Source organism: uncultured Brachybacterium sp. (assembly GCF_947500705.1).
GTDB lineage: Bacteria > Actinomycetota > Actinomycetes > Actinomycetales > Dermabacteraceae > Brachybacterium.
In genome coordinates this window covers 1-114426 of record NZ_CANMSY010000009.1, presented here as the reverse complement: position 1 = coordinate 114426, position 114426 = coordinate 1, and the positions used below count along the sequence as shown (strand labels likewise).

General features: G+C 69.1%; 101 protein-coding genes, 6 tRNA genes and 3 pseudogenes (1 of these 110 only partly in view). 53 read left to right on the top strand and 57 right to left on the bottom strand.

What is annotated here, in order from left to right; all coding sequences use genetic code 11:
* Together Q0937_RS14575 and glgB are read left to right on the top strand one after the other, a co-directional pair.
* Positions 1-1604: the 3' portion of a maltotransferase domain-containing protein gene (locus Q0937_RS14575; RefSeq protein WP_299305031.1), read on the top strand. It extends 424 nt beyond the left edge of the window; 1604 of the gene's 2028 nt are visible here — the last part of the coding sequence; the start codon falls outside the window, past its left edge; the stop codon is at positions 1602-1604.
* Position 1605: 1 nt separating this feature from the next.
* Positions 1606-3954: a 1,4-alpha-glucan branching protein GlgB gene (gene glgB / locus Q0937_RS14570; RefSeq protein ID WP_299305028.1), complete on the top strand. Its 2349-nt coding sequence runs from the start codon at positions 1606-1608 to the stop codon at positions 3952-3954.
* A gap of 105 nt (positions 3955-4059) precedes the next feature.
* Here the strand turns inward: glgB and Q0937_RS14565 are convergent, their stop codons facing one another.
* From Q0937_RS14565 to Q0937_RS14555, 3 genes are all read right to left on the bottom strand, one after another.
* On the bottom strand, positions 4060-4965 hold the full coding sequence (locus Q0937_RS14565) for a co-chaperone YbbN (RefSeq protein ID WP_299305025.1): 906 nt from the start codon (positions 4963-4965) through the stop codon (positions 4060-4062).
* A 116-nt stretch (positions 4966-5081) separates the two neighbouring features.
* A complete protein-coding gene (locus Q0937_RS14560; RefSeq protein WP_299305023.1) occupies positions 5082-6173 on the bottom strand; it encodes a hypothetical protein in 1092 nt (363 codons plus the stop codon).
* Positions 6170-7030 carry a hypothetical protein gene (locus Q0937_RS14555; protein WP_299305020.1) on the bottom strand — a complete coding sequence of 287 codons (861 nt, stop codon included), beginning with the start codon at positions 7028-7030 and terminating at the stop codon, positions 6170-6172. The genes Q0937_RS14560 and Q0937_RS14555 overlap by 4 nt, the downstream gene beginning before the upstream one ends.
* A 197-nt stretch (positions 7031-7227) precedes the next feature.
* Here Q0937_RS14555 and nucS point away from each other — a divergent pair, with 197 nt between their 5' ends.
* Together nucS and Q0937_RS14545 are read left to right on the top strand one after the other, a co-directional pair.
* A complete protein-coding gene (gene nucS / locus Q0937_RS14550; protein ID WP_299305018.1) occupies positions 7228-7935 on the top strand; it encodes an endonuclease NucS in 708 nt (235 codons plus the stop codon).
* A gap of 54 nt (positions 7936-7989) precedes the next feature.
* Positions 7990-9219, top strand: a complete 1230-nt coding sequence (locus tag Q0937_RS14545; protein ID WP_299305015.1) for an N-acetylglucosamine-6-phosphate deacetylase — start codon at positions 7990-7992, stop codon at positions 9217-9219.
* A 39-nt stretch (positions 9220-9258) separates the two neighbouring features.
* Here Q0937_RS14545 and Q0937_RS14540 read toward each other — a convergent pair whose 3' ends face one another.
* The 22 genes from Q0937_RS14540 to lysA form a co-directional block, all read right to left on the bottom strand.
* Positions 9259-9690: a DUF2550 family protein gene (locus Q0937_RS14540; RefSeq protein WP_299305012.1), complete on the bottom strand. Its 432-nt coding sequence runs from the start codon at positions 9688-9690 to the stop codon at positions 9259-9261.
* A 25-nt stretch (positions 9691-9715) separates the two neighbouring features.
* Complete coding sequence (locus Q0937_RS14535; RefSeq protein WP_299305010.1) at positions 9716-9997, bottom strand: F0F1 ATP synthase subunit epsilon; 282 nt, start codon at positions 9995-9997, stop codon at positions 9716-9718.
* A complete protein-coding gene (atpD, locus tag Q0937_RS14530; protein ID WP_299305007.1) occupies positions 9994-11451 on the bottom strand; it encodes a F0F1 ATP synthase subunit beta in 1458 nt (485 codons plus the stop codon). Before atpD ends, Q0937_RS14535 begins: the two co-directional genes overlap by 4 nt.
* A 51-nt stretch (positions 11452-11502) precedes the next feature.
* Positions 11503-12417: a F0F1 ATP synthase subunit gamma gene (locus tag Q0937_RS14525; protein WP_299305004.1), complete on the bottom strand. Its 915-nt coding sequence runs from the start codon at positions 12415-12417 to the stop codon at positions 11503-11505.
* Positions 12418-12487: 70 nt separating this feature from the next.
* Positions 12488-14113, bottom strand: coding sequence for a F0F1 ATP synthase subunit alpha (gene atpA, locus Q0937_RS14520; RefSeq protein WP_299305002.1), 1626 nt, complete (start codon positions 14111-14113; stop codon positions 12488-12490).
* Between the two features lie 83 nt (positions 14114-14196).
* Positions 14197-15012, bottom strand: coding sequence for a F0F1 ATP synthase subunit delta (locus Q0937_RS14515; protein ID WP_299304999.1), 816 nt, complete (start codon positions 15010-15012; stop codon positions 14197-14199).
* A gap of 9 nt (positions 15013-15021) precedes the next feature.
* Positions 15022-15567 (bottom strand): F0F1 ATP synthase subunit B, encoded by a 546-nt coding sequence (locus tag Q0937_RS14510; protein ID WP_299304996.1) that lies wholly within the window; start codon positions 15565-15567, stop codon positions 15022-15024.
* Between the two features lie 10 nt (positions 15568-15577).
* Positions 15578-15805, bottom strand: coding sequence for an ATP synthase F0 subunit C (gene atpE, locus Q0937_RS14505; protein WP_087485484.1), 228 nt, complete (start codon positions 15803-15805; stop codon positions 15578-15580).
* Positions 15806-15905: 100 nt separating this feature from the next.
* On the bottom strand, positions 15906-16649 hold the full coding sequence (gene atpB / locus Q0937_RS14500) for a F0F1 ATP synthase subunit A (protein WP_299304989.1): 744 nt from the start codon (positions 16647-16649) through the stop codon (positions 15906-15908).
* 263 nt (positions 16650-16912) lie between these two features.
* A complete protein-coding gene (locus Q0937_RS14495; RefSeq protein WP_299304986.1) occupies positions 16913-17413 on the bottom strand; it encodes a hypothetical protein in 501 nt (166 codons plus the stop codon).
* Positions 17397-18521: an MraY family glycosyltransferase gene (locus tag Q0937_RS14490; RefSeq protein ID WP_299304984.1), complete on the bottom strand. Its 1125-nt coding sequence runs from the start codon at positions 18519-18521 to the stop codon at positions 17397-17399. The genes Q0937_RS14495 and Q0937_RS14490 overlap by 17 nt, the downstream gene beginning before the upstream one ends.
* Positions 18518-19483 carry an L-threonylcarbamoyladenylate synthase gene (locus Q0937_RS14485; RefSeq protein WP_299304981.1) on the bottom strand — a complete coding sequence of 322 codons (966 nt, stop codon included), beginning with the start codon at positions 19481-19483 and terminating at the stop codon, positions 18518-18520. The genes Q0937_RS14490 and Q0937_RS14485 overlap by 4 nt, the downstream gene beginning before the upstream one ends.
* Complete coding sequence (locus Q0937_RS14480; RefSeq protein ID WP_299304978.1) at positions 19480-20385, bottom strand: HemK/PrmC family methyltransferase; 906 nt, start codon at positions 20383-20385, stop codon at positions 19480-19482. Before Q0937_RS14480 ends, Q0937_RS14485 begins: the two co-directional genes overlap by 4 nt.
* Complete coding sequence (gene prfA / locus Q0937_RS14475; protein ID WP_299304975.1) at positions 20385-21521, bottom strand: peptide chain release factor 1; 1137 nt, start codon at positions 21519-21521, stop codon at positions 20385-20387. Before prfA ends, Q0937_RS14480 begins: the two co-directional genes overlap by 1 nt.
* Positions 21522-21623: 102 nt before the next feature.
* Positions 21624-21833 carry a 50S ribosomal protein L31 gene (gene rpmE / locus Q0937_RS14470; RefSeq protein WP_299304972.1) on the bottom strand — a complete coding sequence of 70 codons (210 nt, stop codon included), beginning with the start codon at positions 21831-21833 and terminating at the stop codon, positions 21624-21626.
* Positions 21834-21996: 163 nt separating this feature from the next.
* Entirely contained in the window at positions 21997-22971 is a 975-nt protein-coding gene (locus Q0937_RS14465) for a LacI family DNA-binding transcriptional regulator (protein WP_299304969.1), read from the bottom strand.
* A gap of 5 nt (positions 22972-22976) precedes the next feature.
* Positions 22977-24992: an aldo/keto reductase gene (locus tag Q0937_RS14460; RefSeq protein WP_299305104.1), complete on the bottom strand. Its 2016-nt coding sequence runs from the start codon at positions 24990-24992 to the stop codon at positions 22977-22979.
* A gap of 208 nt (positions 24993-25200) precedes the next feature.
* Positions 25201-27432, bottom strand: coding sequence for a transcription termination factor Rho (gene rho, locus Q0937_RS14455; RefSeq protein ID WP_299304967.1), 2232 nt, complete (start codon positions 27430-27432; stop codon positions 25201-25203).
* A 329-nt stretch (positions 27433-27761) separates the two neighbouring features.
* On the bottom strand, positions 27762-28676 hold the full coding sequence (thrB, locus tag Q0937_RS14450) for a homoserine kinase (protein ID WP_299304964.1): 915 nt from the start codon (positions 28674-28676) through the stop codon (positions 27762-27764).
* On the bottom strand, positions 28673-29731 hold the full coding sequence (gene thrC / locus Q0937_RS14445; protein WP_299304961.1) for a threonine synthase: 1059 nt from the start codon (positions 29729-29731) through the stop codon (positions 28673-28675). Before thrC ends, thrB begins: the two co-directional genes overlap by 4 nt.
* A 4-nt stretch (positions 29732-29735) precedes the next feature.
* Positions 29736-31085 (bottom strand): homoserine dehydrogenase, encoded by a 1350-nt coding sequence (locus Q0937_RS14440; protein ID WP_299304958.1) that lies wholly within the window; start codon positions 31083-31085, stop codon positions 29736-29738.
* A 163-nt stretch (positions 31086-31248) separates the two neighbouring features.
* Positions 31249-32661 (bottom strand): diaminopimelate decarboxylase, encoded by a 1413-nt coding sequence (gene lysA / locus Q0937_RS14435; RefSeq protein WP_299304955.1) that lies wholly within the window; start codon positions 32659-32661, stop codon positions 31249-31251.
* Between the two features lie 334 nt (positions 32662-32995).
* Here lysA and Q0937_RS14430 point away from each other — a divergent pair, with 334 nt between their 5' ends.
* Positions 32996-35269: a bifunctional alpha,alpha-trehalose-phosphate synthase (UDP-forming)/trehalose-phosphatase gene (locus Q0937_RS14430; protein WP_299304954.1), complete on the top strand. Its 2274-nt coding sequence runs from the start codon at positions 32996-32998 to the stop codon at positions 35267-35269.
* Positions 35270-35331: 62 nt separating this feature from the next.
* Here the strand turns inward: Q0937_RS14430 and Q0937_RS14425 are convergent.
* The 3 genes from Q0937_RS14425 to Q0937_RS14415 all read right to left on the bottom strand — a co-directional run bounded on the left by Q0937_RS14425 (position 35332) and on the right by Q0937_RS14415 (position 37416).
* Positions 35332-35407 (bottom strand) — tRNA-Arg (locus Q0937_RS14425).
* Between the two features lie 78 nt (positions 35408-35485).
* Positions 35486-36544: a tRNA (adenosine(37)-N6)-threonylcarbamoyltransferase complex transferase subunit TsaD gene (gene tsaD, locus Q0937_RS14420; protein WP_299304952.1), complete on the bottom strand. Its 1059-nt coding sequence runs from the start codon at positions 36542-36544 to the stop codon at positions 35486-35488.
* Positions 36541-37416, bottom strand: coding sequence for a M23 family metallopeptidase (locus tag Q0937_RS14415; RefSeq protein WP_299304950.1), 876 nt, complete (start codon positions 37414-37416; stop codon positions 36541-36543). The genes tsaD and Q0937_RS14415 overlap by 4 nt, the downstream gene beginning before the upstream one ends.
* Before the next feature lie 367 nt (positions 37417-37783).
* On the opposite strand from Q0937_RS14415, the gene Q0937_RS14410 reads away from it, so the two are divergent.
* From Q0937_RS14410 to Q0937_RS14395, 4 genes are all read left to right on the top strand, one after another.
* On the top strand, positions 37784-38608 hold the full coding sequence (locus Q0937_RS14410) for a response regulator transcription factor (protein WP_299304947.1): 825 nt from the start codon (positions 37784-37786) through the stop codon (positions 38606-38608).
* Positions 38605-39699: a cell wall metabolism sensor histidine kinase WalK gene (locus tag Q0937_RS14405; protein WP_299304945.1), complete on the top strand. Its 1095-nt coding sequence runs from the start codon at positions 38605-38607 to the stop codon at positions 39697-39699. Before Q0937_RS14410 ends, Q0937_RS14405 begins: the two co-directional genes overlap by 4 nt.
* Positions 39700-39831: 132 nt before the next feature.
* The gene (locus Q0937_RS14400) at positions 39832-43692 is read left to right on the top strand and encodes a multifunctional oxoglutarate decarboxylase/oxoglutarate dehydrogenase thiamine pyrophosphate-binding subunit/dihydrolipoyllysine-residue succinyltransferase subunit (RefSeq protein ID WP_299304942.1); all 3861 of its coding nucleotides are present in this window, start codon (positions 39832-39834) and stop codon (positions 43690-43692) included.
* A gap of 97 nt (positions 43693-43789) precedes the next feature.
* The gene (locus Q0937_RS14395; RefSeq protein ID WP_299304939.1) at positions 43790-44434 is read left to right on the top strand and encodes a GDSL-type esterase/lipase family protein; all 645 of its coding nucleotides are present in this window, start codon (positions 43790-43792) and stop codon (positions 44432-44434) included.
* A gap of 319 nt (positions 44435-44753) precedes the next feature.
* Here Q0937_RS14395 and Q0937_RS14390 read toward each other — a convergent pair whose 3' ends face one another.
* Both Q0937_RS14390 and Q0937_RS14385 read right to left on the bottom strand, forming a co-directional pair.
* Positions 44754-45104, bottom strand: a complete 351-nt coding sequence (locus Q0937_RS14390) for an anti-sigma factor (RefSeq protein ID WP_299304937.1) — start codon at positions 45102-45104, stop codon at positions 44754-44756.
* Entirely contained in the window at positions 45101-45847 is a 747-nt protein-coding gene (locus tag Q0937_RS14385) for a sigma-70 family RNA polymerase sigma factor (RefSeq protein ID WP_299304934.1), read from the bottom strand. The genes Q0937_RS14390 and Q0937_RS14385 overlap by 4 nt, the downstream gene beginning before the upstream one ends.
* Positions 45848-46103: 256 nt before the next feature.
* On the opposite strand from Q0937_RS14385, the gene Q0937_RS14380 reads away from it, so the two are divergent.
* From Q0937_RS14380 to Q0937_RS14355, 6 genes are all read left to right on the top strand, one after another.
* Complete coding sequence (locus Q0937_RS14380) at positions 46104-46670, top strand: hypothetical protein (RefSeq protein ID WP_299304931.1); 567 nt, start codon at positions 46104-46106, stop codon at positions 46668-46670.
* A gap of 4 nt (positions 46671-46674) precedes the next feature.
* A complete protein-coding gene (aroA, locus tag Q0937_RS14375; RefSeq protein ID WP_299304928.1) occupies positions 46675-48000 on the top strand; it encodes a 3-phosphoshikimate 1-carboxyvinyltransferase in 1326 nt (441 codons plus the stop codon).
* Complete coding sequence (gene rsgA / locus Q0937_RS14370; RefSeq protein ID WP_299304925.1) at positions 47997-49073, top strand: ribosome small subunit-dependent GTPase A; 1077 nt, start codon at positions 47997-47999, stop codon at positions 49071-49073. The genes aroA and rsgA overlap by 4 nt, the downstream gene beginning before the upstream one ends.
* A gap of 128 nt (positions 49074-49201) precedes the next feature.
* Positions 49202-49996, top strand: a complete 795-nt coding sequence (gene hisN, locus Q0937_RS14365; RefSeq protein ID WP_299304923.1) for a histidinol-phosphatase — start codon at positions 49202-49204, stop codon at positions 49994-49996.
* A 108-nt stretch (positions 49997-50104) separates the two neighbouring features.
* On the top strand, positions 50105-51325 hold the full coding sequence (locus Q0937_RS14360) for a pyrophosphate--fructose-6-phosphate 1-phosphotransferase (RefSeq protein WP_299304920.1): 1221 nt from the start codon (positions 50105-50107) through the stop codon (positions 51323-51325).
* 31 nt (positions 51326-51356) lie between these two features.
* Positions 51357-52184 (top strand): C2 family cysteine protease, encoded by an 828-nt coding sequence (locus Q0937_RS14355; RefSeq protein WP_299304917.1) that lies wholly within the window; start codon positions 51357-51359, stop codon positions 52182-52184.
* 40 nt (positions 52185-52224) lie between these two features.
* Here the strand turns inward: Q0937_RS14355 and Q0937_RS14350 are convergent, their stop codons facing one another.
* The 3 genes from Q0937_RS14350 to Q0937_RS14340 all read right to left on the bottom strand — a co-directional run bounded on the left by Q0937_RS14350 (position 52225) and on the right by Q0937_RS14340 (position 56272).
* Positions 52225-52854, bottom strand: coding sequence for an SGNH/GDSL hydrolase family protein (locus Q0937_RS14350; protein WP_299304915.1), 630 nt, complete (start codon positions 52852-52854; stop codon positions 52225-52227).
* Between the two features lie 66 nt (positions 52855-52920).
* Positions 52921-52994, bottom strand: a tRNA-Met gene (locus Q0937_RS14345).
* Positions 52995-53167: 173 nt separating this feature from the next.
* Positions 53168-56272: a UPF0182 family protein gene (locus Q0937_RS14340; protein WP_299304912.1), complete on the bottom strand. Its 3105-nt coding sequence runs from the start codon at positions 56270-56272 to the stop codon at positions 53168-53170.
* Between the two features lie 156 nt (positions 56273-56428).
* Here Q0937_RS14340 and Q0937_RS14335 point away from each other — a divergent pair, with 156 nt between their 5' ends.
* Positions 56429-56965: a PPA1309 family protein gene (locus Q0937_RS14335; protein ID WP_299304909.1), complete on the top strand. Its 537-nt coding sequence runs from the start codon at positions 56429-56431 to the stop codon at positions 56963-56965.
* A 19-nt stretch (positions 56966-56984) separates the two neighbouring features.
* Here Q0937_RS14335 and Q0937_RS14330 read toward each other — a convergent pair whose 3' ends face one another.
* Positions 56985-57488: a single-stranded DNA-binding protein gene (locus Q0937_RS14330; protein WP_299304906.1), complete on the bottom strand. Its 504-nt coding sequence runs from the start codon at positions 57486-57488 to the stop codon at positions 56985-56987.
* A gap of 398 nt (positions 57489-57886) precedes the next feature.
* Entirely contained in the window at positions 57887-58516 is a 630-nt protein-coding gene (locus Q0937_RS14325; protein ID WP_299304903.1) for a superoxide dismutase, read from the bottom strand.
* A gap of 198 nt (positions 58517-58714) precedes the next feature.
* Between Q0937_RS14325 and Q0937_RS14320 the strand changes: the two genes are divergently transcribed.
* The 4 genes from Q0937_RS14320 to Q0937_RS14305 all read left to right on the top strand — a co-directional run bounded on the left by Q0937_RS14320 (position 58715) and on the right by Q0937_RS14305 (position 64822).
* Entirely contained in the window at positions 58715-63454 is a 4740-nt protein-coding gene (locus tag Q0937_RS14320; protein ID WP_299304901.1) for an ATP-dependent helicase, read from the top strand.
* Positions 63454-64389 (top strand): DNA-formamidopyrimidine glycosylase family protein, encoded by a 936-nt coding sequence (locus tag Q0937_RS14315; RefSeq protein ID WP_299304899.1) that lies wholly within the window; start codon positions 63454-63456, stop codon positions 64387-64389. Before Q0937_RS14320 ends, Q0937_RS14315 begins: the two co-directional genes overlap by 1 nt.
* Positions 64390-64430: 41 nt before the next feature.
* Positions 64431-64503, top strand: a tRNA-Arg gene (locus tag Q0937_RS14310).
* A gap of 31 nt (positions 64504-64534) precedes the next feature.
* On the top strand, positions 64535-64822 hold the full coding sequence (locus Q0937_RS14305) for a hypothetical protein (RefSeq protein WP_299304896.1): 288 nt from the start codon (positions 64535-64537) through the stop codon (positions 64820-64822).
* A gap of 38 nt (positions 64823-64860) precedes the next feature.
* Here the strand turns inward: Q0937_RS14305 and Q0937_RS14300 are convergent, their stop codons facing one another.
* Positions 64861-65388, bottom strand: a complete 528-nt coding sequence (locus Q0937_RS14300; protein ID WP_299304893.1) for a thioesterase family protein — start codon at positions 65386-65388, stop codon at positions 64861-64863.
* 127 nt (positions 65389-65515) lie between these two features.
* On the opposite strand from Q0937_RS14300, the gene orn reads away from it, so the two are divergent.
* Positions 65516-67417 (top strand): oligoribonuclease, encoded by a 1902-nt coding sequence (gene orn / locus Q0937_RS14295; protein WP_299304891.1) that lies wholly within the window; start codon positions 65516-65518, stop codon positions 67415-67417.
* 85 nt (positions 67418-67502) lie between these two features.
* Here the strand turns inward: orn and Q0937_RS14290 are convergent, their stop codons facing one another.
* Entirely contained in the window at positions 67503-67853 is a 351-nt protein-coding gene (locus Q0937_RS14290) for a thiamine-binding protein (protein ID WP_299304889.1), read from the bottom strand.
* Positions 67854-68033: 180 nt separating this feature from the next.
* On the opposite strand from Q0937_RS14290, the gene Q0937_RS14285 reads away from it, so the two are divergent.
* Both Q0937_RS14285 and Q0937_RS14280 read left to right on the top strand, forming a co-directional pair.
* Entirely contained in the window at positions 68034-69017 is a 984-nt protein-coding gene (locus Q0937_RS14285; RefSeq protein WP_299304886.1) for a diaminopimelate dehydrogenase, read from the top strand.
* Positions 69018-69164: 147 nt separating this feature from the next.
* Positions 69165-69237 (top strand) — tRNA-His (locus Q0937_RS14280).
* Between the two features lie 180 nt (positions 69238-69417).
* Here Q0937_RS14280 and Q0937_RS14275 read toward each other — a convergent pair.
* Positions 69418-70425: a hypothetical protein gene (locus tag Q0937_RS14275; RefSeq protein ID WP_299304883.1), complete on the bottom strand. Its 1008-nt coding sequence runs from the start codon at positions 70423-70425 to the stop codon at positions 69418-69420.
* A 153-nt stretch (positions 70426-70578) separates the two neighbouring features.
* Here Q0937_RS14275 and Q0937_RS14270 point away from each other — a divergent pair, with 153 nt between their 5' ends.
* Entirely contained in the window at positions 70579-73101 is a 2523-nt protein-coding gene (locus Q0937_RS14270; RefSeq protein ID WP_299304881.1) for an FAD-dependent oxidoreductase, read from the top strand.
* A 28-nt stretch (positions 73102-73129) separates the two neighbouring features.
* Here Q0937_RS14270 and Q0937_RS14265 read toward each other — a convergent pair whose 3' ends face one another.
* The gene (locus Q0937_RS14265; protein WP_299304879.1) at positions 73130-73960 is read right to left on the bottom strand and encodes an IclR family transcriptional regulator; all 831 of its coding nucleotides are present in this window, start codon (positions 73958-73960) and stop codon (positions 73130-73132) included.
* Between the two features lie 94 nt (positions 73961-74054).
* Here Q0937_RS14265 and Q0937_RS14260 point away from each other — a divergent pair, with 94 nt between their 5' ends.
* The 6 genes from Q0937_RS14260 to Q0937_RS14235 all read left to right on the top strand — a co-directional run bounded on the left by Q0937_RS14260 (position 74055) and on the right by Q0937_RS14235 (position 79683).
* Entirely contained in the window at positions 74055-75284 is a 1230-nt protein-coding gene (locus Q0937_RS14260; protein ID WP_299304877.1) for a glycine cleavage T C-terminal barrel domain-containing protein, read from the top strand.
* On the top strand, positions 75253-76098 hold the full coding sequence (locus Q0937_RS14255) for a methylenetetrahydrofolate reductase (RefSeq protein ID WP_299304874.1): 846 nt from the start codon (positions 75253-75255) through the stop codon (positions 76096-76098). Before Q0937_RS14260 ends, Q0937_RS14255 begins: the two co-directional genes overlap by 32 nt.
* Before the next feature lie 299 nt (positions 76099-76397).
* On the top strand, positions 76398-77021 hold the full coding sequence (locus Q0937_RS14250) for a GTP pyrophosphokinase family protein (RefSeq protein ID WP_299305101.1): 624 nt from the start codon (positions 76398-76400) through the stop codon (positions 77019-77021).
* A gap of 49 nt (positions 77022-77070) precedes the next feature.
* Positions 77071-77862, top strand: coding sequence for an NAD(P)-dependent oxidoreductase (locus tag Q0937_RS14245; protein WP_299304873.1), 792 nt, complete (start codon positions 77071-77073; stop codon positions 77860-77862).
* A complete protein-coding gene (locus Q0937_RS14240) occupies positions 77859-78494 on the top strand; it encodes a Pr6Pr family membrane protein (RefSeq protein WP_299304871.1) in 636 nt (211 codons plus the stop codon). Before Q0937_RS14245 ends, Q0937_RS14240 begins: the two co-directional genes overlap by 4 nt.
* 4 nt (positions 78495-78498) lie before the next feature.
* Complete coding sequence (locus tag Q0937_RS14235) at positions 78499-79683, top strand: cytochrome P450 (protein WP_299304869.1); 1185 nt, start codon at positions 78499-78501, stop codon at positions 79681-79683.
* 149 nt (positions 79684-79832) lie between these two features.
* Here Q0937_RS14235 and Q0937_RS14230 read toward each other — a convergent pair whose 3' ends face one another.
* Positions 79833-80675, bottom strand: a complete 843-nt coding sequence (locus Q0937_RS14230; protein ID WP_299304868.1) for a maleylpyruvate isomerase family mycothiol-dependent enzyme — start codon at positions 80673-80675, stop codon at positions 79833-79835.
* A 137-nt stretch (positions 80676-80812) separates the two neighbouring features.
* Here Q0937_RS14230 and Q0937_RS14225 point away from each other — a divergent pair, with 137 nt between their 5' ends.
* The 5 genes from Q0937_RS14225 to Q0937_RS14205 all read left to right on the top strand — a co-directional run bounded on the left by Q0937_RS14225 (position 80813) and on the right by Q0937_RS14205 (position 85009).
* Positions 80813-81028: a heavy-metal-associated domain-containing protein gene (locus Q0937_RS14225; protein WP_299304866.1), complete on the top strand. Its 216-nt coding sequence runs from the start codon at positions 80813-80815 to the stop codon at positions 81026-81028.
* Positions 81028-81165 carry a hypothetical protein gene (locus tag Q0937_RS14220; RefSeq protein WP_299304864.1) on the top strand — a complete coding sequence of 46 codons (138 nt, stop codon included), beginning with the start codon at positions 81028-81030 and terminating at the stop codon, positions 81163-81165. Before Q0937_RS14225 ends, Q0937_RS14220 begins: the two co-directional genes overlap by 1 nt.
* 85 nt (positions 81166-81250) lie before the next feature.
* A complete protein-coding gene (locus tag Q0937_RS14215; RefSeq protein ID WP_299304862.1) occupies positions 81251-83581 on the top strand; it encodes a cation-translocating P-type ATPase in 2331 nt (776 codons plus the stop codon).
* Positions 83582-83652: 71 nt separating this feature from the next.
* A complete protein-coding gene (locus Q0937_RS14210; RefSeq protein ID WP_299304860.1) occupies positions 83653-83991 on the top strand; it encodes a metal-sensitive transcriptional regulator in 339 nt (112 codons plus the stop codon).
* Positions 83992-84217: 226 nt separating this feature from the next.
* Entirely contained in the window at positions 84218-85009 is a 792-nt protein-coding gene (locus Q0937_RS14205; protein ID WP_299304858.1) for a TetR/AcrR family transcriptional regulator, read from the top strand.
* Positions 85010-85086: 77 nt separating this feature from the next.
* Here Q0937_RS14205 and Q0937_RS14200 read toward each other — a convergent pair whose 3' ends face one another.
* From Q0937_RS14200 to Q0937_RS14180, 5 genes are all read right to left on the bottom strand, one after another.
* The gene (locus Q0937_RS14200; protein WP_299304855.1) at positions 85087-85650 is read right to left on the bottom strand and encodes a cysteine hydrolase family protein; all 564 of its coding nucleotides are present in this window, start codon (positions 85648-85650) and stop codon (positions 85087-85089) included.
* Positions 85647-86540, bottom strand: coding sequence for an SDR family oxidoreductase (locus Q0937_RS14195; RefSeq protein WP_299304853.1), 894 nt, complete (start codon positions 86538-86540; stop codon positions 85647-85649). The genes Q0937_RS14200 and Q0937_RS14195 overlap by 4 nt, the downstream gene beginning before the upstream one ends.
* Positions 86541-86604: 64 nt before the next feature.
* Positions 86605-87810 (bottom strand): zinc-dependent alcohol dehydrogenase, encoded by a 1206-nt coding sequence (locus tag Q0937_RS14190; RefSeq protein WP_299304849.1) that lies wholly within the window; start codon positions 87808-87810, stop codon positions 86605-86607.
* 55 nt (positions 87811-87865) lie between these two features.
* Entirely contained in the window at positions 87866-88879 is a 1014-nt protein-coding gene (locus Q0937_RS14185) for a cation diffusion facilitator family transporter (protein WP_299304846.1), read from the bottom strand.
* Complete coding sequence (locus Q0937_RS14180; RefSeq protein ID WP_299304843.1) at positions 88876-89370, bottom strand: transporter substrate-binding domain-containing protein; 495 nt, start codon at positions 89368-89370, stop codon at positions 88876-88878. Before Q0937_RS14180 ends, Q0937_RS14185 begins: the two co-directional genes overlap by 4 nt.
* Before the next feature lie 228 nt (positions 89371-89598).
* Here Q0937_RS14180 and Q0937_RS14175 point away from each other — a divergent pair, with 228 nt between their 5' ends.
* From Q0937_RS14175 to Q0937_RS14115, 13 genes and pseudogenes are all read left to right on the top strand, one after another.
* Positions 89599-89835: a hypothetical protein gene (locus tag Q0937_RS14175; protein WP_299304840.1), complete on the top strand. Its 237-nt coding sequence runs from the start codon at positions 89599-89601 to the stop codon at positions 89833-89835.
* Between the two features lie 159 nt (positions 89836-89994).
* Positions 89995-90198, top strand: a pseudogene (locus tag Q0937_RS14170) (ANTAR domain-containing protein); the annotation flags it as partial.
* Positions 90199-90307: 109 nt separating this feature from the next.
* Positions 90308-91345 (top strand): TetR/AcrR family transcriptional regulator, encoded by a 1038-nt coding sequence (locus Q0937_RS14165; RefSeq protein ID WP_299304837.1) that lies wholly within the window; start codon positions 90308-90310, stop codon positions 91343-91345.
* Positions 91346-91436: 91 nt separating this feature from the next.
* Positions 91437-92210 (top strand): ABC transporter ATP-binding protein, encoded by a 774-nt coding sequence (locus Q0937_RS14160; RefSeq protein WP_299304834.1) that lies wholly within the window; start codon positions 91437-91439, stop codon positions 92208-92210.
* Positions 92211-92391: 181 nt separating this feature from the next.
* Complete coding sequence (locus tag Q0937_RS14155; protein ID WP_299304831.1) at positions 92392-93522, top strand: ScyD/ScyE family protein; 1131 nt, start codon at positions 92392-92394, stop codon at positions 93520-93522.
* A gap of 1079 nt (positions 93523-94601) precedes the next feature.
* A complete protein-coding gene (locus tag Q0937_RS14150; RefSeq protein ID WP_299304828.1) occupies positions 94602-95216 on the top strand; it encodes a TetR/AcrR family transcriptional regulator in 615 nt (204 codons plus the stop codon).
* Positions 95217-95259: 43 nt separating this feature from the next.
* Entirely contained in the window at positions 95260-96294 is a 1035-nt protein-coding gene (locus tag Q0937_RS14145; RefSeq protein ID WP_299304826.1) for an IS30 family transposase, read from the top strand.
* Positions 96295-96403: 109 nt separating this feature from the next.
* Positions 96404-96718: a hypothetical protein gene (locus tag Q0937_RS14140; protein WP_299304823.1), complete on the top strand. Its 315-nt coding sequence runs from the start codon at positions 96404-96406 to the stop codon at positions 96716-96718.
* A gap of 228 nt (positions 96719-96946) precedes the next feature.
* A complete protein-coding gene (locus tag Q0937_RS14135) occupies positions 96947-97114 on the top strand; it encodes a hypothetical protein (protein WP_299304820.1) in 168 nt (55 codons plus the stop codon).
* Positions 97099-99660, top strand: coding sequence for an AAA family ATPase (locus tag Q0937_RS14130; protein ID WP_299304818.1), 2562 nt, complete (start codon positions 97099-97101; stop codon positions 99658-99660). Before Q0937_RS14135 ends, Q0937_RS14130 begins: the two co-directional genes overlap by 16 nt.
* Before the next feature lie 226 nt (positions 99661-99886).
* Positions 99887-100459 (top strand): recombinase family protein, encoded by a 573-nt coding sequence (locus Q0937_RS14125; RefSeq protein WP_299304815.1) that lies wholly within the window; start codon positions 99887-99889, stop codon positions 100457-100459.
* A 227-nt stretch (positions 100460-100686) separates the two neighbouring features.
* Positions 100687-101988, top strand: coding sequence for an FRG domain-containing protein (locus Q0937_RS14120; RefSeq protein WP_299304812.1), 1302 nt, complete (start codon positions 100687-100689; stop codon positions 101986-101988).
* Between the two features lie 160 nt (positions 101989-102148).
* A protein-coding gene (locus tag Q0937_RS14115) for an IS3 family transposase (protein ID WP_299304809.1) occupies positions 102149-103338 on the top strand; the annotation gives its coding sequence in 2 pieces (ribosomal slippage) (positions 102149-102433 and positions 102436-103338; 1188 coding nt in all).
* Between the two features lie 1146 nt (positions 103339-104484).
* Here Q0937_RS14115 and Q0937_RS14110 read toward each other — a convergent pair.
* From Q0937_RS14110 to Q0937_RS14085, 6 genes and pseudogenes are all read right to left on the bottom strand, one after another.
* Positions 104485-105039: a hypothetical protein gene (locus Q0937_RS14110; RefSeq protein ID WP_299304806.1), complete on the bottom strand. Its 555-nt coding sequence runs from the start codon at positions 105037-105039 to the stop codon at positions 104485-104487.
* Positions 105036-105713, bottom strand: a complete 678-nt coding sequence (locus tag Q0937_RS14105; RefSeq protein WP_299304803.1) for a hypothetical protein — start codon at positions 105711-105713, stop codon at positions 105036-105038. The genes Q0937_RS14110 and Q0937_RS14105 overlap by 4 nt, the downstream gene beginning before the upstream one ends.
* Complete coding sequence (locus Q0937_RS14100; protein WP_299304800.1) at positions 105710-106009, bottom strand: hypothetical protein; 300 nt, start codon at positions 106007-106009, stop codon at positions 105710-105712. The genes Q0937_RS14105 and Q0937_RS14100 overlap by 4 nt, the downstream gene beginning before the upstream one ends.
* 68 nt (positions 106010-106077) lie before the next feature.
* Positions 106078-106608 (bottom strand): hypothetical protein, encoded by a 531-nt coding sequence (locus Q0937_RS14095; RefSeq protein WP_299304797.1) that lies wholly within the window; start codon positions 106606-106608, stop codon positions 106078-106080.
* A gap of 15 nt (positions 106609-106623) precedes the next feature.
* The gene (locus Q0937_RS14090) at positions 106624-107475 is read right to left on the bottom strand and encodes an ImmA/IrrE family metallo-endopeptidase (protein WP_299304794.1); all 852 of its coding nucleotides are present in this window, start codon (positions 107473-107475) and stop codon (positions 106624-106626) included.
* Positions 107476-107766: 291 nt separating this feature from the next.
* A pseudogene (locus Q0937_RS14085) lies at positions 107767-108201 on the bottom strand (TraM recognition domain-containing protein); the annotation flags it as partial.
* Between Q0937_RS14085 and Q0937_RS18035 the strand changes: the two are divergent.
* Positions 108196-108336: pseudogene (locus Q0937_RS18035) on the top strand (helix-turn-helix domain-containing protein); the annotation flags it as partial. The pseudogenes Q0937_RS14085 and Q0937_RS18035 sit on opposite strands and share 6 nt — an antisense overlap.
* Before the next feature lie 74 nt (positions 108337-108410).
* Here Q0937_RS18035 and Q0937_RS14080 read toward each other — a convergent pair.
* Positions 108411-108484: transfer RNA gene (locus tag Q0937_RS14080), tRNA-Lys, on the bottom strand.
* A 227-nt stretch (positions 108485-108711) separates the two neighbouring features.
* Here Q0937_RS14080 and Q0937_RS14075 point away from each other — a divergent pair.
* Positions 108712-109608, top strand: a complete 897-nt coding sequence (locus Q0937_RS14075; RefSeq protein WP_299304792.1) for an NAD(P)-dependent oxidoreductase — start codon at positions 108712-108714, stop codon at positions 109606-109608.
* Positions 109609-109696: 88 nt separating this feature from the next.
* On the opposite strand, the gene Q0937_RS14070 is transcribed toward Q0937_RS14075, so the two are convergent.
* On the bottom strand, positions 109697-110281 hold the full coding sequence (locus tag Q0937_RS14070) for a sugar O-acetyltransferase (RefSeq protein WP_299304789.1): 585 nt from the start codon (positions 110279-110281) through the stop codon (positions 109697-109699).
* A 76-nt stretch (positions 110282-110357) separates the two neighbouring features.
* Positions 110358-110822: a GNAT family N-acetyltransferase gene (locus Q0937_RS14065; RefSeq protein WP_299304787.1), complete on the bottom strand. Its 465-nt coding sequence runs from the start codon at positions 110820-110822 to the stop codon at positions 110358-110360.
* 48 nt (positions 110823-110870) lie between these two features.
* Between Q0937_RS14065 and Q0937_RS14060 the strand changes: the two genes are divergently transcribed.
* The gene (locus tag Q0937_RS14060) at positions 110871-111287 is read left to right on the top strand and encodes a YchJ family protein (RefSeq protein ID WP_299304784.1); all 417 of its coding nucleotides are present in this window, start codon (positions 110871-110873) and stop codon (positions 111285-111287) included.
* A 171-nt stretch (positions 111288-111458) separates the two neighbouring features.
* Here the strand turns inward: Q0937_RS14060 and Q0937_RS14055 are convergent, their stop codons facing one another.
* Together Q0937_RS14055 and Q0937_RS14050 are read right to left on the bottom strand one after the other, a co-directional pair.
* Positions 111459-111854 carry a hypothetical protein gene (locus Q0937_RS14055; RefSeq protein ID WP_299304780.1) on the bottom strand — a complete coding sequence of 132 codons (396 nt, stop codon included), beginning with the start codon at positions 111852-111854 and terminating at the stop codon, positions 111459-111461.
* Positions 111855-111921: 67 nt separating this feature from the next.
* Positions 111922-112677 (bottom strand): SDR family oxidoreductase, encoded by a 756-nt coding sequence (locus tag Q0937_RS14050; RefSeq protein WP_299304777.1) that lies wholly within the window; start codon positions 112675-112677, stop codon positions 111922-111924.
* An 81-nt stretch (positions 112678-112758) separates the two neighbouring features.
* Here Q0937_RS14050 and Q0937_RS14045 point away from each other — a divergent pair.
* A tRNA-Leu gene (locus Q0937_RS14045) sits at positions 112759-112840 on the top strand.
* 548 nt (positions 112841-113388) lie between these two features.
* The gene (locus tag Q0937_RS14040; RefSeq protein ID WP_299304775.1) at positions 113389-113886 is read left to right on the top strand and encodes a hypothetical protein; all 498 of its coding nucleotides are present in this window, start codon (positions 113389-113391) and stop codon (positions 113884-113886) included.
* A gap of 57 nt (positions 113887-113943) precedes the next feature.
* Here Q0937_RS14040 and Q0937_RS14035 read toward each other — a convergent pair whose 3' ends face one another.
* Positions 113944-114216 (bottom strand): hypothetical protein, encoded by a 273-nt coding sequence (locus Q0937_RS14035; RefSeq protein WP_299304773.1) that lies wholly within the window; start codon positions 114214-114216, stop codon positions 113944-113946.
* Between the last annotated feature and the right edge of the window lie 210 nt (positions 114217-114426).

Sequence of the window (114426 nt, the reverse complement as noted above, 5' to 3'; positions counted from 1 at the left end):
AGGACGGGACTCGGCCCGCCGCCGACGGCCCCGTGCTCCGCGCCGCTCTGGAGAGCCTGCGCTCCCCCGGTCTGCCGGCCTCGGCACGCGTCGCCCCAGCGCTCGCCGCCGATCTGCGGGGCATCCTCACCGAGCGTCCGCTGCGCGAAGGAGTGACCGTCGCGGGGCCCTTCCCCCTCGAGGTCCAGCGCCGACGAGCGCTGTACGGCTCCTGGTACGAGTTCTTCCCCCGCTCGGAGGGAGCCCGCTTCGACCCCGAGCACGGCTGGACCTCCGGCACCTTCGCCACCGCGACCCGGTCCCTGGACCGGATCGCCGCCATGGGCTTCGACGTCGCCTACCTCACGCCGATCCACCCGATCGGCTCGACCTTCCGCAAGGGGCGCAACAACACCCTCGATCCGCAGCCCGGGGACCCCGGTTCCCCCTACGCGATCGGCGCGGCCGAGGGCGGCCACGACGCGATCCATCCAGAGCTGGGCACCATGGAGGACTTCGACGCCTTCGTGGCCCGGGCGAAGGAGCTCGATCTCGAGGTCGCGATGGATATCGCGCTGCAGTGCTCCCCGGATCATCCCTGGGTGAAGGAGCACCCCGAGTGGTTCACGGTCCAGGCGGACGGCACCATCGCCTACGCGGAGAACCCGCCGAAGAAGTACCAGGACATCTACCCCCTGAGCTTCGACACCGACTACGAGGGCCTGTACGCCGCGATCCGCGACATGCTCGAGCTGTGGGTGGAGCATGGGGTGACGCTGTTCCGGGTCGACAATCCCCATACCAAGCCGGTGCGCTTCTGGGAGGAGCTGCTGGCGGAGTTCGCCCAGACGCATCCCGAGGTCATCTTCCTGGCCGAGGCCTTCACCCGGCCCACCATGATGCACACCCTGGGCAAGGTCGGCTTCCACCAGAGCTACACCTACTACACCTGGCGCGAGAGCGCCGAGGAGCTGCGCGAATACCTCGAGGAGCTGGTCGAGACCGCTCCCTTCATGCGGCCCAGCTTCTGGCCCACCACCCACGACATCCTCACCCCGTACATGAGCACGGGCGGTCGGCGGGCCTTCGTGCTGCGCGCCATCCTGGCCGCGACTCTGGTCCCGACCTGGGGCATCTACAGCGGCTACGAGCTCGTCGAGGACGTCCCCCGGCCCGGCGCCCAGGAGCAGATCGACAACGAGAAGTACGAGTTCAAGCCCCGCGACTATGCCGGAGCGCTCGCCCGCGGGGAGAGCCTCGAACCGCTGCTGGGGACCCTGAACCGGATCCGTCGCGAGCACCCCGCGCTGCAGACCCTCACCACGATCCGCTTCCACGAAGCCGACGACGAGCAGGTGCTGGTCTTCTCCAAGCATCTCGACGCCGCGGCTACCGGCACCGGCGCCCCGGATACGGTGCTCGTGGTCTCGCTGACCGCGCATGACCGCGATGCCTGGACCACTCTGAGCCTGGATCTCGACGCGCTCGGGGTGGGCGAGAGCTTCGAGGTCGAGGATCTGCTGACCGGTGAACGGTTCCGCTGGGGACGCGATCCCTACGTGATCCTGAGCGCCCAAGACCGTCCCGCGCACGTCCTGCGGATCATCCACCCTGAGGAGAGCTGACATGACTGATACTCCCGCCACTCCGGCCACCCCCGACCGCGGCGCGACCGCTCCAGCCCGCGGCGCAGCCGCCCCCACCAACGCTGCGTCCGCTCCGGTCCGCGGCGCAGCCGCCCCCACCGGTGCCGCGACCGCTCCACCCCGCGGCGCCTCCTCCTCCGCTCCGGTGATGCCGCTGGGGGAGCATGAGCTGGGTTCCACCGCGACCGGGAGCTACCACGAGCCCCACTCGGTGCTCGGTGCTCACGACTACGAGGGGGCGACCACCGTGCGCACCCTCAAGCCGCTCGCGCACGAGGTCTCGGTGCTGCTGCCGGAGGGCACCGTCCACGCGATGGAGCACGAGTACGACGGCATCTGGGTGGCGTCCCTGCCCCTGAGCGAGCTGCCTTCCTACCGGATCCGCGTGACCTGGTCCGAGGGCGCCGCCCCGGTGGACCTCGAGGAGCCGTATCGCTTCCTGCCGACCGTCGGGGAGCTGGACCTGCACCTGATCCAGGAGGGGCGCCACGAGGAGCTCTGGCAGGCGCTGGGCTCGCATGTGCGCACCCTGGACAGCGGCGCGGACACGGTCACGGGGACCTCCTTCACCGTCTGGGCACCGAATGCGCGTGCCGTGCAGGTGGTGGGCTCGTTCAACGGCTGGAACGGGCGACTGCACGCGATGCGCTCGCTGGGCTCCTCCGGGGTCTGGGAGATCTTCATCCCCGGCGCCGGTGACGGGGAGACGTACAAGTACCGGATCCTGGGCGCCGACGGCACCTGGCGCGACAAGGCGGACCCGATGGCCCGCTACGCCGAAGTGCCACCGGCCACCGGATCCGTGATCACCACCAGCAGCTTCGAATGGACCGACGAGCACTGGCTGGCCGAGCGCGCCGCCCAGGACGCGGTCGCCTCACGGATGTCGATCTACGAGGTGCATCTGGCCAGCTGGAGGCCGGGCCTGAACTATCGGGAGCTGGCCGTCGAGCTGACCGACTACGTGAGCGACATGGGCTTCACCCACGTCGAGTTCATGCCGGTGGCCGAGCATCCCTTCGGCGGCTCCTGGGGTTACCAGGTGACCGGCTACTACGCCCCCACCTCACGGCTGGGCACCCCTGATGAGCTGCGCCATCTGATCGACACCCTCCACGGCGCCGGCATCGGCGTGATCCTGGACTGGGTCCCGGCGCACTTCCCGAAGGACGAGTGGGCGCTGGGTCGCTTCGACGGCACCCCGCTGTACGAGCATGCCGATCCGCGCCGCGGCGAGCATCCCGACTGGGGCACCTATGTCTTCGACACCGGCCGCAACGAGGTGCGCAACTTCCTGGTCGCCAATGCCTGCTACTGGCTCGAGGAGTTCCATGTCGACGGGCTGCGGGTCGATGCCGTCGCCTCGATGCTGTACCGGGACTACTCCCGCGAGGAAGGGCAGTGGCTGCCCAACCACCATGGCGGACGCGAGGATCTCGAGAACATCGCCTTCCTCCAGGAGGCCACGGCCACCGCCTACAAGCGCGCTCCGGGCATCATGATGATCGCCGAGGAGTCCACCTCCTTCCCGGGAGTCACCCGCCCCACCGACACCGGCGGGCTGGGCTTCGGGTTCAAGTGGAACATGGGGTGGATGCACGACACGCTCGAGTACCTCGGGCAGGATCCCGTGCATCGCCAGTACCACCACGGCGAGCTGACCTTCTCGATGGTCTACCAGTACTCCGAGAACTTCGTGCTCCCGCTGAGCCATGACGAGGTCGTGCACGGCAAGGGATCACTGCTGCGCAAGGCGCCCGGTGACGACTGGCAGCAGGCCGCGAATCTGCGCGCCTATCTCGCCTTCCAGTGGGCCCATCCCGGCAAGCAGCTGGTGTTCATGGGCATTGAGTTCGCCCAGGGCACTGAGTGGTCGGAGCAGGCCGGGCTGCCCTGGTGGCTGCTGGAGTACCCCTTGCATCGGGGTGTCCAGCAGCTGGTGAAGGATCTCAACGCCCTCCAGGCGGAGTTCCCCGCGCTCTATGAGCGTGATCAGGACCCGGGCGGTTTCGAATGGCTGATCGGTGACGATGCGAGTCACAATTCGCTGTCCTTCGTGCGCCGCGATCAGGCCGGCGATCCGGTGGTCGTCGTCGTGAACCTCTCGGCGCAGCCCTGGCACGAGTACCGGATCCCGCTTCCCGAGGGCGGCGCCTGGCTCGAGGTGCTCAACTCCGACGCCCCCGTCTACGGCGGCGGCGGAGTGGGGAACCTCGGCCGGGTGCATGCAGAGCAGCTGCCGCAGCATGGCCGTGACTTCTCGGTGCGGCTGTCGGTGCCGCCGCTGGGCGTGGTGGTGCTGGTCCCCGAACGGCTGCGGGAGGGCTGAGCGACTCCGGGCCTGCTCGGCCCGGGAGTGCGTGAGGCGCGGTGCTGTTCCCTCGGACGGAACAGCACCGCGCCTCACTCGTCGTCTCCGTGGGCCGGCGCCGGCTCAGTACAGCAGGTTCGCCATGCGCTTGCGGGCCGGCGTCACTCGCGGGTCCTCGGCGCCGGCCACCTCGAACAGCTCCAGCAGACGATTCCGCACGATGTCCTTGGTCTCCTGATCGGCGCCGCGCAGCAGGTCCAGCAGACGCGCAAAGGCATCCTCCACGTGACCGCCGAGCATGTCGAGGTCCGCGGTCAACAGCTGTGCGCCCAGATCGGTGGGACGCTGTGCGGAGGCCTCCCGCGCGGCGGCCAGCTCGATGCCCTGGGTGCGGCGCATCAGGTTCACCATCGCCAGTCCGGCCTTCGCCTCGGCATCCGCCGGTGCTTCCTGGAGCTGCTTCTGGTAGGCGGTCACGGCGGCGTCGAGATCGCCCTTCTCGATCGCCGCATAGGCCTCGGCGATCAGCGGCGGCAGCGGCTCCTCAGCGGGTGCTTCCTGCCCGGCCTCACCGGCGGGGATCTCCATGCCCTGCTGGCGGGCCACCTCGAGCACCTGGGTGAGGAGGGTGTCGATCTCCGACTCCGGGAGCACGGCCTGGACGATCGGCTGCACCTGGCCCATGATCAGCAGCAGCAGGGTGGGGAGCTGCTCGACGCGCAGCGCGGTCGCGACCCGCTGCTGCGTATCGGCATCGACGAGGGCGAGCCGGATCGCTCCGCCCCGCGCATCGACGGAGCGGCGCAGGGAGGTGAGGAACTGCTCTCCCTCGGGGACCCGGGAGCTGGTCACCAGCAGCAGGGTGGGCACCTGCTGGGAGTCCGTGATCAGCTGCTCGAGGCCCTGTTCGGTGACGGCGACCTCGTGTGCGGAGGGCGTGCCGGCGCCGGGCGTCATGCCTGCCTGGGGGCTGCCCCCGGCGGGCTGCTTGAGCGCTGCCAGGTCGATGATTCCGTACGGATCGGTCACAGGGGTACTCCTTCGATGACTGCGGGATGGGCCCAGTCTAGGGAGTCCCGCCCGGTGTGCGCTGGGTCCCGCGCGGTAGGCGCTGTGCCCGTCAGGTCGGCGCCGTGCCCGTCAGGTCAGCTGCCGCGCGCATTCAGCGCGGTCTGCGTGGCACCGATCGGCTGCACCTGTCCGCCGGCGTCCTGGGACGGGATGTAGAGCGCGACATGGGTGCCGTACTCGCGGATGTACTCGGTGGTGAACTCCTTCTTCCCGATCACCTTGGTGTACTTGTTGTCCTCGGCGTAGCGCATGGTGGCGCCGTCCTTGATGGAGACCTTCCGGGTGGACATCAGCGTCCCCATCACGATCGCGCCGCCGTCATCGGTGCGCAGCCCGAGCAGCTCGCCGTCCCTGACCGTGTAGATCTCACGGACTGTCGCCGCCTCATTCCACTCCACCCCGGCGTTGAGCTCGGAGCGCTCGGTCTGGATGCGCTCATGGGTGCCGGTCTGGAAGGGGTTCGCGGCGAGCAGGTCCTCCGGGTCGGCGGCATCGCCGTCGGTGAGCACCGTGGCGTAGAGCGCGAGCGCCTCGGCCGGGGTCATCACCAGACCTTCGCTGTCCGCAGTGACCTGCTCCGCCCCGATCTGCTCATTGGCGACCACCGGCATCTCGATGCCCACGGCCTGCTGCGCCCAGCCCCAGGAGCTGTAGGACGACTTCGCATCGGCCTGCTGCAGCGCCATGAAGTACGGGACCCCGTCCTCGGCGACCGAATCCTGGACCAGTGCGATCGCGACCCGGGGGAACTCCGCGGTCACGGAGGTCATGGGGACGATCAGCTCGGTGCCGGGGACCTTGAGGTCCTCGGCCCACTCCTCCGCTTTTGCGATCATGGCGTAGGCGGCGGTGCGGAACTCGACGGCGGAGCCGGAGACGCGCGGAGCGAGCTGCGCCGCGTCCCGCGCCTCATCGGCGGCGACCACCGCAGCATTGATCTCCGGCACGATGGTCGCGAACTGCTCCACGGTCTGGACCGGCGTGGGATCCCCGGCCGGCGCGCCCGTGGGCGGGGCTTCCGGCGGTGCGGGCTCGGTCGTGCAGGCGGCGAGCAGACCGCTCGCGACCAGGGATCCGGCACCGAGGAAGAGGCCGCGGCGACCGACGGGTCGGCTGTTCATGGTGGTCTCCTTCAACGCGATGTGGGGCAGGTCGTGGCGGGTCATCGACGCTCCTCGTCATCACCGAGGAGTCGGACCGGTCCCGCAGAATCCGGGTCCTCGTCCTCCGTGCTGGGCGCGTCGGCGGCCGGGGAGCCGCCGGACACGGTCGTCACAGCGGCGGCGCTCCCCCCGGCCACGGCACCGGGCAGGACCGGAGCGGCAGGGCCGGGCTCGCCGGGCTCGGTGAGCCCGCCGGGCTCCCCGCCCTCGATGCTCGAGTCCTCGTCCTCATCGCGGCGTCGGCCACCGATGGAGACCACCAGCAGCACCAGCCCGATGACGGCGATCGCGGCGCCACCGGCGTAGGCGAAGGGCACCCACTCGTTCTCGGCCTCGACCGGCCAGGTGATGGAGACCTTGTCCGCGCCGGGTGCGGTGCCGTCGGTGACGATCAGCAGCGAGCGGTAGGGCTGCGGGGTCTCCCCGTTCTCCGCGGCCCTGAACTCTTCGATCTCGATCGTGAAGGGGCTGGGCGCCGTCTCGACCGATCGCCAGAGGTCGGAGGAGGTGGGGTCGACCAGCTCCGCGGCACCCTCGGGGTTGACCTCCTGGGTGCTCAGCGTGGTCCAGTCGCTCGCACCGGTGATCCGGGTGTAGCGCACGTCCTCCAGATAGGCATCGATATCGCCGTTCGCGGCGGTGATCACCGAGACGTCCGAGGCGCCTTCGATGACGACCTGCCCCTCCTCGCCGCCCACGTAGAGCACGCCTGGATCGATCACCACGGCCGAGCCTGGGTCGTCGAGGGTGACGCTCGCGGTGGTCTCGGTCTCGGGCGCCCAGGTGGTCTCCCCCAGGCGTCCCAGCACGAGCCCGACGATTCCGATGAGGATCAGCAGGACTGCCAGGGGTCGTTGCACGGTAGGAAGCTCCTTAGGGGTGGTCCCGGTGCGGGACCGGTGCGGGGACCTGTTCACGATACGAGCGGCGCGGATCCCAGACCAGGGCCTAGTGAGCATCTGCACCTGGGTAAAGCGCTTCTCATGAACGTCTCATCGAACTCTCATACCCCAGGGCGGGAACGGAGTCGTCCCCGCCGGTGCCGTACCCTGGCCGGGTGCGTCTCGTCGTTGCCCGTTGCTCAGTCGACTACACCGGTCGGCTCACCGCCCATCTCCCGCTGGCCCCTCGGCTGCTGATCGTCAAAGCCGATGGCAGCGTCCTCATCCATTCCGATGGCGGCAGCTACAAGCCCCTGAACTGGATGAGCCCTCCCTGCACGCTGTCGACCACCCGTCGCAGCGATGAGGAGGTCGCCGCCGACCCCGACGGCGACTGGATCGAGCAGTGGGATGTGGTCCATGGGAAGACGGGCGACAAGCTGCGGGTCAGGCTCCACGAGGTCTTCGAGGACTCCTCCCATGAGCTCGGTGTGGACCCCGGCCTGCAGAAGGACGGCGTCGAGGCTCATCTGCAGGCTCTGCTGGCGGAGAACATCGAGACCCTCGGCACGGGCTGGTCCCTGGTGCGCCGCGAGTATTTCACCGCGATCGGCCCGGTGGACATCCTGGCTCGTGACGAGGCGGGCGGTTCCGTGGCGATCGAGATCAAGCGACGGGGCGAGATCGACGGCGTCGAGCAGCTCACCCGCTACCTCGAGCTGCTCAACCGTGACCCGCTGCTCGCCCCGGTGCGCGGCATCTTCGCCGCTCAGGCCATCAAGCCGCAGGCACGGGTGCTCGCCGGTGACCGCGGCATCGACTGCGTGACCCTCGACTATGACGCTCTGCGCGGAATCGACGACGCCGAGTCCCGCCTGTTCTGACCCTCGCACCGGTGACGATCACGGCCCCGGTTTCCCGCCTGACCTGGAGAGACCATGAGCACCTCCGAGCCTCAGCGCTCCGCCGCACTCACCGCCGAGCTGGTCCTGCGCGGGACCGCCGTGCTCGAGCAGGGGCTGGTGCCGGACGCGCTGCTGCTGGTCGACGGCGGCGACATCCTCTGGGCGGGGCCCGCCGCAGCGGCTCCGGAGCACGAGGCCTCGGAGGTCCTCTTCCACGACGGCCTCCTCCTCCCGGGGCTCGTGGACCTGCACTGCCACGGTGGCGGCGGGGCCTCGTTCCCCGACGCCGGTGATCCCCGCGAGCTGCTCACCGCGGTGCACGAGCATCGTCGTCATGGCACCACCAGCCTGGTCGCCTCTCTGGTCACCGCGGATCCGCAGACGCTGCGTTCGCGGGTCGCGGATCTCGGGCAGCTCGCCGCCGACGGCGAGATCGCAGCGATCCATCTCGAAGGACCGTTCATCTCCGTCGAGCGGCGCGGCGCCCAGAACCCCGAGCACATCACCAGCGGTGATGCTGATCTGGTGCGCGAGCTCGCCCAGATCGCCGACGGAGCACTCGCCACCATGACAGTGGCGCCGGAGGCGGAGGGTGCCGATGCGGTGATCGAGGCACTGGCCCAGGTCGGTGCGCTCCCCTCGCTCGGCCACACCGACGGCACCAGCGCCCAGATGACCCGGGCGGTCGAGCTCGCCCGCACCGAGCTGCGGCGGGAGCACGGCCGCTCCGCCCTGCCCACCGCGACCCATCTCTTCAACGGGATGCGCCCGATCCATCATCGGGACCCCGGACCCGCGCTCGCCGCGCTGGATGCCGCCGCGCGGGGGGAGCTGGTGGTGGAGGTGATCGCCGATGGCGTCCATCTGGATGCCCGCACCGTCGCCCACGTCTTCTCGATCGCCGCCGAGAACACTGTGGTGCTGGTGACCGATGCGATGGCGGCGGCCGGGATGCCGGACGGCCAGTACCGGCTCGGGGCGCTCGACGTCACGGTCGACGCGGGGGTCGCGACCCTCACCGGCGGCACCTCGATCGCCGGCGGCACCGCACATCTGCTCGACGTGGTGCGCTTCGCCGTCACCGAAGCCGGGGTGGACCTGGTCCGCGCCGTGCGCGCAGCCTCCACGGTGCCGGCGACGGTGCTCGGCATGCAGGACCGGATCGGTGTGCTCGCCGCGGGCCGACGGGCAGATGTGGTGCTGGTGGATGCGCAGCTGAAACCCGTGACCGTGCTGCGCAGCGGCGTGCGCGTGGATCGCTGAGGCGCCGGGCCTCGGGGGCCCCGCTCTCGGCGGGGGACCTCAGTCCGCGTCGCCGAGGACCATCCCGGTCGGTGCGGCCTCGAGCCAGGAGTTCAGCGCCGCTCCGGAGACGAGATCCACGATCGCGCTGATCTCACGGCCGCCCCGGAGTTCGAACTCGAGGAGATAGCTGTCCTCCCCGCCCTCGACCTGGGACTGCAGCCGACGCCGCGAGACGTCCAGGATGTCGATCCGTCGGATCACGACCTCCGGCCGCACCCGCAGCGAGAACGCCCGGAACCACCGCAGCCGGTCACTGCCGAAGCGCATCAGGCCGTGCTGCCAGCTGGTGCCGCCCACCAGCCCCCGGCGCCGCAGCGAGCATTCGAAGGCGCCCCGACGGCGGGAGACCAGCACATGGCGCAGCACCACGAGCAGCGCCGCCACGACGATGAGCATCCCGACCCCCAGCAGGAGGATCGGGATGCTCATCTCGGTCATGGTCTGCGAACTCGGTTCAGAACCGGGAGTCCTGCGCTTCGATGCTCGTCGCATCGTCCACGCCGATGGTCACGACATCGGAGTCGACCGAGACGAAGCCGCCGTCCACCGCGAGCTGGTCGACATGTCCGTCCTGATCGATGATCCGCACCGTGCCGGTGCCGAGGATCGCCAGGGTCGGCTGCATCTGGGGCAGGATGCCCATCGAGCCGTCCACAGCAGGCACGACGACCTGCGCGGCCTGTCCGCTCCAGACGGTGCGGTCCGCGGTGACGAAGGTGACGTCGAGCGCACTCACGCGCCGAGCTCCTTGTCGATGCGGTGCTGGTTCTCGAGCACCATGTCGATGCCGCCGACGTTGAAGAAGGCCGACTCGGTGATGTGGTCGAACTCGCCGTCGCAGATGCCGCGGAAGCCCTCGATGGTGTCGCGCATCGAGACGTCCGAGCCGTCGACGCCGGTGAACTGCTTGGCGAGGTGGGTGTTCTGCGAGAGGAACTGCTGGATGCGCCGCGCACGCGAGACGATGACCTTGTCCTCCTCGGACAGCTCATCGACGCCGAGCATCGCGATGATGTCCTGCAGCTCCTTGTTGCGCTGGAGGATCTGCTTCACGCGCACCGCGGTGTCGTAGTGGTCCTGACCCACGTAGCGGGGATCCAGGATCCGCGAGGTCGAGGTCAGCGGGTCGATCGCCGGGTAGAGGCCGCGCGAGGCGATCTCTCGCGAGAGCTCGGTGGTGGCGTCGAGGTGGGCGAAGGTGGTCGCCGGAGCCGGGTCGGTGTAGTCATCGGCCGGGACGTAGATCGCCTGCATCGAGGTGATCGAGTGGCCGCGGGTCGAGGTGATGCGCTCCTGGAGCACACCCATCTCGTCCGCGAGGTTGGGCTGGTAGCCCACCGCGGAGGGCATGCGGCCCAGCAGGGTGGAGACCTCGGAGCCCGCCTGGGTGAAGCGGAAGATGTTGTCGATGAACAGCAGCACGTCCTGGCTCTGCTCATCGCGGAAGTACTCCGCCATGGTCAGCGCGGACAGCGCGACGCGCAGGCGGGTGCCCGGCGGCTCGTCCATCTGGCCGAAGACCAGGGCGGTCTTCTCGATGACGCCGGACTCGGTCATCTCCTCGATGAGGTCCCAGCCCTCACGGGTGCGCTCGCCCACGCCGGCGAAGACGGAGACGCCGTCGTGGTTGTTGGCCACGCGGTAGATCATCTCCTGGATGAGGACCGTCTTGCCGACGCCCGCACCGCCGAAGAGGCCGATCTTTCCACCCTGCACGTACGGGGTGAGCAGGTCGATCGACTTGATGCCGGTCTCGAACATCGTGGTGGCCGACTCGAGCTGGTCGAAGTTGGGCGCCTTGCGGTGGATCGGCCAGCGCTCGGTGATCTGGAGCTCGGAGGCCGGCTTGTTCAGCGGGTTCCCGACCACGTCGAAGACGGTGCCGAGGGTCGCATCGCCCACGGGCACCGAGATCGGGGCACCGGTGTCGGTCACGGCCTGGCCGCGCACGAGACCATCGGTGGGCTTCAGCGCGATCGCACGGACCATGCCGTCGCCCAGGTGCTGGGCGGTCTCGAGCGTCAGGGTCGACGCTTCCAGGCCCGACCCCTCGGCGGAGATCTCGATGGTCAGCGCGTTGTAGAGGTTCGGGATGTTCCCCGGGGGGAACTCGATGTCGACGACGGCGCCGGTGACGCGGGCGACGCGCCCGGTGGCGGTCGCGGTCGGAGCGGGGGCGGTGGTGGTCATGTGCGTTCTCTCCATCTCGTGCCGACGCGCGGGGCGCAGTCGGCCAGGGTCTCAGCGTTCGGTGCGGCCAGATCCCGAGAGGGCGTCGGCTCCGCCGACGATCTCCGTGATCTCCTGGGTGATCTCCGCCTGACGGGCGGAGTTCGCCAGTCGGGTGAACTTTCGGATCTGGGTCTCCGCGTTGTCGGTGGCCGACTTCATCGCACGCTGGGTGGACGCGTGCTCCGAGGCCATCGCCTGCAGCAGGATGTTGATGATCCTCGACTGGACGTACCGCGGCATCAGCTCCGCGACGACGGTGTCGGCGTCGGGAGCGAACTCGTACAGCGGGAACGCCGGTCGGGATTCGATGGTCCCCGGCGCGGCGATTCCCATCGGCACCATCCGGATGGACTTGGTGTCCTGGACGAAACGGGTCTTGAACTGGGTGCCGACCACGTACAGCTCATCGAGGTGCACGGACTGGTCATCGCTGAGGAGGTCCCCGGTGAGGACTCCCGCGATCTCCCGACCGAGGTCGGGCAGCTCGTTCTCCTTGTAGGGGGTCCAGGCACGGTGCGGCGGGCGGTTGCGGAACCGGTAGTACGACTCGCCCTTGCGGCCGACGACGTACATCACCGGCTCCTTGCCCTCGTCGCGCAAGGTGTTCGCGAGCTGCTCGGCAGCCCGGATCACGTTGTGCGAGTACGGACCGGTCATACCGCGGTCCGCCGTGATCATCAGGATCCCCGCACGGCCCGTCCGGCTGCGCTCGCTGTCCAGGAACGGGTGGTTGATCTCCTCGGAATGGGTGGCCACCGAGCCGATGGCGCGCGTGAGCGCCTCGGCGTACGGCGTCGTCGCCAACACCCGGGCGTGGGCCTTGGCGATGCGCGATGCCGCGACCATCTCCTTGGCCTTGAAGATCTTCTTCATCCCTTGGGCTGAGCGGATCTTCTGCTTAAAAACCCTCTGCTGGGCTCCCATGTCTCTCCTCGTGCGGGGTGGATGCGTCGGGCGGGTGTCGCCGCCTCCTCAGAGGCGGCGACAGCTCGCATCAGCCGCGGACGATCTGCTCCTGCTCGATCTGCTCGGACGCCAGGCGGCCGCTCTCGTCATTGCGCGCCGTGCCCTCGCCCTTTCCGGCGAGGTAGTCCTGCTTGACCTGATCGAGGATGCCCGAGAGCTCCTCCTCGGTCGAGGACTCGAACTTGCCGGTGCTGCGGATCGCCTCGAGCACGCCGCCGTTGTGGCGGAGGTGCTCGAGCAGCTGGCCCTCGAACTCGCGCACGTCCTCGACCTCGAGGTCGTCGAACTTGCCCTTGGTGCCGGCCCAGATCGAGACGACCTGCTCCTCCATCGGGAACGGCGAGTACTGGGACTGCTTGAGCAGCTCCATCAGGCGGGCGCCACGGCTCAGCTGCTGCTTGGAGGCGGCGTCGAGATCCGAGGCGAACATGGCGAAGGCCTCGAGGTCGCGGTACTGGGCGAGGTCGATCTTCAGCGTGCCCGAGACCGACTTCATGGCCTTGGTCTGGGCGGAGCCGCCGACGCGCGACACCGAGATGCCGACGTCAACCGCGGGGCGCTGGTTCGAGTTGAACAGGTCCGACTGCAGGAAGCACTGGCCGTCGGTGATCGAGATGACGTTGGTCGGGATGTACGCCGAGACGTCGTTCGCCTTGGTCTCGATGATCGGCAGGCCGGTCATCGAGCCGCCGCCCATCTCGTCCGAGAGCTTCGCACAGCGCTCGAGCAGGCGCGAGTGCAGGTAGAAGACGTCACCCGGGTAGGCCTCGCGGCCCGGCGGACGGCGCAGCAGCAGCGACACGGCGCGGTAGGCCTCAGCCTGCTTCGAGAGATCATCGAAGATGATCAGGACGTGCTTGCCCTCGTACATCCAGTGCTGGCCGATGGCCGAACCGGTGTAGGGGGCGATGTACTTGAAGCCGGCGGGGTCGGAGGCCGGGGCGGCGACGATGGTGGTGTACTCCATCGCGCCGTTCTCCTCGAGCGTCGCGCGCACCGAGGCGATGGTCGAGCCCTTCTGGCCGATCGCGACATAGATGCAGCGCACCTGCTTGTCCGGGTCGCCCGACTCCCAGTTCGCCTTCTGGTTCAGGATCGTGTCGATCCCGATGGCGGTCTTGCCGGTCTGGCGGTCGCCGATGATCAGCTGGCGCTGGCCGCGGCCGATCGGCGTCATCGCGTCGATCGCCTTGAGGCCCGTCTGCATGGGCTCCTTGACGGCCTTGCGCTGCATGACGCCGGGAGCCTGGAGCTCGAGGGCACGACGGCCCACGGTCTCGATCTCGCCGAGGCCGTCGATCGGGGTGCCGACCGGGTCGACGACGCGGCCGAGGTAGCCGTCGCCGACGGGCACGGAGAGGACCTGGCCGGTCCGACGCACCTGCTGGCCCTCCTCGATGCCGGTGAACTCTCCGAGCACCACGACGCCGATCTCGCGCAGCTCGAGGTTCAGGGCGAGGCCGAGGGTGCCGTCCTCGAAGCGCACCAGCTCATTGGCCATGACGTTCGGCAGGCCCTCGACACGCGCGATGCCGTCGGCGGCTTCGCTGACGCGGCCGATCTCCTCGCGCTCGGTGGCGCCTGCCTGGTAAGTGGACACCGCAGTGTCCAGTGCGTTCCGGATCTCCTCCGGGCTGATCGTGAGCTCCGCCATCTGGTGCTTCGCTTCCTCTCGGTCTCCCCGCTCGGGGGATGGTCTTCACAAAATGCTGGGGACGCCGGGGCGTCGGGTCTGAGTCAGGCCACCAGCTGTGACCGGGCTCGGGAGAGCCGGGCCAGCACGGTGGCGTCGTAGAGGTCGTCGCCGACCTGGATCCGGAGACCGCCCACGACATCAGGGTCGACCTGGAGGTTCATCTGAACCTCTCGGCCGTAGATCCCGGCGAGGACCGCGCCGAGTCGGGACTGCTGCGCCTCGTTCAGGGGCACCGCGCTCGAGACTGCAGCGAAGACGCGCCGACGACGATCGGAGGCGAAACGTGCGAACTCCTCGACCCGTCGGGCCGGCTTGGTCGCCGTGCGACGCCCGACAGCCCTGGCCGCGAGGGCGAGAGCGAGCCGGTGGGTGCGACCCTCCAGCAGCGAGCGCAGCATGGTGGCACGCTGCGAAGGGTTCTCCCGAGCGCCGTCGAGCGCCACGGTGAGGTCGCCGCTGTCGTCGATCAGCCGGGAGATCTCGAAGAGCTCTCCTTCGACCTGCTCGAGCACGCCCTCGGACTGGGCCTGCGCCAACAGCGCAGAGGCACCCAGCAGCTCGAGGGCATCAAGGATGTCCTCCTGCTCGGACCAGCGCCGCTGCACGATCTCGAGCGTCAGCTCGAGGGTCTGCGGGCTGACCCGGCTGCCCAGCAGGGCGCGCACGGTGGCCTCCTTGACCGCGGCCGGACGGCCGGGATCGGAGAGCGTGCGGACCAGCTGGTTGCTGGAGTCGATGGCGTCAGCCACCGAGAACAGCTCCTGGGCCTCGGACTCCAGCGCGCCGTTGCTGCCGGTGAAGGCGGCCTCGGCCTGCCGGAGCACCTCGGCGAAGGAGGTGGAGGAGGTTCCTCGCATCACGGTTCCTTATCGGGTGGTGGTCTGGCTCGACTCGAGGTCGTCCAGGAACCGGTCGATCACTCGGCGGGAGCGCTCATCGTCGGTGAGGGACTCGCCGACGATCTTGGAGGCCAGATCGCTCGCGAGCGTCCCGACCTCTCCCCGCAGCTCAGTCGAGGCGGCGATCCGCTCGGCGCTGAGCTGCTGACGTCCGGTGGCGAGCACGCGCTCGTTCTCGGAGTCGGCACGGGTACGGGCCTCGTCGACGATCTTCTGACCGTCGGCGCGGGCCTTCTCGCGGATGGAGGCGGCTTCCTGCCGTGCGGCAGCGAGCTCCTGCTCCTGGTCGCTCTTGAGCTGGTCGACCTGCTCCTGGACCTTCTCCGCGTTGCGGATGCCGCCCTCGATCTTCTCCGAGCGCTCGTCCAGCACGGCGTTCATGCGCGGGAGCACGAACTTCATGAAGACGAGGACGAAGATCAGCAGGAAGATCGCCGACCAGACGATCTCCTCGGGGAGCGGGATCAGCAGCCGCCAGCCGGGGACTTCTCCCCCTGCTTCTGCCAGAATCATCTGTTCCGCCTCAGAAGATCAGGCCGGTGACGATCGCCAGCAGCGCGAGGATCTCGGTGAAGGCGACGCCGATGAGCATGGTGGTCTGCAGCTGCGAGCGCATCTCGGGCTGGCGAGCCTGAGCCTCAGCGGTCTTGCCGACCAGGATGCCGAGGCCGATGCCCGGGCCGATGGCGGCGAGGCCGTAGCCGATGGTCGCGATGTTGCCGGACACCTCAGCGAGGATCGTGGGCTCCATGGGGGTTTCCTTTCGTTGTGCCGCGTGGGGGCGACGATCAGGTCTTCAGGGGTGGAATCCGCTCGGGGGTGGCCCTCAGGCCGCCCCGCCGAGGCGGGGGTCAGTGCTCGTCGGAGGTGGCGAGCTGGATGTACACGGCGGTCAGCATCGTGAAGATGAACGCCTGCAGCGCACCGACGAAGATCTCGAAGCCGTAGATGCCGATCGCCATCGCGCCGGCGAAGGGGCTGATCGCGATCAGCCAGTCGCCCGAGAACAGCAGCGCGTGGGTCATGCCGATGAAGACCACGATCATCATGTGGCCGGCGACCATGTTCGCGAGCAGTCGGATGGTGAGCGAGGCCCAGCGGATCACGACGACCTGCAGCAGCTCGATCGGGATCAGCAGGATGTAGATCGGCCACGGGATGCCGGGGGGCATGGTCTCGGCCTTGAGGTAGCCGAGGAAGCCGTGCTTCTTGATGCCGGCGCCGACGTAGGTGACGAATGTCCACAGGGCCAGCAGCAGCGGCAGGCCGATCACGGAGGTGCCGGCGAGGTTCAGGCCGGGGATCACCCCGGCCAGGTTCATCGAGAGGATGAAGAAGAACATCGTGATGAGCATCGGGGCGAAGCGCTTGCCGTCCTTGAGGCCCAGCGTGTTCGCGATGATGTTGTTGTTCACGAAGTCGATGACCAGCTCGATGACGCTCTGCACGCGGCCGGGGACCAGCTTGGCGCGTGAGGCGATGATGCACATGGCGATGAGCACCACGGCGAGGACGATGAGTCGCACCAGCTGGACGCGGTTGAACTCGAACCACGTGCCGTCGAAGAGGATCGCTTCCGGGAAAAACCCCCCCAATGTGGGGATGTGGAAGAAGGAGTCGCCCTCTGCATAAAGTGCCGGACTGAAGTCTGCGGTGTTCAGCTCGATCTCCCAGGTTCGTTCGACCGTCGGGGACGGCCTGGATGGTCATGCCAGATCGAGTCCACTCGCGGTGCGGCCACCGTGCGTACGGCGATGGACGACGCCATGGCGGTCCCGGGTGGTCGATCAGCTCTCGCCGCGCTCACGATTCTGTGCCGTGATCTGCGGTCAAGCGCCTTCGGAAGCATAACAGAGACTCATACACCGCCGGTGGTCCCCTGGTCCTCCTCGAGGCCCTGAGGGGCCTCCACATCCAGGGGCTGGCGGGTGCGGGCCAGCAGCACGGCCTCGACGAGAATGGCCGAGACCGCGCCGACCAGCAGTGCGAGCCCGATCCACGGCGTGGAGATGCTGGCGAGATCCTTCACGGCGATCAGGACGAGGATCACAATGAACATCTTGACGGCCCAGCTGCCGAGCACGGTCGCGGCCATCGAGATCGGCGTGAGCCGCTTTCCGAGGAAGGTGACGGCCACCGTCGGCAGCACGATCACGAGGGTCAGCCCAGAGCCGACGAGGGCGCCCCTGAGCGCTCCGGGGTCGGGGCGCGTCGCGGCGATGATCACCACGACGGCAGCCAGGAGGACGCCCACGGCGAGCGCGATCAGGGTGGTGCGCTGCATGGCCCGGTCGCCGGCGGCGACGCGGGCCGTCCTCTGCGGCGTCGAGGCGGAGGGGGTCTCAGGGTGAGGGGACATCGGATTCCTTCCGGTGACGGCCGGAGCGCCATCTGAGGGGGTCGAAGGTGAGCAGGACGGCGAACAGCAGACCGATGACCCAGAAGATGACGACAGTGCGCATCGGGAGCACCAGCGGGAGCAGCAGCCCCACGGAGATGACCACGGTCCAGGTGTACATGATCAGCACGGCGGTGCGCTTGCTGTGCCCGAGGCTGAGCAGGCGGTGGTGCAGATGCGCCTTGTCCGCATGGAACGGCGATTTCCCGGAGCCGATCCTCCGCACCACCGCGAGCGCGAAGTCCAGGAACGGGACCACCATCACCCCGATCGGGAGCAGGATCGGCAGGAACTGGCCGAAGAAGTCCGCGCCGGAGAGCCGTCCGGGGTCCACCTGGCCGGTCACTGCGATGGTGCTCGCGGCCAGCAGCAGGCCCAGCAGCATCGAGCCGGAGTCGCCCATGAAGATGCGGGCGCGGGTGAGGTTGTGGGGCAGGAAGCCCAGACACGCGCCGATCATCACCGCGGTCAGCAGCGCGGCCAGCGAGGAGTAGTCCGTGGCCGAGGCGCTGCGGGTGAGCGTGTACGCGTAGACGAAGAAGGCGGAACCGCCGATGGCCATCACCCCGGCGGCCAGTCCGTCCAGGCCGTCCACGAAGTTCACCGCGTTCATGCTCACCACGACCACCAGCACGGTGAGGATCAGCGCGGTGCGTCCCGAGAGGACGGTGACACCGTTGATCGGCAGGGTCACCAGGCTGACGCCCTGCCAGGCCAGCAGCAGCGCGGCCAGCACCTGGCCGGCGAGCTTGGTCACCCAGTCCAGGTCCCATTTGTCATCGGCCGCGCCGAGCAGGCAGACGAGCGCTCCTGCGGTGAGGATCGCCCAGGGCTGCCGGGAGTCGCGGAAAAGCCCTTCGAGGAAGGGCACGTTGCTCGCCACCAGCATCGCGCAGACCACGGCGACGAGCATCGCGAGGCCACCCAGCCGCGGGGTCACGGCATCATGCACGTCGCGGTCCCGCACCGCTGTCATCGCCCCCGCGCGCCGAGCCAGCAGCCTCACAGCAGGAGTCACCAGGTAGGCGACTGCCGCGGCGAGCAGCAGGAGGAAGAGGTAGATCCTCACCCGGGCGTGTTCTCCGCGGGTCCGTCCTGCCTGCCGGTGTCCCCGGGCGCGGCGGGAGCCTCACCGATCCCTTCCAGCGGGGTCTCGGCGAGCGGCAGCTCGGTGCCGGCCGCGGACTGCTCCGGCTCGGAGGGGAGGTTCAGGACGGAGGTGTTCGAGGAGCTCGACGGGTCGCCCCCCTCCCCGGCCGCGGCGTCCGCTGCGGACTCGGTGGTGATGCCTGCCGACCCTTCGTCGGTCGCCTCCGCCTCGCCCGCCGCCGCGGCCTCATCGATGACCGGCTCGGGCTCACCGTCGGGAACCGCCTCGGGCTCCGGCTCGGGAGCGGTGAAGATGTCTCCGACCACCGCGATGATGTGTTCCTTGGTGATCGCGCCTTCGCGGACGATCTCCGCGGGGGTGACGGTGGTGTCCAGGATGGTGGAGCTGGCGCCGATGCGGGCCGGCCCCCCGTCGAGGTAGATCGCGACCGAGTCGCCGAGCTGGGTGGCGGCGTCCAGGACGCTCTTCGCGGCGGGCTTGCCATGGCGGTTGGCGCTCGAGACGGCGAGCGGACCGGTACGGCGCAGCAGCTCCAGCGCCACCTCGTCCTCGGGCATCCGCAGCGCCACGGTGCCGCGGGTCTCCCCCAGGTCCCAGGTCAGCGAGGGCTGGGCGGTGAGGATCAGGGTCAGGGCGCCGGGCCACAGCTCCTCGGCGAGGTCTTCGACGTAGTCAGGGAGGTCCGTCGCCAGTGCCAGCAGCACGGCGTGGTCGCCGATCAGCACCGGCGGCGGGGTGTCCCGGCCTCGGCCCTTGGCCTCGAGCAGCGCCTCGACCGCGTCGGGCGTGAAGGCGTCAGCGCCGATGCCGTAGACGGTGTCCGTCGGCAGGACGATCAGCTCACCTCCGCGGACGGCATCGACGGCGGCGGCGAGGGCTTCCTCGCGGGACTCTGGATTCTGGGTGTCGTGCACGCTCACCGGGACAGTCTCTCACTTCCGAGGTTCGGTGCCCCCTGGGAGCGGCGCGCGATGAGGAAACGGTCGCGGCCGGTCAGATCGGGGGCGGTGGTCAGCAGGTCGAAGCAGCCGAGCTCGGCGGCGAGGTCGCGGGTCGCCGCGCCCTGGACGTCCGCGTGCTCCATGATCAGCACTCCCCCGGGCCTCAGCAGGCGCCCGGCCCAGGCGATGACCGCGCGGGGCACCTCCAGGCCGTCGTCCCCGCCGCCGAAGAGCGCGCGGTGCGGGTCATGCGCGATGACCTCCGCCTCGCGGGGCACGGCGTCGGGCGGGATATAGGGAGGGTTGGCGAGGATCGCGTCGAGAGGGGCTGCGGCAGTCAGCTCCGGGATCTCCTCCCGGAGGTCCGCCTGCAGCACCCGGCCCCGGCCGGGTCCGGCCAGTGCGAGGTTCTCGGCGCTGAGCGCCGCGGCGGCGGCATCGACCTCGATCGCCAGCACGCGAGCGCCGGGGAACTCGTCGAGCACGGCGGCGCCCAGCGCACCGGAGCCCGCGCAGAGGTCCGCCACCTGGGTGGGAGCCTCCGGGAGCTGCTCGCGCAGGAGGTCGAGAGCCAGCTCGGTCTCCGGCCGTGGGATGAAGACGCCGGGACGCACCGTGAGCATCAGCCGGCGGAAGGGAGCACGCCCGAGGATCAGCTGCAGGGGCTCTCGGTGCTCGCGGCGGGTGGTGAGCCGCTCGAGCTCGCCGGAGAAGTCCGGCGGAAGCTCATCGAGCATCACCAGCGGCTGCTCGGTCTGCGCCGCATGGGCGATCAGGGCGCGGGCGTCGACGCTCGGGGAGGGCACCCCGGCCGCACCGAGCCGCCGGGTGGTCTCGGCCAGTGCCGCGCGCAGCCGGGTGCGCAGCTCCAGGGCGTCCATCAGAGCTGGTCCTCGGGGGTGCCGGCCTGGGCATCGGCCAGGCGGGCGTCCCGTTCGGCGACCCGGGAGGAGGTGATCAGATCCTCCAGGTCCCCGGCGAGGACCTGGGAGAGGTTGCCTGCCTTGTACCCGGTGCGGTGATCCGCCACCCGGGATTCGGGGAAGTTGTAGGTGCGGATGCGCTCGCTGCGGTCCACGCTGCGCACCTGGGAGCGGCGGGCCGCCGAGGACTGCGCCTCCTGCTCGGCGCGGCGGGCATCCAGCAGGCGGGTGCGCAGGATCCGCATCGCCTGATCACGGTTCTGCAGCTGGCTCTTCTGGTCCTGACAGGAGACCACCACACCGGTGGGCAGGTGGGTGATCCGGACCGCGGAGTCGGTGGTGTTCACGCTCTGCCCGCCCGGTCCGCTCGAGCGGAAGACGTCGATGCGGAGGTTCGCGGGGGCCATCGCCTCGGCCAGCAGCTCCGACTCATCGGCCTCATCCGCTTCCGGCAGCACCAGCACGCCGACGGCAGAGGTGTGGATCCGCCCCTGCGATTCGGTGACCGGGACCCGCTGGACGCGGTGCACACCCGCCTCGTGCTTGAGGTGCGCATAGACGCCATCCCCCGGCCCGCTCGCGGTGCGCGCGGTGATCGCGACAGTGACGTCCTTGAGCCCTCCGAGGTCGGACTCGGCGGAGGTGAGCACCTCCAGGCGCCATCCCTTGGACTCGGCATAGGCGCGGTACATGCGCAGCATCTCGGTGGCGAACAGCGCTGATTCCTCGCCGCCGGCTCCCGCTTTGATCTCGAGGATCACGTCGCGGGCGTCATCGGGATCGCGGGGGGCGAGCAGGTCGTCGAGGTGCTCCTGCTCTCGCTCGAGGCGGGCGGCGAGCTGCTCGGCCTCCGCGCTCAGCTCCTCGTCCCCGTCCTCGAGGACGAGCAGCTCGCGGGCGGTCTCGAGATCCGCGGCAGTGCTCTCCAGCCGCGCCGAGGCCGCGAGGACGCTCTCCAGCTCCGCATAGCGTCGACCGACCCGGCGGGCACGGGCAGGGTCATCGTGCAGGGCGGGATCGGCCATCGACTCCTGGAGACGGGCATGCTCGAGGCGCAGCGGTGCGAGCCGATCTGCTGCGTCATGCTCGCTCATCGATGCCTCTTCCTCTGCGGCCCTGGAGCCCGAGCATCGGGCCCTCACATGCGACGACGCCGGTGCGCGCCCGCAGGCACGCACCGGCGTCGGAGGCGTGGATCAGTTCTTCTTGCCGTAGCGGGCCTGGAAGCGTGCGACGCGGCCGCCGGTGTCCAGGATCTTCTGCTTGCCGGTGTAGAAGGGGTGGCACTCGGAGCAGACCTCGGTGCTGATGGCACCGTTGGTCTTGGTGCTGCGGGTGGTGAACGAGTTGCCGCAGGTGCAGGTCACCTGGGTCTCGCCGTATGCGGGGTGAATATCAGCCTTCATGTCTCTCCTTGCTCGGGGTCGCTGGGTCGGCGCCCGGCGGGCACCGTGAACCAGAACCGACGTCACAGTCTGCCATGCCCCGCCCCACTCGAGCGAGGGCTGAGAGTGCGGCGTGCGCAACATCGCGATGCTGCAGCGCCCTGTGTCTGCACCATCGCGTCGCTCAGGTGGAGGCGCGAACTTCCAGGTGGTAGGACACCACCCGGTGGGCGCCCTCCCCCACGAGCGGAATGGTCCCGTCGAGCATGCCGGCGACGAGCGAGACGGTCTCCCTGGCCACCGCCTCGATGTCGATGCTCAGGGTGGTCAGCTCGGGAGTGACCAGCGAGCCGATCTCGAGCCCGTCGACGCCCACCAGGCGGACCTGGTCCGGCACAGAGACCCCGAGCTCGCGCAGGGCTCGCAGCAGGCGGACGGCGAGCTCGTCGTTGAAGGCGACGATCGTGTCGACCCCGTCGGCGAGGACCTCCTCGAGGAACTCCTCGTGCCCCTCTTTCGCATCCACCTCGCGCACCGGCACCTCACCCTTCCCGACCAGCGGGGAGAGCGCGGCGGCGAGGGCGCTACTGCGGGCGCGACCGAGGCCTCCGACCAGGTCGAGCACCACCGGGCGCCGGGCCCCGGCCCGTCCCAGGTGCTCGGCCAGCTCGGCCATGGCCTCCTCCCGGACGAGCTCCACCACTCCTCCCGCCTCCAGGCGGGAGGAGCGGGCATCGAGCTGGACCACCGGCATCCCGCCCTGGCCGCGGATGTCGTCGGTGAGCACCCCGTAGCCGACGAGCGCATCGACCCGGCGCGCCAGGTCCCCCGCCACTCGCTGCGGGTCCGGTGCGTTCATCGCTTCGGCGAGCACGACGTTCCAGCCGTGGGGTGCGCAGGCGCGCACCACGGCGGCACCGAGCTCTGCGAAGTAGGAGTTCGAGAGGTCCTCCACCACCAGCCCGAGGGTGATCGGGCCCTGCTCGACGAGGCCGCGGCCGAAGCGCGAGGGCCGGTAGTTCAGCTCCTTGGCCGCCTCGAGCACCTTCTCCCGGGTCCCGGCACTGATCCCGGGCAGGTCGTTCATCGCTCGCGAGACGGTCTGCCGGGAGAACCCGGCCCGCTCCGCGACATCGATGATCGTGGCTCGACGCGACATGCCGCTCATCGTACCGGCGACTTCAGGTCCAGCCAGGCCATCTCCTCCGTCGTCAGCTCGATGCCCAGGCCCAGGGTGGATGAGCGCATCTCGGCGATGCTGCGCGGTCCGAACAGGGCGAAGGTCGGGAACCTCTGGTGCAGCACGAAGGCCAGGGCGATCGCCGTCGCCGGGACCCCGCGCTCCGCACCGAGCAGTTCGGCGCGGGCGAGGCGCTCGAAGTTCTCGTCGCTGTAGTAGCAGCGCACCAGCTCCGCATCCGAGCGGTCCTCGGGGTGGGCACGGCCGGTGAAGAAGCCGCGCGCCTGCGAGGACCAGGGCAGCAGGGCGATGCCGCGCTCTTCGAGCCAGGCTTTGGAGTCGGGGTCGGTGGCGTGGACGCAGCCGGCCCATGGCACGTCCAGCGCCTCGGCGAGGCCGAAGTGGTTGGAGACCCCGGTGAAGCCGGTGCGTCCGTTGGCGCGGGCGTACTCATTGGCCTCGTCCACTCGGGCCGGGGTCCAGTTCGATCCGCCATAGGCGCGGATACGACCGGCGCGCAGGTGCTCGTCCATCACGTCGACGAACTCTCCGACGGGGATCTCGGGGTTGTCGCGGTGCATCATGTACAGGTCCGCATAGTCCGTGCCCTGGCGCTCGAGGGATTCCTCGAGCTGACGCGTGATCGATTCCGGGTCGCAGTGGGGGGTGTGCGCCCCCTTGGTGATCACGACGACATCCTCGCGCACCCCGCGGTTGCGCACCCATTGACCGAAGAGCTTCTCGACGTAGCCGCCGCCGTAGATGTAGGCGGTGTCGAAGGTGGTGCCGCCGATCTCGTAGAAGGCATCGAACATCGCCGAGGCGTGGGCCAGGTTCATCTGGTTGTCGCAGCCCATCACCAGACGGGATATCTGCTTGTCGATCCCGGGGATCGTGCCGTAGGCCATCGCCGGGCCCGACTGCACGGAGCCGTGCGCCAGGGCGCGACCGGTGAGGGTGGGGATCTCGGCGGTGTCCGCCTCGAAGGGGTAGCGCAGCCCGATCTGCTCTCGCCAGGAGTCCAGCGCCCGGGCCTGGCCGAGCGAGTTGTCCCCGGTGAGCTCAGGCACCACGCCGTCGCCACGCGCCGCGCGGGCGAGGGCGTCGGCCTCCAGGGCGTAGGGCGAGGCCGGAGGGATCTCGAGCCGCTGCGGCTGCGCGCCGACGATGTCGAGCTCGATCATCGTGGGTTCCGCGCCGAGCGCCCAGGGATCGCTCAGCCGGATCACGCCGCGCGAGCCGATGATGGTCGCGGACTGCGGATCCGCGAGCCGCACCCCGGTGCGCAGGCTTGCGGTGATCCCGCCGGGAAGGGTGACCTCGGCGGTGGCCCATTCGTCCACCCCGGTCTCCCCGAGGGTGCCGCTGCCGGTGACGGTGAGCGGATCGGCGAAGGCCTTGCCCTGCGCCGCACCGGCGACGAAACGCGCCAGGGACATCGGATAGCAGCCCACATCGAGGATCCCGCCCCCGGCGAGGGTCGGGTCGAACAGACGTCCGCTGCGGCCGCCGGTGTCGAAGGCGAAGGATGCATCGATGTGGGAGAGCTCGCCGATCGTGCCCTCAGCCACCAGGTCCAGCACGCGCTGGGTCTGCGGGTGGAAGCGGTACATGTACGCCTCGAGCAGCACCCGTTCACTGCGGGCGGCGAGGTCGATGAGCGCCATCGACGTGCCGGCGTTCGGGGTCAAAGGCTTCTCGCACAGCACGTGCTTGCCAGCCTCGAGAGCCTGCGCCGCCAGCGCGGCGTGGCCGGTGTGGACGGTCGAGATGTAGACAGCATCGACCTGATCGGAGGCGAGCACCTGATCATAGTCACCGATCAGCGCGGGCTCCTGGAGGGGGAACTCATCAGCGAAGGCCTGGGCACGCTCCAGGGAGCTGCTGCCGACGGCGACGAGGACGCCGTCCTGGGACGCGGGCAGCTGGGAGGCGAAGCGGCGGGCGATCGAGCCGGGGCCGAGAACGGCCCAGCGGAACGGGGAGGACTCGCGGTGCATGGAGGGGTTCATCCTTCTGGGGGAGGTCCGACTCTGGACGTGAACGTTCACGGATGATCACGCTATCCCGTCTTCCGTCTCCTCACAAGCGCATCGGGGCAGCAGACCGCGAGAGCCTTCGACCACAGACGCCGCAGGGCCTGCCCACCGAGATCGGTGGTCAGGCCCTGCGGCGTCGTCCGCCCGCGCGGCGGCGGGAGGCGAGGAGTCAGTCCGAGCTGCGCCCGTTCACGCTGGGGGTGTTCTTCTGCACCGTCATCAGGAACTCGGTGTTCGACTGGGTCTTCTTGACCCGCTCCATGAGGATCTCCAGCGCCTGCTGCTGCTCGAGGGAGCCGAGGACACGGCGGAGCTTCCACATGATGGCCAGCTCCTCCTTGCCCATGAGTGCTTCTTCGCGGCGGGTGCCGGAGGCGTTCACATCCACGGCCGGGAAGATGCGCTTGTCCGCGAGGTGGCGCGACAGGCGCAGCTCCATGTTGCCGGTGCCCTTGAACTCCTCGAAGATGACCTCGTCCATCTTGGAGCCGGTCTCCACCAGGGCGGAGGCCAGGATCGTCAGCGAGCCGCCATGCTCGATGTTCCGCGCCGCACCGAAGAAGCGCTTCGGCGGGTACAGCGCGGAGGCATCCACACCACCGGAGAGGATGCGACCGGAGGCCGGAGCGGCGAGGTTGTAGGCACGGGACAGGCGGGTGAGCGAGTCCAGCAGCACGACCACGTCGCGGCCCATCTCGACCAGGCGCTTCGCCCGCTCGATCGCGAGCTCCGCGACGATCGTGTGATCCGAGGCGGGGCGGTCGAAGGTGGAGGCGATGACCTCACCCTTGACCGTGCGCTGCATGTCGGTGACCTCTTCGGGGCGCTCGTCGACGAGCACGACCATGAGGTGGACCTCGGGATTGTTGGTGGTGATCGCGTTGGCGATCTGCTGCATGATGATCGTCTTGCCGGCCTTCGGGGGCGCGACGATGAGTCCTCGCTGGCCCTTGCCGACGGGAGAGACCAGATCGATCAGCCGGGGAGCGACGGCCTTGGGGTCGGTCTCCAGGCGCAGCCGCTCGTCCGGGTACAGCGGGGTGAGCTTGCTGAAGTCCACCCGCTGACGCGCACGCTCCGGGGGCATGCCGTTGATCGTGTCGACCTGCACCAGCGCCGCGTACTTGCTCTGGTTCCCGCCACCGCCGCCGCTCTTGCCACGGCGGTTCCGGCCACCGCTGTGATGCTGCTGCGGCTGCTCGACGTGGTGGTCCTCGCCGTCGCGCGGCGCCTTGACCTGACCGGTGATCGCATCGCCCTTGCGCAGGCCTGCCCGCTTGACCTGGTTCATCGTCACATACACGTCGCTCGCGCCCGGCAGGTAGCCGGTGGTGCGCACGTAGGCGTTGTTGTCGCGGATATCCAGGATGCCCGCGATGGTCATCAGCTCATCGCCGTCACGGACGTCGCCGCGATCCTGCTGGCCACCCTGATTCGACGACCCGCCCTGATTCCGCTGGCCGCCCTGGTGATCCTGGCCGCCCTGATTCCGCTGGCCGCCCTGGTGATCCTGACCGTCCTGCTCGTTCGGCGCACCGCGGCCGCGACGCTTGCGGTCCCGGGAGCGGTTGCGGCTGCGGGACCGGCCACGACGGTCGTCGTCGTAGTCGTCTCTCCCCTGACGGTCATCGTCCTGCTCGCCGGTACGATCCGGCAGCTCGATGTCCTCGAGCCGGCGGCGCTGGTTGCCGCCCTGCTGATTCCCGCCCTGCTGATTCCCGTCCTGCTGGCCGCCGCCCTGCTGATTCCCGTCCTGCTGGCCGCCGCCCTGCTGATTCCCGTCCTGCTGGCCGCCGCCCTGCTGGTTGCCGCTGCGCGAGCTGCGCTGCTGGTCGCGTCCGCCGCGCTGCTGGCCGCCGCCCTCGCGGCCGTCGTCCTGCTGGCTGCGATCCTGCTGGCTGCGATCCTGCTGACGCTCTGCGGAGCCCCCTCCTCGCTCATCCAGCTGCTCGCGGGGGGCAGCACCGTTCGGCAGCTCGATACCCAGATCGGGGGCCGCCTCGTCCTGTCGTGCGGCGGCCTGGCTGCCACGGCGGGAGCGCGACCGGCTGCGGGTGCCTGGTTCGGACCGGTCCTCACCGGCTTCGCTCTGCTGAACCTGCTGAGCCTGCTGGGCAGGAGCCTCTGTCTGCGCGGGAGCAGTCTGCGCGGGAGCGGTCTGCGCGGGAGCAGTCTGCGCGGGAGCGGTCTGCGCGGGCGTCTCGGCAGCCGTCACCGGGGCGGCGGTGGGCGCTGCGGCGGAAGAAGGTGCTGCAGAGGACGATCCACCCCCGCGGATCGCGTCGATCAGCTCGCTCTTGCGCAGCCGACGGGCGCCCTTGATGCCGCGCTCAGCGGCCATGGCCTGCAGTTCGGGAAGCTTCTTCGCCGCAAGATCTGCGCCGGAAGTGGTGTCGTTCACCCGGGTTCCTTCCTGTCGAGCCGTTCTCGCCGGCTCTGTTCTGGTCTGGATGCCGCGAAGCGCCGGAAGCTCTCGGGCTTCGGGTGCTGCAGCGACTGGTCCGAGCAGGGTTCTTCCCCACGATGCAAGGCATCTGTGGTCGGCCTGCCGGTGTGGTTCTGGGTGCGTCAGCGGAGGTGCACGGGCCTGCGGGGCACGTCGTGAAAGGTGCGCGAGGACCGTGCGAAGCACTGATCAGGGGGTACATCGAGGCGCGGAGTTCTGCGCACAGCGTCCACCGGGGATCTGCTGCAGGGTTCTGCGTCGTGCGATGTCGCCTGGACGCAGGCTCAACCTACCACAGGGGCGGAAGGGATCTCTCGCAGCCGCACCTCGGCGATCCGCCAGCCTGCGGGGTTCGTGACGAAGCGGCGCACCAGGGGGGCGAGGTCGCCGCGATGCCCGGACAGCACCAGCACCGAGGGGCCCGCACCGGAGACCACCGCGGGGTGGCCCTCACGGCGCAGCACCTTCATCAGTTCGATGCTCTCGGGCATCCCCGCGGAGCGCTGCTCCTGGTGGAGGCGGTCCTCCGTCGCGTCCAGCAGCAGCTCGGGCGCGCCGGTCAGTGCGTGCACGAGCAGTGCTGCGCGGGAGGCGTTGAAGACGGCGTCGCGGTGAGGGACCTGCTCGGGGAGCAGACCGCGGGCCTGATGGGTGGAGAGCGTCGTGCTCGGCAGCAGCACCACGGGCTGCAGCACTCCTTCCGCGCAGGCCAGGGGCACCGCATGGGCCGTGTCGCCCTGCATCCAGGAGAGCACCACCCCGCCCAGGAGCGCCGGGGCGGCGTTGTCCGGGTGCCCTTCGAATTCGGTGGCCAGCTGCAGGACGGCCTGGTCATCCAGAGCACGTGGATCGGAGATCATCCCGCGCGCGAGCAGCAGTCCGGCGACGGTCGCCGCGGCGCTCGAGCCGAGGCCCCGGCCATGAGGAATCCGGTTCAGCGCGCGCAGTCGCAGTCCGGTCTGGGGTGCACCGGCGTGGTCCAGTCCGCGGCGGAGCGCACGCACGACCAGGTGGTCCTCCCCGGTGGGGACCGCACCGGCGCCCTCGCCCTCGACCTCGACCTCGACCGAGCCGGTGGTCGCCTCGACCGTCAGCTCGTCGCAGAGGTCCAGCGCGAGTCCCAGGGTGTCGAAGCCGGGGCCGAGGTTCGCGGAGGTCGCGGGGACCTGCACGGACACTCGCGTGTTCTGGATCCTCACAGGCCGATGGCCTCCGCTGCGGCGGCGATGTCCACCGGCACGAGGATCGGCGTCAGATCGTGCTGGGTCAGGGCGGTATCGGTGTCCTTGAGCCCGTTGCCGGTCACGGTGATCGCGATCGTCGCACCTGCCGGGACCAGCCCGCGTCGGGACTGCTGCAGCAGCCCCGCGACGCCGGCGGCCGAGGCCGGCTCGACGAAGATGCCGACCTCTCCGGCGAGGAGCTTCTGCGCATCGAGGATCTGCTGATCGGTGACGGCTTCGATGAGACCACCGGAATCATCTCGCGCGCTCACGGCGAGATCCCAGGAGGCCGGCGCACCGATCCGGATCGCGGTCGCGATCGTCTCGGGATTGCTGATCGGGTGGCCCGCCACGAAGGGAGCGGAACCTGCGGCCTGGAATCCCCACATCTGCGGGAGCGAGTCCGTGATGCCGGCCTCGCGGTACTCGCGATAGCCCATCCAGTAGGCGGAGATGTTCCCGGCGTTGCCGACCGGGAGGATGTGGATGTCGGGAGCCCTGCCCAGCGCATCGCTCACCTCGAAGGCGGCGGTCTTCTGTCCCTGGAGCCGGTAGGGGTTGACCGAGTTCACGAGTTCGATGGGGTGCTCCGCATCGAGCTTGCGGGCGATCTCGAGGCAGTCGTCGAAGTTGCCGTCGACCTGGATCAGCTTCGCGCCGTGGACCACGGCCTGGGCCAGCTTGCCCGCGGCGATCTTGCCCTGGGGCAGGAGCACCGCACAGGTCAGACCCGCAGCCGTGGCATAGGCGGCGGCGGAGGCGCTCGTGTTGCCGGTCGAGGCGCAGACCACGGCGGTCGCGCCGTCGTTCAGCGCCTTCGACATCGCGGAGACCATGCCGCGATCCTTGAAGGAGCCGGTCGGGTTCATGCCCTCGACCTTGATGTGCACCTCGGCGCCCACCGCCTTGGACAGGGTGGGGGCGTGCACCAGCGGGGTGCCTCCCTCCCCGAGGGTCAGCAGGGTGTCGTCCGCGGTGAACGGGAGGTGCTCGAGGTATTCGGCGAGGACGCCGCGCCACTGATGTGCCATGGGGTCATTCTCCTTCGATGCGCAGGATGGAATCGATGCTGAGCACCGTGGCGGTGGAGGAGAACACATCGAGCGAGGCGGTCATCGCGGACTCCAGCGCACGGTGGGTGCTGATGCCGATGTGGGCACGGGCCTGCTCCCCCGCCTCACCGCGCTCGTCCAGCAGCTCCTGATGGATGGTCGAGATCGAGATCCCGTAGCCCGAGAGAGTGCCGGCGATCTCGGCGAGCACGCCGGGGCGATCCTGCACGGTCAGGGAGATGTAGAAGGCGCTGCGCAGCTCGTCGAGCGGGATCGACTCGAGCTCGGCGTAGCGGGATTCTCGCGGCCCCACTCCCCCGTGGACCCGGGCGCGGGCGGCGGAGACCACATCGCCGAGGATCGCGGAGGCGGTCGGCGCACCGCCGGCGCCCTGTCCGTAGAACATCAGCGAGCCAGCGGCCTCGGCCTCGATGAACACCGCGTTGTACGCCTCGGAGACCGAGGCCAGGGGGTGGTGGTCGGGGATCAGCGCCGGATAGACACGAGCCGAGATCCGCTCACCGCCCTCCTCCTCGATCCGCTCGACGATCGAGAGCAGCTTGATGATGCGCCCCATGCGCGCGGCCGCGGTGATGTCCTGCGCGGAGACAGCGGTGATGCCCTCGCAGTGCACGTCCGCGAGCCGCACCCGGCTGTGGAACGCGAGCGAGGCGAGGATGGACGCCTTCGCAGCCGCGTCGTGCCCCTCGACGTCCGCCGTGGGGTCAGCCTCGGCGTAGCCGAGCTGCTGGGCGTCGGCCAGGGCGTCCTCGAAGCTCGCGCCGGTGCGGGTCATCGCGTCGAGGATGAAGTTGGTGGTGCCGTTGACGATGCCGAGCACGCGCTGGATGCGGTCCCCGGCGAGGGATTCGCGCACCGGGCGCACCAGCGGGATCGCGCCGGCGACCGCTGCTTCGAAGTAGAGGTCCACGCCGTGGGCATCGGCCGCTTCGTAGAGCGAGGCCCCGTCCTGGGCCAGCAGCGCCTTGTTGGCGGTCACCACGCTCGCGCCGTGAGCCATGGCGTCCAGCAGCAGCGTGCGGGCCGGCTCGATGCCGCCCATGACCTCGACCACCAGATCCGCCTCCTGCACCAGGCGGGTTGCGTCCTCGGTGAGGAGGGCGGCGGGCACATGCTCTCCGCGGTCGCGCGCCAGGTCGCGCACGGCGACGCCGATCACCTCGAGCCGGCCACCGATCCGGTGGGCGAGCTCGCCACCCTGCTGGGAGAGCAGGCGCAGCACCTCGGAGCCGACGGTCCCGGCACCGAGGACGGCGACTCGGAGCGTCGGCAGATCAGGGGACACCGGGCTGCCGGAGGGGTGCAATGACATCTGCGAGGTGGTCCTTCCACGGGGTCCGACGGATCGGCGGAGTCGGGCCCTCGCACTGTATCCGAGGGTGGGGGCGCTCCGTGACCCTGCATGAACGATTGCGACCGCCGTCGTCAGGGACGGCAGGAGGCCGGGCGCGAGGGGGCGGGTGGTGGCCGGAGGGTCAGCCGACGTCGAGTCCCAGCAGGTCCTCCTCCGTCTCGCGACGGATCAGCGTGCGGATCTCCCCCTCACGCACCGCGACCACCGGCGGCCGCGGGACATGGTTGTAGTTCGAGGCCAGCGAATAGCAGTAGGCGCCGGTGACCGGCACCGAAACCAGATCGCCGCGGCGCACGTCTCCGGGCAGGTACTCGTCCTTGACCACGATGTCGCCGCTCTCGCAATGCTTGCCGACCACGCGGACCACCTCGGGGGCGGCATCGGAGACCCGACCGGTGAGCAGGCACGAGTAGTCGGCATCGTAGAGGGCGGTGCGCACGTTGTCGCTCATGCCGCCGTCGACCGAGACATAGACGCGGTGATGGGGACCGCCCAGGCGGACATCCTTGACGGTGCCCACCGAGTAGAGGGTCTGCGTGGAGGGACCGGCGATCACTCGACCGGGCTCGAAGGAGAGGTGCGGCACCTCGAGCTCCAGCTCGTGGCACTGCTTCTCGACGATCCCGGCGATCCCGGCGGCCAGCGCCTCGGGTGTGGACGGCGTGTGCTGGGTGTTGTACATGACGCCGAAGCCGCCGCCGAGGTCGAGCTGGTCGATCGTGTGGCCCAGCTCGTCGCGGATTCGGGCGACCAGGTCGAGCACACGTCGCGCGGCGACCTCGAAGCCGCCGGTGTCGAAGATCTGGGAGCCGATGTGGGAGTGCAGGCCCAGCAGGTCCAGATGCTGCACCTCGAGCACCCGCCGCACGGCGTCGAAGGCGGCGCCGCCGGTGATCGAGAGACCGAACTTCTGGTCCTCATGGGCGGTGGCGATGAACTCGTGGGTGTGCGCCTCCACGCCGGTGGTCACGCGCAGCATGACGGAGGCGCGCGTGCCGAGCTCCTCTGCGACAGTGCTGACGAGCTCGATCTCGTCGAGCGAGTCGATGACGATGCGGCCCACCCCGGCCTCGAGGGCGCGGCGGATCTCGTGCACGGACTTGTTGTTGCCGTGCAGAGCGATACGTGCCCCGGGGAAGCCTGCGCGCAGCGCCACGGCGAGCTCGCCGCCGGTGCAGACGTCCAGGCCCAGCCCGTCCTCGTCGATCCAGCGGACCACGGCGCCGCAGAGGAAGGCCTTGCCGGCGTAGTAGACGTCGGCGCCGCGATGCGGGCGGAAGGCCTCGGCGAAGGCATCGCGGAAGGAGCGCGCGCGGTGGCGGAAGTCGTCCTCGTCGAGCACGAAGGCGGGGGTGCCCACCTCCTCGGCGATGCGGTGCACATCCACGCCGCCGACCTCGACCACGCCCTGCGAGTTCCGGGAGGTGTTCCGCGACCAGAGCCCGTCGATCAGGGTGTTGACATCGGTCGGATAGGGCAACCAGGTGGGGGCGGCATCGTTGCCATGAAGGGCTCCGGCTTCGTGGGCGCGCATATCTGCTCCTGGTCTCGCACTCTCCCGTCCCGGCGAAGGTGCCGGAAGGTCGCGCCATCGGCGCCCTGCCGAGGGTAGGCGCGCCAGCAGGGACGGCGCAGGCGCGTCCGGCCCGCGAACACCCTCGCCGCGCTGCCCATCCGCCCGGTCGGGAGTCGTCCTCGCAGGTCAGAACTCCAGCTCAGCGGCGGAGCCAGGGACGTCCCGCGCACCGGGGTGAGGGAATGCACTTGATAGTGTCGAGGCATCGGCGCGGGGGCCGCTGTCCCTCGCCCTCAGGCGCTGGCGCGGACTCCCCTCGCCTCCTCACCCGATACGACGCGAAGGAGACCCGATGCCCTCTGCATCCTCGAGCCCTGGCGGGCACCAGCTGGTGGTCGTCGCCAACCGGCTGCCGGTGGACTCACGCACCCTGCCGGACGGCGCGACCGAATGGGTGACCAGCCCCGGCGGGCTGGTCACGGCCATGGAATCGGTGATGCGCACCGTCGACTCGGGCGCCTGGGTGGGGTGGGGCGGCTCGCCCGGAGACGCTCCTGACCCCTTCGAGGCCGATGGCATGAGCCTGTACCCCGTGCAGCTGGACCAGCAGGACATCGAGCGGTACTACGAAGGCTTCTCCAACGGCACCCTCTGGCCGCTCTATCACGACGTCATCGTCGGCCCGGAGTTCCACCGTGGCTGGTGGGACACCTACCAGTCCGCGAACCGACGCTTCGCGAAGACCGCAGCCCAGGTGGCCGCCGTGGGCGGGACGATCTGGGTGCACGACTACCAGCTCCAGCTGGTGCCGCAGATGATCCGGGAGACGCGCAGCGACGTGCGGATCGGGTTCTTCAACCACATCCCCTTCCCTGCGGTGGAGCTGTTCTCGCAGCTGCCCAAGCGGAACTCGGTCCTGCGCGGGCTGCTGGGCGCCGATCTGATCGGATTCCAGCGGGAGAGCGATTCGCTGAACTTCGTGGCAGCGGTGCGCAGGCTGCTGGGCTACCAGGTGGAGGGCAAGACGATCTTCGTGCCCGGCCTCGGCGCGGCTCCTGTGCGCGAGGTCCAGGTGCAGACCTTCCCCATCTCGATCGATTCCACTGCCGTCTCCGCCCTCACCGAGGACCCGGAGATCCGAGAGCGTGCCGCGCAGCTGCGCAGAGACCTCGGCGACCCCGAGAAGGTCGTGCTGGGCGTGGACCGCCTGGACTACACCAAGGGCATCCGCCATCGGCTCAAGGCCTTCGGCGAGCTGCTCGACGACGGCCTGATCGACCCGCACGGAACGGTGATGATCCAGGTCGCCACCCCGTCCAGGGAACGGGTGGAGGCCTACCGGCAGCTGCGCGATGAGGTCGAGCTGATCGTGGGCAGGATCAACGGCGAGCATGCCCCCATCGGGCGTCCGGCTGTCTCCTATCAGCACCATTCCTTCGATCGACGCGACATGACTGCGCTGTTCATGGCGGCGGACGTGGTCCTGGTGACGGCGCTGCGCGATGGCATGAACCTGGTGGCCAAGGAGTACGTCGCCTCCCGTCCCGATCTTCACGGGGTGCTGGTGCTCAGCGAGTTCGCCGGCGCGGCCGACGAGCTGCGCGCCGCGGTGCTGGTGAACCCGCACGACATCGATGAGCTCAAGGCCGCGATCCTGCGGTCGCTGGCGATGCCGCCCGAGGAGCAGGAGGAGGCGATGCGCTCCCTGCGCCATCAGGTGATGGAGCACGACGTGCAGCACTGGGCCCACCAGTTCCTCGAGAGCCTCACCGCCTCGGGGGCCCCGGAGGACGAGGCGACGCGCGTCGTGCGCCTGTCCGGGGACGCTCCCAGCGACCCGGCGCAGCTCGAGGAGACGCTGCGCGAGTTCACGGCGGTGCCGCGACTGCTGATCGCCTCGGACTTCGATGGCGTCCTGGCCCCGATCGTCTCGGACCGCGATGCCGTGCAGCCCGACCAGCAGGCGCTCGCCGCCCTGCGCGAGCTCTCCGAGCTCCCGGGCGTCGCCGTCGCCCTGATCTCCGGGCGCGCACTGGCCGATCTGGATTCCCTCACGGCGATGCCGAGCTCGGTGGTGCTGGTGGGCTCCCATGGCGCCGAGGTCGGGGCGCTCCCGCCGTGGATGCAGGCCGAGGTGCTGGACAAGTCCGTGCTGAGCATGACACCTCAGAAGGAGCAGCTGCTCGCCGGGATCACCAGCACGCTGCGCCGGATCGCCCGCGCCCATCCCGGCACGGAGGTGGAGACGAAGCCGACGGCCGCGGTGCTGCACACCCGCAACGCCAAGGGCCGCGGCGCGATCAACGCCACCGAGTCGGCACTCGAGTACGCCACCACCCTGCCGGACGTCACGGTGACGCCCGGCAAGGAGGTGGTGGAGTTCGCGGTGGTGCACACCTCGAAGGGGGTGGCGATCGACGCCCTGTCCCGGGCGAGCGCCGCCGATGCCTGGCTGTACCTGGGCGATGACGTCACCGACGAGTCCGTCTTCGCGCGCCTCGGCGGCGACGACGTGGGGGTGAAGGTGGGCGGCGGAGACACCGCGGCCCATCTGCGGATCCCGGATACCGAGGCCGCACGAGACCTGCTGCGGAGGCTGCTGGAGCTGCGGGGCGAGCAGAGCTGATCCTCGGCGGGACAGAGAAGAGCCGGGACGCCGTCTGCTGACGACGTCCCGGCTCTTCGCACTGGTGCCCGCGACAGGATTCGAACCTACGACCTTCTGCTCCGGAGGCAGACGCTCTATCCACTGAGCTACGCGGGCGGACTCGGGAAGTCTAGCAACAACTGCGGGTCACGGAGCTCGTCGCCGCCGTGGCGGAGCACGGGTGTGAGAGGGACCTCACCGCAGCAGCGGCAGCTGCGCTCCGTGCAGCACCGCCGAGGGATCCGCGGCGATGCGCAGTCCGCTCGGAGCAGCGCCGGAGCGCACCAGCAGGTCGCCGACCGCGGCGATCATCGCCCCGTTGTCGGTGCACAGCTTCGGCGGGGGGATCCGCAGATCGATGCCCGCCGCGTCGCACTTCTCCTGCGCGACCGAGCGCAGGCGGGCATTCGCCGCGACGCCGCCGACGATGACCAGGGTGTCCAGGTTCCGTTCCCTCACGGCCCGGAGCGCCTTCTTCACCAGGACATCCACCACGGCCTGCTCGAAGGAGGCGGCGATGTCCGCGACCGGCACCGGCTCCCCCGCGCGCTCGAGGGTCTCGACGGTCCGCGCCACGGCGGTCTTCAGCCCGGAGAAGGAGAAGGTGAACGGTGCGTCCTTCGGCCGCAGCATCGCGCGGGGGAAGGAGAACGCGGTGGGGTCTCCCTCCACGGCGGCACGGGAGATCGCTGGGCCACCGGGGTAGCCCAGGCCCAGCAGGCGGGAGACCTTGTCGAAGGCCTCGCCCGCGGCATCGTCGAGGGTGTCGCCGAGATGCTCGATGGGATCGCGCACCAGATCGCCGACAGCGAGGATCGAGGTGTGGCCGCCGGAGACGATCAGCACGATGCTGCGTTCCGGCAGCGGGCCGTGCTCGAGGGTGTCGGCGGCGGCATGGCCGGCCAGGTGGTGGACGCCGTACAGCGGCTTGCCGAGCGACCATGCGATCGACTTCGCGGCGGCGAGGCCCACGTGGACCGCGGTGGCGAGGCCCGGGCCCGAGGTCACCGCGACGTGGGTGATGTCCGAGAGCTGGATGCCGGCATCGTCGACGGCGATCCGCAGGGTGGGAACCACTGCGTCGAGGTGGGCGCGGGCAGCGATCTCGGGGACCACTCCCCCGAAATCGGCGTGCTGGGCGGCGCTCGAGGCGAGCCCCTGTCCGAGGAGGACTCCGTCGGAGACGAGGCCGAAGCCGGTCTCGTCGCAGGAGGACTCGACCCCGAGGACGAGCGGGGCCCTGGTGGTCCTCACCGCAGGATCGACATCGGGTCGGAGTAGTTGCCCGCCTCGTCCATCTTCGCGAAGTGCAGGTGGCAGCCGGTGGAGCGGCCGGTCGTGCCAGCGTAGCCGATGGTGTCGCCGGCGCCGACTGTCGCGCCGACCGAGGTGTTGAAGCCCTGGAGGTGGTAGTAGCCGGTGACGACCCCGTTGCCGTGGTCGATCTTGACCCGGTTGCCGGAGGTGCGGTTGTACTCGGCGGCGACGACGGTGCCGGACTTGGCTGCGCCCACGGGAGTGCCGCACGTGGCACCGAAGTCGACTCCGCCATGGCCCTTGTAATAGCCGAGGACGGGGTGAATGCGGCCACCGTAGCCGGAGGTGATCGGCGCGTCGACGGGGCGCACGGAGCCGGAGTCGCCGGCGGGAGCCGCCGCTCCGGTGCTCTCCCCGGTCTCGGCAGCCTCGACCTCGACAGGCTCGGGCTCCGGAAGAGAGACCTCGATGCCGGTGCCCTGCTCTGCAGGCTCCTCGCCGGCGGCGTCCGCAGCGGCGGGAGCGGTGCGCTCCTCGGAGCGGCTGGCGCCGTCCTCCTCGGTGCGGGTCTCGTGCACGGCGTCGGTGGTCGCAGCAGCCTCGGCGGCGGGCAGCGCCACAGGGGCGATCGCTGCGGCGGGCTGCGCGACGGCGGCGGGCTGGGCCTGCGCCACGGACTCACCCTGCGAGGCGGCCTCGTCGATCCCCGCCGCGGCGGCGGCCAACGGGGCGGCGATCGTGGCGGTCGCGAGGACTCCCAGGACACCCGCCTTCAAGACACCTGAAGGGAGCGCGGAATCGCGGTGGGTCCCTCCGACTGCGCGGTGCTTGCGCACTGCGGCGCGTCCGTCGGCGCGGTGATTCGCCACGTGTTGACCTCTTCCATTGCGACTGCGTAGTTCTCGATGTACTGCTCGTCCACATCTCTGTCCGATCGCGACGCCGGACAGGGGAAGTACGCGTCGCCGAACAACCTCGATCAAAGTACGCGCTGGTCGGGGCGCCCGACGAGCAGGTCAACCGGGTCATTGCCAAGTTTTTGCCGAGATGCCATAAAGGTTGCCCGATCTTGACGAGCGGGGGCTCGCACAGAGGTTCAGGTCACGCCTGCGGGCTCGAGTCCGCCTCGTGCGTCACAGTGCGAGGCCCGTCCCCGCGTTCGGCGCCGCACCCCGGGGTGCTCGCACCGCCTTCACCTCCCGAAGGAATTCAGGCGCTGCCGTCTAGAGTGGCCTCATGCCGACCCCGGAGAAGACAGCAGCCACCGGAGACTCCCCCGTCCGTGTGGTGGTGATCGAGGATGAGCCGACGATCACCCGAGCGATCGCCGACCGCCTCACCGCCGAGGGATGGGAGGTCTCCACCGCACTGGACGGCCCCTCCGGAGTGCGGATGGTGGCCGAAGTGCGGCCCGATGTGGTGGTGCTGGACGTCATGCTCCCGGGATTCGACGGGCTCGAGGTCTGCCGCCGGATCCAGGCCGACGAGCCGGTTCCGGTGCTCATGCTCACCGCGCGCGACGACGAGACCGACATGCTGGTGGGTCTCGGCGTGGGCGCGGATGACTACATGACCAAGCCCTTCTCCATGCGCGAGCTCGTCGCACGCCTCAAGGCGCTGCTGCGACGGGTGCGACGTGCCGGTGCCCCGGCTCCCACCGAGGCCGAGAAGCAGGAGGCGCTCGAGTTCGGGGACCTGGTCATCGACCGCGCCGGCCGCAGGGTGATGCGCGCCGGGGAGCCTGCCCATCTGACTCCCACCGAGTTCGACCTGCTGCTGTGCCTGGCCAGCGCGCCCGGCACGGTGCTCACGCGCGAGCAGCTCTTGGCGGATGTCTGGGACTGGGTGGATGCGACGGGAACCCGCACCGTGGACTCCCATGTCAAGGCGCTGCGCCGCAAGCTCGGCGCCGACCTGGTGCGCACGGTCCACGGCGTCGGCTACGCCCTGGAGATCCCTGAGGACCCCGAGGCGGGAGCAGCGGCCTCCGGTCCGAGCTCAGGGACCGCACCGGATCTCTCCTCGATGGCCACGCCGAACCTCTCCACCGGCGACTCGTGAGCTCGCCCAGGGCCACGGAGACCGGCTCCCGTCGCCGCGTGCCCGAGCGGCTGGACGTGCGCCCCCTGGACCGGTTCCGCTCCTTCAAGGTCAAGCTCGGAATATTGGTCGCGGCGAGCGTGAGCGTCGCCGCGCTGCTCACCCAGGTGAGCATCCGGGCCGGCATCGAGCCGCTGCTCGCTCTGCCGCTGGTGGTGATCGCGGCGCTGGTGTTCACCCAGCTGCTGGCCCGCGGCATGACCTCGCCGCTGCGCGAGATGACCCGCGCCGCCCAGGCGATGGCCCGCGGCGACTACAGCCGAGAGGTGCGCACCAGCAGCCGCGACGAGGTGGGGCAGCTGGCCGCGGCCTTCTCCACCATGGCCTCCGAGCTCGAGCAGACCGACCGGATGCGTCGGGACCTGGTCGCGAACGTCTCCCATGAGCTGCGAACCCCGGTCGCCGGGCTGCGCGCACAGCTGGAGAATCTCGTGGACGGGGTCACCGAGCCCGACCCGGCCGCTCTCGAAGTGGCGCTGAACGAGACGGAGCGCCTCTCACAGCTGGTGGGGCATCTGCTGGACCTCTCCCGCCTCGATGCCGGGGTGGTCGACCTGGACATCGAAGCGGTCGAGCTCACCCCGTTCCTCCATGAGGTGGTGGATGCCGCGTCTCTGGCCTCGGGCGGCCGCGACGTGCGCTGGATCGTCGACGTCGACCCTCCCGACCTGTCGGTCGCGGCGGACGCGGCCCGGCTGCACCAGGTCATCCACAACCTGCTCGAGAACGCCGCCCGGCACTCCCCCGTCGGCGGTCGCATACATATCTCCGCAGCACTCCTGGGGCCGGACGGCGGAGTGCGGATCGATGTGCACGACGAGGGCCCGGGCATCGCGCGTGAGGACCGCTCCCGCGTGTTCGAACGATTCCAGCGCGGCGGCTATGCCGACTCCTCAGGCGGCACCGGCCTGGGCCTGGCCATCGCCCGCTGGGCGGTGGGACTGCATGGCGGCACCATCGAGGTGCTCGACGACCCCCGCAGCCAGGACACCCGCGACGGGCGCTCCTCGCTGATCCGGGTGGTGCTCCCGGGTGACGCACCCCTGACCTGACAGGGTGATGTCGGGCACCTCTGCCCGTCTCCCGCCGTCGAAGGGGGCGGCGTCCGCGCACGACGGGCACCGTCTGCCGTTAGGCTGAGGCCATCCGTATCTCTCGACCGTGAGAAGGCTGGCGATCTCAGAGTGTCACAGCAGACACAGGACTCCGATTCTGCGGAGTTCGGCCCGAATCAGTGGCTCGTGGACGCGCTCCGCGAGCAGTGGCGTGAGGATCCCTCGAGCGTCGACCCGAGCTGGGCGGAATACTTCTCCACCCACGTGGTGAACGCCGAGCCCTCGGCCCCGACCGAGACCCCTTCGAGCTCCTCCGAGACGTCGACGACGACGCCTCCGGGGAGCCCTGGGAGCTCGCCTGACGCACAGGAGCAGGACGCTCCCGACAGCACCTCCGCCGCCACGGCTGATCCCCCGCAGGAGCAGCCCGCCGAGAACTCCGCTCCGGCGACCTCCTCCACCTCGTCCTCCCCCTCGGCCGCAGCACCGGCGGCCGCTTCCCAGCCTGCGAAGGAATCCCCTGCCGTGAATGACCATCCCGCGAAGTCCGCCTCCAAGGCACCGGCGGTCTCCACCACCTCGGACCGTCCCGCGAAGGTCCCCACCACCACGTCGCAGATCCCTGCCGTCGAGCTCCGCGAGCCCGAGGTCGTCAAGCTGCGCGGTCCCGCCGCCGCGATCGTGCGCAACATGGCCGAGTCCCTCGAGGTGCCCACGGCCACCTCGGTGCGTGACGTGCCGGTGAAGCTGCTGTTCGACAACCGCATCGTCATCAACAATCATCTCCAGCGCCACCGCGCCGGCAAGGTCTCCTTCACCCACCTCATCGGCTGGGCGATGATCGAGGCGATCACCGAGATCAACGACATGAACAACGGGTTCGACGTCGATGAGAAGGGCAAGCCGCTCCTGCTGAAGCGCGAGGACATCAACTTCGGCCTCGCCATCGACATGCCGCGTCCCGACGGCTCGCGCGGTCTGGTGGTGCCGAGCATCAAGGCCGCCCAGCGCTTCGACTTCCGCGGCTTCTGGAAGGCGTATGAGGAGGTCGTCAAGAAGGCCCGTGCCGGCAAGCTGACCATGGACGACTTCGCGCACACCACGGTGTCGCTGACCAACCCGGGCGGCATCGGCACCGTCCATTCGATCCCGCGCCTCATGCAGGGCCAGGGCGTGATCGTGGGCGTCGGCGCGATGGACTACCCCGCGCAGTTCCAGGGCGCGAACCCTGCCACCCTTGCAGAGCTTGCGATCTCGAAGGTCATGACGCTGACCTCGACCTACGACCACCGCATCATCCAGGGCGCCGCCTCGGGCGAGTTCCTCAAGCGGATGGGCGACAAGCTGCTGGGCAAGGACGGCTTCTACGATCGCGTCTTCGTCTCGCTGCGGCTCCCCTACCAGCCGGTGCGCTGGGTGCCGGACAACCCCTTCAAGCACACCACCTCGGAGCGCCTGGCCCGGGTGATGGACCTGATCCATGCCTACCGCGTGCGCGGGCACCTGATGGCGGACACCGATCCCCTGCAGTACAAGGTGCGCACCCACCCGGATCTGGATGTCGAGACCTACGGCCTGACCCTGTGGGATCTCGACCGCACCTTCCCCACCCGCGGGCTGGGCGGCAAGGACGAGATGTCCCTGCGGGACATCCTGGGAGTGCTGCGCAATTCATACTGCCGCACCATCGGTGTGGAGTACATGCACATCTCCGACCCGGAGGAGCGCGACTGGATCCAGCAGAAGATGGAGACCCCCCGCACTCCCTTCGACAAGACCGAGCTGACCCACATCATGGATCGTCTCAATGCGGCCGAGGCGTTCGAGACCTTCCTGCAGACCAAGTTCGTGGGCCAGAAGCGCTTCTCGCTCGAGGGCGGCGAGGCCGTCATCCCGATGCTCGACGCCGTGCTGCACGGCGCGGCCCACGGCGGCCTGGACGAGGTCGCCATCGGCATGTCGCATCGCGGCCGGCTGAACGTGCTCTCGAACCTCGCCGGGAAGAGCTACGGCCAGATCTTCCAGGAGTTCGAGGGCAACTACGGCAGGAAGCTCGGCTCCGGCGACGTCAAGTACCACCTGGGCACCGAGGGCACCTACACCTCGCACGACGGCGAGTCCACCAAGGTGTACCTCGCCGCGAACCCCTCCCACCTGGAGGCCGTGAACCCGGTGCTCGAAGGCATCGTCCGCGCCAAGCAGGACCGGCTCGAGCGGCCCGAGGAGTTCCCGGTGCTCCCCGTGCTCGTGCACGGAGATGCCTCCTTCGCGGGGCAGGGCGTGGTCACCGAGACCCTGAACCTCTCGGAGCTGCGCGGATACCGCACCGGCGGCACGATCCACGTGATCATCAACAACCAGATCGGCTTCACCACGCTGCCGGACTCCTCGCGCTCGTCGTTCTACTCGACGGACGTCGCCAAGTCCACGCAGCTGCCGATCTTCCACGTCAACGGCGACGATCCGGAGGCCTGCGTACGGGTCGCCGAGATCGCCTTCGAGTTCCGGCAGAAGTTCCACCGCGATGTCGTCATCGACATGGTCTGCTACCGCCGTCGCGGGCACAACGAGGGCGACGATCCCTCGATGACCCAGCCCGAGATGTACAAGCTGATCGGGGACAAGCCCTCCACGCGAAAGCTCTACATGGAGGCGCTCATCGAGCGCGGTGACCTCACGGAGGACGAGACCGAAGGGCTGGTGCGCAACTTCCAGGAGCACCTGGACGAGGCCTTCGCCTCCACGCGCGCCAGCGCCGCGAGCTCCTCCGACTCCGAGGAGACGGTGCAGGGCCTGGAGCTGCCCGATGCGCAGCAGGGCTCTGCAGGGTCCGACGAGGTGCGCACCTCCCTCGATCCCGCCGTGCTCGAGAAGATCGGGACGGCGCACACCGACATCCCCGCCTCCTTCACCGTCCATCCCAAGCTGATGACCGTGCTCCAGCGCCGCCACCAGATGTCCACCTCCGGCAAGATCGACTGGGCCTTCGGCGAGCTGATCGCCTTCGGCTCGCTGCTGCTCCAGGGCCATCGGGTGCGACTGGCCGGCCAGGACTCCCGCCGCGGCACCTTCGTGCAGCGCCATAGCGTGCTCATCGACCATGAGAACGGCGACACCTGGACCCCCCTGTCGTACCTCTCGGACGACCAGGCACGCTTCAACGTCTACGACTCCTCCCTCTCGGAGTTCGCCGCGCTGGGCTTCGAGTACGGCTACTCGGTCGAGAGCCCGAACTCGCTGGTGCTGTGGGAGGCGCAGTTCGGCGACTTCGTCAACGGTGCGCAGACCATCATCGACGAGTTCATCTCCGCCTCCGAGCAGAAGTGGGGCCAGAACTCGAGCGTGGTCATGCTGCTCCCGCACGGTTACGAGGGCCAGGGACCGGACCATTCCTCCGCCCGCATCGAGCGCTTCCTGCAGATGTGCGCCGAGGAGAACATGCGGGTGGCGGCCCCGTCGACCCCGGCGAGCTACTTCCACCTGCTGCGCAAGCAGGCGCTTGCGGAGACGAAGAAGCCGCTGGTCGTCTTCACCCCGAAGTCGATGCTGCGCAACAAGGCCGCGGTGAGCGGGGTGGAGGACTTCACCACGGGAACCTTCGAGCCGGTGCTGCCGGACACCACCGTGGATCCGGCCGGGGTGCGTCGCGTGCTGATCGCCTCGGGCAAGGTCTACTGGGACCTGGCCGCACGCCGCGAGAAGCTCGGCACGACCGACACCGCGATCGTCCGCGTCGAGCAGCTCTACCCGCTGCCCGCCGAGCAGCTGAAGAAGGCGCTCGGCGGCTACCCCGACGCTCAGCTGGTGTGGGTCCAGGAAGAGCCGCAGAACCAGGGCGCCTGGAGCTTCATGGCGATGAACTTCGCCGTCGAGGTCGGCCGCACTCTGCGGGTCGTGGCCCGAGCGGCGTCCGCCTCCCCCGCCACCGGTTCGAACGCGACCCACAAGATCGAGCAGGAGGATCTGCTCGACCGCGCCTTCGACGCCTGATCGCGTCGCGGGCCACGGGTTCGCCCGCGGCCCGCGACGCGGTTAGTGTTGACGCCGTTAGTCTTGAGGTTCCCGTCCCCGTCCAGGAGAGGTCCCGGTGCCCACCGTGCCCATGACGCCCGCCCCGCATCCGGAATCCCGGATCCGCATCATCGCGCTCGGAGACGAGCTCCTCGCCGGGGTCGGTGATGCCCGCGCACTGGGCTGGCTCGGACGAGCGGTGGCCAGCGAACAGGGTGCGGACAGCCGCATCGACGTCTTCACCGCTGCACTGCCCGCGCAGAGCTCGGCGGACCTGGCCGAGCGCTGGGACGAGGACGTGCAGCGTCGCTTCTCGACGCGGGGGCAGGCCGACGGGTCGATCGATCACCGGGTGGTGGTGGCCATGGGCCGCGGCGATCTCGAGGCGGGGATCTCCCTGGCTCGCTCGCGTCTGAACCTGGCCAAGATCCTCGACGGACTGGAACGGCTGCGCATCCCCGCGTTCGTGGTGGGCCCGCCGCCCAGCCGGGACCCGGGGTCCACGAGCTCCGTCCGGGAGCTCTCCGCGGCCTTCGAGGACGTCTGCTCCCGTCGTCGGGTCCCGTTCGTCGACACCGTCGGCGGCTTGACGGGTCACGACCAGTGGGAGAGCGACCTCGCCCGCTCCCCCGGCGACCATCCGGGGCAGACGGGCTACGGGCTGATGGCCTGGCTGGTGCTGCACGCCGGCTTCGGCTCCTGGCTCGGCACCTCGTCCTGAACCACCCACCCCTGAGCAGGGACGAGGCCGAGTGACCTCGGACTCAGCACGGCTCATGCACCGCCTGCGGGAGACTCCGAGGGCGGCGTGATGTGGCACAATCGTCGGGTTCCCCCGGGCGAAGAAAGGAGATCGTGATGAGCAAGCGAGGACGCAAGCGCAAGGCTCGCCGCAAGAGCGGCGCGAATCACGGCAAGCGCCCCAACAGCTGACCGTGATGTCGCCATGAGCGATATGACGAAGGGCCCCTCACCATCTCGGGAGGGGCCCTTCGTCATGTCTTCGGCGCCCGGAGGCGGCCTCCTCGGGGAGGCGGCGCTCAGTCGGAGGCGGGGTACGCGCGACGGGTGGTGGTCGAGCTGGTGGTGATGTGCACCGTGCCGCCGTCGACCTCGGTGCGGGTCACCGAGACGGTCCGGCACTGCACGGCGATGCGCTCGTGGAGCTCGGACGGCGCACGATCCGCGCAGCTGCGACGCACCAGCTCCTTCATCCGGCGCACCTGCTCCCACTCATCGGCGCATTCCGGGCAGTCCACCGTGTGGCGCTGCATCTTCTCCACCATCTCCCGGGGAAGCTCGCCGTCCAGCGCCTCTTCGAGTCCGTAGCGCAGATCCCGGCGCGGCCGCTGCGCAGCATCCTCACGCCCTGCGAAGTCGCTGTCGCTCATCGTTCCTCCTCCCGATCGTTCGACGGGTTCATCGTCTGGTCCGGTTCATCCGCTTCGGCATCCGACCCTGTGCCCGGTCCGGTGGCTGCCGGGTCCGCTCGCAGGAAGCCGCTGCGGTAGGCGTAGTCGGAGAGCCTCTCGCGCAGCTGCCGGCGCCCGCGGTGCAGGCGCGACATGACGGTGCCGATCGGGGTGTCCATGATCTCGGCGATCTCCTTGTACGCGAAGCCCTCCACGTCGGCGAGATAGACCGCGATGCGGTAGTCCTCACGCAGCTCCCCCAGCGCATCCTTGACCGCCGAATCGGGGAGGGTGTCCAGCACCTCGGTCTCCGCCGAGCGCAGGCCGCTGCTGGTGTGCCCCGCGACCTCCGCCAGCTGCCAGTCCTCGACCGTGTCCGTCCAGGCCTCCTTCGGCCGACGCTGCTTCGTGCGGTAGATCGAGATATAGCTGTTGGTCATGATCCGGTACAGCCAGGCGCGCATATTGGTGCCTGGGGTGAACCGATCACGAGCACGGAAGGCCTTGACGAAGGTGTCCTGGACCAGATCCTCCGCATCATGCGGGTTGCGGGTCATCCGCAGCGCACCGCCGTAGAGGGAGTCCAGGTGCGACAGCGCCTCGGACTCGAAGTCGAAGTCCTGCGCGTCATCCTGTGGGTCGTCAAGGGCCGAGAGGACCGGTGCCCGGTCGGTCTCGGGCGGGCCGGCCTCGGGGCTCGGAGTGGCATCAGTCTGGATCATCGTCCTCCAACCTACGCCACGGGGCCGGGTCGGAGCGTGCTCGAGCACCGTCAAGGACATGCATCGTCTCCTCTCCCGGCGTGCGCCGGAGTCTCGCGGTGGTGTCGGGGACGGCCGGTGCCATCCCCTCTCTGCACCGGGTGCAACGCAGTAGGCCCGATGAATGTTCCCTCCGCTGTAGTCTGGACGCCGGTGAGCTGCCCGACACGGCCGGCTCACCGGACCTGCTGACACCCGTCAAGAACGTGAGGACACCATGGCCCTGGTCCGTCGGATCGCACGACCGCTGCTCGCCGCTCCCTTCATCTTCGAAGGCGTGCGCACCGCACTCCACCCCGAGCGGGAGATCGATGTCTACCCGCAGGCCTTCGACGCCGTCGATTCTGCGATCGCCAAGAGTTCCGCGCCCGGCTTCGTCGACGCGCGCACCGTGGTCCGGGCCGCCGGCGCGGTCGCGGCAGGTGCAGGCGTCCTGTACGCCACCAACCGCTATCCCCGGGCCGCCGCAGCGGCGCTGCTGCTGACCACGTCCATCGGCTGGGCGGGGCGCAAGAAGGTCTGGGAGTTGCGCGGCGAGGAGCTGACCCAGGAGGTCCAGGCGATCCTCACCGATGCCGGCCTGCTCGGCGGCGTGCTGCTGGCCGTGGTGGACAACGACGGTCGCCCATCGCTGGGCTACCGCGCGCACAAGTTCGTCGAGCGCAGCCAGAAGAAGGCCGCTGCGACGCAGCGTGAGCTCGAGAAGAAGGCTGGCAAGCTGGAGAAGAAGGCGAAGGGCGCGGTGCAGACTGCACAGAAGCAGCTCTCCGTCCAGCAGGGCTGACCAGATGGTCTCGGAGGTGCTGTGGAATGCACCTGTTGCTGACGAACCCGTCGACGCGCTGGTGCGCGTCCCCGGTTCGAAGTCCCTGACTGCGCGCTGGATGCTGCTGGCCGCCGCCGCTGCTGAGCCCTCGACGCTGCGTGGTGCCCTGGTCTCTCGCGATACCCGACTGATGCGGGATGCGCTCGAGCGCCTCGGCGCAGTGCTCACGGTCCAGGACGGCTCCCTGCAGGTGTCACCGCTCCCGCCGCCCGCGGAGCATCCCGCCGACCCGATCGAGATCCACACCGGTCTGGCGGGGACGGTGATGCGCTTCGTGCCGATGCTCGCCGCACTCCATCACGGAGATGTCCGCTTCACCGGGGACGACGCTGCGCTGCAGCGCCCGATGGATGCGGTCATCGACGCACTGCGGCAGCAGGGTGTCGAGGTCACCGAGCACGGGCAGCCCGGGTTCCTGCCGCTGACCGTGCACGGCACCGGGCGCCTGCGCGGCGGTCGGATCGAGGTCGACGCCTCCGCCTCCAGCCAGTTCATCTCCAACGTGCTGCTGGTCGCGGCGCGTGCCGAGACGGACGTGGAGCTGGTGCATGTGGGCCAGGTGCTGCCTTCACTGCCGCACATCGAGATGACGCTGGAGGCGATGCACCAGGCGGGGATCCGGGCCTCCCATCGCCTCGACGAACAGGGCCGGCACAGCTGGAGCGTGCGCTCCGGACCGATCCGCCCCGTTCAGGTCATCATCGAGCCGGACCTGTCGAACTCCGGGCCCTTCCTGGCTGCGGCGATGGTCACCGGCGGCACGATCGCGGTCGACGACTGGCCGGAGAGCACGACCCAGCCCGGGGACGCCTACCGCGAGCTGCTGGGCCGGATGGGCGGCGAGATCTGGCGTGAGGACGATTCCCTCTGCGTGCGGGGCACGGGCACGATCCGTGGCATCGACGCGGATATGTCAGCCGTCGGTGAGCTGGTTCCCACCATGGCGGCGCTCTGCGCCCTCGCGGACTCTCCATCCCGGCTCACCGGGGTCGCCCATCTGCGCGGCCATGAGACCGATCGGTTGAAGGCCCTGGCCACCGAGCTGTCGAAGATCGGGGCACGCACCGTCGAGCTCGAGGACGGGCTGGAGATCCACCCCGGTCCGCTGCACGGCGAGGTGTTCGAGAGCTACGAGGACCATCGCATGGCCACCGCCGGCGCGATCATCGGCCTGCGGGTCCCGGACCTGCGGGTGGTCAACATCGGCACCACGCAGAAGACTCTCCCCGACTTCGTGGGGATGTGGCTGGCGATGCTCCACCCCGAACCGGTGGTGGACGACGCGTGAGCCGCTCGGCCCGCGAGTACGACGAGAGCGACATCCGCGTCCGCCCCAGCAGGCGCGGCTCACGACCTCGGACGAAGGACCGGCCCAAGCATGAGGGCGCCGTCACCGCCCGCGTGGTCTCCGTGGACCGCGGGCGGTGGCGGACCATCGTGGAGGAGGGCACCGGGTCGGAGCGCGCGGTCACCGCGATGCGTGCCCGGGAGCTGGGCCGCTCCCCCATCGTTCCCGGCGACCTGGTCGGCCTGGTCGGTGACATCTCGGGGCGGGACGGTTCGCTGGCCCGCATCGTCCGCATCCAGGAGCGCAGCTCCTTCCTGCGGCGCAGCGCCGACGATGACGATCCGACCGAGCGCCCGCTGGTCGCGAATGTCGACCTGATGGTGATGGTGACCGCTGTCGCCGATCCGGAGCCGCGCGGCGGCATGATCGATCGCTGCCTGGTCGCCGCCTATGTGGCGGGGATCGACGCCCTGCTGGTGCTCACCAAGACCGACCTGCGCTCCCCCGACTCGTTCCTCACCGCGTATGCGCCGCTGGGGCTCGAGCACCTCCGGACCCGGCGGGAGACCCCCGAGGAGGCTGCCCGGTCCGGGCATCCCGGAAGTCCCGGGATCATCGGCCTGGAGGACCTGCGGGAGCGGCTCTCCGGGCGGGTCAGCGTGCTGATCGGACATTCGGGGGTGGGCAAGTCGACGCTGCTGAACGCTCTGGTCCCCGGGACCGACCGGGCGATCGGTGTGGTCAACGACGTCACGGGTCGCGGCCGCCACACCTCCTCCTCGGCACTGGCGATGCCGCTGCCGGAGGACGACGGCTGGGTGATCGACACTCCGGGTGTGCGCTCCTTCGGCCTGGGCCATGTGGATCCAGAGGAGCTGCTGGAGGCCTTCACGGATCTGGCGGAGCTCGCCGAGAGCTGCCCCCGTGGCTGCACCCACCTCGAGGACGCCCCTGATTGCGCACTGGACTCGCAGGTCGAGGGCGGCGGAGCGGGCACCGCCGGTCCCGCCCGGCTGCGCTCCTACCGGCGCCTGGCCACCACGCTGCGGAAGAACGATCCCTGGGAGCTGTGAAGGTCGCTGCGGTGGCTCCGCTGATCGGCTCGTCGGTGCAGGAGGTCCCGCACCGTGTCGCCCAGGCGCTCCGCCGAGGGTCCGCGTCGCTGCAGGGAGTGGGCGGGCGCGGGTCGTAGTGTGGGCTCATGTCGAGTCGATTCGCCGATGACCTGCGCCTGGCACATGTGCTCGCCGATGCCGTGGACCAGCTGACGATGTCCCGCTTCAAGGCGCAGGACCTCGAGGTCTCCACCAAGCCCGACCTCACCGAGGTCACCGATGCCGACCGCGCCGCCGAGCAGCTGGTGCGCTCTCAGCTCTCCCGCTCCCGTTCCCGGGACCAGGTGATCGGTGAGGAGTTCGGCTCCACCGGAGCGTCGCCGCGCCAGTGGGTCATCGACCCCATCGACGGGACCAGCAACTTCGTGCGTGGCGTGCCCGTCTGGGGCACGCTGATCGGTCTCATCGAAAATGGCCGTCCCGTGGTGGGTCTGGTCTCGGCACCGGCGCTGAACCGACGCTGGTGGGGTGGCGAGGGCGCAGGGGCCTGGACCGGTTCCCGGATCAGCAGCGCCTCCCGCCTCCAGGTCTCCTCCGTCGACTCGATCGAGGAGGCGTCGCTGTCGTACTCCTCGCTGCACGGCTGGGCGGATCAGGACCGGCTCCCGCAGATGCTGAACCTCATGCAGCGCTTCTGGCGCACCCGTGCCTATGGTGACTTCTGGTCCTACATGCTGGTGGCGGAAGGCGCGGTGGACGCCGCGTGTGAACCGGAGCTCGCCCTGCACGACATGGCCGCGCTGGTCCCGATCATCACCGAGGCCGGCGGCAGGTTCACCTCGCTGGACGGGGAGGACGGCCCCTTCGGCGGCAGCGCGGTGGCCACCAACGGCCGTCTGCACGAGGAGATCCTCGAGGCGCTCGCCGCCCGCGACGCCTGAGGTCTGCGGCGCCTGCGAGTCCACGCCGGGCCCTTCGGCGTCGGCCCTCAGGCCATCTCGGTAGACTCGGGGCACCGTGACCCAGAACTGCGAAGGGAACTCTTCTTCATGACCGTCAAGCGCGTCGCCCTCCTGACCGCAGGTGGCTATGCCCCCTGCCTGTCCTCCGCCGTCGGCGGTCTCATCGAGCGGTACACCGAGCTGGTGCCCGACGTCGAGATCATCGCGTACAAGCACGGCTACTGGGGCCTGCTCTCCGGCGAGAAGATCGTGGTCGATGACGAGGTGCGTGCCAAGGCCGGGCTGCTGCACAACTACGGCGGCTCCCCCATCGGCAACTCCCGCGTGAAGCTCACCAACACCGCGGACCTGGTGGGGCGCGGCCTGATCCAGGAGGGCGAGAACGCTCTCGAGGTCGCCGCGAACAAGCTCAAGGCCGACGGCGTGGACGTGCTCCACACCATCGGCGGTGATGACACCAACACCACTGCCGCGGATCTCGCGAAGTTCCTGCACGACAACGGCCACGAGATGCAGGTCGTGGGCCTGCCCAAGACCATCGACAACGACATCGTGCCGATCAAGCAGTCGCTCGGTGCGAAGTCCGCCGCCGAGCAGTCCAGCATCTTCGCGCAGAACATCATCGCCGAGCACGGCTCGAACCCGAAGATGCTGATCATCCACGAGGTCATGGGCCGTGCCTGCGGATATCTCACCGCGCAGGCCGCCGAGTACTACCAGACCTGGCACTCCCAGCAGGAGTGGCTGCCCGGGATCGGGCACCGCTCCGAGCGCTGGGATCTCCACGCCGTGTTCCTGCCCGAGCTGAAGCTCGACATCGAGGCCGAGGCCGAGCGCCTCAAGGCGGTCATGGACGATGCCGGCTGCGTGAACATCTTCCTCTCCGAGGGTGCCGGGATCCCGGAGATCGTCGCCGAGATGCAGGCCCGCGGCGAGGAGCCGGAGAAGGACCCCTTCGGCCACGTCAAGATCGACACCATCAACCCCGGCCAGTGGTTCGCGAAGCAGTTCGCCGAGAAGCTCGGCGCCGAGAAGGTCATGGTCCAGAAGTCCGGCTACTTCTCCCGCTCCGCGAAGGCGAACCCCGAGGACATCCGGCTGATCAAGTCGATGACCGACTACGCGGTGCAGGTCGCCCTCGAGGGTGGCTCGGGTCTGATCGGGCATGACGAGGAGCGGGGCGACGTGCTGCGCGCCGTCGAGTTCGAGCGGGTCGCCGGGCACAAGGCCTTCGACATCTCCCAGCCCTGGTTCCATGAGGTCATGGAGCGCACCGGCCAGAACATCGTCGCGGCGGAGAAGCACTGAGCTTCTTCATGACGACCGGGCGGGGATCCTCATGAGCAGCTCCCGCCCGCGCGTGCGCACCTGGCGCCGCACCCTTCGCGCGCTCGCCCTCACCGGGCGGGCGCGCGATGCGCGTCTCGGAGCCCTGGACCCCAGGGCGGCAGCGACCGGGACGGACTCCCCCACCCGTGTGCATCAGCTCGCTCCCGGACCGGGTGCCACGGCGCTCAAGGAGGACCGCGGCCCGCTCACGCCGCCGCGAATGCTGCGGCCCCGCCAGGGCCGGCTCGGCGACTGCTGGGTGATGGCCTCGATGCTCGCGATCCACGAGACCGCACCGGAGCGGCTGCGGGACCTCCTCTGCACCCAGGAGGACGGCGTCGTCACCGTGCGGCTGCCGGCGGTGCCGGTCCCGATCCGGGTGGATCGTTGGCTGCCTGTCGATGAGCAGGGGCTCTTCCAGTACGGCCGACGCGATGGCGCGAACCCGGGCTGGGTGGGGGTGCTCGAGAAGGCGATCGCCGCCCATGTGGCCGGGGACTACCGCTTCCTCCAGCGCGGCTTCGCCCGCTTCGGCCTCGAGCTGCTGCTGGGCGAGCGGGTCCACTCGCAGCTGCGGATGCCGAGCGCCGCGCAGATCATCGCCTGGCGCGATGAGGGGCGGGCGATCGCCGCCTCCACCCATCCGCTCAGCTCCCGTGTTCCCACCGCTGCCGGCCCGCTGCCGCGCAACCACGTGTTCGCGGTGGTCGGCGCGGACCCGCACAGCGGACACGTGCACCTGCGCAATCCCTGGCGCCCCGAGCAGCTGCTGGTGCTCGACGCCCGCAGCTTCCGCCGTGGTTTCCTCTCGGTGGACATCACCGCGCCGCTGCGGTGAGAACGGCGCGCCGCGGTCAGCGCGCGGAGGCCCGGTCGGCTCAGCGGCCTGCGGTCTCGAGCCAGGCATCGGCGATCAGGCGGTGCCCGGGCGGGGTCGGATGCACACCGTCCTCGGTGACGCTGCGCGGGGTGTGACCTGCCGCGAGTGCGGTGGCGAGCACCTGCTCGAGATCCACGATCCGGTGGCCTCGCTCCTGCGCGAGCCGGCGGATGATCTCGACCTTGCCGTCGAGGTCGCTGTGGATCCGTGCGCGCTCCTCGTCGATGTCCGCGACGAACGGGATGATCATCAGCACCGGCGCCTCCGGCACGGAGGCGGCGAGCTGATCGAGCAGGTGCCGGTAGCCCTGCTCGAAGGACTCCTCGGTGACATGCTCGCCCCGGGTGAAGCGGTGCCAGGAGTCGTTGACCCCCACGTAGATCGTCACCAGGTCAGGGGCGAGGTCCAGGCAGTCGGGACCGAAACGCGCTTCCAGATCGGCGACCTTGTCCCCGCCGATCCCTCGGTTGATCACCGTGGCGGTGGGCTCATGAGCTGCGAAGTGCTCGGCGAGCAGCCGCACGTAACCGCGGCCGAGCTCCTCGGGGTCCTCGCGGCGGCCGGCATCGGTGATCGAGTCGCCGATGAACACCAGCGTCCGCGGCGTGGGGAGAGAAAGCGTTGTCATGGAGACATCGTGCCAGACATGACAGAAGGCCCGGACGGTGTTTCCACCGTCCGGGCCTTCTCTTCGTAGCGGGGGCAGGATTTGAACCTACGACCTCCGGGTTATGAGCCCGGCGAGCTACCGAACTGCTCCACCCCGCGTCGACATGTGTAACTCTACGACCCCCTCGCCTCCACGTCCAACCGGGAGCCGTCGAACGTGTGCCATGACACGTTCATAGGCCGTTCACCTGCCTGGACGCCGGAACGCCCGACCGGATCCGGCGGGGGCCGGTGCCGGTCGGGCGTCCTGGGGTGGGGTCGTCAGCGGCGGATCAGCCGCCTCCGCCGTCGGAGGGCTGCGCAGGCACTCCGGTTCCGCCGAGCTCCTGGTTCGCCGCGATCGCGCGGTTCAGTGCATCGCTGAGGCGGGTCTGGGCGTCGCCGTAGGCGGCCCAGTCACCGGCGGCCATCGCGGTCTCGGCATCCGTCACCGCGGTGTCCATGTCCGTGAGCGCCTGGTCGAGACGCTCCTCGGGGGACCCGGCGGCGGGCGGCGGGGCCTGCTGCCCCTCCTCACCGTCAGCCGGCGCCTCCTCTCCTTCGTCCGCCGCGCCAGGATCTGTCACGGCGTCGGCCGTGCCGGAGGGCGCATCGGGGTCGACGACCTCGGCATCGCCGGCGTCGGCGCCTGAGTCGCCGCCGAAGACCAGGTCCAGGGCTTCGTCGAGCGTCGGAGCGAAACCGATCTTCTCGCCGAAGGAGACCAGCACCATCTGCAGCAGCGGGTACTGGGTACCGCCACCGGTCTGCGAGGACTGCAGGTAGACGGGCTGGACGTAGAGCAGCCCGCCGCCCACCGGCAAGGTGAGCAGGTTGCCGTTGAGCACCTCGGAGTTTCCGGACTTCAGCAGGTTCAGCGCCTGGGAGACGTTGGGCTCCGCGTTGAAGGTGGCCTGCACCTGGCCGGGGCCGTTCACGGGGTTCGACGACGGGAGCACCAGCAGCGTCATGTCACCGAAGGAGTCCGCCGGGTTTCCCTCGGTGTTCCCGGTCTCCGAATCGACCGCCAGATAACCGGTGAGGACGTTCTGCCCCTCGGAGGGGATGAAGCTCGAGGAGAGCATGAAGCGCGGGGATTCCGCGTCGGGCATCTGCATCGTCAGGTACATCGGCGGCTGCGGGGCCTGCTGGCCCGTGGTGCCGTCGGGGTTGGTCGGTGCCGGGACCGTCGGATCCGGGGGCACCTGCCAGAAGTCCTGCTGGGTGAAGAAGTCATCCGCATCGGTGACGTGGTACGTCGCCAGGATGTCGCGCTGGGCCTTGAAGTAGTCAGCGGGATAGCGCAGGTGCGACATCATCTCGCCGCTGATCTCCGAGGCCGGCTGCAGAGCCTCGGGGAACACCTCGGCCCACGCCTTGAGGATCGGGTCCTCCGTGTCCCAGGTGTACAGGGTCACCGAGCCGTCGAAGGCGCTGACGGTGGCCTTGACGGAGTTGCGCATGTAGTTCGCCGAGCGCTCCCGGTTGGTCGCGGAGTCGTTCGGATTCGTCTGGGAGTCGTTGACCGTCTGGTCCAGGTCCACGGACTGGGCGTACGGGTACTCCGTGGTGGTGGTGTACCCATCGATCACCCACACCAGCTGGTCATCGACCACTGCCGGATACATCTGGGAATCCAGGGACAGGAACGGCGCGACCTCACGGACCCTCTGCTGGGGGTCACGGTCGTAGAGGATCTGCGACTCCTCGTTGAGGTAGTTGGAGATCAGGATGTTCGGGTCGCGGAACTTGATCGCGTACAGCAGCTGGTTGAAGAAGCTGCCGACGGACGGTCCGCCATCACCCTGGAAGGTGTTGTAGACCTGGTCGCCGCCTTCCTCATCGTCGGTGCTGCCGCGCTGGTAGTCGAACTCCTCGGGCTCGCTGCCCTCCGGGGCGCCGACGACCGAGTAGTCCGGGGAGTGGCGACCGAAGTAGACCCGCTCCTCGTGCTCGGAGAATGCGCCGGCGCCGGGGACGCCGGACTGGAGGAAGCTGGGCTCGCCGTCGGCGTTGCGGCGGTTGCCGTGTGCGGCGGCGGTGCCGTAGCCGTGGGTGTAGATGATGTGCTGGTCCACCCAGGAGCGATCAGCCAGGCCGAACTTGTCCGGGCGCAGCTCGCGCACACCGATCACGGTGTCCTGCAGCTCGCCGTCGATCTCATAACGATCGACGCTGAGCACGTCATCGAAGCCCCAGTAGCGACGGTTCGCCTCTCGCTGCTCGAAGGTGGGCGAGATGATGTTGGGATCCATCAGGCGGATCTGCGCGGTGGTCGAGGCGTCCTCACGCAGGGCGCCCGGCTCGGCGTCGGTGGTGGCCGTGTACGGCACCTCGTTGACGTCATCGAGGTCGAACGCGGTGCGGGTGGCGTCGATGTTGTTCTGGATGTACGGCTGCTCGAGCGCACGCTCGTTGGGCTGGACCTGGAACTGCTGGATGGCCCACGGGTAGAGGTTCCCGACCACCAGGGTGGAGAGGATCATCAGGCCCGCACCGATCGCGGGGATCCGCCAGTCGGAGCGGAAGATCCACACCACGAACATCGCCGCGACCACGATCGAGGCGATCGCGAGGATCGTCTGAGCGGGCAGGATCGCGTTGTGGTCAGCGTAGGACGCGCCTTCGAAGCGCGTGTGGACCGCAGTGAGCAGGTCATAGCGCTGGAACCAGTGACCGGCACCGAGCAGCAGCACATAGATCGTGGCCAGTATTCCGAGGTGGCGGCGGGCGGAACGGGTGACCTGGAGCCCGCTGTCCTGGCCCCAGCTGACACCGCCGTAGATGAAGTGACCGATCACGGCGCCGACGATCGAGACCAGCAGCACGAACTGCCCGAAGGAGATCAGCAGGTCGATCAGCGGCAGGGTGAAGACGTAGAACGAGATGTCGTTCTCGAAGATCGGATCGACCTGGCCGAAGTCCTGCGGATGCAGGAACAGCTGCACGTCCTTCCAAGCCCGCGACAGGGCCAGTCCACCGAAGGCACCGATCACGACCGGCGCGCCGTAGGTGAGTCCGCGGCGCAGCGGATCCACAGCGGCTCGGAACTGCTCGAGCGCCTCCTGCTCACGCGTGACCGGCGGGTACACGGGGCGCTGGGTGTAGGCCAGACGAAGGCTGAGGAACAGCGGCACGGCGAACACGACGAAGCCGGCCAGGAACAGGAGCGCCTGGGTGAACCAGCGCGTCATGAGCACGTCGGTGAACTCGAGCTGGTCCATCCAGAGGTACTTGGTCCAGATCTCGGACGCGACGACCAGCAGGATGATCAGCAGCACAAGGATGCCGATGGTGATCGCCAGTGGCGAGATCCGCCGGGATCCCCCAGCACTCGCGTCGGGGGCCGGTCGTGGGCGCGGCCGCGGCATGTCGCCGAACGGGGCGGAGAAACTCACAGATAACCTCGGGTGCCTCGGTGCCGGAGCCCGTGATCACGTCGCCTGTCGCACAGGGAACGAGACTCCGGTATCCGGGTACAGTGTGGTGCCGCCGCGAGACGCGACGGTGCACCCATTCTGTCAGGCCGAACCTGTGAGGGACCTCTCGATCCGATGACGACTCCGGCCCCGGACCCACTTGACGCCTCCACGGCTGCCCTCGCCGCCGCAGTTCTCGAGGTCGCCCGCCACGTCGAGGGCAGCGTTCTGCCCGCCCCGCGCTTGTTCGCCCTGGCTCGCAGCGCGGAGCTGATGGCGGCTTCGCCCTCGCTCGCCGCCCTGCTCGGTGCAGCGGGCGATGATGGCGGCGCGCCTGACGATCTCCAGCTCACACCGATCGATCTCGACGACGGCTCCACCCCTGCCGCAGCTGATCCGCTCACCCTGCTCGAGTCGGCGCAGTGGCCGGATCTCGCAGCGGGCGGGGCGATCGTCTGCGACCTCGCACCGTCCGCGTGGAGTGCGCGCGATGGCGAGGACGACCAGAAGCTGCCCAGCGGCAGCTCCCTGCGGGTGGTGGTGGCTGCGCTGGCCGACGGCACCACATGGTCGGCGGTGCAGCGCAGCGACAAGGACGACTACGTCCTCGGCGCCGCGCTGCTGCCGGAGATCTCCCAGGCTCTCGTCCAGACCCTGCAGGCCACCGACTGACGCTGGCGGACGGGCTGGTTCAGAAGGCCGGCTCGTAGGAGCCCTCGGTCGACTCCTCCTCCACGCTCTCATCGTCCACCGACGACTCCTCGGCGCCTGCCGCCGTTCCGGAGGGCATGATCTCCCCGGTATCGGGATCGACGTTCGGCACGTCCACCGACCTCAGCGGGCGGAGGAAGCTGGTGGTGCCGTAGGAGAGATCGTGACCGATGGACTCGGCCTGGATGTTCAGCGAATGACGGGCGGTGTTGTCCTCGCCGGTCCACTCGGAGGTGTTCAGTCGACCGGTGACGATGAGCGGCTGGCCCTTGTGCACCGAGGCGAGCAGGTTGCGTGCCAGGCCCTTCCGCGCGAACACGGTGACGAACTCCGTCTTGCGGTCGCTGAAGTCCTGCGCGGACGAGTTGTAGTAACGACCGGTGACCGCGACCCGCACCTTGGCGGTGACGGACCCGTCGTCCTGCGGATGTGCGGTGGGGTCGGCGGTGGCGTTGCCCATGATGGTGGTCTGGATATCCCGCATGGCGGTGTCCTTCCTCAGGTGCCGGGGCTTTCCCGGCCTCGGCTCCCTGCCGATGACCTCAGCGTCACGGTCGTGCGCCGTCGATTCCAGAGCGGAGCGATTCCTGTGGATGACGGGGGTCTGTGGAGGAACGGTCGCGCTGCGTGGTCGCGCGGCGTGATGGCGCGGCGGAATCGCGCGGCGTGCGGCGTCGTCGCGTGACGCTGCAGGTGCGGCCTCTTGGCGCGTGGGCGCGCGGGGTGTGGGCGCGCGGGGTGTGGGCGCGCGGGGTGCGGCCTCTCCGCGTGTGGGCGCGGGTGGTGAGAGTGCGGACAGCGCAGCGGCCGGCCCCTCCGCGGAGGGACCGGCCGCTGTCATCGCGGAGCACGGGCCGGTGAGGGTCCGTGCTGCGGGGTGGTTCAGGCCGTGGGGATGACCAGGCCGGAGGCGTTGCTCGTCGCGTTCACGAACCGTGCCTGGACATCCGCCCAGTTCACGATGTTCCAGATCGCCTTGACGTAGTCAGCCTTCACGTTCTGGTAGTCCAGGTAGAAGGCGTGCTCCCACATATCCAGCTGGAACAGCGGGATCGTCGCGACCGGCACACCGTTCTGCTGATCGTAGAACTGCTCGATCACGAGCTTCCCACCGAGGGGCTCATACGCGAGCACAGCCCAGCCCGAGCCCTGGATGCCCAGCGCCGCCGCCGTGAAATGTGCACGGAAACCATCGAACGAACCGAAGAACTCATCGATCGCCGCCGCGAGCTCACCGGTGGGCTTGTCGCCACCTTCCGGCGAGAGGTTCTTCCAGAAGATCGAGTGGTTCGTGTGACCACCGAGGTTGAACGCGAGGTCCTTGGAGAACTGGTTCACCGTCCCGAAATCATTCGCCTCACGAGCCGCAGCGAGCTTCTCCAGCGCCGTGTTCGCGCCCTTGACATAGGTCGCGTGGTGCTTGGAGTGGTGCAGCTCCATGATCCTGCCGGAGATCGAGGGGTCCAGCGCGCCATAGTCGTAATCGAGATCAGGAAGCGTGTAGTCAGCCATGTGGATCATCCCTTCGTCGTGTGGTGCGCGGGGCCAGCTGATGCGGGGCCCGCCGTGCCATCCATCCTGCCATGATGGACTGCGAGTTGGCAGGGCGAGGGTCATCTGCGGTCACGCGGACCCGGAGGACGGCCGGCGGGCGGCCCGTCGAGCGCCCTTCCGGATCGAGCTGTCCGCCCCGCAGTCCACAATGGGGTGATGGCCCTGTCCCGCCAGATGCTCCCGGCGTCCTTCTCCCCTGCCACGGCGACGTGGTTCGCAGAATCCTTCGATGCCCCCACCCCTGCGCAGTCGGCGGCGTGGGAGGCGATCGAGCGCGGTGATGACACGCTGGTGGTGGCACCGACCGGCTCGGGGAAGACCCTGGCCGCCTTCCTCACCGCGATCGATCACCTGGCGACCTCCCATCCCGTCGAGGAGCCGACCGCTCGGGCGGGCACGGGGGCGAAGCGGCCCGGGCGCAGGACCACCCGGGTCCTGTATCTCTCCCCGTTGAAGGCCCTCGGGGTCGATGTGGAGCGGAACCTGACCTCGCCCCTGGTGGGCACGGCGCGGACCGCGGAGCGCCTCGGGACGCCGCGGATCCCGCTCACCGTGGGCGTGCGCACCGGTGACACCCCGGCAGCTGAGCGGCGGCGCCTGATCTCGCATCCCCCGGACATCCTCATCACCACCCCCGAGTCGCTGTTCCTGATGCTCACCTCCCAGGCGCGCGAGACGCTCCGCAGCGTGGACACCGTGATCCTGGACGAGGTGCACGCCGTCGCAGGGACGAAGCGCGGGGTGCATCTGGCGCTGTCGCTGGCCCGGCTCGATGCGCTGCTCGAGGCACCGGCACAGCGGATCGGGCTCTCGGCGACAGTCGAACCGGTCCAGGAGGTCGCCGACTTCCTCACCGGTTCCGGCCGTTCCCGCACGGTGACGGTGGTGAAACCGGAGTCGACCAAGAGCTGGGACATCACCGTGACGCTCCCGGTGCCGGATCTGCAGGCGATCGAACCGCCCACCGATGCGGTCGATGACGAAGACGTCTCCGGCACCATCTGGCCGCATGTCGAACGGGCCGTGCTGGAGAAGGTCCTCGCGCACCGCTCGACGATCGTCTTCACGAACTCCCGCAGCCAGGCCGAACGGCTCACCGGCAAGCTCAATCGACTGCACGCACGGCGACTGGCTGCCCTCGCCCCGTCCGACGTCGAGACGACGGAGGCTGACGCTGAGCCCGAGGACATCGCGCGCGCCCATCACGGCTCGATGTCCAAGGAGGTCCGTGCCGGGATCGAGGAGCAGCTGAAGTCCGGGACGCTGCGGTGCGTCGTGGCGACCTCTTCGCTCGAGCTGGGGATCGACATGGGCGCCGTGGACCTGGTGCTGCAGGTCGCCGCACCGATGTCGGTCTCGAGCCTGCTGCAGCGGGTGGGGCGCGCCGGCCATGACGTCGGCGCCATCTCGCACGGCTCCCTGCATCCGCTGCACGCCGCAGATGTGCTGCGCAGCGCGGTCGCGGTGCAGGAGGCGGTGGCGGGCCGGATCGAACCGCTGACCGTGCCGCGCAATGCGCTGGACGTGCTCGCCCAGCACACCGTCTCGGCGGCCGCGATGGACGATCTGCAGGTCGATGACTGGTTCGATCTCGTCCGCTCCGCGCATCCCTACCGGGCTCTGCCCCGCTCCGCGTTCGACCAGACGATCGATCTGCTCGCCGGGCGATATCCGTCCACCGCCTTCTCCGAGCTGCGGCCGCGACTGGTGCACGATCACGAGACCGGCCTGCTCACGGGTCGACCGGGGGCTCAGCGCCTCGCTGTCACCAGCGGCGGCACCATCCCGGACCGTGGCCTGTACCCGGTGCATCTGGTCGCGAGCGAGGACGACTCCCAACCGCGGCGAGTGGGCGAGCTGGACGAGGAGATGGTCTACGAGTCCCGCCGCGGAGACGTGATCACGCTGGGCACCAGCAGCTGGCGGATCGAGGAGATCACCGCCTCCCGTGTCACCGTCTCCCCCGCCTTCGGGATGAGCGGGCGGATCCCGTTCTGGCACGGTGACGGGGACGGGCGCCCGGCAAGCCTGGGGCGGGCGATCGCCACCGTTCAGGCGGAGCTCGCCACCGCCGACCGTGCCGACGCCACCGCTCGCCTCGCCGGACTCGGGCTCGACGAGAACGCGCGCACCGTGCTGCTGGACCATCTGGCCGAGCAGCAGCAGGTCACCGGCGCGGTGCCCGGCCCGCAGCAGATGGTGGTCGAGCGCTTCCTCGACGAGCTCGGTGACTGGCGGGTGGTGCTGCACTGCGCCTACGGGCAGCGGATCACCGGCCCGTGGGCGCTCGCCGTCGGGGCCCGGGTGGAGGAGCGGTACGGCCTGGACGGCCAGGTGATGGCGGCCGACGACGGCATCGTGCTGCGCATCCCCCACGGCGAGGAGCCTCCCGGGGCGGATCTGTTCGTCTTCACGCCCGAGGAGATCGAGGAGGAGGTGCGGCGGCTCGTCGGCTCCTCCGCGCTGTTCGCGGCCCGGTTCCGCGAGTGCGCCGCGCGCGCGCTGCTGCTGCCCAGGCGCGATCCGCACCAGCGGGCGCCGCTGTGGCAGCAGCGCCAGCGCTCCGCGCACCTGCTCGAGGTGGCCCGCCCCTATCCCGACTTCCCGATCATGCTCGAGGCCGCTCGCGAATGCCTGCAGGATGTCTACGACCTGCCCGCGCTGGTGGAGCTGATGGCCCAGATCGGGCGCCGACGCGTCGAGGTGCGGGAGGTCGAGACTCCGGCGCCGTCTCCTTTCGCGCGCTCCCTGCTGTTCGGGTATCTCGCCCAGTTCATCTATGACGTCGATGCCCCGCTCGCGGAGCGGCGCACCGCCGCGCTGGCGCTGGATCAGTCGCTGCTCGCCGAGCTGCTGGGCTCGGTGAGCCTGCGCGAGCTGCTGGATGCCGAGGTGATCGCCGAGGTGCAGCAGAGCCTGCAGGGGCTCACGGAGCAGCGGGCGCTGCGCGGGGCCGAGCAGATCGCTGACGCCCTGCGCCGGCTCGGCCCGCTCACCCGGGAGGAGCTTGCTGCCCGCAGTGCCGAGGGCGTCGACCTGCCCCAGGAGCTGGAGAGCCTGCTGGCGTCACGTCGGGTGATCGCGGTGCGCCTGGCCGGGCACGAGCATCTCGCCGCGATCGAGGACGCCGGCCTGCTGCGCGACGCGCTGGGCACCGCCCTGCCTCCAGGCATCCCGGACGCGCATCTCGCCCCCGTGGACCGTGCCGTCGCGCAGCTGCTCTCCCGCTGGGCCCGGAGCCGAGGACCGTTCCCCGCGACAGCTCCGGTGGACGCCTTCGGCCTCGCGCCGGGCGTGGCACGCGGCGCGCTCGAGCAGCTCACCGCCGAGCGGACGCTGCAGCAGGGCGAGTTCACGCCGGGGCGTGAGGGCGAGGAGTGGGTGGATGCGGAGGTGCTGCGGCGCATCCGCCGGGCGAGCCTCGCCGCCTCACGGCGGGATATCGCCCCGGTGCCGGGCCCGGTCTACGCGCGGTTCCTCGGCCAGTGGCAGCACCTGGCAGGACGCCGCGCAGAGGGCCGACGAGACAGCGCCGCCTGGCGCGGGCGTGACGGGCTGCTGTCGGTGATCGACCAGCTCACGGGGGTGTCACTGCCGCTGTCGGCCTGGGAATCCCAGGTGCTGCCGGCGAGGATGCCGGAGGTGGATCCAGCGCTGCTGGATGCCGCGTTCGCCGCCGGGGAGCTGGTGTGGACCGGTCACGGCCGACTCGGCGCCGACGACGGCTGGATCCGGCTCCACCTCGCCGAGGCCCTGCCGCTGGGGCTCGACGCCGCCGAGCTGGAGGAGAGCGCTGCGGGACTGCAGGACGGGTCTGCTGCCAGCCGGGTGCTGGACCTGCTGCGCGGTACTCCCGGTGCCCTGAGGCATGGGGAGATCCTCACTGCGCTCGCGGAGGACGGCGAGGCCGTGGCTCCACCGGAGGTGCAGGAGGCCCTCTGGGACCTCGCCTTCCAGGCATTGATCACCAACGACTCCTTCGAGGCGCTGCGCAGCTACGGCCACGGGCCGGCCTCGGCGCGCTCGGGCAGAGGCACGGGACGAGCTGCTGCGGCGCGCTCCCGGCCGCTGACCCGGCGGGGAGCGGGGCGGCTCTCGGCCGCGATGATGCGCCAGGGCGTCTCCTCCCTCTCGGAGCTCGCGACCGGACCGGTCGGTGCCGGGCGCTGGTCCGCGGTGCGGGTGGAGCAGGTGGATCCTGCGGCTCGAGCGGCGGCGCTGGCGACCCTGCTGCTGGACCGGCACGGGGTCGTGACCCGCGGAGCGATGGACGTCGAGGACGTCCCCGGCAGCTTCGCCGCGGTCTATCGCGTCCTCTCGGTGCTCGAGGAGAACGGCACCTGCCGGCGCGGCTACTTCGTCGACGGTCTGGGTGCTTCCCAGTTCGCGCCGGTCGAGGCGGTGGACCGGCTGCGGGACGGAGAGCGCGAGGCGGACGCCGCCCAGGCCGCCGCGATCCAGTACACCGGGGAGGCCACGAGCGGTCCGTCGGTCGACGCCTCCACCGTGGCGCTCGCCGCGACCGACCCGGCGAACCCCTACGGCGCGGCGCTCCCCTGGCCCGAGCTGACGATCCCGCCGCCCGAGGGGAAGACGGTCCGGCCCGCACGCCGCGCCGGAGCGCTGGTCCTGCTCACCGGCGGACACGTCGCCGCCGTGGTCGACAAGGGCGCCAAGCACCTGCTGTGGTGGGCGGGCGAGCCCGCGACTGCGGAGATCGCCGCGCAGCTGGTGCGCGCGATCGCCGAGGATGCCCGCCTCCCCCAGCTGCGGATCGAACGGATCAACGGGCACCCGATCGATGCAGCGCCGGTGAGGGCCATCGGCGCGGCGCTGGTGGACGCCGGCTGCTACCGCTCGCCGAGATCGATCCGCCTGCGTGCCGGAGACCGCTGATGCCCGAGGGAGATACCGTCGCCCGGCAGTGCCGGATCCTGCAGGACGCCCTCGCCGGGGCGGTCCTGACGGCCTGTGATCTGCGGGTGCCCCGCGCCGCCACCGCCGACCTCGTCGGTTGGCGCGTGGCCGAGGTGCGCCCGCGCGGCAAGCATCTGCTGATGCGACTGCTGCCTCCGGGCCCGGGACCGGCGCCGCTGACCCTGCACACCCACCTCATGATGGACGGCATCTGGCACGTGAACGGGAAGGCGCTGCGCTCGAGCGACACCAGCGCCGGCCCGCGCCCCGCCGAGACGATCCGCGTGCTCCTCACCGCCCGGCACGAGGACGGGCGCGAGGCCCGAGCGATCGCCTACGACGTCAAGCAGGTGCGCCTGGTGCGCACGGCCGACGAGGATTCGCTCGTGGGCCATCTCGGCCCGGACCTGTTGGATCCGAGATGGGACGAGGACGCAGGACTGCGCGACCGCGCCATCGAGAACCTGGCTGCGGACCCTGATCGTCCGATCGGGCTCGGGCTGCTCGATCAGCGCAACCTCGCCGGGATCGGCAATGTCTACCGCAGCGAGCTGTGCTTCCTGCGCCGCATCCACCCCGCCGCGCCGAGCCGTGCCGCCGGCGACCTCGGGGAACTCGTCGATCTCGCGCGTCGGCTGCTGGTGCTGAACCAGGACCGTTCGGTGCGGGTCACCACCGGCGGGATGCTGGGCCGGGACGGGGACCTGTGGGTCTATGGGCGAGGTGGGAAGCAGTGCCGGCGCTGCCGCACCCGGATCCAGCGCGGCGAGCTCGCCGAGCCGCAGCTGGAGGGGACGGAGCCGCGGGTGCTGTGGTTCTGCCCGCGGTGCCAGGCGGGGTCGGGTGCCCCGGCGACGATGCCCGGGCGAGGGCCGGGCCGAGGAGCGGTGCACCCCCGCCGCCGGGATCGGTAGACTTCTCCGGGTGCTCGACGCCGATTCGCGCGAGCTCCCAAGCCTCCATAGCTCAATGGATAGAGCAACGGCCTTCTAATCCGTAGGTTGCAGGTTCGAGTCCTGCTGGGGGCACTGTCATCCGTCACCGTCCGAGGAGCGTCCGATGATCCTGAAGGTTCTCACGTTCGGGACGATCGCGCTGCTGGTCCTGCTGCGTCTGGCGCGCACCCGGTTCGGGTCACGTCTGCTCGGCGTCCCGCAGCGGGTGCTGGAGATCGTGTTCCTGGTCGCGCTGCTGCTCGCCGGAGTGCTCGCGGTGGTGTTCGAGCAGTGGATCCTGGTGATCGTGGTCGTGATCCTGCTCGTGATCACGGGGGTCGAGGAGCTGAAGCGACGTTCGGCGAAGAGTGCGGGCCCCTCGGGTCAGCGGACCGGGCGAGCCCGACCCTGACGTCGGTCTACCGACAGGAGAATTCCCGCTGGTTCTCCTCAGAGCTCGCGGCCGTGCCGCGAGGACCCCTCGTTCCAGTCCGCGATCCACTCGGGCAGCTGCAGGCTCTCCGGCAGCGGCTGCACCAGCGCGAGCACCTCGTCCATCGGCACCGAGCCGCCGGTCTTCCTCAGGAAGCGGGCGCGCACGATCGCATCGGCCACCACCTTCCCGTCGCGGCGGAACACCTGCTCCATGTAGATCCAGCGGTCATCGTGCCCTATCACGCCGGAGGCGAGGTCGAACTGCTCCCATAGCTGCAGGGACCTGCGATAGGTGATGGACTGCCCGGCCACCACCGGGTACCAGCCCTGATCGGTGATGCGCTGCCAGAACCTCGAGCGGACCATGAGATCCATGCGCCCCAGATCCATGAGCGTGAGATAACGGCCGTTGTTCATATGCCGCTGCACGTCGAGGTCGGAGGGATTCACGCGGAATCTCACGTGGGAGGTGTCCCAGATGCTCAGGCGGCTGCGGAAGCGCACGCGGGCCGTGAACAGCAGGAGACGGAAGTACAGATTCACAGCGGGGTCCTCCGGAGGCTCGCATCGACTCGCCGATGAGTACAGGTGACCACAGAGTAACTGTCTGCTGCTCGGCCCGCCGTCGGCCCATCGTGCTCGGCGGGCGTGCCCGCGCTACTGTGGCCCGGTGACCTCAAGCTCCACTCGTGCCATCAATGACCGCATCATCTGGGTCGACTGCGAGATGACCGGCCTCGACAAGCAGCGCGATGCGCTGGTCGAGATCGCCGTCCTCGTGACCGACGCCGATCTGAACATCCTCGGGGACGGTGTCGACGTCGTCATCAGGCCCCCGGCCGAGTCGCTGCAGGGCATGGATCCCTTCGTGGTGAACATGCACACCGTCTCCGGCCTGCTCGAAGAGCTCGATGGCGGGATGACCCTGGAAGAGGCGCAGGCGCAGTGCCTGGAGTATGTGCGCCAATACTGCCCCGAGCCCGGCAAGGCACCGCTGGCCGGCAACAGCGTCGGCACCGACCGCGTGTTCCTCGACCGTGACGTGCCCGAGTTCGCCGAGTGGCTCTCCTACCGCACGATCGACGTCTCCAGCCTCAAGGAGCTCGCCAAGCGCTGGTTCCCCCGCGTCTACTACAACATCCCCGCCAAGCACGGCGGCCACCGCGCGCTCGCCGACATCCGCGAGTCGATCCAGGAGCTGAAGTACTACCGAGAGGTGCTGCTGATCGATGAGCCCGGGCCCACCACCGCCCAGGCCCAGGAGGCGGCGCGCACCTTCGAGCTGCGGGAGGAGAGCGACGCCGCCCCTGCCCTTGCCGCACCTGCCCCGCGCGTTCCCTGGCTGGACCGCGCCTCCCACCGCAGCTGGCTCGAGGGCGAGAGCGATGAGCTGCTCGTGTTCGGCTCGGAGTCGGTGCGGGAGGACGGCGGCTTCGCCTGGCTCGACGAGCATGGAGCCCCGGATCTCTCGCGTCCCTCGGAGCTGTGGCTCACCTGCCGGATGACGCACAGCTTCGCGCTCGGTCACCTGCTGGGACGCCCGGACTTCGGCCGTTTCGCCGATCATGGTCTGGCCTCCCTGCGCGGGGTGTTCCACGACGACGAGCACGGCGGCTGGTTCAGCTCCGTCGCCGGCGGCACGCCGGTGGACGACACGAAGCAGGCCTATGCCCACGCCTTCGTGGTGCTCGCCGCCTCCTCGGCCCTCGCCGCCGGACGCCCCGGAGCGAAGGAGCTGCTGGACGAGGCGCTCACGGTGCTCGATGAGAAGTTCTTCGACGACGCCGCGGGCATGAGCGTTGACACCTTCGACCGCGCCTTCGCCGACTGCGAGGACTACCGCGGGATCAACGCGAACATGCACACCGTCGAGGCGCTGCTGGCCGCGGCCGACGTCACCGGGCAGCGCCGCTGGCTGGACCGCGCCGTCGGCATCGCCACCCGCGCGATCGACGAGTTCGCACGACTGAACGACTGGGCGCTGCCCGAGCACTTCGATATCGACTGGAACCCGCTGCTGGACTACAACCAGGACCAGCCCGCACATCCCTTCCGCCCCTACGGCGCGACGATCGGCCACTGGATCGAATGGTCACGCCTGGTGCTCCACGCCCGCGCCGCACTGATCGCGGCCGACGGCGAGGCGCCGGAGTGGATGCTCGAGGCCGCCACCGCGCTGATGGAGAAGTCCGCTGCAGCCTTCGGCGCCGACGGAGCGCCGGGCTGGGTGTACACCGTGGACTGGGACGGCTCCCCCGTCTCCGGCGAACGCATGCACTGGGTCGCCGCCGAGGCCATCGGCGCCGCCGCGGTGATGTACCAGGTCACAGGGGACCGCGTATGGGCCGAACGCTACGAGCAGTGGTGGGAGTACATCTCCACCTACCTGCTCGACGCCGAGAACGGCTCCTGGTTCCACGAGCTGGATGCCGACAACGAGCCGCAGGGGAAGACCTGGCCGGGCAAGCCGGACATCTACCACGCCCTCCAGGCCACGCTCATCCCGCGCCTGCCGGTGACACCCACGCTCGCCGCCGCGCTGCGCGACGGGAAGCTCGACCAGGACCTCTGAGCACGCAGGCTCGGCGGCCCGGCGGTTCAGCAGTTCGGCGGCTCGGCGGGCTCAGCGGCTCGGCGGCTCGGCGGGCTCAGCGGGCTCAGCGGCTATCGAGCCGGTCCACCGCGGATTCCATCCGCTGAACCTTGCCGTCGAGCTCCCCGGTGCGGCCAGGCCGGATGTCCGCCTTCAGCACGAGGGAGACGCGGGATCCGTAGCGTCCGGCTTCGGCCGTCGCACGGCCGACCACCTCCATCACCTCGTCCCACTCCCCCTCGACCTCGGTGAACATCGACGAGGTGCGAGTGGGCAGGCCGGACTCGCGCACGACGCGCACCGCGGCGGCGACCGCGTCGTGCACGCTCGCACTATCCGACCCCTCCGCGAGGTCTCGTGAGAGGGAGGGATCCGAGGGTTCACCGGTGGGCTGGACAGAGAAGGCGACGATCATGGCGCCAGTCTCTCGCCGCGTCTCAGATCCTGCAATGCACAGGTGGCGCGGCCTACGACGCGATCCGCAGGGCAGCTCCGCCGGGCCAGCCGATGCGCACGGCCGGATGAGGGCCTTCAGTAGGATCGACCCCGGACGACCCGACACCGGGCCACCCCATCATCGAACAGAGCGAGGACCATGACTGCGATCCGGATCGGCATCGTCGGCTACGGCAACCTGGGACGTGGCGTGGAGATCGCCATCTCCCTCCAGGAGGACATGGAGCTGGTGGGCGTGTTCACGCGCCGCGAGCCCACCACCGTGAGCACCGTGCACGAGCAGACCCCCGTGCATCCGATGGACGCGCTCGAGGCGATGCAGGACGAGATCGATGTGCTCGTGCTGTGCGGAGGCTCGAAGACCGACCTCCCCGAACAGACCCCGCTGCTCGCCGAGCGGTTCACCGTCGTGGACAGCTTCGACACGCATGCGCGGATCCCCGAGCACTTCGCGAACGTCGACGCGATCGCCCGTCGGGCCGGCACCACGGCGATCATCTCCACCGGATGGGACCCGGGCCTGTTCTCGATCAACCGCGTGTACGGCGAGGCCATCCTCCCCGCCGGCTCCACCTACACCTTCTGGGGCCGCGGACTGTCCCAGGGCCACTCCGATGCACTGCGCCGCATCGACGGTGTCGCCGGCGCCGTCCAGTACACGATCCCCTCCCAGGACGCGATCGAAAGCGTCCGCGCCGGGGAGCGGCCCGAGCTGAGCAGCCGCGAGAAGCACACCCGTGAATGCTTCGTGGTGCTCGAGGAGGGGGCCGACGCCGAGGCGGTGCGCCACGAGATCGTGACGATGCCGCACTACTTCGAGCCCTTCGAGACGACGGTGACCTTCCTGAGCGCCGACGAGCTGGCCCGAGATCACAGCAGCATGCCCCATGGCGGTTTCGTGATCCGTTCCGCGGAGTCCTCCCCCGGCACCACGCAGACGATCGAGTACCACCTGCAGGAGGACTCGAACCCTGAGTTCACCGCGAGCGTGGTGGTCGCCTACGCCCGGGCCGCAGCACGGCTCGCCGCCGCCGGTGAGCCCGGCGCGAAGACCCCCTTCGACATCGCTCCCAGACTCCTCTCCCCGAAGTCCGCCGAGCAGCTGCGCGCAGAGCTGCTCTGAGCACTCGCGCCCGCGAGCTCGCCGACCGCTGGCGAGCCGCGGGCGCACGATGCAATGTGTCTCACACCGCCTGAGGCCCATTCTGGCTGGGATGGACCCCAGCGAACCGGTATATTGATCTCTCGTTGCGGGTTCCACCCGCACATGGTGGTCGTAGCTCAGTTGGTAGAGCTCCTGGTTGTGGTCCAGGCGGTCGCGGGTTCAAATCCCGTCGATCACCCCGTTGTCCTGAGTCGCGTCATCGTTCACGAACGGTGACGCGACTCAGGCTTTTTTGCGTGGTTCTGTTTTCGGTGGGGTGTGGGTGGGCTGCTGGGCTTCGCGGGCGTTCGGTGGAGCCGGCGCTGGCAGTCCGTGCCGTGGGCATCGAGTCTGTCGGTGCGGACCCTGCCGGCCCGCCTCAGCCGCGCCCGCCGAAGAGCCGCTTCAGGCTTCCCAGCAGACCGACCGGGGGCTCGACCACCGTCGGCTCGGGAGCCGACGGGTCATCGTCCAGGACCAGCAGTGCGGTGCGGGGGATGTTCAGCAGCTCGAGCAGCCGGGCGATCGGATCGCGATCCACGGTCTGCGCGCTGCACAGCTCGCGCAGCCGGCGCCGCCCCGCCACCGGGCCGAAGGCCGCACCCAGCGCATCGCAGGCCGCGGCACGCTCTGCGGAGTCGTCGATCTGCTCCACCCAGCCGGTGTTCCACTGGATGAGCTCCATGAGGTCCTCACGGTCGTGGAGTACGACGCCGGAGCCGCTGCCGCGCCACAGCGAGAGCACCGGGCGGTCCTTCCCCGACGTGCTGTCGAGATCGAAGGGGTCGGGGCCGAGCTCCGGGCTGTCGGGGGAATGCACCGAGAACCAGTCCGCGCCGAGCTCCGTCAGCACCCAGCCTCCGCCATCGTGAGCGAAATCCTCGGCGAGGCTTCGGCGCCGCGAGGCATCACCGCGATCCAGCAGGATCTCCCGGTAGGTGTCGTTCTCCAGCTGGGGCAGCCCGCCCACCGCCCCGCTGAGCGCCTCGGCGACCTGGGCGAGGACGAGATGCTCCTCCGTCGTCGTCTCCCCGAGCAGGTGCTCCTCCAGGGCGCTGCGGAACGAGTCCACAGCTCCAGGCATCCTGAGCGTCTCCGCGATCATGGCGGGCACGTGTGCAGGAATGCTCCGGTCCTGGGCGTCCCAGGCGAACCTCTGCTCCGATCCCCCGGAGCGCACGCGCACCACGCGCGGATCCCCGTCCTCTCCGAGGAGCACCAGATCCCAGGACTCGGGGAGCGCCGCCTCCGCCTCGACCCAGGCTGCGGTCCATCCGCTGGGCGCGGTGGGTCCCACGCTCCACATCCGGGCAGGATCATCGGGAACCGGAAGAGGGGCGAAGGCGGCGAGGATCTCGTCCTGCGGGGCCTGGGCGATGAGCAGCATGAGCTGATCCTATGGTCCCGCTTCCTCCTGGTCGCTGTGGCCCGAGTGAGGTCTCCTCGAACTGCGCCTCCTGGACCTGAGCGGCCCCACCTCTGGGCACAGCCGCACTTCAGGGCTACCGTAAGGGGGCCACAGGCAGATCGGGAGGTCGCCATGGCACAGCTGCCGGAACGTGCAGACATCGTCGTCATCGGAGCCGGGGTGGTGGGCAACGCCGCGGTCGCCCATCTCGGGGACCTCGGCTGGCGCCGCATCGTCCAGATCGACAAGGGCCCCCTGCCCGATCCGGGCGGATCGACAGGTCACGCCTCGAACTTCGTGTTCCCCGTCGACCACTCCAAGGAGATCACCGATCTCACCGTGGACTCACTGCGCCAGTACGGCGAGCTCGGGGTGCTCACCCGCTGCGGCGGCATCGAGGCGGCGCGCAGCGCCGAGCGCATGCAGGAGCTCACCCGGCGCATGACCTCGGCCCGGTCCTGGGGCGTCGAGGCCCACCTGCTCTCCCCCGCCGAGATCCAGGGTCTCGTGCCGCACTGCGACTCGAGCCTGCTGATCGGCGGCTTCTACACCCCCACCGGCGCGATCGTCGATCCGCTGCGCGCCGGGGAGCTCTTCCGCGAGCGTGCCGAGGCCACCGGAGCTCTCACCACCATCGCCGAGACCGAGGTGACCGGGATCGACGTCGCCTTCGGGCGGGTGCGCCGCGTGCTCACCGACCGCGGTGAGATCGAGACCGAGCTCGTGCTCATCGCCTGCGGGGTGTGGAGCCCGCAGGTCGCGGCGCTCGCCGGGGCCGCGATCCCGCTCACCCCGGCGGTGCACCAGATGCTCGACGTGGGCCCGATCCCTGCGCTGGCCGAGACCGAGGAGTGGGTGAGCTTCCCGCTGCTGCGCGACATGGACAACCTGATGTACGAGCGCCAGCGTGGCGCGGACCTCGAGATCGGCTCCTACGCGCACCGCCCGCTGCTGCACGATCCGAGCGAGATCCCACCGGTCGGGAACCATCCCGGGCAGGCGAGCCCCACCAGCTTCCCCTTCACCGAGGAGGACTTCACCGCCCAGCTGGCCCATGCCCGCGAGCTCTTCCCGAGCCTGCTCACCGATCCGGAGCCGCCGCGGAAGGCGGCGATCAACGGGCTGCTCTCCCTCACCCCCGACGGCGGCGCCCTGGTGGGCGAGACGCCCGAGGTGGCCGGGCTGTGGTCCGCCGCCGCGGTGTGGATCAAGGAGGCCGCGGGGGTGGGGCGCATGGTCGCCGAGCTGCTTACCGAGGGCAGCAGCGAGATCGACGCGCACGGCTCCGACATCGCGCGATTCCATCCCTCCCAGCGCACCCGGGAGCACGTGCGGGCGCGCGCGGCCGAGGGATTCCCCAAGGTGTACGGGATCAGCCATCCGCGCGAGCAGTGGCTCTCGAACCGGCCGTTGCGGACCAGTCCCCTGCACGCCCGCACCGACGCGCTGGGGGCGGAGTTCCACGAGGCCGCCGGCTGGGAGCGGCCCCAGTGGTACACGGCGAACCGGCCGCTGCTCGAGGAGTTCGCGGGCGACGTGGACCGCCGCATCCACGAGTGGGACACCCGTTGGTGGTCGCCGATCATCGAGGCCGAGCACCTCGCGATGCGCAAGCGCGTGGCGCTGGTGGACCTCGCCGCCTTCGCGATCCTCGATGTCTCCGGCCCCGGTGCACTGGAGTTCCTCGAGCAGCTCGCGATGGCACGGATCCACGTGCCCGTCGGCCGGGTCGTGTACACCCCGCTGCTCACCCCGGCCGGCACCTTCCGCAGCGACCTCACGATCGTGCGCCGCGGCGAGGCGGACTTCCGCGTGATCACCGGCGGCGCGGAGGGTGGGCGAGACCTCGCATGGCTGCGAGGCCACCTGCCGGCCGACGGGTCGGTGCAGCTGACTGACTCATCCTCGGCGGTGACCACGATCGGGGTGTGGGGCCCGCGGGCCCGCGACCTCGTCCAGCCTCTCACCACGGAGGATCTCTCCGATGCCGCCTTCGCCTTCGGCACCGGTCGCGAGGCGGTGATCGGCGGGGTGCCGGTGCTGATGCTGCGGATCAGCTACGTGGGAGAGCTGGGCTGGGAGCTGCACGTCGCCGCCGAGCTGGCGACGCGCCTCTGGGACCGGCTGTGGGAGGCCGGTCGCGCGCTGGGCGCGATCGCGGCAGGCATCGGCGTGTACGGCACGACGGGCCGGATCGAGAAGGGCTATCGGTTGATGGGCGCCGAGCTCACCGGGGAGTACAACCCTGTCGAGGCGGATCTCGCTCTGCCCAAGGTCAAGCATGCCGACTTCGTGGGCAAGCCCGCCTATCTCGCCGCTCGCGAGCAGGCCCCGGCGGCGATGCTGTGCACGCTCGCGCTCACCGGTCCCCCGTCGGCCCCGGAGGTCGCGCGATGTCCGACAGGCGGCGAGCCGGTGCTCTCCGCGGACGGCGAGGTCCTCATCGATGCTCGCGGCCGGCGTTCCTTCGTGACCTCCGCCGGGCCCGGCCCGTCGCTCGGTCGCTACCTGCTGCTGGCCTACCTCCCTCTCTCGCAGGCGGTGGAGGGCGCCGCACTGCAGGTCGAGCATCTCGGAGCGCGGCTGCCGGTCGAGGTCCTCACCGTCGGCCGCTCCCCGGCGTTCGACCCGGAGGACGCCAGGATGAAGGGCTGAGACGGAGCTGCGGGCCGCGCGATCCGGCTCAGCCGGTCATCTCGGGTCGATGCCCCAGGCGTCTGGAGATCTCCTTGGCCGCCTGGCGCACCTGCTCTGCGACCTCGGGGAGCCTGCCTCGACCGAGACGGTAGGCCGGCCCTGCCGCGGACAGGGCTGCGATGACGTTCCCCTCCGGCCCGCAGATCGCCGCGGCCACCGCGTTCAGGCCCTCCTCGTACTCCTCCTCGGCGACCGCCCAGCCGCGCACAGCGGCCTCCTGCAGCTGTGCGCGCAGAGCATCTGCCTCGACGATCGTCTGCGCGGTGAAGCGCTCGAGATCGCCGGTGATGACCGCCTCGCTCTGCGCCGGCGGGAGATGCGCCAACAGCACCTTCCCGCTCGAGGTCGCGTGCAGGACGGTCGCGTCCCCCACCCAGTTGTGCAGGGCGACCGTGCGCGTGCCCTGGGCCTGGTACAGGTTCACCGCCGCACCGGAGCGGTAGACGGCGAGGTTCACCGTCTCCCCGAGCTGCTCGGCGAGCGCATCGCAGACCGGACCGCCCACAGCGGTGAGATCCTGCCGGGAACGGGTGGCGGCAGCGAGCCGGAGGATGCCGACTCCGAGCTGCACCGCCCCTCCCTCGACCTGCCGCTCGACGAGGTCATGAGCCTCGAGAGCGGCGACCAAGCGGGAGACCGTGGACTGGTGGACACCCAGCTCCTTGGCGATCCGGCCCACCCCGGAGCGCCCGTCCCGGGCGAGGATCTCCATCACCTGCACCGCCCGGTCCACGGACTGCACGCCGCCGGCCCGGGTCACCGCCCGCGGTGGCCGCTCAGCTCCGTTGCCCGAGCTGCGGCCGGTCGGCATCGTCATCGCGCCCCTCCCTTTCATGCGCTCTCCGCATGCTATTGCGGAGAGCGCATCATCATGTCACAGTGGGCTACGGACCCGATTCCTGGAGGCCACGATGACCGTGAACCCGAATCCCCAGATGCTGCTGTACCCCCGCATCCGCAAGTCCCCGTTCTTCTACGCCTCTCGGCGTCATGGGGTCGCGATGTACAGCGTCTACAACCACACCTACCATCCCCGCCACTACGGCGACCCGGTCGCGGAGTACTGGGCCCTCCTGGAAGGTGTGACCCTCTGGGACGTCGGCGTCGAGCGCCAGATCGAGATCTCCGGCCCCGACGCCTTCGACTTCACGAACCTGCTCATCACCCGCGACCTCTCGAAGTGCGCGGTCGGGCAGTGCAAGTACGTCTTCCTCACCGACCAGCACGGCGGGATCCTCAACGACCCGATCCTGCTGCGCCTGGAGGAGAACCGCTTCTGGCTCTCCCTCGCGGACAGCGACATCCTGCTGTGGGCACGCGGAGTCGCCACCCACGCCGGGATGGATGTCCGGATCGAGGAGATCGACGTCGGCCCGGTGCAGGTGCAGGGCCCGAAGTCCTTCGCCCTGATGCGCGACCTGCTGGGCGACGCCGTCGCAGACCTCCGCTACTACTACCTGCACGACTTCGCGATCGACGGAATCGAGGTGACCGTCTCCCGCACCGGCTACACCGGCGAGATCGGCTACGAGATCTACGTCCACCACGCCTCCCGCGACGCCGAGCGGCTCTGGGAGCTGGTGCTCGAGGCCGGGAAGCCGCACGGCCTGCAGGTCATCGGGCCCTGTCACATCCGTCGCATCGAGGGCGGCATGCTCGCCCACGGCGCCGACATCACCGTGGACACCAACCCCTTCGAGGTCGGCATGGGCTACGACTGGATGGTCGACCTCGACCAGGAGGCGGACTTCATCGGCAAGGAGGCGCTGCGCCGGATCAAGTCCGAGGGCCCGGCCCGGAAGCTCGTGGGCCTCGAGCTCGGCGGGCGGCCGCTCGGCACCTACAACGACGGTTCGATGATCGATGCCTTCCCCGTCCTCCACGATGGGAAGGTGGTGGGGAAGGTGACCTCCGCCTGCTTCTCGCCCCGGCTGGAGAAGAACATCGCCCTCGCGCTCGTGCCCGCTGCACTCTCGGAGATCGGCACCCGATTCTCCGTGGATGCGGCCGAACGGCCCGGCACGCAGCTGCCCTCGGGAGAGGAACCCGTGCAGGCGGTGGTGGTGCCCAAACCGTTCATCGACCCGACGAAGGAGCAGCCGAAGAGTGATGTCACCGCCCTCGATGCGACACCGCGCTGAGGAGCATCACTCGGAACCGGCGGATCACGCTCCGCAGTTCGAAGTGATCCCGGTGCGCGGGATCGTCGACGAGGTCGCCGCGCACCTGCCGTCCGGAGCGCGGGTCACGATCACCGCCTCGCCCGCCCAGGGCCTGCCAGCGACGATCGAGGTGGCGGGCGCGCTCTCGCAGCGCGGGTTCCATGCGATCCCGCACCTGGCCGCTCGCATGATCCGGGGCCCGGGCGAGGCGGAGGAGCTCCTGGGCGGGCTCGCCGCAGCGGGGGTCGCCGAGGTGTTCGTCATCGCGGGCGATGCACCGCGGCCGGCCGGCGACCTCCCCGGTGCCCTCGCGCTGCTCGAGGCCGTCACCGCGGTGGGATCCGGGATGAGGGTGGGCATCGGGGCGCACCCCGAGGGTCACCCCTTCGCGGACGAGGCCGAGGCGATGCGGCTGCTGCGGGCGAAGGCGGAGCATGCCTCCTATGCCGTCACCCAGATGTGCTTCGAGTCCGCGCCGCTGCTGACGTGGACGCGCGAGCTTCGGGCCGCCGGCATCGCCCTGCCCGTGCGGCCCGGGATCGCCGTGCCGGTGAGCACCGCCCGCCTGCTGCGGATCGGCACCCGGATCGGAGTCGGCCGCTCCCTGCGCCTGCTCACCGACGCGGATTCAGGGGTGCGGCACCTGCTCGGTCCCACCCGCTGGCAGCCTGCTCCCCTGCTCGCCGAGCTGGAGGCGGCCGTTGCGGCCGAGCCGGAGCTCGCCCTGCTGGGCCCGCATCTGTACACCTTCAATGCGCTGGCCGCCGCCCAGGACTGCGCGGCCAGCCGCTGACCGGCTCGGCAGTGGTCTTTCCCGTTCGCGCATGCTCTCCCACGTCGTCTCCATCGCAGGTCCACCAGCTCCTCAGCGTGATCTGGCATCCTCAGGCTTCCGATCCGCTTCGGAAGGAACACCGCGATATGGATGACACCGCATCGAGCGGCCTCGACGCCTCCGTCGACGCCGGCATCGCCGACGCCGCCCCCACCTCCACCCTTCCCAGCACTCCCGATGAGGTCGGCGCGCTCGTCACCGCCCGTCACCAGCAGCTCCTGCGCGAGGAGGTCGACCCGGAGGAACTGGCCGCGCGGATGCGCCAGGTTCATGAGGAGCTCACCACGCTGCGGATGCATTACCAGTTCGGTATCGACGAGGTGCAGACGAAGGTGAACATCCTGCGCCAGGAATTCGAGCTGATCCACGAGTACAGCCCCATCGAGCACGTCCGCACCCGGCTGAAGTCGACCGAGAGCCTGGTCGACAAGGCTCTGCGCACAGGCGGGGACATGACCATCGCGGCCATCCGGGAGCGCGTGATGGACATCGCCGGTATCCGGATCACCTGCAGCTTCATCTCCGACGTCTACTGGATCGCGGACATGCTCAGCCAGCAGCCCGATCTCGAGGTGCTCACGATCAAGGACTACATCGCCTCCCCGAAGCCCAACGGCTACCGGTCGCTGCACCTCATCGTGCAGGTTCCCGTCTACCTCTCCGAGCACACCGAGCTGGTGCCGGTCGAGCTGCAGCTGCGGACCATCGCGATGGACTTCTGGGCCAGCACCGAGCACAAGCTCTCCTACAAGTACCGCAAGAACCTCCCCGCCCGCCTCCAGGCGGAGCTGGACGATGCCGCCCGGGTCGCCGCCGACCTCGATGAGCGCATGGAAGGCCTGCGCACCGAGATCCGACCCCGCCCCGCGTCCGCCTCCTGAATCGAGCCCCGGCCCCCTCGAGCAGTGACCGGTGGCACATACTGGGGGCATGACGAATTCACAGCGCACCGCACGGGTGCTTATCACCGGAGCCACCGGGGGCGTCGGCTCCCACCTGGCCACCACCCTGGCGGATCACTACGACCTCGTCCTCCACGGTCGCAGCCAGGACAAGGCCCCGGCAGGAGTCACCCTGAAGCTCGCCGACCTCGACGCGTACGACGAGGTGCTGGGGCTGATGGATGGCATCGACACGGTCGTGCACATGGCCGGTGCCGCCTCCCCCGAATCCAGCTGGGAGGCCGTGCTCGAGGCGAACCTCATCGGGGTGCGCAATGTGCTGGAGGCCGCGCGTGAGGCAGGCGTGCGCCGCGTGGTGCTCGCCTCCTCCAACCATGCGATGGGCATGTACGACCGCCACGAGGAATGGCCCGTCTACCCGCACCAGCTGCCCCGGGGGGATTCCCTCTACGGCGTCTCGAAGATCTTCGGCGAGACGCTCGGCCGGTTCTACCACGACGAGCACGGGCTGGACGTCATCAACCTGCGCATCGGCTGGTTCAGCGAAGACCCCCTCGCCGCGGAGGAGGACATCCTGCGCGCCATGTGGCTCAGCCCCGCAGATTGCACCCAGGTGGTCCGCCGCGCGATCGAGGCCGAGGTGACCTTCGGCCTCTACTACGCGATCTCCGACAACCCCAACCGGCGCTGGTCGCTGACCAATACTCAGCTCGAGCTCGGCTACCGCCCCCAGGACTCCTGGACGAGCCTTCCCGGCGCCGTGGAGCATGTCGTCGAGGGCGGCGCCGAGGTGCGGGACAACTGGCCCCGGGGTTCGTGACCACAGCCGCCCCGGTGGCGCGCCTGCTGATCGCACTGCTGATCCTCGCCGCTCTGCTGGTCAACGCTGTCGGTGCGGCCCTGGACGGTCTCCTCGCGCAGAACCTCTCGTACTTCACCAATCAGTCGAACCTGTTCTTCGTGATGCTGATCCTGTGGCGGGTGGCACGGGGCGGACGCCATCTTCTGTGCTTCGACGATGTGCGCGGGGCGGTCGCGTTCTCTCTGGTGATGACCGGGATCATCTATGCCCTGCTGGTCGCGCCGCTGGACGAGCTGCTGCGCTGGGATATCGGCTGGACAGGGATCGTGCTGCACCGCCTGGCCCCGGTCGCGGCGCTCCTGGACTGGCTGCTGACGGCACGCCGCCGCGCACCGTCCGCTCGCCGCATCCTGTGGTGGCAGCTGTTCCCGGTGGTGTTCCTGACGGGCACCTGGGTGCGCGGCGGGTTGACCGGCTGGTACCCCTACGAGTTCCTGGATCCGTCGACGACCTCCTGGTCGCAGGTGCTGAGCACCACGGCCGTGGTGCTGGTGGCGTTCTTCGCGGTCGCCACCGCGGTGCATCTGCTCGAGGGACGACTGCGAACTGCCAGAGTCCCAGCCCGGGAGGCCGAACTCGCAGTACGGTGATCAGATGAGCGCTCACACCTTCGATCCGACGGGACTCGAACCCCTCACCGCCACCGACGAGCAGCGCTCCGAGGCGCCGCTCGCACGCACCCCCGACGGCACCTGGGTGGTGCTCGGGCATCCGGAGGCCGTCGCTGTCGCCACCGATCACGAGACCTTCTCCTCCGCTGTCTCCCGCTTCCTGCAGGTGCCCAACGGAATCGACGGCGAGGAGCATGCCGCATTCCGGGAGGCGACCGATCCGTTCTTCGCTCCCGAGCGGATGGAGGCCCTGGAGCCGACGGTCCGCACCGTCGCGGCAGAGCTGGTCGAGGAGCTGATGGCGGATGTCGACGTGACCGGTACCGAGATCGATGCCGTCGCGGCGCTCGGCGCGGTGTTCGCGGTGCGCGCCCAGACCACCTGGCTCGGCTGGCCCACCGCGCTGGAGCCCGAGCTGCTGCAATGGATGAGCGACAACCATGAAGCCTCCCGCTCCCGAGAACTCTCCCGCACCACAGAGGTCGCCGAACGCTTCGACACCCTGATCCGCTCCGTCGTGGCACCGCGGAGGGCGCTCGGCGCGGACGCCCCGGAAGACCTGACCACGGAGCTGATGCGGGTGCAGGTGAGGCTGCCGGATCCTGAGATCCCAGGGTCGACGCAGCGCGCGCTGCGCGAGGAGGAGATCGTCTCGATCCTGCGCAACTGGACCGGAGGCGACCTCGGCTCGATCGCCCTGTGCACGGGGGTGCTGCTGACCGCGCTTGCGGACGCTCCCGCGCTCACCGAGCGCCTGCGCCACGGGACCTTCACCGAGGCGGCGGCGATCGTCGACGAACTGCTGCGGATCGATGACCCCTTCGTCTCCAATCGCCGCGTGACCACCTGCCCGGTCTCGCTCGCCGGGCACCAGATCGGGGCGGGTGAGCGGGTGCTGATCCACTGGACCTCCGCGAACCGCGACGAGCGGGTCTTCGCGGAGCCGGACCGCTTCGATGAGCAGGCGCATGGCGCGCAGAACCTGGTCTATGGCATCGGTACGCACATCTGCCCCGGGCGCCCGCTGGCCACGCTCGAGCTCGTCGTCTTGGTGCAGGAGCTGCTCGCAGTGGCCGATGTGCACGCCGCAGAGACGGTGGGAGAGCGCGAGGTCGCTCCGGTGGGCGGCTGGGCGCATGCCCCGGTGGTCCTCACCCCACGCAGCTGACCCCGGCCCGAGGGGACCGCTGCGGTCCGGCACCGCAGCGGTGAAGTGCCGCTGCCGTGGAGGTTCAGTCGTGAGGGCTCGGCCGTGAGGGGTCAGTCGTGGGGGCTCGGTCGTGGAGGCTGTGCCGTGAGGGCTCAATTCGTGAGGGTTCAGTCGTGCCCCTCGGCGATCAGCGCCTCGAGCTGCCTGATGGCCTCGGGGTCCCCGTGGATCTCGACGGCGTCCGGGCCGTCCGCGAGGTGGTCGAGCGCCTGGGCACGCCCCCAGGCCCAGAGGTTCATGCTGATCGCGCTGCCGGAGACGGTGGCCCGCGGAAGGCCCTCGGCGTCAGCGGGCTCCTCGAGCAGCCGTCCGACGGGCGCGTCGAACTCCTGCCCATCCCGTGGTCTCGTGCCGGACCACCGGCTGATGCCCAGCAGCTGGGGTGCGCCACCGTCGGGACGGATCTCGATCGCGGCGACCGGCGTCGTGCTCGCCCAGTCGGGGATCCATTCATGGCCGGCCGGCCACATCACGCGCAGGACATGGTCCAGTCCTGCCGCAGCCACCTCGGGACTGATCGAGGTGACCGGGCGACCGGCGGTGAGCTCGGCATCCACCCGGTGGATGGTCGCCTCGTGGGTCTGCATCCGGCGGGTGACGCCGACGGTCTGCTCCTGGGAGAACCAGAACCAGGCGGCCTCCTCGTCGCTGCGCGCAGTGAGCTGGGCGAGGAGGGACGCCGTCGCGGCCTCGCGGCGGGCACTCAGCACGTCCTGCTCAGCGGGGCGCGGGGCCTTCGCCTCCTCGATCGCCATCACCTCCTCCTCGGCGGTGGCTCGGGAGGCGAGGATCGCCGCCCAGAACTCATGGACCTCGGTGAGATGCCACAGGAGGTCCGCTGCGGTCCAGTCGGGGCAGGTGGGGACCCGCTGTGCGGGATCGGTGGCCGCGAGGACGGTGGCCAGTCGGTCCGCTTCCTGCTGGATGGTGGTCAGGGAGTCGATGCTCATGACCCCATCGAAGCACCGCGGAGTGACGGGCGACACCCCCGCAAGGAGCGATCACCCTTGCCCCCCATACCCCTTGGGGGTATAAATAGAGGGAGCCGATACCCCGCCGGGGTATCCCGAGAGCAAGGAGAACCCTCATGAGCGCAACCACTACCCAGTTCCAGGTGACCGGCATGACCTGCGGCCACTGCGAGATGTCCGTGCGCGAAGAGGTCAGCGAGCTGGCCGGGGTCCAGGGCGTCGAGGTCAGCCACGAAACCGGTCTGCTGAGCGTCTCCTCCGAGCAGCCGGTGGATGAGGCCGCGGTGCTCGCAGCTGTCACCGAGGCCGGCTATTCAGCGGTGCGCGCCTGATGAAGGCCGGCACCACCGTCGCACTGTACGGCCTGCTGCTGGTGGCGCTGTTCTTCGCGTCGTACCTGCTGGCCGGGGTGCTGGTCCCCTCGGAGTGGGTGGACAGCTGGGCGAATTCCGGTGGCTCCGGCCACTGACCAGCTGCTCCCCTCCGTCGAGCTCTGCCACCCCAGTCCCGTCCGTGCGCGATTCCTCTGAGTTGCGAGAGAGAAAAGGCCCATCATGACCACTCCCCCGTCCCCGCTGCAGGTGATCACCACCGATATCGAGCTCGAGATCGGAGGGATGACCTGCGCCTCGTGCGCGAATCGGATCGAGCGGAAGCTGAACAAGCTCGACGGGGTCACCGCTGCGGTCAACTACGCGACGGAGAAGGCGCGGGTCACCGTGCCCGAGGACTATGACCCGCGGGATCTGGTCACGGTGGTCGAGCAGACCGGCTACACCGCCGCTCTCCCCACCCCGCCCGAGGCGGAGCAGGAGACGTCAGGAGCGCACGAGCGTGAGGACCCGGAGCTGACCTCGCTCCGCCACCGCCTGATCGGCTCGGTGCTGCTGTCGGTTCCGGTGATCCTGATCTCGATGATCCCGGCGCTGCAGTTCACCTACTGGCAGTGGGCGGTGCTCACGCTCACCGCTCCCGTGATCGTCTGGGCCGCCTGGCCCTTCCATCGTGCGGCAGCGGTCAACCTGCGCCATGGCGCGGCCACGATGGACACGCTGATCTCGGTGGGCACCATCGCGGCCTTCCTGTGGTCGCTGTACGCCCTGTTCCTCGGCACGGCCGGCATGCCCGGGATGACCCACGAGTTCTCGCTGACCATAGGTCCCTCCGACGGGGCGGCGAACATCTATCTCGAGGTCGCGGCGGGCGTGACCATGTTCATCCTGCTGGGCCGCTACTTCGAGAAGCGCTCGAAGCGACAGGCCGGGGCCGCGCTGCGCGCCCTGCTGGACATGGGCGCGAAGGACGTCGCCGTGATGCGCGACGGCGTCGAGACCCGTCTTCCCGTGGCCGACCTCGCCGTCGGCGACCACTTCGTGGTCCGGCCCGGCGAGAAGATCGCGACCGACGGCGTGGTCACCTCCGGCACCTCGGCAGTGGATGCCTCGATGCTGACCGGCGAGTCGGTCCCGGTCGAGGTCGGGGTGGGTGACGCGGTCACCGGCGCGACCGTCAACGCGGGCGGCCGTCTGCTGGTGCGCGCCACCCGCGTGGGCGGCGACACCCAGCTCGCCCAGATGGCGAAGCTGGTCGAGGAGGCGCAGTCGGGCAAGGCCGAGATCCAGCGCCTCGCGGATCGGATCTCGGGGATCTTCGTGCCGATCGTGATCGCCTTCGCCGTCGTCGTGCTCGGGGCCTGGATCGGTGCCGGCTTCCCGCTCGAGGCGGCGTTCACCGCCGCGGTCGCCGTGCTGATCATCGCCTGCCCCTGCGCGCTCGGCCTCGCCACTCCCACTGCGCTGCTCGTGGGCACCGGCCGCGGCGCTCAGCTGGGCATCCTCATCAAGGGCCCCGAGGTGCTCGAGTCCACCCGGAAGATCGACACCGTGGTGCTCGACAAGACCGGCACCGTCACCACGGGGAAGATGACCCTGGCCGACGTGGTCACGGCCGAGGGCGTGGAACGCAGCGAGCTGCTGCGCCTCGCAGGTGCGGTCGAGGACGCCTCCGAGCATCCGATCGCCCAGGCGATCGCGAAGGGCGTCACCGAGGAGATCGGCGCCCTGCCCACCGTCGAGGAGTTCGAGAACCTCGAAGGTCGAGGTGTGCGCGGCATGGTCGAAGGGCGCTCTGTGCTCGTCGGCCGCACCACGCTGGTCGCCGGGCAGGAGCTTCCCCCGCTGCTCTCCGAGGCGAAGGCCGCAGCAGAATCCCGCGGGCAGACGGCGGTCGTCGTCTTCTGGGAGGACCGAGCGCGTGGCGTGCTGATCGTCTCCGACACCGTCAAGCCCACCAGCGCAGAGGCGATCACGCAGCTCACAGGGCTCGGGCTCACCCCGATCCTGCTCACCGGTGACAACCGGGCCGCCGCCGAGCAGATCGCCACGGAGGTCGGCATCGAGGAGGTGATCGCGGAGGTCCTCCCCCGGGACAAGATCGATGTCGTCAGCCGCCTGCAGGCCGAGGGCAAGGTGGTGGCGATGGTCGGAGACGGCGTGAACGACGCCGCCGCGCTCGCCCAGGCCGATCTGGGCCTGGCCATGGGCACCGGCACCGATGTCGCCATCGAGGCCTCGGACATCACCCTGGTGCGCGGCGACCTGCGCAGCGTGGCCGACGCGATCCGGCTCTCACGCCGTACCCTCGGCACCATCAAGGGAAACCTGTTCTGGGCCTTCGCCTACAACATCGCGGCGATCCCGCTGGCCGCGCTGGGTCTGCTGAACCCGATGCTGGCCGGTGCCGCGATGGCCTTCTCGAGCGTGTTCGTGGTGGGCAACAGCCTGCGGCTGCGTTCGTTCCGCAGCCGGGCGCATGCCGTTGCGCCAGGCGCCTCGGCTTCCGCCTCCTCTGCCCCGGCGGCACGGACTTCCGCCGCGGCGGTCTGAAAACCCACCGTCCGCGATCCATCGCACGCCCGTGCACCCGCCCCGTCCCGCTCACGCCGTTGGAGGAACCCATGACCACCACCGATGCCACGCCCAGCCCCGCACCCGTCCCGGAGGAGCATGAGCACCACCACGGCTACATCTCCGACAAGTCCCGGTACCTCGCCCGGCTCAAGCGTGTCGAGGGCCAGGCTCGCGGCCTGCACCGCATGGTCGATGAGGAGAAGTACTGCATCGACATCCTCACCCAGATCAGCGCCTTGAAGAGCGCGCTGGACGGGGTCGCGATGGGGCTGCTGGACGACCACCTCCAGCACTGCGTGCTCGACGCCGCCCGCACCGGCGGCGACGATGCCGAGGAGAAGCTCAAGGAAGCCTCGGCCGCGATCGCCCGCCTCGTGCGCTCCTGACTCCTGCGCTCCTGCGCTCCTCGACTCTCTCCTCGCCTCACTGGGGCAGTGCTGCCGCGCATGCTCGACCGGAGGACGCGGCGTCCGGACGATGACCGGAAACTCCTGCATGTACTAGAATTCGTAGCGGGTAATGAGCCCGGCCATACGTTCCGCCCCGCCGCACGAACGCCGCGACGGGAGTCGAGTCCGCGCAGGCGGGACGCGGGAATGATCGAGGAGACTGATGACCGAGAAGTCCGCCCCTGACAGTCCGGATGTCACGATCGAGGTCGTGTTGGATTCGGCGCTGATGGAGAGCGTGCCGACCACCGATCCTGCGCCCGCTGCTCCGGGCCTCACGCCGACGCCGGCCGGCCCCGGCACCCCAGGTGCCACGCACGATCATTCTCGGGAAGAGGCCTCGGCGCGCAGCGGACGGCGCGAGGAGATCATCGACGGCGCCGCCGAGATGTTCGCCGAGCACGGGTACCACGGCTCCAGCCTGCGAGACATCTCGAGCCACATCGGCATCTCCCATTCCGGCATGCTGCATCACTTCGGCTCGAAGGATGCTCTGCTCGATGGCGTGATCGACCGGATGGAAGAGCATGCCCAGTCCGCACTGGACCGTATCCATGAGATGGAGGGCGACCGCAGCGCCATGCTGCGCGGTCTCGCCCAGGTATGGCATCCGGCCTCCCTGCCGATCCGGCTGCTGGCCACCCTCGACGCCGAGAGCGTCAGCGAGGAGCACCCCGGCCGCTATCGCCTGGCACGGCTGCGCCGGGTCCACGAGCATATGCTCGAGACCTGCTTCCTCTCGCTCGCCGAGAAGGGACTGCTGCGCGAGGACACCGATCCTGCCTTCGCGGGTCGTGCACTGCTGGCCGTGGTGCTGAATCTCGCGGTGCGTGAGAAGACGGTCCGACCGCTCCAGCACCAGCGCCACGACGACGCCCCGCTCGGGGATCTCGCCAAGCAGGTCGAGGCCTTCCTCCGCACCGAGGAGCCGGAGCCCACCTCCCCTCGCAGCTGAGCTGTCCCGAACCCCGGCGCTGTCCCGAACCCCGGCGCGCGCCGGGATCGTCGGGCGGGGAGGGACCGGACGGGTCCTCACCCGGTCCACCGTCCGATGGTCTCCTTCACCGTCGCAAGCTCCGCCTGACGGTCGCCGGTGAGCTGATCGAGCACCTTCTCCATATGGTCCGCCCTCTCATCGGCCACCGCCTCGGTGACGATCACCGCCCGGACATTGTTCGCATAGGCGTCACGGGCGGTCTGGGCGATGCAGGCGTGGGCGGAGACCCCGGCTATCACCACCTGTTCCACCTGCAGATTGCGCAGGCGCAACAACAGGTCGGTGCCGAACCACGCACTGTCGCGAGTCTTCTCGACCCGCGTCATGCCCTCGGTGTCGAGCTCTCGGACGACCGCAGTGCCGGGATCCCCGTGGAACAGGTAGCCCTGATCGTCGTCGAGCATGCTCAGCGTCCACGTCGAGCGGTCCCGGCTGTGCTCGGTCGTGATCACGAAGATCGGCACCTCGGAGCGGCGCGCGCCCTCGGCGAGCGCTCGCACCGAGCCGATCACCTCGCTGCGGACCGCCGCCAGCGCCGGTTCCTCGAAGAACGCCTCCTGCAGATCGATGAGGAGCAGTGCGCTGTGCCGTCCGCTCACGGGGTGGGGCTCCCTCCGGTGACCGCGAGGGTCTCGCCCAGCACGTAGCTCGACTCGGGCGAGGTCAGGAAGACGTACGCCGGGGCGAGCTCGGTGGGCTGCCCGGCACGGCCGAGCGGAGTGGCCTTCCCGAACTCGGGCAGGGCCTCCTTCGGCTGCCCGTCCGAGACCTGCAGGGGTGTCCAGATCGGGCCCGGGGCCACCGCGTTGACCCGGATGCCGCGGGAGGCGACCTGCTGCGCGAGTCCCTTGGTGAAGTTGTTGATCGCCGCCTTGGTCGAGGCATAGTCCACGAGCGTCGGCGAGGGCTGATACGCCTGGATCGAGGTGGTGTTCACGATCGTGGAGCCGGCGGGCAGGTGCGGGAGCGCAGCCTGGGTGATGCGGAACATCGCGTGGATGTTCACCGCGAAGGTGTCCACCCACTGCTGATCCTCGATCTCCTCGAGGCTCTCCACCGCGATCTGGCGGCCTGCATTGTTCACCAGCGCGTCGAGCCCGTCGAGCTCGTGCACCGCGTCCGCGACCAGGCTGCGGCAGAAGTCCGCGTCGATCAGGTCCCCGGGCAGGAGCACGGCTTTGCGACCCTCCTTGCGGATCACCTCGGCGATGTGCTGGGCGTCCTCCTCCTCCTGCGGGAGGTAGTTCAGTGCGACATCGGCGCCTTCGCGGGCGAAGGCGATCGCGACGGCGGCACCGATGCCGGAATCAGCGCCGGTGATGAGCGCCTTCCGCCCTTTCAGGCGGCCGGTGCCGCGGTAGGACTCCTCGCCCCGGTCGGTGCCGGGGATCAGCTCCGCGTCGAGGCCGGGCTCGGGCTGGTCCTGCTTCGGCGGGGTGATGTCGGGGAAGCGGGTGACGGGATCGGTGAAGGTGAGCTGGTCGGCCATGGTGTTCCTCCTGCGGGGGCGTTATCGGGCTGGGTCAGTGGTGGGCGGACGGACTGCATGCCGTTCAGGGGACCTCCGGCGGCGCAGCCGCGATGGTCGGGTCCAGGACCACCTTGATGCAGCCGTCGTGCTTCTTCTGGAACAGGTCGTAGCCCACTGCAGCCTCCTCGAGCGGCAGCCGGTGGGTGACGAGGTCCCCGACTCCGAGCGGGTCGGCGGGATCCTCGACCAGCGGCAGCAGGTCGTCGGTCCAGGCGCGCACGTTGCACTGACCCATACGCAGCTGGAGCTGCTTGTCGAACATCGTCAGCAGCGGCATTGGGCTCGCCGCTCCGCCGTAGACGCCGGAGAGCGAGACGGTGCCGCCGCGGCGAACAAGATCGATGGCCGTGTGGAGGGCCGCGAGCCGGTCCACGCCGGCGTGCTCCATGAAGGGGCGGGCCACGACGTCGGGGAGCTTGCCCGCGATGGTCTGGGCGAGGCCCGCGACGGGACTGCCCTCGGCTTCCATTCCCACGGCGTCGATGACGGCGTCCGGGCCGCGCCCCTGGGTGCGCTCACGGATCTCACCGACGGTGTCCTCCGCGAGGTCCAGCACCTCGACGCCGTGGCGCTCGGCCATGGCACGACGCTCGGGCACCGGATCGATGCCGAAGACCCTCGCCCCCAGGTGGCGGCCGATCCTGGCGCACAGCTGGCCGACCGGTCCGAGCCCGATCACGGTGAGGGTGCGATGGGCGGGGACCCCGGCGTACTGCACCGCCTGCCAGGCGGTGGGGAGGATGTCGCTGAGGAAGAGGTAGTTCTCGTCGGGGAGCTCGGTGCCGACCTTCATCAGCCCGTAGTCGGCGTGCGGCACTCTGAGGAGCTCGGCCTGGCCGCCGGGCACCTGGCCGTACAGCTTCGAGTAGCCGAGGAGTGCGGCGCCGGAGTTGTGCTCGGTGACCTGGGTGGTCTCGCACTGCGATGGCAGTCCCTGGGAGCACATGGCGCACTGGCCGCAGGAGATGGTGAAGGGGACGACGACGCGGTCGCCGGGCCGCACGTGGGTGACGCCCGCGCCGACCTCCTCGACGATTCCCATCGGTTCGTGGCCGATGATGTCACCGGCGGTCATGAAGGGTCCGAGCACCTCGTAGAGATGCAGGTCCGAGCCGCAGATCGCGGTCGAGGTGACGCGGATGATCGCGTCGGTGGGGTCTTGGAGTATCGGGTCGGGCACGGTCTCCACGCTCACGCGCTCGGTGCCCTGCCAGGTCACTGCTCTCATGATCCCGCCTTCCAGTGTGATCTCGGGGGCTCTCCACGCTAGGGGCGATCGCCGCTCATGTCCGCAGTGTCGACCGAAAGGTCTGCCTCGGCGGCAGTTCGGGAACCGGGGCCACGACCACGTCGTGGACCTTCCAGTCGAGCTCATGGATCCGGTCACGCAGATCGGCGACCTGGCGAACCGACGGCTCGACACCCGGGCGAGGGACGACGAACACCTCGGCATGGAAGACATGCCCCTGGTCGCGGACACGGGCAGCAGCCTCGCCCACCCACGGCTCCTGCCCCGCCCGCACTTCGATCTGGAGGGTCAGCGGGTGGGGCTCGGACTCGTCGTAGGTGCGTGCCTCGGCATCGGTGAGGCCGCCGATGGAACCGCGCAGGTTCTTCACCCCGTCACGGAGGATCGAGACCGACACCAGCAGCGCCGCGGTGGCATCCGCCCACCACAGACCCAGCCCCACCCCGAGCACGCCGGCGATGGTGGCGACCGCCGTGGTCCAGTCCGCCTTGCTCATGTCGGCGTCCGCGTACAGGACCTTGTCGTGCAGCTGTTCGGAGAGCTTCATCTTCTTCAGCCCCAGGATCACCGGGCCGATGCTCGTCACCAGCATCACGGCGACCATCAGCCAACCGGACCAGATCGCATGACCGAAAAGCACGGTGAGCCCGATCGGGGGACGATCGACCGTGACCAGGCCCATCACCGAGTCGAACACCAGATAACCGCCCATGGTGAGCAGCGCGATCGCAGCGACCAGGTGCGCGACGCCGATGGAGCGATGGAAGCCGTAGGGGTGGAGGCGGTCCGGCTGCTTGCGGATCCGCCGGGTCGCGACGAGGAAGGCGATCGGCGGGAGCAGGGAGAGCATGTCCTCGGCCCAGGCCGCCTGCATCGCCTGGGACTGACCGGCGACCAGCGCGACCAGCACGACGGTGCCGGTCATCCAGGCCAGCGTGATCCATTCCAAGCGGATGGCTCGCTGGAGCGCATCGCGCTGTGCGGCTCCGAAGGCGTCGTGCCCCGATCCGGTGTCCTCCTCGCCGGCCTCCGGCTCTCTGCTGCTCACAGCTCACCAGCTCGTTCGGCGAGGTATCTCTCGAGGTCCACCAGCAGGGCGTTCTCCCCCGGTCGCACGCCCATCACGATGTACACCGGCTTCCCGTCCGGACCCTGAGCAGTGGCGTAGGGCCGGGTCAGCGCGATCTCCGAGGTCCAGGGGACGTCCGAGGCGAGCCCGCCGATCACCAGATCGAGGTTTCCTTCCTTCATCTCGGCAGCCAGCACGTTCTCTCCTCCGGGGATCCAGCGGATCTCGGCATCGATCGTCTCGGCGTAGTCGTTCAGCAGCTCGACCTCTGTGCCGCTGACAGAGCCGTCAGGGGCGACCTCCGTCCAAGGCGCGTTCTCAGCGATGCCGACGCGGAGCTCACCCTCGGTCGCCCGGTCCAAGGTGCCCTGCGTGTCGGCGGGGAAGTTTCCCTGGCAACCCGCGACCACCAGCAGAAGGACCCCGAGCAGGATCAGATGCCGCACCTGTCGCATGACTGTCCAGCTCATCGTCTTCACCATGCTCTCGATGGGTGCAAAACGCCGTGTCCTCTCATGGGTGATCACTCTAGGCAGTCACCGCTGCGGAGTTCCGTCCGATCGGTCGAGGGCCGCGACCTGCACAGGTGGCATTCACCTGTTGACCCTTCCCCGTGCTACGCGTGTGATGACACCGTGGTCCACACCACGAAGGGAACGGCAGCATCCCCGGAGAAGACACGACGAAGAGGAGCGGTCATGATGAACATCGCAGAAGGTGGAGAGGTCACCGGCACCAAGGATAAGAACTACGACCTGATCTGGTTCACCGAGCAGTGCCTGTCCAATGCTCTGCGCATGGAGACCTACCGGTCCGATGCAGAGAGTGCAGGCGACCAGGAGCTCGCCGAGCTGTTCAGCAAGGCGCAGCACGAGAGCGCCAAGGGCGCTGAGCTGGCGAAGAGCCTGCTGGCACGCCGGCTGAACCAGAGCTGAACCAGAGCTGAGCCGCGCAGGTGCGGAGGTGTTCGCGGAGCGCTCGTGGCCCCTCGAGACACCCCGGCGGTCTCGTCCGGCAACGCCCCGGTGGCGCCCTGCACAGGCGAAGCCGGGGCGTCGTCCGTTCGGCTGGCGCGCCAGCGCCGCCCGGAGGTCGACCTCCGGGCGGCGCTCGAGTCCCGGACGGTGATCGACCTGGCGGTAGGCGTGATCATGGGACAGAACCGGTGCAGCCAGGAAGAGGCGGTGACGATCCTCAAGACCGGCTCCCACCACCGCAATGTCAAGCTGCGGGAGCTGGCGACGCAGCTGGTGGCCTCGGTGGGCTCGGCGCCTGCCCGCACCGTCTTCGAGAACTGATCGCACCTCGGATGGCACGTCGGATTGCACCTCGGTGAGGACGTGGATAACCTTCTGATCGGTCTAGCAGAAGGCCGAGTCCTTGTGCTGCACGAAATGGCCTCCACCCATGCCCCACACCCTCTCCGTGACCGTCCACGTCGATCTGGATCTGCGCGAGATCCAGCTCTCCGTCGCGGGTTGCCTCACCGCCGAGACCTATACCGCCCTGCTGCCGATCGTCCGCCAGGCGCGGGGGCTCGAACCGACCCCCTGCCTCACGCTCGATCTGACCGGAGCGGAGCACATCGACCTGGACGGGTTGATGCCGCTGCGGCACGCGATCGATCGCGAGCCCGAGGACGGCGCGGCGACAGTGGAATACCGCCTCCCCGACCCCTTGCCCGTGTGCCGACGGACCGTCGTCGCTCCGCGCCTGTCGGGCACCGCTGATGACCTGATCCTGGAGCGTGCGCACCGGGATGCTCCCCTGGCGCCCCTCGCACTCGTGCGCAGCGACCACAGCCCCTCCACCGCGCCGCCGGTACAGGCACCTGACCAGGCCCGCGGATCCCGAGTCCGCACTCGGCGGGAGGAGATCCTTGAAGGGGCAGCGGAGATGTTCGCCGAGCGCGGGTACTACGGGGCGAGCCTGCGGGACATCAGCCGTCACATCGGGATCTCCCACCCGGGTCTGATGCACCACTTCCCGTCCAAGGAGATCCTGCTGGACAGCGTCATCGATCTGCTCGAGGCCCATGCGCAGCGGATCCTCGACCAGGCCGAGACGATGCATGCGAGCCCCGAGGCGATGGTGGCGGAGCTCGCCGTGCACTGGAACCCCTCCGCACTGCCGACTCAGCTGCTGGCCACTCTCGGCGCGGAGTCCGTCAGCGGAGATCACCCCGGACGGTTCCGTATGGCGCGGCTGCGCCGCGTCCACGAGCACATCTTCGAGGGGTGCTTCACGGAATTCGCACAGCTGAGCATGCTCCGCGAAGGCCTCGATCCGGGTTTCGCGAGCCGCGCCATGTTCGGCCTCGTGCTGAGTCTCGCCATCCGGGAGCGGACGGTGCGCACGATGCAGACCGGGGCGCATGAGGACGCCCCTGCGGAGGAGCTGGCACGGCTGGCGCGCTCGTTCCTGCAGGTCGACGTCGCAGGCTGACCTCCTGATCTCGCCGCGCCGGCCATCGGAGGGGGTCCCCAGGTCCCCTGGCTAGAGTGCCACTGTCCTGCCACCGCGAGGAAAGACCCTGATGCCAGCTTCGACGACGCTCACCGCCACCTCCCTGCATGCCGGATATCCCGGCGAGCAGGTGCTTCAGGGCATCGACCTCACGTTCAGCGCCGGGGATCCGCCGCTGGGCCTGCTGGGACCCTCGGGGGCCGGGAAGACCACCCTGCTCGCCTCGCTCAGCGGAGAGCACATCCCCGATGCCGGGGAGGTCACCTGGAACGGGCGGCGAGTCTCGAAGCTGCGCGGGAAGGACCGCAAGACCTTCCGGGCCGCGGTCCGCTTCGTCTCGCAGTACGCGATGACCATCTCGGATCCCCGCGAGACCGTGCGTTCCCGACTCGAGCTGGCCGCGAAGGTGGCACGCAAGGGCGGCCGCACCCATTCCGTCTCCGCTGCGGAGATGCTCGAGTCCGTCGGCCTCGCGGAGCACTTCCTGCCCCGCACGATGCGCACGCTCTCCGGTGGGGAGATCCAACGGGTCGCGCTCGCGACCGCGCTCGCCACCCGCCCCGAGCTCCTGGTGCTCGACGAGCCGCTGACCGCGGTGGATCCGAACGCCAGGGGCCGGATCGCGGCCACCCTGGCCGCCACCATCCAGCGCCTCGGCATCGGCACCCTGATCGCCTCCCATGACGTCGAGCTGCTGCAGCGGTTGTGCCCGCAGATCGTCTTCCTCGGCGACGGGAGGCTGCTGGCCCGCGGCACGCTCTCCGAGGTGCTCGCCCAGACCGAGCACGAGCCGATCCGGGAGCTGGCCGAGGCGAACCCGGCCGCGGTGCGGCGCTTCCGCTGAGGGGAAGCCCGGCTCCTCGAGCTCTTCCTCGCATGTCCGCCGACAGGCCAGGGCTGCTCGCACCACCTCCTGCGAGTCGGGCAAATCGGAGGAGCCTCGGCCTATCCACGGCCCCCACAGCGGACTAGTGTGGCGAAAAGCCGCCGCAACGATGCCGCGGCGTGGTATAGGAGGTATTGCCATGCTTCTTCATCGGACCACGCGGCTGCTGGCGGCGGTCGGCGCCCTCGCCCTCGGGGCGGCTCTCCTCGGAGCATCCCCGGCCGTCGCGCAGGACGCCGCCGAGGTCGACATCGAGATCGTCGCCACCGGACTGAACAGCCCTCGCCACCTGACCTTCAGCCCGGGAGGAACGCTCTACGTCGCCGAGGCGGGCACCGGAGGCCCCTCGGCAGAGGACGGCGGGAACTGCCATCCGCTCACCGCAGCCGCCAGCGCCTGCCTGGGCGCCACCGGCTCGATCGCCCGGATCACGGATCACGGCGTCGAACGCGTGGTCACCGGGCTGCCGTCGGTCGCGAACGACACCGAGGCCATCGGCCCCTTCGACATCGCCTTCACCGGGAACCACCGCTTCGCGATCACCATCGGCCTGGGCGGCTCCCCGGCACATCGCGACGCCTTCGGCGCAGAGGGGAAGCGCCTGGGAACCATCGTCACCGGCAGCCTCAAGCCCCAGCACGACGGAGGCGATCGCACCCTGGCTTTCGATGCCGTCGCGCACGAGGACGCGCACAGCGTCGATGACGACGTGGACAGCAACCCCACCGGGCTCGCCCGCTCCGGGAACGGGTACGTCTATACAGACGCGGGAGGGAATTCCCTGGTCTCCACCCGGAAGGGTGGGGACACGATCACCGGGTTCGACCCGGTGATCACCACTCAGCCCGGACCGGTGCCCGTCGGCACGCCCGTCGATGCGGTCCCCAGCGATGTGGTGCAGGGACCTGACGGCGCCTGGTACGTCTCACAGCTTGTCGGCTTCCCCTTCGAGCAAGGATCCTCGACGATCTGGCGGGTCGAGCCCGGGCACGCCCCCGAGGCCTACGCCACCGGGCTCACCAACGTCACCTCCCTCGCCTTCGCCGACGACGGGACGCTCTATGCCGTCGAGCTCGCGACCGGCGGACTGCTGAACGGGCCCATCGGCGCGCTGCGCGAGGTCACCCCCGGCAGCGACGAGCACGAAGTGGTCGCGGGCGGCCTGGATCAGCCCTACGGGCTCGCGATCCGCAGAGGAGATGCCTACCTCACGCTCGGCGCAGCCGCACCTGTCCCGGGAGATGGCAGCGTGGTGAGGATCGGGCTCTGAGCCCATATCCGTCTGAGATACGACGAGGAGAGGCCCCGCCGACGCGGCGGGGCCTTTCTGATGCGTCATCAGCGACTCCTACCTCGGACCCTATGAACATCCTGGACTGATGCGCGAGTAGGCGTGCCGTGATCTGGGGCGCCGAGGTGTGTTGCAGGGAAGGACGAAGGAGAACGAGGTCCTGCGCCGTGCTGCTGCCTGGCTGTCGCAGGCGAATCTGACGGGAAGAGCTCTGCCCGCTCGTGTGCACACGCGATCATCACCTGGATCGAACGGACTTGCCACCGCCGTGGCAGGCAAGCCCGCCTCGGCCGATTGGTCCCCATGGAATACGAGAGAATCGTGATACCTGACCATCAGCTTTGCGGCCTCACCCCAGCTGACACCTACTCGTGCATCGGTCCCTGCCGCTACGGGAGCCGGGTTAAGTCCTTCCGGTCATTGGAACCAAACTTGGAGCCTCGAACCTGATCCGCGCCCGGGGACCGGTGTTCGGGCGGGCGGGCGGGACCACGCGCCATGAACCGCCACAGAGCAGCAACACAGCACCGCCATCTAACTGCGAAGCAACACCGCTACACGGAAACCGTAGTCGGGCACTGCAAAGCGTGGCCTGATTCAAGCCGGTAATCAATCACCCTCATAGCGACTGCGTGGTTCCGCTGAACGATATTGAGAACTCCCAGGAATACGAACCCAAGTAACGCTACGGCTACGGCCGCAATAAATGCCATCGTGGCGAAGTCATCCCCGCCAGCGGCGAGGATCGCGGCAACAGCGGCCGTCCCTACAGGCAGCAGGCCCGCGGCGAGGATGCCGTCCTGCTCCTTGAAAACCGCGCTAGCGATGCGCGCCTCGTCGCCGTCCCGCACCTCGTCGCACTTAAGGGAACGTAGGCGCTCATTTACACATCGAGCGTGCCATCGGCAAAGGATCTTTTCGAACTTCGGCCCGGTTTGCACGGCGGGTGGACAGACCATGTTTCTCCTCTTTGTGGTGTTCGACAGGCGGCACGTCTAGATTCGCCTCGCCCCTGCACATTCTGCCCTCTCCCGGCATGACCTCTGGACGGCCTAGCAATGACCGCCGATGGGGCGGGCTATGCGCAGCTCGCTCTCGTCGGGCCGCTGGTGGAACCATGGAGCGAGGCCACCAATGCAGAGACCATCCGTGCCCGCGACACCAAGGTGATTGCCGCGGCCTGGCGTCTGATCGCCCGTGAGGGAGTGCTCGCCCTGACCGTGAAGGCCCTCGCTGACGAGTCTAGGGTGGCGGTGAGCTCGATGCGGTACACGATGCCCAGCCAGGCCGTGATGCGCGAGCGCGCGCTGGAAGCGATCGCGCCGAGCATCCGCGACCGGGTCGGTGCGCTACCGGCGAATCTCGAAGGAGGCCCCGAGCGCGCACGGCTACTGCTCCCCCTCGACGCGGAGCGCCGGCTCGAGGCGGCGGTGCTGTTGACCCTCAGTGCGAGCGCCCTGACGGAGCCGGGCTTGCAGCCGATTTGGCGTGAGGTCGACGGGACCATCCGCGACGTGGGCGCGGAGGCCCTCCGCGCTCTCGGGGTGAGGGGCGATGTGCTCCCCCTGGGCCACCTTCACGCGTTCATGAACGGGCTGATCGCTCAATTGATGAACCGCGGCGAAGGTCGGTCTGGGCAGTGGACGAAGGTTGGTGATGTCATAGCGTCGTAGCAACACTCCCGGTCGGTGGGGGCTCGAGGCGAGGAGGCCTGGGATGGTGCGGCGGCGGCTCACGTTCACGGAGCGGATGGAGATCTCGACGGGATCGAAGGCCGGGTGGGGAGTCCGTCGCATCGCTGCTCACCTGGGCAGATGCCCGTCAGTGGTCTCCAGGGAGATGCGACGGAACTCGACGAAGAGCCGTGGCTATCAAGCCGTGACCGCTGACGTGAAAGCGCAGCGTCAGCGTTCGCGCCCGCAGGTCCGGAAAGTCGCGAAGGATCCGGTGCTCGAGGCCCGGGTGAACGCCGACCTCGCGGCGTCGTGGACGCCGAACGAGATCGCGGGTCGCTTGTGTCTGGAGGCCGCAGACCCGACCGTTGGACGCATGGCGAACTCTCCCGATGCTCAGGGCCGCACCGTCAGCGGAGAAGCGATCTACCAGTACATCTACGCGATTCCCCGCGGTGAAATCGCGGGGCGCGGGATCTTCCTGCAGTCCAAGCGGACCAAGCGCCGGCCCCGCACCACCGGCCGGACCAGGGGCGGGCCGATCGTGGGGATGGTCCCGCTCGCGGAACGGGGCGAGGACGCCGCGCAGCGGCGGGTGCCGGGGCACTGGGAGGGCGACCTGATCATCGGGAAGAACGGGGCCTCGTGCGCTGCGACCCTGGTGGAGCGGATGAGCGGGTTCACCGGCCTGCTCGCCCTGCCCTCCAAACATGCCGAGGGCACAGCGGACGCGGTCATCGAGTACTTCACCGAGCTGCCCAGGATGATGCAGGCCTCGCTGGCCTGGGACCAGGGCTCCGAGATGGCGCAGCACGCGAAAGTTTCCCTGGCCACGGACATGCCGGTCTACTTCGCTGAGCCCCACTCGCCCTGGCAGCGGCCCGGCAACGAGAACACGAACCGGCTCTACCGGGAGTACCTCCCCAAGGGCACCGTGATCCCCGACCACCAGCCCTACCTCACCACCATCGCCGAGGAGATCAACAACCGACCCCGACGCCGACTCGGCTTCCTGACACCGACAGAATCCTTCGCCCGACTACTGGCCGGCGAGCCCCATGTTGCTTCCACGCTTTGACACCACCGCCTGGATGTGTCGTAAACGGTCGTTGTCGAACGCAGGGCGAGCGGAGTCGAGGCGTGCGAGCATTTTCGCCCATTAGTCCCTGAGTCACGGAGGTTCGTGCATGATTTCCACCGACCGGCCCAGAGTGGTCTGCCTATGCGGTTCGCTGCGCTTCCAGAGCCTGTTCGAGTCGGAGCGGCGTCGTCTCACTGCGCTCGGGATAATCGTGCTCGCCCCCGAAGCGATCAGTAAAGAACTGACCCCAGCCCGACGTGAAGCTCTGGGCGAGCTGCATCTACGCCGTATCGACCTGTCGGACGAGGTGCGAGTGGTCAGCGAAGGCGGATACTTCGGATCGGCAACGCAGCGTGAAATCGCGTACGCGCGGGAGTGGGCCAAGGGCATCAGCTCAGTGGACCCAACCCTCAGCCTCTGATGCCGTCAGGCCGGTCCCGTTTCATCCTCGCCCAAGCTATGCCATAAAAGGTCCTTCGCGGGACGTGCGACAGCCGGCGGAACCGGCAGCCGTGTGACCTTCGCCGGTAAATGGCGGTGTTCTGTCGGTGCTCCGTGGCGGCCCCCATGGGCGATGGCTGGGGTGGCTCGCGTTCCGTAAGCCGATGGGCTCCCGCGATATCCCCGGCAACAGCCTTATGCTAGGACGATGAGTGATCTCCTGCCCAATCTCAACTCGCTGCTTGCACAGTTGGCCGGGGAAAATGCCGGGCGACGTGATGCGCGTGCCCTAGCCGAGGCGGCCAATCGCGTCAACACCGAGCAAGACCTTGACGCAGCAATTAGCGACGTCATCGCAACGTGGCGGCGATCCTGACCCCCGTCCACGGACCGCGCCTGGTCTCGCTCGAGATCCGCGGCTTCCGAGCCTTCGGCACTGAGCCACGGATCTTGCAGGTGGACGCACCCTTGGTCGTCGTGCACGCCGGCAACAGCCAGGGCAAGACGAGCTTGGCCGAGGCGATCGAATTTCTCGTCAGCGGCCGGAGTAGCCGACGGGAGTTATTAGGCGGCGCCAAGGCGGAGTACAACGACAGCCTCCGTAACGCGCACATGCCGGTCGGCGACGACGCCGTCTACGTCGAGGCGGTGCTACGCGGCGCGGACGGGGTCAGCCATCGGGTTCGGCGGGAGCTTATCTGTGACTTCGGGCAGGGTTCGGAATGCGAAAGTCGCCTGCTGCTCGACGGGACGGAGGTCGACGATCTCGATCGGGTCGGTGTAATGCTTGCTGACCCGCCCATGCGTGCTCCCGTCCTGCTGCAGCACACGTTGCGCCACGTGTTGTCGACCGAACCCAAGCAGCGTGTTGGCTACTTCAAGGCCCTCCTGTCGCTCACTGACCTGGATCTACTTCGCGATCGAGTCAAGGCAGCGCGAACCTATCTTGAGGCGGAGCAACCTGGCGCGGCATTGCATCTGGTCGCCGCGCTGACCGCCACGGCGGCCGCGTCGGCGGGTACGACGATCACCGCCTTGACCAAGAAGCCCATCGACGCGGCTACTGTCAGGGACGCCGTCGAAAGTGCGCTGCTCGATGCGGCTGCCGCAGTGCTCGGTGAGCGCGCCGAGGGAGGAGGCGACGTCGTCACGCTGGAGGACGTTGATAAGGCGGTGCGCGAAACGCTGGACAGCCAACGCGAGCACGCTTTTCCGCTGAGGGCGTTCACTACGGGGCCGGCGGTGACGCAGACGATGACCGCGCCCAACCTCGACGACTACAGCACCGCCTTGGACGCATCGGACCGGCAGGCCGCCCGGATCGCGCCGGTGATCGAAGCAGTGCTAGCCGTCGGCGACTACACGACGCTCGACGAGGCAGTTGAATGCCCCGTTTGCGGTACTCAGCACGCACTGACGGCCGACCGCATGGCATTACTACGCCAGCACTTGCAGCACACCCAAGCTGTCGACGACGCCGCTCGAACCGCGGCGCGTGTTCTCAGCAACGCGCGCCGCGACCTCGATCAAGTAGCCGACGGTGCGAAGGAGGCAGTACCGCGCGCCGCCGGCTGGAACTCGGCTCAAGTCGAACAGGCGCGGGACACACTGCGCGATCTCGGTGCCGACCCTGCCCTTGTCACTCAAGCGCATGCCGCCGCCTCCGTCGTCGCGGAGTCGGCCGAAGCGGTCGACACCGCCGTCGGGGCCGCCCGCGCCGAAGTTGACGAGACGTCCCAGGCCGTGGCCAGCCGCGAACGGCTGACCGGCGAGCTCACAGCCCGCTACAGCAACATCGGGGCGGCAGTGAAGGCACTCACTGTTGCCATCGAGGACTACGGGCGGGAAACCACGGCACTGCGCGGCGCAGTCGAAATGGTAACGCGTGACCGGATCACCATCAGCGGACTGACCGAACTCGCCGGCGTGCTAGCCCATCGGGGCGACCTCATCACCGACATCGTCGCCGAGGCCAACCGCCAGCGCACCGTCAAGCGGATCACCGCTGCAGAGAAAGCACTGCGCGAGGCTACTGGCGGCGTCCTCGACACACGCTTCGCCCACATGAGCGACACGATCACCTCATGGTGGAGCACCATCCGACCCGAGGAGCTCGTAGGGTTCGGCGGAATCAAACGCCGCGCCGGCGGCGCGCTGTTCGTCAACCTAGTCGCCGCCTTGCGCGCCGACCCCAGCAGCGACCCGGTCAAGCGAGAAGCCCTTGGCGTTTACAGCGACTCGCAGCTCAACGCGCTCGGCCTGTCGATCTTTCTCGCGCGCGCCGAACTGCTCGGCTCACCCATCGTCGTCCTCGATGACCCGATTCCCGGCAGCGATGCCGACCACCGGCTCACCTTCGTTCAGAACACTCTCGGCCAACTGCTCGACAGCGGTGTACAAGTCATTCTTACAACCTTCGACAGCAAGCTCGCCGAATGGTGCCAGGCGAACCACGACTGGCGCGGTCTCGCCGCCTACGAGCTCAACCTGCTCGACGTCGTCGCCGGCACTGACCCGACTCAGACGGCAGACACCTTCAGCCGGCTTCTACTCGAAGCCGAAGAGAACCTGAATGCACCCACCGCGCGCGGACGACGGGCAGCATGCGGAAGCTATCGCTCAGCGGCCGAACGACTCGCCAAGCAGATCGTGGCAACGGGACGCAGCCACGAGGGCCCACTAACCACCGTCGAAGACATCGATGCCGAAGCATCCGTGCTCGGTAAACTTGTGCCGCTTGTTAGCGGGTATGCGCGTGACAACGCCGAGAAAGGACAGTGGCGCACCTTCGCCACCGTTCTCAACCCAGGCAATCACGACGACAACGTGCCTTCGACGACCGAACTAAAGCAAGTCCGCGGAAGCCTGCGGAAGATCGCCAAGAGTCACCGCGCGTACTGGCCGAACGGACTGTTGCTGTAACCGGCCACGTTGACCGTTGGTATTGCCAGCAGGCCGACTCATTACGAGAACCGTCGGACACCTGCAAAATCGTCGGCGTCGCCGTGGCTCGCGTCCCGCAGAGCGATCCTCCACCGTACGTCGAGCGAGCGTCCTCCTCGACGACTCTTTACGAGAGATCGCCATGTACGCGATACCCGTACGGTGACAGGGACGGTGAGGGGAGGGTAATTGCAACAATGGGGACATGCATGTCGGCTACGCGCGCGTCTCGACTCTCGAGCAAGATCTCTCCGCCCACCGAGAGGCGCTCGAGCGCCTCGGAGTCGAGGGCAAAAACATCTACTTCGACCACGGCCTGACCGGAACGACCCGCGCCCGGCCCGGGCTCCGCGAGGCACTGGCCGCGACCCGGGACGGCGACACCCTGGTGGTCACCAAGCTCGACCGGCTGGCCCGCTCACTCCTCGATGCGAGGGACATCGCCGACGAACTCACCATCAAGGGAGTGGCGCTCAGTCTCGGCGACAGCGTCTACGGCCCCAACGACGCCGTGGGCCGGCTACTCTTCAACGTGCTCGGCATGGTGGCCGAGTTCGAGGCGGATCTCATCCGCCTGCGCACCCGCGAGGGTATGGCCATCGCCAGATCCAAGGGCAAGCTCAAAGGCAAGAAGCCCAAGCTCTCGCCCTCTCAGCGCAAGCACCTACTGACCTTGCACACGGCTGGCGAGCACACCCAGGCCGAGCTCGCCGAGCTGTTCAACGTCTCCCGCACCACCATCTACCGCGAGCTGCGCCGCACCACGACCACCTCCTGACCGCCCATGCCCCGCCACTGAGCGAGCACAGAACCGCGCCACTGAGCCATCACATCCGCAACTGGACTCCATGGAACAGGCGCGATGCACTGGCGAAGGGTGTCGTTTTTGGGTATACCCCTACGAAACGTTCCGACAGTCGCGTTCCTGCGCCGCCGTCGGGCGTTAGACGCCCTCACATGTAGGAGTGTCCTAGACCCAGAGCGCCCGCACCCTAAGATTCACCCATGGCAACAGACGACGCGGTCGGCGAAGAAGACGACGAGCCCAGGCGCCCTCTCAACCCGTGGGCCGCCTCCCAGATGGGCTTTGGCAGGCTGATTCCCCCCAACCTCGACCTCATTAAGAACCCAGCGCTGCAGCAGCTACTGGGAAACGCATCGATGCAGGCGTACTTCCCAGACGTACTGGCAGGGGTCCGTCGGGAATCCCTTTTCCCCAATGTGTCCGAGATTCTCGCCGCGAACCGCCAGACTCTGCTGGAACAGATGCAGCCCAACACCGGCGCACTCTTGCAGTCCGTGTTGACCGACAGCGCGATCCGCTCCTGGCAGGAGCAGCCCCGCACGGCCGCGCGCAAGCAGTGGACGGCTCGGAAGTTCCTCACCGCCAACTCCCTCGAGGTCTCCTCCGTCCAGCAGTTCACCAGAGCCCTGGCAAAGATGTCACCGCGGCACTCCGAGCACGAACTGGTCTGGCGCGGTCAAGGCAACGCCGACTGGCCCGTTCGATCGACCCTCTCTCGGGCGGTCGCTCTGCGCAACGACACCGACGTTGCCACCGAGGACGAGCTCGTCGAAGCAGAGGCCGACATCCTCGCCTCCGCTCAGAAGTGGGGTTTGAACCCCGCCGAGCTCGCATCCGCACCACTGCACGCCCTTGCCGAACTGCAACACGTCGGTGCCCCCACCCGACTCCTCGATGTCACCCTCGACCCCGAGATCGCCGCCTGGTTCGCTGTCGAAAACGACGAGCTCGACCACGACGGCCTCCTCATCGCTTGGGGTCAGCACCCGCGAGTCCGTAACGGTGTCCTCAAGCTCCAGTCCACCAACGAAGTCCTCGCACTCGCAGGCGGCCATCTACCCTGGCTCGACTGGGACGACGAAGACCGCCGGGACGCAAGCTGGGGCACCGGGGAGCGAACCCATGTCTGGTTCCCGACCACACCCAACAAGAGGATGCTCGTCCAACGCGGCGGCTTCATGATCGAGTCCGGCCCAATGCTCCTGGAACCAATCCGCCAGACCATCAACAGCGAGCTGACTAACAGTACCGAGGAACACCACGACTGGCGCCGCAGCGAACTCGAGCGGGCGACATCCGTCATCGGCCTGCCCTCTCCAATCGGCCGCAAGACCAAGCCCACCGATCCGGCACTGGTACCGATCTTCACGATCCTCATCAAGGCTGGAGCCAAAGCCGACATCCGCGAGCACCTGCGCACCCATGGACTGGAGGCCCGCGCGATGTACCCGGACCTATCCGGACTAGTCACCGACGTGCAGCGGAACTACCCGACCAGCTGAGAGCGGCATACCGCTGCCTTCGCACCGGCATCGAAAGCGTCATGACCAACTACAACTAGGGCTACCAACAGACCCAGATCGCCGACGAGGTGGGACTGCCGCATCGATAGGTGACATCTGATCTGGCTTGCCCACTGGGCGGCCTGGAAGGATGTGCACCATGCCCGCTCCCTACCCCCAGGAGTTCCGCGAGGACGTCGTGCGAGTCGCCCGGTCCCGCGAGGACGGCGTCACCATCGCGCAGATCGCGAAGGACTTCGGCGTCCACGAGATGACGCTCCACAAATGGATCCGCCAAGCAGACGTCGACGACGGCAATCGCCCCGGGAAGACCCGCGAGGACTCAACGGAACTACGCGAGCTACGCCGCCGGAACCGGCTGCTGGAGCAGGAGAACGAGGTCCTGCGTCGTGCTGCCGCCTACCTGTCCCAGGCGAACCTGCCGGGAAAAGGTGGTACCCGCTCGTGAGCGAGCTCGCCGCTGACAACATTCCCGTCGCGGTGTCCCTGCGGGTCTTGAAGCTCTCCCGTCAGCCCTACTATCGCTGGCGGCACCAGCAGGTCACCACAGCCGAGCTGACCGAGGCCTACCGAGCAAACGCACTGTTGGACGCCCACCTCGACGACCCCGAGTTCGGCTACCGGTTCCTCGTCAGTGAAGCCGCAGAGTCCGGCGAGGTGATGTGTGAGCGGACGGCGTGGAGGATCTGCCGGGACAACAAGTGGTGGTCCGTGTTCGGAAAGAAGCGAGGCAAGAACGGGAAGCGCCCTGGACCGCCGGTCCATGACGACCTTGTGAAGCGGGACTTCTCCGCCGATGACGTCAACGAGCTGTGGCTGGCCGACATTCCCCCGCAAGCGGGAGGTGCCCCCTCCGAGCACTGGACCGACGAGGGCAAGTTCTATCTCTGCGCGATCAAGGATGTGTTCTCCGGCCGGATCGTGGGCTACTCGATGAGCGGCCGGATGAAGGCTTGTCTCGCGGTGAAGGCCCTGGACAACGCGGTATCTCGACGCCGTGACGCCGCCGGTTGCATCGTGCATTCGGATAGAGGCTCTCAGTTCCGGTCACGGAAGTTCGTGCACGCCCTGAACCGTCACCACCTCATCGGATCCATGGGCCAGGTCGGTGCTGCCGGTGATAACGCCGCCATGGTGTCCTTCTTCGCGCTGCTACAGAAGAACGTCCTGGACCGTAAGCGTTGGCGGACCCGAGAAGAGCTCCGAATCGCAATCATCACCTGGATCGAAAGGACGTATCACCGACACCGCCGACAGGCCCGTCTGGGCCGATTGACCCCCATCGAATACGAGACCATCATGAACCCGGCCGTGAGCCTCGCGGCCTGACACCCCCAACTGTCACCTAAATGTGCGGCAGTCCCTTAGCGACCCGGCATTCTGGACACGCGTGTGCGAGACTGTGCCTAAGTAGCCACAGTGAGATTACCTGAAGGCAAGGAGCGGCAGGTGTGCACAGGAGTTCGGCACGATTGGCCCGCATTTGGCATCGTTGATGGGCAGGCCCCGTCATGCCACTAAATGGCGAAGATCAGAGCAAAACAAATTCCGCGCAGATCGCCGATGAAACTTCCGGGCGTCTGCCCTCTCGGGCCGGTCGGTGGAATCGACGAACCGTCGGATCAGGCCGCCAAAACCGTACTTTTGTCGGCCGCCCTTCGCGTTCAGGGCATTCCCGTAGGGGCCGTAGCGAAGAATCAATAAAGGCACCCAGCGCCAATACCCCTCACCAGGTGAACGCGGCACAATGGAAGCTACAAATGACAATTGTGTCCGTCGGGGCTGTCGCATCGCTCGTGGCCGCCGGACTTAGCGGCTACGCAACCCTGAGAGTTGCCGACATAGAGTCGGAGATGACCCAAAGATCAGAAAGGATCGAGGCGTACTCAGAATTGGTGGCGGCTTCAGAATCGTATTTGTCATTCTATAGTCAGCTCCCCTTTTGCGTGCGCAGCCAGGCAAACAATCTTAGGGCGCCCTCACCGGAGGCTTTTGAGGCGCGAAACGAGGTTACGGTAGCCGCTACCCGAGCATACCTGGTGGGATCTACTGCGGGCGCGCAGTCTGCCGGCGAAGTGGACCGGCAGGTGGGAATACTCCACGATTCTCTCCACAGGTATGTTGGTGCGGAATACGAAGGATTGCTTTGCATCTACGAACCAAGAGCGGGGTTTCCCTATTCTCTTAATCATGGTCCCGACACAAAGCAAGCCGAGATTGCCGTCAGTGCTTTCCTGGCCGCAGCCCGTGTAGATATTGACCATGTCTAGTGATTCGACGACGTCAGATCGCGGTCCTTCTAATAGCGAGCGTGAGCAGTTTCATCATCGAGACACCCCTTCGCCCTCCCCCCGCACCGACGCGCCAATCTCGTACTCAGCATTTACACCCTGATTGTCGAATAGCCTTAAAGGGCCGGGGCGACCACTCCGGCCCTTCTCTGCACTCTCAACGAACTACCGCCCGTCGGTTCCCTCAGCGCTCCTTGCTGAAATCGACAAACACCACATTCAAAGGACCGCCCGTGCGGCCCTTGTTGAGGTGATTCTGGACCGCCATTTCCACGCGGGAATCAGCAGCCGCCGCGTATTCGCTGGACTCGCCTTCCTCCGCGATCGACCGAGCCCAATCCTGGAGCCTGTCGGCACGATGCTCGGTCGGCGCGCACCGCAGCGCCCCGGTGATCGAGGCCAGCTCTGCGCGCCCCCACGCCCAGTACCGCTGCCAGTCGATCGAGCCGGTGCCCGGCTGCATCTCGTGGTAGAGCGTGTCGTACCCATCGCGCAGCGCCCCGAGCAGCTGCACCTGCCCGGGGTGCTGCTCCCAGCAGGGCAGGACCACGGAAGCCGGCAGAGCCCACTCCGTGACGATCTGCGCGACCCACAGGCGCAGCCGGCCGATCTCCTCGCCCCACTCGTGGATCGACGGCCCCATCCAATCCACGGGCGTCGGCAGCTCGGCCACCTCCGGCTCGTCGGTCTGCTCGATCTCCAGTTCCAGGTCCGCGAAGTCGTCTTCGTGGTCACTCATCCCAACACCCACCTTTCGTACGTCTGCCACGACGGAGCCTCACCCAGCGGAGCCCCCACCGTGACCAATTCCGGTCTCTTCCTCACTGCTTGGACAAGCCGCTCCACCACGACGGCATGCGCTGGGAACCGCGCCCCGAGCGCATCGACCTCCGGCACCGGGGAGGTGTCGGCCGCGATCGTCAGATACGCCCGCACCACCGCTTCGTCATCCAGCGAGCCCGCAACGGCGCGGGCCGCTCGGTGGGCGCCGGCCTGCTCCAGCAGCCGCGGCAGTTCCTCGCTGACCTCGGGAGCCTCAATCTGCTCGACGTGAGCGCGCAGCAGCCGGCGCAGCAACGCCGACAGCGCGGCCTGGTTCACCGCGCCCCCGTCCTCGAGGACCCCCATCACGCTCTCCAGCCGCCACGCGTCCACGTCGCGCACCATCAGGGACCGCCACCGCTCTTCGACAGCCACCACGCGCTGTACGAAGGGGTACACCTTCTCCAGGTGGTTGAAGTTGGCGCGAGCGGTCAGCTCACGGTGCCGCTGGCCCCAGCGGGTGCCGGGAACCTCCAGCCATGACTCCGCATCCGGCAGGTCGCGGGCGGTGTGCAGGGCGTGGAACGGCACGGCAGGACGGCCCTGGTCCTCGACCAGACCCGCCCCCTCGCGCATCCACCATCGCGTCATGCTCGCCGCCGTTCGTGCTCCTCGCGCGCCAGACGCAGCAGTCGCCGCATCACCGCCTCGTAGCCTAAGTGCCCCCAACGACCAGCGTCATAGGCCCGGTGCAGTTGTTCATGGTGGGGACGGCACAGCGCCACCATGTCGCCGTGCCGCTCCTGCTCCATCCGGCCATAGGTCAGGTGGTGCAGGTCGTCCCAGTCCTCGCTGCCGCAAACGGCGCAGCACACCGGCCTCCCGGTGCGCTGCTCCTCATCCTCGACCCAGCGGCGCCGGCGGATATGCCACGCCGCCGAAGCCATGTACTCGGCGTACTGGCGTCGGCGGCGTGCACGCTGCTGGCCCAGGACGGCGTGAGCCCGGACCCTCCTCATCGGCTCAGACGCGGCCCGGTCGAGCGCAGCGACGCCGCCGGGTCCTCATCCCGGATCCCCGCCGGCACCTGTCGCGCCATCCGCTCTGCGTTGCGCTCACGCACCGTCGCGGCCGGCGCTTGGGCCGGCGCGCGATCGGCGGGTGTGCGCCCAGCCGCTGCTTCGGACTGCTCCAGCCCATCGAGGACCGCGGCGCGTGCGCCTCGCAGCGTGGGGCCGTTGACCGCCAGCAGGTCCGCGGTCTGCCGCAGTGAGAGCCGCTGCCCCGCGGAGTCATGCTGGAGGATCGACGGCCCATCGTCGCGGCCCAGCGACACCACCACCTCGTCGGCGGTGTCCGGTAGTCCCTCCCGGCCCAGGACCACCCGCGGCGGCTCGTCGATCAGCATCGCCCGGCGCACCTCCAGGCCGGTGCTGAATCCGGTCTCGCGCTCCCACTGCTGTGTCCATGCCTGCCAGCGTGCGTCGAAAGCGCGCCGCTGGGCGCGCTCGAGCTCCTCGGGGTCTCGGTCGGTTGGTGTGCTCATCGCTGCCTGCCTTCCTCATCGTCGGGCGCGCAGCGTCGGCCGCGGCCCGTCCTCCACCGGCGACTCCTCGCGGATCTTCGCCGGGGCCTGCGCCTCCATGCGCAGAGCGTTCCGTACGCGCCGCTGCTCAGGGCTCGGCGCGTTCGTTCCTTCGGGCTTGGGCGGTGCCCCGGTCCCGAGGTCCCCGCCCACCGGCATCCGGTCGATGGTGCCGTTGACCGCCTTCATCACCCGATCGGCAGCGCTGACGGTCATCTCGGCGGTGCGGCTGGGATCGGCGTGGTTCTGCCCGAACGTCCAGCCGGCGGCGTAGGCGTCCGACGAGGCCGAGGTGTCCATGCCGTGCAGCCCGGCGATGACGTGAGCGAACGTCTCCGCCTCGAATTCCATCTGCCCCCGGTGGGCCGAGCTGTTGAGCATGTCGGAGCCGGCCGCTGGGGAGTGCAGTTTGATGTGCCCCAGTTCGTGCAGCAGCGTGGCGACCTGTTCGTTCTCGGCGCGGCTCGCCTCGAAGGTCACCACCTTGGAGCGGAAGTCGGTGGAGCCTTCCGCGCCGGTCTGCCCGTTGGCGGTGCCCGAGAGGGTGTAGCCCTCGGCCGCGATCTCGGCTTCCACGGCCTCGCGCAGCCCCTCCGGGACGAGGCCGGGGGCCAGCGGCTCCCACGCCGGCAGCGCCGGCATCTCCGGCCCGTCCGTCTGAGAGATGTCGAAGACGGTCGCGGGCTTGACCCCGACCATCTTGGACTCGACTCGCTCCCCCGGGTTGGGCTTCTCGCGCGGTGCGAGCCGCCGCCACGAGTTCGCGTCCTGGGGCGTGGCCGAGGCGAACTTCGCGGTGACCGGCGAGGATCTGATAGCTCTTCTCACCCTTGCGGACCTGCCGGCCCATCTCCTGAAACTGCTTGTATCCAGCGATCATGCTGGGCCGTTCCGGGCGCTGCGCCGGGTCGTCCTGGGCCTGGCAGCGCGCCTCCCACTGCTGATAGGTCAGCATCGCGTTCCGCGGGGAGCGGGACCGGAACTGTGCCACGAACACCACGAGCTCGCGGGCCTCAGTACCGGTGGCGATCGCGGCCACGCGATCGGCCATGGACTCGGTCGGCTGCGCGACCTTCTGGGCTCGCTCAGCGAGGTACTCCTCGCGCGATTGCTTCGGCATCACTGCTCACCCTTCGGGGTCTCGGTGTTCGTCTCGGTCGATCCCGGCACTACCCCCGCAGCCACCGAACGAGAGTCCCCCTGCTCCCGATCCTTCTTCTTCGCGTAGCGGCGGAAGGCCGGCTCCAGCTCCACCACGACGAGGTGCTTGGTCGCTTCCACGACGCAGGCCAGACCGCGACGCATCGTCTCGATCTGGCTCTTCTCCAACACGTTCTCCTCGCGCTCGGAGTAGGACCGACCCGGCTGGTCACCCCGTCGATTGGTGCTCACCGACTCCTGCACGATGGTCCGCGTCCCAGCGATCCGGGACAGGGCACTGAGCACCGAGACATCGACCACGCCACCGAGCACGAACCGCTGCGTGGACGCCTCCCACAGCGCACGAGCGCCGGCCGCGCCGTAGCGCAGCTCGGCCTGGGCGAGGGATTGGAAGCCTTGAAAAACACGGAGCTAGCTCCCGAGCTAGGCATCCACCGGGCTTCCGTGTTCGCGAAGCTCAAGGGCGAGACGTCATGGAAGGCGAGCGAGGTGGCGACGTTGGCCCGGTACTTCGACGTACCGGTCGGCAACCTGTTCGACGGCCTCGGTGTGTTCGGAGATGCGAAGAGGCCCCACCTGGAAGGTGGGGCCTCTCTCACCGGTGCGTCATCAGGGATTCGAACCCCGGACCCGCTGATTAAGAGTCAGCTGCTCTAACCAACTGAGCTAATGACGCGAACAGAAAAGAACTTTACCTCCATGTCGCCGCACGTCCAACTCGAGAGGCCATGGTGTGAGCGAGCGAACAACGTCGCCCCGAGAGAACGCAGAGGCAGCCAGCGGATCCCTCGTTCCACCAGGACCCCGACGGCACGGGGACCAGCCACAATCCCCTAGACTCGATCTTCACAGGAAGCTCGGCGCGCGAGGGCCCCAGCAGGTCGCTCGCCAGAGGAGGTCAGAGTGCGGATCGCGATCACCGGTGCCACAGGTGTGCTCGGCCAGGAGGCCGTGGAGGCGCTGGTCGCCGCCGGTCATGAGGTCACCGGCATCACCCGCCGCGATTCCGGAATCCCGATCATCGAGGGCCGTGGCGGCAGCGCCATCGTCGCCGATGTGTTCGACGTCGGAGATCTGACCCGCGCCTTCCGTGGCCATGACGTCGTGATCAACACGCTCGCGCACGTCCCGGTCGGCATGTCGGGGCTGCGACCCCTCGCCTGGCGTGAGGACGACCGCCTCCACCTCGAGGCCTCCGTCGCGATCGCGAAAGCTGCCGCCCAGGCCGGAGCACGGCGCCTGATCCAGGAGTCCACGATCTTCCTGTACCCGGACCACGGTGCGGAGTGGATCAGCGAAGACCTCGCGCTCAGCGTCCGCAACCAGGCGTTCCGGCCCCGCGTGAAGGAGATGCGCGCAGCGGTGGACTTCGCGACCTCGGGTCGCAGCGCCGTGATCCTGCGCCTGGGGCAGCTCTTCGGCCGGGACCAGCACACCACCCACGCGCTGAAGGCGACCCGCGCCGGCGATCCGATCCTGCTGGGCAAGCCGGATCACTACGTCACCCTCCTGCACCATTCCGATGCCGGGCGCGCCTTCGTCGCCGCTCTGCGCGCCAACAGCGGCTTCTACAACGTCGGCGGCGAGCCGATCACCAAGAAGCGCTGGGCGAAGGACCTCTCGACCGAGGCCGGGACCGAGAACCCCGCGAAGTTCTACCCGGAGATCACGCAGGCGATCGTGGGCACCCGGCTCGACGTGCAGCGCCGCTCCCTGCGGGTCTCCTCGGTGCGATTCATGTCCGAGACCGGGTGGCGGCCCACCGTCGGGCCCTCCACCCCGGGCTGGTCCCGGCGCTGAGCCCGGTCGGTGTGCCGAGCCCTGTCGGTGCGCTGAGTCCTACCGGTGCGCCGAGCCCAGCCGCGGCGCGGAGCCTCCGCGCCACCGTTCAGAGCTCGCGGATCACCCGCGCCGGATTCCCGACCGCGAGGCTGCGCGGGGGCACATCTTTCGTGACCACGCTGCCTGCGCCGATCACCGCTCCGTCGCCGATGCTCACGCCGGGCAGCACGGTCACTCCCCCACCGATCCAGACGTCATCGCCGATGGTGATCGGCTCTGCGGCCTCCCAGCCCTGACGGCGCGGCTCGAGCTCGAGCGGATGGATCGGGGTGAGCAGCTGGATGTTCGGGCCCAGCTGACAGTTCTTCCCGATCCTGATCTCGACCACATCGAGGGCGGTGAGCTGGAAGTTCACGAACGTTCCCGCACCGATGTGCAGCTGGGTGCCGTAGTCCACCCGCAGCGGGGCCCGCACATGTGCTCCCTCCCCGATGCTGCCCAGCAGCCCGCGCAGGATCTCCTGGGCGGTCTCGGGATCTGCGACGTATTCATCGGCGAAGCGCTCGGTCTCGACCAGTGCGTGGCGGAAGGCCCGCTGGATCTCCGGGTCGTCGGCGATGTACCAGTCTCCCGCGACCATCTTCTCCCAGGACCTGCGGGGATCGTTCTCATCGATGTGGAAGCTCTTCATGGTGACGAGCCTAGGTGGCGTGCCCGGTGGTTCGCACCCCGGGCTCTGGAGTGGACCGCAAGGCAGGACCGCCACGTCACCGCGGCAGCCGCATCCCCAGGCTCGGCGCCGAGTCGACGAAGCCCAGGGAGCGATACAGACTCTGCCCGGGCGGATCGGCGAGGAGGGTGATGTAGGGGTGCGGCGGAGCGGCCTGATCGATCCGCGCGATCAGCTGCTCCATCACGACACGTCCCAGCCCGCGGCGCTGATGGGCGGGGGCGGTGGCGATGTCCGCGAGGTGGAAGTACCAGGTGCCGTCCCCGACCACGCGCCCCATCGCGGCGAGGGCGCCGTCCGCGGTGCGGACCGAGACCCAGGCCCAGCTGGCGCTGAGGGCACCGGCGGCCTGCGCCGGGGTGCGGAGGCTCAGGCCGGAGGCGCGGCGCAGCTGCACGTACTCCGCGTTCGTGGGCGGCTCCTCGAGCAGCCGGTAGCCGGCGGGCAGCGACGTCGGGGCGAGACGCTCCTCGGCGCCGGGGGACGAAGGGTTCTCAGGCATGGACCGATCCTGTCATCCCTGCTCGGCGAAGAGCGGGATACTCGAGGGATGAGCACGCCCTCCACTCCCCCGCCCGACAGCTCCCGATGCCCCTGCGGGAGCGGCGACACCTTCGGTGACTGCTGCGGACCGGTGCTGAGGCAGGACCGTCGTGCCGGCACCGCGGCCGCGCTGATGCGCTCGCGCTACACCGCCTTCGCGCTGCGCGATCTCGAGCATCTGCTGCGCTCCTGGCATGCGCGCACCCGACCCTCGCGGGAGGAGCTCGCGCAGTCTCTCGACCAGGAGCTGCGCTGGCTGCGGCTGGACGTGCTCGCCACGCACGAGGGCGGGCCGTTCGACGACGTCGGCACCGTGGAGTTCGTGGCGATCTCGAAAGGGCCGCAGGGGCGTCAGGAGCAGCACGAGGTCTCACGCTTCGTGCGGGAGGGTGGCAGCTGGTACTACCTCGACGGCGAGGTCTGAGCCGGCGGTCGCCCGCCAACTCCGCCGCTCTCGCTGCGGCGTGCGCACCGCCGAGCGGTCGCCGGGCGGCGCGGAGCTCCGTCCCACCGACGCGGCAGACGACGCAGTCGGCGCCGGTCGCCTTCGCGACCGGCGCCGATCAGTGCACGGGGCTGAGCGCCCGCGCGAGGGTCAGTCCTTCGCGGCGCGGGCCTTCTCCTTGGCCTTCTGCTTCGCGGCCTTCGCCTTCTCGATCTCGTGATCCTTCCGGGCCTTCTCGCCCGCCTTCTGCGCGGCCTTCGCTGACCTGTCGTCGCCACCGGAGAGCACGATCGCCGCAGCGATGCCTGCACCGATGAGGACCACGCCGATGACGCCGCCTGCGATCGCTACCGGGAGCGTTGCAGGGGACTTCCCGTCACCGGCCGCGGAAAAACCCTTCACCGCACCGGTGATCTCGTTCTTCCAGCGCGTGGCCGCGTTCTTCGGGTTCACGCGATTGATCAGCTCGTCGATGTCGGATGCGAGATTGTCCTGCCGGCGATATGCCTCATCGCGCATCTCGTCCAGGTTCTTCTTCTTGGCCACCACTGCCTCCGGGGTCGTCAGGGTCTGCTGTGCAGATCGTATCGTGGTCGAGACGTCGCAGGCGCCGTCAGCCCCTGGTGCGGGCCAGGAAGTCGTCGGCGCCGCCGACCAGCTCGATGTGCCCGGTCTCGACGTCCGCGCTCGCCATCTTCGCGATCTCCGCGGCGAACTCCTCGACGGAATAGAGCTTCCCGGCCGCCTCGCGGCGCGCCTCGAGAGCTCCGGGACGCGCTCGGTCCAGCAAGGTCGCGGTGACGGTGCCCTCGATCATGTCGGCGGAGACGACCACGAAGGAGACGCCCTTCTCGCGCATCTCCGGCAACCGCTCGGTCAGTGCGGTCTCACCCGCCCGCTTGGACTTCGCGACCTGCTCGTATTCGGGCATGGTCTCGACCTCGTCGATGAAGTGCGCCTGGTGGCTGGTCACGAAGACCACCCGGCCTCCCTCGGGGAGGTGCTCGAGCCCGGCGGTGAGCGCGGCGGACTGGGCGTCACGGTTCAGCCGCATCGCGTAGTCCTCGCCGAGGTCCTTCTCCATCCCGCCGGAGGCGTTCAGGACCAGCAGGTCCAAGCCGCCGAAGGTGTCCACAGCGGTCTGCATCAGGGTGCGCAGGCCCTCGGCCTCGGTGAGATCCGCGCCGACGGCGACCGCCTTCCCGCCGGCGGCTTCGATCTCGGCCACCACCTTGTGGGCGCGCGGTGCCTTCTGGCGGTAGTTGATGACGACGTTCGCACCGTCGGCGGCGAGCAGCTTCGCGGTGGCAGCGCCGACTCCTCGTGACGAACCGGTGACGACGGCGGTCTTGCCTGCGAGGGCGCTCATGGATGCTCCTGGGATGTCGAGGTCTGGAAGACCATCCGAGCCTACCGGAGCATCCCCGAGGGACCGTTAGGCTGGGTCCGCGCGCGAGTGGCGGAATTGGCAGACGCGCTGGATTTAGGTTCCAGTGCCCCAGGGCGTGAGGGTTCGAGTCCCTTCTCGCGCACGCAAACTTTTTCCCGTGACCAGCAACGACGCTGACCTCGGGGCGGGCATGAGTAGGACTTGAGCACGAAATGGGCACCGTGACCCCTCGAGTAGGCCTGTCACACCCCTCCCCCAGACTCAGCGCCCATGAGTATCGAACTGATCCGCACCCGCCACGGCTGGGCCCACCCCGAACCCGGGCCCTGCAGGTGTGGCGAGACCGGGGCGTGGGTGTCGTTCCAGTTCTGCCGCTGCGCCGGCGCTTCTGGTGGCGGGCATATCTCGTGGCGATGCCGGGCTTGCGATGAGGTGCGAACCCTGGGGTGCGCCGGGCGGATCGAGGTGCCGAACGAGTACGGGGGTCGGGCGAGGCACAACGCCAATGGTCAGAAGTGACACCAGTGCGGATGCGAGTTGGTGACGTGAGATTGCATCCTGTGGCATGGATGAGACCTATCCTGGACGAGCGACGCGAACGGCGCGTCTCGACTTCTCGGCCTGCCTTTCGGGCGAGCAGCTTGTGTGTCACTTTCACACTTCATGGATCGCCGGGAAGGGAGTGCAGCAGTGCCCGAAGGCGTAGTTGTCGCTGTCATCGGTCTCGTCGGAGTGTTCCTCGGCGCAATGGTCAGCGCGGCCACAGCGGCGCTCAACCTGCGGATGAGCTCCAAGACGAAGGCTGCCGAGCTTCGACAGAAGAGTTTTGAGATCTGGGCGGTCAAGCGATTCGATGTGCACTCGCAACTGATCGGCGAGTTGGAGTCCGCGCTGCAGGACACCCAGAGCAGAAGCCCGAGCTGGATGACAATAGACGAGCACTTGCGATGGAGCCGCCGAGCTCGTCTGATCATCGCTGATCTGCGACTACTCTCTTCGGATGATGTGTCTCACGCCGCTGACCTGGCAGTCTCCGAAATGGAGTTGGCGATGCATCTTGGTCTCAGCGCTAGGGAGCAGGTCGACGAGGAGTTTGGGCACGTACTGAGCGTTGCTCGGTCTCGCCGTGATGACTACGTAGGTGCTGCTCGCGCCGAAGCCAAGTCGGGACCTGACACCACGTCGTGAGATAGCGAAACCGCCCCCACCCTCCTTCGGGAGGGTAGGGGCGGTTGCTCTGCAGAACTACTTGTCGAGTTCGTACCAGTGGACGGTGCGGATGACCACGTCCAGGTCATCGCCCGAGTTTCCGGTGCACTTCTTGGAGCCTGCGACCGCGGAAACGTGGTACCGCGGGGAGCTTGACGCACCACTGTCGAGGACTCGGACTGCAACTTCCTGATGTCCGTGAGTCGAGCTCGCTCGGTACATCGTGAACTGCTCAACGCGCCACGCTTCGCCTGACTTCGAAGCATCTTTGAGCGCCGCGATGACGGCTCTGGTGTCGTTAATATCCATGCGCCGAATGTAGTGCAAGAAACATGCCTCTTCGGCATTTCCGCTACCGTCGGCGGGCTTTAAAGTCGGCAGCAGCGCACTCTTGCGCGCACCATCTGGCCGACGTGGGATCGCTGTACTGCGCGGTGCAGTGGGTGGTGTCAAAGCGTGGAAGCAACATGGGGCTCGCCGGCAAGTAGTCGGGCGAAGGATTCTGTCGGTGTCAGGAAG

Bases quoted from the DNA above. Each gene is read 5' to 3' on its own strand.
- Q0937_RS14560 (WP_299305023.1), bottom strand. From the start codon at position 6,173: ATGACCCGCCACGACCTGCCCCACATCGCGTTGAAGGAGACCACCATG.
- Q0937_RS14145 (WP_299304826.1), top strand. From the start codon at position 95,260: ATGGTGCGGCGGCGGCTCACGTTCACGGAGCGGATGGAGATCTCGACG.
- Q0937_RS14105 (WP_299304803.1), bottom strand. From the start codon at position 105,713: ATGACGCGATGGTGGATGCGCGAGGGGGCGGGTCTGGTCGAGGACCAG.
- Q0937_RS14275 (WP_299304883.1), bottom strand. From the start codon at position 70,425: ATGCTGCTCATCGCCCAGGCCCCGCAGGACGAGATCCTCGCCGCCTTC.
- Q0937_RS14330 (WP_299304906.1), bottom strand. From the start codon at position 57,488: ATGCGGGATATCCAGACCACCATCATGGGCAACGCCACCGCCGACCCC.
- Q0937_RS14510 (WP_299304996.1), bottom strand. From the start codon at position 15,567: ATGATTCTGGCAGAAGCAGGGGGAGAAGTCCCCGGCTGGCGGCTGCTG.
- Q0937_RS14315 (WP_299304899.1), top strand. From the start codon at position 63,454: ATGCCCGAGGGAGATACCGTCGCCCGGCAGTGCCGGATCCTGCAGGAC.
- Q0937_RS14335 (WP_299304909.1), top strand. From the start codon at position 56,429: ATGACGACTCCGGCCCCGGACCCACTTGACGCCTCCACGGCTGCCCTC.
- Q0937_RS14465 (WP_299304969.1), bottom strand. From the start codon at position 22,971: ATGTCGCGTCGAGCCACGATCATCGATGTCGCGGAGCGGGCCGGGTTC.
- thrC (WP_299304961.1), bottom strand. From the start codon at position 29,731: ATGGCACATCAGTGGCGCGGCGTCCTCGCCGAATACCTCGAGCACCTC.
- Q0937_RS14525 (WP_299305004.1), bottom strand. From the start codon at position 12,417: ATGGGAGCCCAGCAGAGGGTTTTTAAGCAGAAGATCCGCTCAGCCCAA.
- Q0937_RS14290 (WP_299304889.1), bottom strand. From the start codon at position 67,853: ATGATCGTCGCCTTCTCTGTCCAGCCCACCGGTGAACCCTCGGATCCC.
- Q0937_RS14190 (WP_299304849.1), bottom strand. From the start codon at position 87,810: ATGAGAGCAGTGACCTGGCAGGGCACCGAGCGCGTGAGCGTGGAGACC.
- Q0937_RS14430 (WP_299304954.1), top strand. From the start codon at position 32,996: ATGCCCTCTGCATCCTCGAGCCCTGGCGGGCACCAGCTGGTGGTCGTC.
- Q0937_RS14095 (WP_299304797.1), bottom strand. From the start codon at position 106,608: ATGAGCACACCAACCGACCGAGACCCCGAGGAGCTCGAGCGCGCCCAG.
- Q0937_RS14225 (WP_299304866.1), top strand. From the start codon at position 80,813: ATGAGCGCAACCACTACCCAGTTCCAGGTGACCGGCATGACCTGCGGC.
- Q0937_RS14355 (WP_299304917.1), top strand. From the start codon at position 51,357: ATGAGCAGCTCCCGCCCGCGCGTGCGCACCTGGCGCCGCACCCTTCGC.
- Q0937_RS14140 (WP_299304823.1), top strand. From the start codon at position 96,404: ATGATTTCCACCGACCGGCCCAGAGTGGTCTGCCTATGCGGTTCGCTG.
- Q0937_RS14460 (WP_299305104.1), bottom strand. From the start codon at position 24,992: ATGCACCGCGAGTCCTCCCCGTTCCGCTGGGCCGTTCTCGGCCCCGGC.
- Q0937_RS14265 (WP_299304879.1), bottom strand. From the start codon at position 73,960: ATGACGATGCCGACCGGCCGCAGCTCGGGCAACGGAGCTGAGCGGCCA.
- Q0937_RS14440 (WP_299304958.1), bottom strand. From the start codon at position 31,085: ATGTCATTGCACCCCTCCGGCAGCCCGGTGTCCCCTGATCTGCCGACG.
- Q0937_RS14205 (WP_299304858.1), top strand. From the start codon at position 84,218: ATGACCGAGAAGTCCGCCCCTGACAGTCCGGATGTCACGATCGAGGTC.
- Q0937_RS14180 (WP_299304843.1), bottom strand. From the start codon at position 89,370: ATGAGCTGGACAGTCATGCGACAGGTGCGGCATCTGATCCTGCTCGGG.
- Q0937_RS14235 (WP_299304869.1), top strand. From the start codon at position 78,499: ATGAGCGCTCACACCTTCGATCCGACGGGACTCGAACCCCTCACCGCC.
- prfA (WP_299304975.1), bottom strand. From the start codon at position 21,521: ATGAGCGAGCATGACGCAGCAGATCGGCTCGCACCGCTGCGCCTCGAG.
- Q0937_RS14100 (WP_299304800.1), bottom strand. From the start codon at position 106,009: ATGGCTTCGGCGGCGTGGCATATCCGCCGGCGCCGCTGGGTCGAGGAT.
- glgB (WP_299305028.1), top strand. From the start codon at position 1,606: ATGACTGATACTCCCGCCACTCCGGCCACCCCCGACCGCGGCGCGACC.
- atpE (WP_087485484.1), bottom strand. From the start codon at position 15,805: ATGGAGCCCACGATCCTCGCTGAGGTGTCCGGCAACATCGCGACCATC.
- Q0937_RS14305 (WP_299304896.1), top strand. From the start codon at position 64,535: ATGATCCTGAAGGTTCTCACGTTCGGGACGATCGCGCTGCTGGTCCTG.
- Q0937_RS14135 (WP_299304820.1), top strand. From the start codon at position 96,947: ATGAGTGATCTCCTGCCCAATCTCAACTCGCTGCTTGCACAGTTGGCC.
- Q0937_RS14195 (WP_299304853.1), bottom strand. From the start codon at position 86,540: ATGGCCGACCAGCTCACCTTCACCGATCCCGTCACCCGCTTCCCCGAC.
- Q0937_RS14060 (WP_299304784.1), top strand. From the start codon at position 110,871: ATGAGCACGCCCTCCACTCCCCCGCCCGACAGCTCCCGATGCCCCTGC.
- Q0937_RS14125 (WP_299304815.1), top strand. From the start codon at position 99,887: ATGCATGTCGGCTACGCGCGCGTCTCGACTCTCGAGCAAGATCTCTCC.
- Q0937_RS14320 (WP_299304901.1), top strand. From the start codon at position 58,715: ATGGCCCTGTCCCGCCAGATGCTCCCGGCGTCCTTCTCCCCTGCCACG.
- Q0937_RS14260 (WP_299304877.1), top strand. From the start codon at position 74,055: ATGACCGTGAACCCGAATCCCCAGATGCTGCTGTACCCCCGCATCCGC.
- aroA (WP_299304928.1), top strand. From the start codon at position 46,675: ATGGTCTCGGAGGTGCTGTGGAATGCACCTGTTGCTGACGAACCCGTC.
- Q0937_RS14050 (WP_299304777.1), bottom strand. From the start codon at position 112,677: ATGAGCGCCCTCGCAGGCAAGACCGCCGTCGTCACCGGTTCGTCACGA.
- Q0937_RS14410 (WP_299304947.1), top strand. From the start codon at position 37,784: ATGCCGACCCCGGAGAAGACAGCAGCCACCGGAGACTCCCCCGTCCGT.
- Q0937_RS14480 (WP_299304978.1), bottom strand. From the start codon at position 20,385: ATGGACGCCCTGGAGCTGCGCACCCGGCTGCGCGCGGCACTGGCCGAG.
- Q0937_RS14495 (WP_299304986.1), bottom strand. From the start codon at position 17,413: ATGTCCCCTCACCCTGAGACCCCCTCCGCCTCGACGCCGCAGAGGACG.
- Q0937_RS14150 (WP_299304828.1), top strand. From the start codon at position 94,602: ATGACCGCCGATGGGGCGGGCTATGCGCAGCTCGCTCTCGTCGGGCCG.
- Q0937_RS14390 (WP_299304937.1), bottom strand. From the start codon at position 45,104: ATGAGCGACAGCGACTTCGCAGGGCGTGAGGATGCTGCGCAGCGGCCG.
- hisN (WP_299304923.1), top strand. From the start codon at position 49,202: ATGTCGAGTCGATTCGCCGATGACCTGCGCCTGGCACATGTGCTCGCC.
- Q0937_RS14210 (WP_299304860.1), top strand. From the start codon at position 83,653: ATGACCACCACCGATGCCACGCCCAGCCCCGCACCCGTCCCGGAGGAG.
- Q0937_RS14545 (WP_299305015.1), top strand. From the start codon at position 7,990: ATGAGCACCTCCGAGCCTCAGCGCTCCGCCGCACTCACCGCCGAGCTG.
- Q0937_RS14380 (WP_299304931.1), top strand. From the start codon at position 46,104: ATGGCCCTGGTCCGTCGGATCGCACGACCGCTGCTCGCCGCTCCCTTC.
- Q0937_RS14070 (WP_299304789.1), bottom strand. From the start codon at position 110,281: ATGAAGAGCTTCCACATCGATGAGAACGATCCCCGCAGGTCCTGGGAG.
- Q0937_RS14155 (WP_299304831.1), top strand. From the start codon at position 92,392: ATGCTTCTTCATCGGACCACGCGGCTGCTGGCGGCGGTCGGCGCCCTC.
- Q0937_RS14350 (WP_299304915.1), bottom strand. From the start codon at position 52,854: ATGACAACGCTTTCTCTCCCCACGCCGCGGACGCTGGTGTTCATCGGC.
- Q0937_RS14540 (WP_299305012.1), bottom strand. From the start codon at position 9,690: ATGAGCATCCCGATCCTCCTGCTGGGGGTCGGGATGCTCATCGTCGTG.
- Q0937_RS14360 (WP_299304920.1), top strand. From the start codon at position 50,105: ATGACCGTCAAGCGCGTCGCCCTCCTGACCGCAGGTGGCTATGCCCCC.
- Q0937_RS14325 (WP_299304903.1), bottom strand. From the start codon at position 58,516: ATGGCTGACTACACGCTTCCTGATCTCGATTACGACTATGGCGCGCTG.
- Q0937_RS14245 (WP_299304873.1), top strand. From the start codon at position 77,071: ATGACGAATTCACAGCGCACCGCACGGGTGCTTATCACCGGAGCCACC.
- Q0937_RS14250 (WP_299305101.1), top strand. From the start codon at position 76,398: ATGCGCCAGGTTCATGAGGAGCTCACCACGCTGCGGATGCATTACCAG.
- Q0937_RS14220 (WP_299304864.1), top strand. From the start codon at position 81,028: ATGAAGGCCGGCACCACCGTCGCACTGTACGGCCTGCTGCTGGTGGCG.
- Q0937_RS14285 (WP_299304886.1), top strand. From the start codon at position 68,034: ATGACTGCGATCCGGATCGGCATCGTCGGCTACGGCAACCTGGGACGT.
- Q0937_RS14515 (WP_299304999.1), bottom strand. From the start codon at position 15,012: ATGCGAGGAACCTCCTCCACCTCCTTCGCCGAGGTGCTCCGGCAGGCC.
- Q0937_RS14385 (WP_299304934.1), bottom strand. From the start codon at position 45,847: ATGATCCAGACTGATGCCACTCCGAGCCCCGAGGCCGGCCCGCCCGAG.
- Q0937_RS14230 (WP_299304868.1), bottom strand. From the start codon at position 80,675: ATGAGCATCGACTCCCTGACCACCATCCAGCAGGAAGCGGACCGACTG.
- Q0937_RS14110 (WP_299304806.1), bottom strand. From the start codon at position 105,039: ATGAGTGACCACGAAGACGACTTCGCGGACCTGGAACTGGAGATCGAG.
- Q0937_RS14175 (WP_299304840.1), top strand. From the start codon at position 89,599: ATGATGAACATCGCAGAAGGTGGAGAGGTCACCGGCACCAAGGATAAG.
- rpmE (WP_299304972.1), bottom strand. From the start codon at position 21,833: ATGAAGGCTGATATTCACCCCGCATACGGCGAGACCCAGGTGACCTGC.
- Q0937_RS14255 (WP_299304874.1), top strand. From the start codon at position 75,253: ATGTCACCGCCCTCGATGCGACACCGCGCTGAGGAGCATCACTCGGAA.
- Q0937_RS14270 (WP_299304881.1), top strand. From the start codon at position 70,579: ATGGCACAGCTGCCGGAACGTGCAGACATCGTCGTCATCGGAGCCGGG.
- Q0937_RS14215 (WP_299304862.1), top strand. From the start codon at position 81,251: ATGACCACTCCCCCGTCCCCGCTGCAGGTGATCACCACCGATATCGAG.
- Q0937_RS14035 (WP_299304773.1), bottom strand. From the start codon at position 114,216: ATGGATATTAACGACACCAGAGCCGTCATCGCGGCGCTCAAAGATGCT.
- atpD (WP_299305007.1), bottom strand. From the start codon at position 11,451: ATGACCACCACCGCCCCCGCTCCGACCGCGACCGCCACCGGGCGCGTC.
- lysA (WP_299304955.1), bottom strand. From the start codon at position 32,661: ATGCGCGCCCACGAAGCCGGAGCCCTTCATGGCAACGATGCCGCCCCC.
- Q0937_RS14065 (WP_299304787.1), bottom strand. From the start codon at position 110,822: ATGCCTGAGAACCCTTCGTCCCCCGGCGCCGAGGAGCGTCTCGCCCCG.
- Q0937_RS14160 (WP_299304834.1), top strand. From the start codon at position 91,437: ATGCCAGCTTCGACGACGCTCACCGCCACCTCCCTGCATGCCGGATAT.
- Q0937_RS14165 (WP_299304837.1), top strand. From the start codon at position 90,308: ATGCCCCACACCCTCTCCGTGACCGTCCACGTCGATCTGGATCTGCGC.
- Q0937_RS14120 (WP_299304812.1), top strand. From the start codon at position 100,687: ATGGCAACAGACGACGCGGTCGGCGAAGAAGACGACGAGCCCAGGCGC.
- atpA (WP_299305002.1), bottom strand. From the start codon at position 14,113: ATGGCGGAGCTCACGATCAGCCCGGAGGAGATCCGGAACGCACTGGAC.